107 protein-coding genes, 1 tRNA gene and 1 pseudogene (1 of these 109 cut by a window edge) are annotated in these 114,136 nt (G+C 59.9%); 82 read left to right on the top strand and 27 right to left on the bottom strand.

Going from position 1 to position 114,136, the window contains the following annotated elements; translation table 11 throughout:
* The 6 genes from H4W29_RS00540 to clpA form a co-directional block, all read left to right on the top strand.
* Positions 1–596: the 3' portion of an alpha/beta fold hydrolase gene (locus tag H4W29_RS00540; protein WP_192727222.1), read on the top strand. 190 nt of this gene lie to the left of the window's left edge; only the last 596 of its 786 coding nucleotides appear in the window; the start codon falls outside the window, past its left edge; it ends in the stop codon at positions 594–596.
* 132 nt (positions 597–728) lie between these two features.
* The gene (gene cysE / locus H4W29_RS00535; protein ID WP_183729557.1) at positions 729–1,562 is read left to right on the top strand and encodes a serine O-acetyltransferase; all 834 of its coding nucleotides are present in this window, start codon (positions 729–731) and stop codon (positions 1,560–1,562) included.
* 138 nt (positions 1,563–1,700) lie between these two features.
* Positions 1,701–1,904: a DUF3126 family protein gene (locus H4W29_RS00530; RefSeq protein WP_007827403.1), complete on the top strand. Its 204-nt coding sequence runs from the start codon at positions 1,701–1,703 to the stop codon at positions 1,902–1,904.
* 285 nt (positions 1,905–2,189) lie between these two features.
* The gene (locus H4W29_RS00525) at positions 2,190–2,558 is read left to right on the top strand and encodes a phasin family protein (RefSeq protein ID WP_192727221.1); all 369 of its coding nucleotides are present in this window, start codon (positions 2,190–2,192) and stop codon (positions 2,556–2,558) included.
* Positions 2,559–2,821: 263 nt separating this feature from the next.
* Positions 2,822–3,172 (top strand): ATP-dependent Clp protease adapter ClpS, encoded by a 351-nt coding sequence (clpS, locus tag H4W29_RS00520; RefSeq protein WP_037072724.1) that lies wholly within the window; start codon positions 2,822–2,824, stop codon positions 3,170–3,172.
* Positions 3,173–3,182: 10 nt separating this feature from the next.
* On the top strand, positions 3,183–5,675 hold the full coding sequence (gene clpA, locus H4W29_RS00515) for an ATP-dependent Clp protease ATP-binding subunit ClpA (protein ID WP_192727220.1): 2,493 nt from the start codon (positions 3,183–3,185) through the stop codon (positions 5,673–5,675).
* 61 nt (positions 5,676–5,736) lie between these two features.
* Here clpA and H4W29_RS00510 read toward each other — a convergent pair whose 3' ends face one another.
* The 5 genes from H4W29_RS00510 to H4W29_RS00490 all read right to left on the bottom strand — a co-directional run bounded on the left by H4W29_RS00510 (position 5,737) and on the right by H4W29_RS00490 (position 9,036).
* A complete protein-coding gene (locus H4W29_RS00510; RefSeq protein WP_192727219.1) occupies positions 5,737–6,027 on the bottom strand; it encodes a Dabb family protein in 291 nt (96 codons plus the stop codon).
* A gap of 59 nt (positions 6,028–6,086) precedes the next feature.
* The gene (locus H4W29_RS00505; protein ID WP_192727218.1) at positions 6,087–6,515 is read right to left on the bottom strand and encodes an HIT family protein; all 429 of its coding nucleotides are present in this window, start codon (positions 6,513–6,515) and stop codon (positions 6,087–6,089) included.
* Between the two features lie 54 nt (positions 6,516–6,569).
* Complete coding sequence (locus tag H4W29_RS00500) at positions 6,570–7,772, bottom strand: GNAT family N-acetyltransferase (protein WP_192727217.1); 1,203 nt, start codon at positions 7,770–7,772, stop codon at positions 6,570–6,572.
* A gap of 77 nt (positions 7,773–7,849) precedes the next feature.
* Positions 7,850–8,569, bottom strand: coding sequence for a glycerophosphodiester phosphodiesterase (locus H4W29_RS00495; RefSeq protein ID WP_192727216.1), 720 nt, complete (start codon positions 8,567–8,569; stop codon positions 7,850–7,852).
* Positions 8,569–9,036, bottom strand: coding sequence for a RidA family protein (locus H4W29_RS00490; RefSeq protein WP_192727215.1), 468 nt, complete (start codon positions 9,034–9,036; stop codon positions 8,569–8,571). Before H4W29_RS00490 ends, H4W29_RS00495 begins: the two co-directional genes overlap by 1 nt.
* A gap of 150 nt (positions 9,037–9,186) precedes the next feature.
* On the opposite strand from H4W29_RS00490, the gene H4W29_RS00485 reads away from it, so the two are divergent.
* The 18 genes and pseudogenes from H4W29_RS00485 (at position 9,187) to lpxB (ending at position 27,961) form a co-directional block, all read left to right on the top strand.
* Positions 9,187–10,026, top strand: a complete 840-nt coding sequence (locus H4W29_RS00485; protein WP_192727214.1) for a cell envelope integrity EipB family protein — start codon at positions 9,187–9,189, stop codon at positions 10,024–10,026.
* 207 nt (positions 10,027–10,233) lie between these two features.
* On the top strand, positions 10,234–11,310 hold the full coding sequence (locus tag H4W29_RS00480; RefSeq protein WP_192727213.1) for a toxic anion resistance protein: 1,077 nt from the start codon (positions 10,234–10,236) through the stop codon (positions 11,308–11,310).
* Positions 11,311–11,321: 11 nt separating this feature from the next.
* Positions 11,322–12,893 (top strand): substrate-binding domain-containing protein, encoded by a 1,572-nt coding sequence (locus H4W29_RS00475; protein ID WP_192727212.1) that lies wholly within the window; start codon positions 11,322–11,324, stop codon positions 12,891–12,893.
* A gap of 7 nt (positions 12,894–12,900) precedes the next feature.
* Positions 12,901–13,518, top strand: a complete 618-nt coding sequence (locus tag H4W29_RS00470; RefSeq protein WP_192727211.1) for a 5-bromo-4-chloroindolyl phosphate hydrolysis family protein — start codon at positions 12,901–12,903, stop codon at positions 13,516–13,518.
* Positions 13,518–14,620: pseudogene (locus H4W29_RS00465) on the top strand (type 2 periplasmic-binding domain-containing protein). The gene H4W29_RS00470 and the pseudogene H4W29_RS00465 overlap by 1 nt, the downstream one beginning before the upstream one ends.
* A 222-nt stretch (positions 14,621–14,842) precedes the next feature.
* Entirely contained in the window at positions 14,843–15,610 is a 768-nt protein-coding gene (rpsB, locus tag H4W29_RS00460; protein WP_029869058.1) for a 30S ribosomal protein S2, read from the top strand.
* A gap of 239 nt (positions 15,611–15,849) precedes the next feature.
* Positions 15,850–16,776, top strand: a complete 927-nt coding sequence (gene tsf, locus H4W29_RS00455) for a translation elongation factor Ts (protein ID WP_192727210.1) — start codon at positions 15,850–15,852, stop codon at positions 16,774–16,776.
* 95 nt (positions 16,777–16,871) lie between these two features.
* Positions 16,872–17,594 (top strand): UMP kinase, encoded by a 723-nt coding sequence (gene pyrH, locus H4W29_RS00450; protein WP_183747484.1) that lies wholly within the window; start codon positions 16,872–16,874, stop codon positions 17,592–17,594.
* A 51-nt stretch (positions 17,595–17,645) separates the two neighbouring features.
* Entirely contained in the window at positions 17,646–18,206 is a 561-nt protein-coding gene (gene frr, locus H4W29_RS00445; protein ID WP_007822407.1) for a ribosome recycling factor, read from the top strand.
* Between the two features lie 37 nt (positions 18,207–18,243).
* A complete protein-coding gene (locus tag H4W29_RS00440) occupies positions 18,244–18,987 on the top strand; it encodes an isoprenyl transferase (RefSeq protein ID WP_192727209.1) in 744 nt (247 codons plus the stop codon).
* Positions 18,988–18,989: 2 nt separating this feature from the next.
* On the top strand, positions 18,990–19,820 hold the full coding sequence (locus tag H4W29_RS00435) for a phosphatidate cytidylyltransferase (RefSeq protein WP_192730643.1): 831 nt from the start codon (positions 18,990–18,992) through the stop codon (positions 19,818–19,820).
* A gap of 29 nt (positions 19,821–19,849) precedes the next feature.
* Entirely contained in the window at positions 19,850–20,983 is a 1,134-nt protein-coding gene (gene rseP / locus H4W29_RS00430; protein ID WP_192727208.1) for an RIP metalloprotease RseP, read from the top strand.
* A gap of 200 nt (positions 20,984–21,183) precedes the next feature.
* On the top strand, positions 21,184–23,523 hold the full coding sequence (bamA, locus tag H4W29_RS00425; protein WP_192730642.1) for an outer membrane protein assembly factor BamA: 2,340 nt from the start codon (positions 21,184–21,186) through the stop codon (positions 23,521–23,523).
* Between the two features lie 50 nt (positions 23,524–23,573).
* A complete protein-coding gene (gene lpxD, locus H4W29_RS00420; RefSeq protein WP_192727207.1) occupies positions 23,574–24,635 on the top strand; it encodes a UDP-3-O-(3-hydroxymyristoyl)glucosamine N-acyltransferase in 1,062 nt (353 codons plus the stop codon).
* On the top strand, positions 24,628–25,095 hold the full coding sequence (gene fabZ, locus H4W29_RS00415; RefSeq protein WP_192727206.1) for a 3-hydroxyacyl-ACP dehydratase FabZ: 468 nt from the start codon (positions 24,628–24,630) through the stop codon (positions 25,093–25,095). Before lpxD ends, fabZ begins: the two co-directional genes overlap by 8 nt.
* On the top strand, positions 25,092–25,910 hold the full coding sequence (gene lpxA, locus H4W29_RS00410) for an acyl-ACP--UDP-N-acetylglucosamine O-acyltransferase (protein WP_192727205.1): 819 nt from the start codon (positions 25,092–25,094) through the stop codon (positions 25,908–25,910). Before fabZ ends, lpxA begins: the two co-directional genes overlap by 4 nt.
* Before the next feature lie 3 nt (positions 25,911–25,913).
* Positions 25,914–26,795, top strand: a complete 882-nt coding sequence (locus tag H4W29_RS00405) for an LpxI family protein (protein ID WP_192727204.1) — start codon at positions 25,914–25,916, stop codon at positions 26,793–26,795.
* Positions 26,792–27,961, top strand: coding sequence for a lipid-A-disaccharide synthase (gene lpxB / locus H4W29_RS00400; RefSeq protein WP_192727203.1), 1,170 nt, complete (start codon positions 26,792–26,794; stop codon positions 27,959–27,961). The genes H4W29_RS00405 and lpxB overlap by 4 nt, the downstream gene beginning before the upstream one ends.
* A gap of 31 nt (positions 27,962–27,992) precedes the next feature.
* On the opposite strand, the gene gltA is transcribed toward lpxB, so the two are convergent.
* Complete coding sequence (gene gltA / locus H4W29_RS00395) at positions 27,993–29,282, bottom strand: citrate synthase (RefSeq protein WP_192727202.1); 1,290 nt, start codon at positions 29,280–29,282, stop codon at positions 27,993–27,995.
* A gap of 340 nt (positions 29,283–29,622) precedes the next feature.
* Here gltA and H4W29_RS00390 point away from each other — a divergent pair, with 340 nt between their 5' ends.
* Complete coding sequence (locus tag H4W29_RS00390; RefSeq protein ID WP_246517078.1) at positions 29,623–31,998, top strand: ComEC/Rec2 family competence protein; 2,376 nt, start codon at positions 29,623–29,625, stop codon at positions 31,996–31,998.
* Here the strand turns inward: H4W29_RS00390 and lexA are convergent.
* Positions 31,979–32,704 (bottom strand): transcriptional repressor LexA, encoded by a 726-nt coding sequence (gene lexA / locus H4W29_RS00385; RefSeq protein WP_112568048.1) that lies wholly within the window; start codon positions 32,702–32,704, stop codon positions 31,979–31,981. The genes H4W29_RS00390 and lexA overlap by 20 nt on opposite strands.
* A 196-nt stretch (positions 32,705–32,900) precedes the next feature.
* On the opposite strand from lexA, the gene H4W29_RS00380 reads away from it, so the two are divergent.
* Positions 32,901–33,788, top strand: coding sequence for a VOC family protein (locus tag H4W29_RS00380; protein WP_192727200.1), 888 nt, complete (start codon positions 32,901–32,903; stop codon positions 33,786–33,788).
* Complete coding sequence (kdsA, locus tag H4W29_RS00375; RefSeq protein WP_192727199.1) at positions 33,785–34,633, top strand: 3-deoxy-8-phosphooctulonate synthase; 849 nt, start codon at positions 33,785–33,787, stop codon at positions 34,631–34,633. Before H4W29_RS00380 ends, kdsA begins: the two co-directional genes overlap by 4 nt.
* A gap of 13 nt (positions 34,634–34,646) precedes the next feature.
* Here kdsA and H4W29_RS00370 read toward each other — a convergent pair whose 3' ends face one another.
* Positions 34,647–36,458: a methyl-accepting chemotaxis protein gene (locus H4W29_RS00370; RefSeq protein ID WP_192727198.1), complete on the bottom strand. Its 1,812-nt coding sequence runs from the start codon at positions 36,456–36,458 to the stop codon at positions 34,647–34,649.
* A 474-nt stretch (positions 36,459–36,932) separates the two neighbouring features.
* Between H4W29_RS00370 and eno the strand changes: the two genes are divergently transcribed.
* From eno to H4W29_RS00300, 14 genes are all read left to right on the top strand, one after another.
* A complete protein-coding gene (gene eno / locus H4W29_RS00365; RefSeq protein ID WP_192727197.1) occupies positions 36,933–38,207 on the top strand; it encodes a phosphopyruvate hydratase in 1,275 nt (424 codons plus the stop codon).
* A 145-nt stretch (positions 38,208–38,352) separates the two neighbouring features.
* Positions 38,353–38,673, top strand: coding sequence for an FtsB family cell division protein (locus H4W29_RS00360; protein WP_192727196.1), 321 nt, complete (start codon positions 38,353–38,355; stop codon positions 38,671–38,673).
* A 146-nt stretch (positions 38,674–38,819) separates the two neighbouring features.
* Positions 38,820–39,884: a pyruvate dehydrogenase (acetyl-transferring) E1 component subunit alpha gene (gene pdhA, locus H4W29_RS00355; RefSeq protein WP_192727195.1), complete on the top strand. Its 1,065-nt coding sequence runs from the start codon at positions 38,820–38,822 to the stop codon at positions 39,882–39,884.
* Between the two features lie 15 nt (positions 39,885–39,899).
* Positions 39,900–41,291 carry a pyruvate dehydrogenase complex E1 component subunit beta gene (locus tag H4W29_RS00350; RefSeq protein WP_192727194.1) on the top strand — a complete coding sequence of 464 codons (1,392 nt, stop codon included), beginning with the start codon at positions 39,900–39,902 and terminating at the stop codon, positions 41,289–41,291.
* Between the two features lie 15 nt (positions 41,292–41,306).
* The gene (locus H4W29_RS00345; protein ID WP_192727193.1) at positions 41,307–42,659 is read left to right on the top strand and encodes a pyruvate dehydrogenase complex dihydrolipoamide acetyltransferase; all 1,353 of its coding nucleotides are present in this window, start codon (positions 41,307–41,309) and stop codon (positions 42,657–42,659) included.
* A gap of 21 nt (positions 42,660–42,680) precedes the next feature.
* A complete protein-coding gene (locus H4W29_RS00340) occupies positions 42,681–43,322 on the top strand; it encodes an SGNH/GDSL hydrolase family protein (protein WP_192727192.1) in 642 nt (213 codons plus the stop codon).
* 2 nt (positions 43,323–43,324) lie between these two features.
* Complete coding sequence (locus tag H4W29_RS00335; RefSeq protein ID WP_192727191.1) at positions 43,325–43,903, top strand: GNAT family N-acetyltransferase; 579 nt, start codon at positions 43,325–43,327, stop codon at positions 43,901–43,903.
* Positions 43,904–43,919: 16 nt separating this feature from the next.
* Positions 43,920–45,383: a dihydrolipoyl dehydrogenase gene (gene lpdA, locus H4W29_RS00330; protein ID WP_192727190.1), complete on the top strand. Its 1,464-nt coding sequence runs from the start codon at positions 43,920–43,922 to the stop codon at positions 45,381–45,383.
* Positions 45,384–45,484: 101 nt separating this feature from the next.
* The gene (locus tag H4W29_RS00325) at positions 45,485–45,739 is read left to right on the top strand and encodes a GlsB/YeaQ/YmgE family stress response membrane protein (RefSeq protein ID WP_007822459.1); all 255 of its coding nucleotides are present in this window, start codon (positions 45,485–45,487) and stop codon (positions 45,737–45,739) included.
* Positions 45,740–45,751: 12 nt separating this feature from the next.
* Entirely contained in the window at positions 45,752–46,000 is a 249-nt protein-coding gene (locus tag H4W29_RS00320) for a GlsB/YeaQ/YmgE family stress response membrane protein (protein WP_192727189.1), read from the top strand.
* Positions 46,001–46,094: 94 nt separating this feature from the next.
* Positions 46,095–47,066: a lipoyl synthase gene (gene lipA / locus H4W29_RS00315; RefSeq protein WP_192727188.1), complete on the top strand. Its 972-nt coding sequence runs from the start codon at positions 46,095–46,097 to the stop codon at positions 47,064–47,066.
* 161 nt (positions 47,067–47,227) lie between these two features.
* Positions 47,228–47,824, top strand: coding sequence for an AAA family ATPase (locus tag H4W29_RS00310; protein ID WP_192727187.1), 597 nt, complete (start codon positions 47,228–47,230; stop codon positions 47,822–47,824).
* A 14-nt stretch (positions 47,825–47,838) separates the two neighbouring features.
* A complete protein-coding gene (locus tag H4W29_RS00305; RefSeq protein WP_192727186.1) occupies positions 47,839–48,426 on the top strand; it encodes a P-loop NTPase family protein in 588 nt (195 codons plus the stop codon).
* Positions 48,427–48,435: 9 nt separating this feature from the next.
* Complete coding sequence (locus H4W29_RS00300; protein WP_192727185.1) at positions 48,436–48,885, top strand: type II toxin-antitoxin system RatA family toxin; 450 nt, start codon at positions 48,436–48,438, stop codon at positions 48,883–48,885.
* Between the two features lie 8 nt (positions 48,886–48,893).
* Here H4W29_RS00300 and H4W29_RS00295 read toward each other — a convergent pair whose 3' ends face one another.
* The 3 genes from H4W29_RS00295 to H4W29_RS00285 form a co-directional block, all read right to left on the bottom strand.
* The gene (locus H4W29_RS00295) at positions 48,894–49,199 is read right to left on the bottom strand and encodes a hypothetical protein (RefSeq protein ID WP_192727184.1); all 306 of its coding nucleotides are present in this window, start codon (positions 49,197–49,199) and stop codon (positions 48,894–48,896) included.
* 79 nt (positions 49,200–49,278) lie between these two features.
* Positions 49,279–49,773, bottom strand: a complete 495-nt coding sequence (locus tag H4W29_RS00290; protein ID WP_192727183.1) for a CinA family protein — start codon at positions 49,771–49,773, stop codon at positions 49,279–49,281.
* Positions 49,770–50,990 (bottom strand): bifunctional 2-C-methyl-D-erythritol 4-phosphate cytidylyltransferase/2-C-methyl-D-erythritol 2,4-cyclodiphosphate synthase, encoded by a 1,221-nt coding sequence (locus H4W29_RS00285; RefSeq protein ID WP_192727182.1) that lies wholly within the window; start codon positions 50,988–50,990, stop codon positions 49,770–49,772. Before H4W29_RS00285 ends, H4W29_RS00290 begins: the two co-directional genes overlap by 4 nt.
* A 141-nt stretch (positions 50,991–51,131) precedes the next feature.
* On the opposite strand from H4W29_RS00285, the gene dusB reads away from it, so the two are divergent.
* From dusB to hflX, 8 genes are all read left to right on the top strand, one after another.
* Positions 51,132–52,151, top strand: coding sequence for a tRNA dihydrouridine synthase DusB (dusB, locus tag H4W29_RS00280; protein ID WP_192727181.1), 1,020 nt, complete (start codon positions 51,132–51,134; stop codon positions 52,149–52,151).
* Positions 52,148–53,302, top strand: coding sequence for a two-component system sensor histidine kinase NtrB (locus H4W29_RS00275; protein WP_192727180.1), 1,155 nt, complete (start codon positions 52,148–52,150; stop codon positions 53,300–53,302). The genes dusB and H4W29_RS00275 overlap by 4 nt, the downstream gene beginning before the upstream one ends.
* The gene (gene ntrC / locus H4W29_RS00270; RefSeq protein ID WP_192727179.1) at positions 53,299–54,750 is read left to right on the top strand and encodes a nitrogen regulation protein NR(I); all 1,452 of its coding nucleotides are present in this window, start codon (positions 53,299–53,301) and stop codon (positions 54,748–54,750) included. The genes H4W29_RS00275 and ntrC overlap by 4 nt, the downstream gene beginning before the upstream one ends.
* A 183-nt stretch (positions 54,751–54,933) precedes the next feature.
* Positions 54,934–57,201, top strand: coding sequence for a sensor histidine kinase NtrY-like (locus H4W29_RS00265; protein WP_192727178.1), 2,268 nt, complete (start codon positions 54,934–54,936; stop codon positions 57,199–57,201).
* Positions 57,191–58,555 carry a nitrogen assimilation response regulator NtrX gene (gene ntrX / locus H4W29_RS00260; RefSeq protein WP_192727177.1) on the top strand — a complete coding sequence of 455 codons (1,365 nt, stop codon included), beginning with the start codon at positions 57,191–57,193 and terminating at the stop codon, positions 58,553–58,555. Before H4W29_RS00265 ends, ntrX begins: the two co-directional genes overlap by 11 nt.
* Positions 58,556–58,631: 76 nt before the next feature.
* Positions 58,632–59,495 carry a D-amino-acid transaminase gene (locus tag H4W29_RS00255; protein ID WP_192727176.1) on the top strand — a complete coding sequence of 288 codons (864 nt, stop codon included), beginning with the start codon at positions 58,632–58,634 and terminating at the stop codon, positions 59,493–59,495.
* A 110-nt stretch (positions 59,496–59,605) separates the two neighbouring features.
* A complete protein-coding gene (hfq, locus tag H4W29_RS00250) occupies positions 59,606–59,848 on the top strand; it encodes an RNA chaperone Hfq (protein ID WP_003539403.1) in 243 nt (80 codons plus the stop codon).
* 78 nt (positions 59,849–59,926) lie between these two features.
* Positions 59,927–61,252, top strand: a complete 1,326-nt coding sequence (gene hflX, locus H4W29_RS00245; RefSeq protein WP_192727175.1) for a GTPase HflX — start codon at positions 59,927–59,929, stop codon at positions 61,250–61,252.
* Positions 61,253–61,270: 18 nt separating this feature from the next.
* Here the strand turns inward: hflX and mazG are convergent, their stop codons facing one another.
* The 3 genes from mazG to H4W29_RS00230 all read right to left on the bottom strand — a co-directional run bounded on the left by mazG (position 61,271) and on the right by H4W29_RS00230 (position 62,941).
* Positions 61,271–62,116, bottom strand: coding sequence for a nucleoside triphosphate pyrophosphohydrolase (gene mazG / locus H4W29_RS00240; RefSeq protein ID WP_192727174.1), 846 nt, complete (start codon positions 62,114–62,116; stop codon positions 61,271–61,273).
* Positions 62,117–62,122: 6 nt separating this feature from the next.
* Entirely contained in the window at positions 62,123–62,710 is a 588-nt protein-coding gene (locus H4W29_RS00235; RefSeq protein WP_192727173.1) for a nucleoside deaminase, read from the bottom strand.
* A gap of 93 nt (positions 62,711–62,803) precedes the next feature.
* Entirely contained in the window at positions 62,804–62,941 is a 138-nt protein-coding gene (locus tag H4W29_RS00230) for a hypothetical protein (RefSeq protein ID WP_192727172.1), read from the bottom strand.
* Positions 62,942–62,990: 49 nt separating this feature from the next.
* On the opposite strand from H4W29_RS00230, the gene cysG reads away from it, so the two are divergent.
* Genes cysG through H4W29_RS00205 form a run of 5 tightly spaced genes read left to right on the top strand, consistent with a single transcriptional unit; the run spans position 62,991 to position 68,198 of the window.
* Positions 62,991–64,427, top strand: a complete 1,437-nt coding sequence (cysG, locus tag H4W29_RS00225; protein ID WP_192727171.1) for a siroheme synthase CysG — start codon at positions 62,991–62,993, stop codon at positions 64,425–64,427.
* Between the two features lies 1 nt (position 64,428).
* Positions 64,429–64,743 carry a DUF2849 domain-containing protein gene (locus H4W29_RS00220; protein WP_112547175.1) on the top strand — a complete coding sequence of 105 codons (315 nt, stop codon included), beginning with the start codon at positions 64,429–64,431 and terminating at the stop codon, positions 64,741–64,743.
* 8 nt (positions 64,744–64,751) lie between these two features.
* A complete protein-coding gene (locus tag H4W29_RS00215) occupies positions 64,752–66,422 on the top strand; it encodes a nitrite/sulfite reductase (RefSeq protein ID WP_192727170.1) in 1,671 nt (556 codons plus the stop codon).
* Between the two features lie 10 nt (positions 66,423–66,432).
* Positions 66,433–66,945 (top strand): DUF934 domain-containing protein, encoded by a 513-nt coding sequence (locus tag H4W29_RS00210; protein ID WP_192727169.1) that lies wholly within the window; start codon positions 66,433–66,435, stop codon positions 66,943–66,945.
* A 41-nt stretch (positions 66,946–66,986) separates the two neighbouring features.
* Positions 66,987–68,198 carry a UbiH/UbiF family hydroxylase gene (locus tag H4W29_RS00205; protein ID WP_192727168.1) on the top strand — a complete coding sequence of 404 codons (1,212 nt, stop codon included), beginning with the start codon at positions 66,987–66,989 and terminating at the stop codon, positions 68,196–68,198.
* A 31-nt stretch (positions 68,199–68,229) separates the two neighbouring features.
* Here H4W29_RS00205 and H4W29_RS00200 read toward each other — a convergent pair whose 3' ends face one another.
* Entirely contained in the window at positions 68,230–68,979 is a 750-nt protein-coding gene (locus H4W29_RS00200; RefSeq protein ID WP_192727167.1) for a cytochrome c biogenesis CcdA family protein, read from the bottom strand.
* A 539-nt stretch (positions 68,980–69,518) separates the two neighbouring features.
* On the opposite strand from H4W29_RS00200, the gene H4W29_RS34260 reads away from it, so the two are divergent.
* On the top strand, positions 69,519–69,698 hold the full coding sequence (locus tag H4W29_RS34260) for a hypothetical protein (RefSeq protein WP_246517076.1): 180 nt from the start codon (positions 69,519–69,521) through the stop codon (positions 69,696–69,698).
* Positions 69,699–69,823: 125 nt separating this feature from the next.
* On the opposite strand, the gene H4W29_RS00195 is transcribed toward H4W29_RS34260, so the two are convergent.
* The 5 genes from H4W29_RS00195 to H4W29_RS00175 all read right to left on the bottom strand — a co-directional run bounded on the left by H4W29_RS00195 (position 69,824) and on the right by H4W29_RS00175 (position 74,503).
* Entirely contained in the window at positions 69,824–70,093 is a 270-nt protein-coding gene (locus H4W29_RS00195; RefSeq protein ID WP_192727166.1) for a hypothetical protein, read from the bottom strand.
* Positions 70,094–70,459 carry a helix-turn-helix domain-containing protein gene (locus H4W29_RS00190; RefSeq protein ID WP_192727165.1) on the bottom strand — a complete coding sequence of 122 codons (366 nt, stop codon included), beginning with the start codon at positions 70,457–70,459 and terminating at the stop codon, positions 70,094–70,096.
* Between the two features lie 103 nt (positions 70,460–70,562).
* Positions 70,563–70,638 (bottom strand) — tRNA-Lys (locus H4W29_RS00185).
* A 217-nt stretch (positions 70,639–70,855) separates the two neighbouring features.
* A complete protein-coding gene (locus tag H4W29_RS00180) occupies positions 70,856–73,252 on the bottom strand; it encodes a PIG-L family deacetylase (RefSeq protein WP_192727164.1) in 2,397 nt (798 codons plus the stop codon).
* 33 nt (positions 73,253–73,285) lie between these two features.
* Positions 73,286–74,503, bottom strand: a complete 1,218-nt coding sequence (locus H4W29_RS00175; protein ID WP_192727163.1) for an ROK family protein — start codon at positions 74,501–74,503, stop codon at positions 73,286–73,288.
* A gap of 260 nt (positions 74,504–74,763) precedes the next feature.
* Here H4W29_RS00175 and H4W29_RS00170 point away from each other — a divergent pair, with 260 nt between their 5' ends.
* From H4W29_RS00170 to H4W29_RS00130, 9 genes are all read left to right on the top strand, one after another.
* Positions 74,764–76,020, top strand: coding sequence for a sugar ABC transporter substrate-binding protein (locus tag H4W29_RS00170; RefSeq protein WP_192727162.1), 1,257 nt, complete (start codon positions 74,764–74,766; stop codon positions 76,018–76,020).
* A 9-nt stretch (positions 76,021–76,029) separates the two neighbouring features.
* Positions 76,030–76,977 (top strand): carbohydrate ABC transporter permease, encoded by a 948-nt coding sequence (locus H4W29_RS00165; protein WP_192727161.1) that lies wholly within the window; start codon positions 76,030–76,032, stop codon positions 76,975–76,977.
* Entirely contained in the window at positions 76,974–77,831 is an 858-nt protein-coding gene (locus tag H4W29_RS00160) for a carbohydrate ABC transporter permease (protein ID WP_192727160.1), read from the top strand. The genes H4W29_RS00165 and H4W29_RS00160 overlap by 4 nt, the downstream gene beginning before the upstream one ends.
* Positions 77,832–77,834: 3 nt before the next feature.
* Positions 77,835–79,349, top strand: coding sequence for an argininosuccinate lyase (gene argH / locus H4W29_RS00155; RefSeq protein WP_192727159.1), 1,515 nt, complete (start codon positions 77,835–77,837; stop codon positions 79,347–79,349).
* A complete protein-coding gene (locus H4W29_RS00150; protein ID WP_192727158.1) occupies positions 79,349–80,380 on the top strand; it encodes an ABC transporter ATP-binding protein in 1,032 nt (343 codons plus the stop codon). Before argH ends, H4W29_RS00150 begins: the two co-directional genes overlap by 1 nt.
* A complete protein-coding gene (locus H4W29_RS00145; RefSeq protein WP_192727157.1) occupies positions 80,377–81,273 on the top strand; it encodes a carbohydrate kinase family protein in 897 nt (298 codons plus the stop codon). Before H4W29_RS00150 ends, H4W29_RS00145 begins: the two co-directional genes overlap by 4 nt.
* A gap of 293 nt (positions 81,274–81,566) precedes the next feature.
* Entirely contained in the window at positions 81,567–82,865 is a 1,299-nt protein-coding gene (locus H4W29_RS00140) for an efflux RND transporter periplasmic adaptor subunit (protein ID WP_192727156.1), read from the top strand.
* A 12-nt stretch (positions 82,866–82,877) separates the two neighbouring features.
* Entirely contained in the window at positions 82,878–83,594 is a 717-nt protein-coding gene (locus tag H4W29_RS00135) for an ABC transporter ATP-binding protein (protein WP_192727155.1), read from the top strand.
* On the top strand, positions 83,584–84,786 hold the full coding sequence (locus H4W29_RS00130) for an ABC transporter permease (RefSeq protein ID WP_192727154.1): 1,203 nt from the start codon (positions 83,584–83,586) through the stop codon (positions 84,784–84,786). The genes H4W29_RS00135 and H4W29_RS00130 overlap by 11 nt, the downstream gene beginning before the upstream one ends.
* Positions 84,787–84,791: 5 nt before the next feature.
* Here H4W29_RS00130 and H4W29_RS00125 read toward each other — a convergent pair whose 3' ends face one another.
* Positions 84,792–85,025 (bottom strand): DUF6429 family protein, encoded by a 234-nt coding sequence (locus H4W29_RS00125; protein ID WP_192727153.1) that lies wholly within the window; start codon positions 85,023–85,025, stop codon positions 84,792–84,794.
* A gap of 103 nt (positions 85,026–85,128) precedes the next feature.
* Between H4W29_RS00125 and H4W29_RS00120 the strand changes: the two genes are divergently transcribed.
* Positions 85,129–85,743: a GntR family transcriptional regulator gene (locus tag H4W29_RS00120; protein ID WP_192730641.1), complete on the top strand. Its 615-nt coding sequence runs from the start codon at positions 85,129–85,131 to the stop codon at positions 85,741–85,743.
* Between the two features lie 48 nt (positions 85,744–85,791).
* On the opposite strand, the gene H4W29_RS00115 is transcribed toward H4W29_RS00120, so the two are convergent.
* Positions 85,792–86,604, bottom strand: a complete 813-nt coding sequence (locus H4W29_RS00115; RefSeq protein ID WP_192727152.1) for a ferredoxin--NADP reductase — start codon at positions 86,602–86,604, stop codon at positions 85,792–85,794.
* Between the two features lie 350 nt (positions 86,605–86,954).
* Between H4W29_RS00115 and pcsA the strand changes: the two genes are divergently transcribed.
* The 14 genes from pcsA to H4W29_RS00045 all read left to right on the top strand — a co-directional run bounded on the left by pcsA (position 86,955) and on the right by H4W29_RS00045 (position 103,084).
* Positions 86,955–87,680, top strand: coding sequence for a phosphatidylcholine synthase (gene pcsA / locus H4W29_RS00110; protein ID WP_192727151.1), 726 nt, complete (start codon positions 86,955–86,957; stop codon positions 87,678–87,680).
* Positions 87,681–87,691: 11 nt separating this feature from the next.
* Entirely contained in the window at positions 87,692–88,672 is a 981-nt protein-coding gene (locus H4W29_RS00105) for a quinone oxidoreductase family protein (protein ID WP_192727150.1), read from the top strand.
* A gap of 39 nt (positions 88,673–88,711) precedes the next feature.
* Entirely contained in the window at positions 88,712–90,280 is a 1,569-nt protein-coding gene (locus tag H4W29_RS00100; RefSeq protein ID WP_192727149.1) for an ABC transporter ATP-binding protein, read from the top strand.
* Positions 90,270–91,355 carry an ABC transporter permease gene (locus H4W29_RS00095; RefSeq protein ID WP_192727148.1) on the top strand — a complete coding sequence of 362 codons (1,086 nt, stop codon included), beginning with the start codon at positions 90,270–90,272 and terminating at the stop codon, positions 91,353–91,355. Before H4W29_RS00100 ends, H4W29_RS00095 begins: the two co-directional genes overlap by 11 nt.
* On the top strand, positions 91,352–92,272 hold the full coding sequence (locus H4W29_RS00090; protein ID WP_192727147.1) for an ABC transporter permease: 921 nt from the start codon (positions 91,352–91,354) through the stop codon (positions 92,270–92,272). The genes H4W29_RS00095 and H4W29_RS00090 overlap by 4 nt, the downstream gene beginning before the upstream one ends.
* 51 nt (positions 92,273–92,323) lie before the next feature.
* On the top strand, positions 92,324–93,400 hold the full coding sequence (locus H4W29_RS00085) for a BMP family ABC transporter substrate-binding protein (protein ID WP_113183045.1): 1,077 nt from the start codon (positions 92,324–92,326) through the stop codon (positions 93,398–93,400).
* A gap of 148 nt (positions 93,401–93,548) precedes the next feature.
* Entirely contained in the window at positions 93,549–94,511 is a 963-nt protein-coding gene (gene ytfQ, locus H4W29_RS00080) for a galactofuranose ABC transporter, galactofuranose-binding protein YtfQ (RefSeq protein ID WP_192727146.1), read from the top strand.
* Between the two features lie 120 nt (positions 94,512–94,631).
* Positions 94,632–96,155 carry a galactofuranose ABC transporter, ATP-binding protein YtfR gene (ytfR, locus tag H4W29_RS00075; protein ID WP_192727145.1) on the top strand — a complete coding sequence of 508 codons (1,524 nt, stop codon included), beginning with the start codon at positions 94,632–94,634 and terminating at the stop codon, positions 96,153–96,155.
* The gene (locus H4W29_RS00070) at positions 96,152–97,162 is read left to right on the top strand and encodes an ABC transporter permease (protein ID WP_192727144.1); all 1,011 of its coding nucleotides are present in this window, start codon (positions 96,152–96,154) and stop codon (positions 97,160–97,162) included. Before ytfR ends, H4W29_RS00070 begins: the two co-directional genes overlap by 4 nt.
* On the top strand, positions 97,159–98,127 hold the full coding sequence (yjfF, locus tag H4W29_RS00065; protein WP_183729353.1) for a galactofuranose ABC transporter, permease protein YjfF: 969 nt from the start codon (positions 97,159–97,161) through the stop codon (positions 98,125–98,127). The genes H4W29_RS00070 and yjfF overlap by 4 nt, the downstream gene beginning before the upstream one ends.
* Positions 98,128–98,141: 14 nt before the next feature.
* On the top strand, positions 98,142–98,915 hold the full coding sequence (locus H4W29_RS00060) for a FadR/GntR family transcriptional regulator (RefSeq protein WP_192727143.1): 774 nt from the start codon (positions 98,142–98,144) through the stop codon (positions 98,913–98,915).
* Between the two features lie 63 nt (positions 98,916–98,978).
* Positions 98,979–100,340 (top strand): bifunctional UDP-N-acetylglucosamine diphosphorylase/glucosamine-1-phosphate N-acetyltransferase GlmU, encoded by a 1,362-nt coding sequence (gene glmU / locus H4W29_RS00055; RefSeq protein ID WP_192727142.1) that lies wholly within the window; start codon positions 98,979–98,981, stop codon positions 100,338–100,340.
* Positions 100,341–100,447: 107 nt separating this feature from the next.
* Entirely contained in the window at positions 100,448–102,274 is a 1,827-nt protein-coding gene (glmS, locus tag H4W29_RS00050) for a glutamine--fructose-6-phosphate transaminase (isomerizing) (RefSeq protein ID WP_192727141.1), read from the top strand.
* 123 nt (positions 102,275–102,397) lie between these two features.
* Positions 102,398–103,084, top strand: coding sequence for a DUF502 domain-containing protein (locus H4W29_RS00045; RefSeq protein WP_192727140.1), 687 nt, complete (start codon positions 102,398–102,400; stop codon positions 103,082–103,084).
* A 42-nt stretch (positions 103,085–103,126) separates the two neighbouring features.
* On the opposite strand, the gene recG is transcribed toward H4W29_RS00045, so the two are convergent.
* Positions 103,127–105,232 carry an ATP-dependent DNA helicase RecG gene (gene recG / locus H4W29_RS00040; RefSeq protein WP_192727139.1) on the bottom strand — a complete coding sequence of 702 codons (2,106 nt, stop codon included), beginning with the start codon at positions 105,230–105,232 and terminating at the stop codon, positions 103,127–103,129.
* A 95-nt stretch (positions 105,233–105,327) separates the two neighbouring features.
* Between recG and H4W29_RS00035 the strand changes: the two genes are divergently transcribed.
* On the top strand, positions 105,328–105,630 hold the full coding sequence (locus tag H4W29_RS00035) for an FAD assembly factor SdhE (protein ID WP_192727138.1): 303 nt from the start codon (positions 105,328–105,330) through the stop codon (positions 105,628–105,630).
* Positions 105,627–109,133 carry a transcription-repair coupling factor gene (gene mfd / locus H4W29_RS00030; protein WP_192727137.1) on the top strand — a complete coding sequence of 1,169 codons (3,507 nt, stop codon included), beginning with the start codon at positions 105,627–105,629 and terminating at the stop codon, positions 109,131–109,133. Before H4W29_RS00035 ends, mfd begins: the two co-directional genes overlap by 4 nt.
* Positions 109,134–109,192: 59 nt before the next feature.
* On the opposite strand, the gene H4W29_RS00025 is transcribed toward mfd, so the two are convergent.
* Both H4W29_RS00025 and H4W29_RS00020 read right to left on the bottom strand, forming a co-directional pair.
* The gene (locus H4W29_RS00025; RefSeq protein ID WP_192727136.1) at positions 109,193–109,864 is read right to left on the bottom strand and encodes a DsbA family oxidoreductase; all 672 of its coding nucleotides are present in this window, start codon (positions 109,862–109,864) and stop codon (positions 109,193–109,195) included.
* Positions 109,865–109,990: 126 nt separating this feature from the next.
* Positions 109,991–111,793: an extracellular solute-binding protein gene (locus H4W29_RS00020; RefSeq protein ID WP_192727135.1), complete on the bottom strand. Its 1,803-nt coding sequence runs from the start codon at positions 111,791–111,793 to the stop codon at positions 109,991–109,993.
* 284 nt (positions 111,794–112,077) lie between these two features.
* On the opposite strand from H4W29_RS00020, the gene H4W29_RS00015 reads away from it, so the two are divergent.
* Positions 112,078–112,749 carry an invasion associated locus B family protein gene (locus H4W29_RS00015; RefSeq protein ID WP_192727134.1) on the top strand — a complete coding sequence of 224 codons (672 nt, stop codon included), beginning with the start codon at positions 112,078–112,080 and terminating at the stop codon, positions 112,747–112,749.
* A 161-nt stretch (positions 112,750–112,910) separates the two neighbouring features.
* On the opposite strand, the gene hspQ is transcribed toward H4W29_RS00015, so the two are convergent.
* Entirely contained in the window at positions 112,911–113,240 is a 330-nt protein-coding gene (gene hspQ / locus H4W29_RS00010; protein WP_007811955.1) for a heat shock protein HspQ, read from the bottom strand.
* 154 nt (positions 113,241–113,394) lie between these two features.
* The coding region (locus tag H4W29_RS00005) for a glutamine synthetase family protein (RefSeq protein ID WP_512700525.1) at positions 113,395–114,136 on the bottom strand (742 nt) is incomplete at its 5' end.

Raw genomic sequence — 114,136 nt, 5'->3', positions numbered from 1 at the left:
TCGATAACAGGGGGCATGGCGCCAGCGACAAGCCGCGCGATGCCGAAGCTTACAGGCCATGGTTCATGGCTGGTGACGCGATCGCGCTGCTTGATCATCTCGGTATTCCCGAGGCCAATCTGATGGGCTACTCCATGGGCGCCCGCATCTCCGTCTTTGCGGCACTTGCCCATCCAGACCGCGTCCGCTCGCTGGTGCTCGGCGGCCTCGGTATCGGCATGACGGACGGGGTGGGCGATTGGGACCCGATCGCCGATGCACTGCTTGCGCCGTCGCTTGCCGACGTCACCCACCAGCGCGGCCAGATGTTCCGCGCTTTTGCCGAGCAGACGAAGAGTGACCGTGAGGCGCTTGCCGCCTGTATCAAGGGTTCGCGCGATCTGGTTGCTCGCGCCGACATGGGTAAGATCGATGCGCCCACCCTGATCGGGGTTGGAACGAAAGACGACATTGCCGGTTCTCCCCAGGAGCTTGCGGCGCTGATGCCCGACGCCGAAGCACTGGATATTCCCGGCCGCGACCACATGCTCGCCGTGGGTGACCGAGTGTTCAAGAAGGCAGTCCTGGAATTCTACGCCAAGGTCGCTGCCGGCTGATGTCGCCGGTGAGTGATATGAACGTGATTTCATGGAAAAACGCATTGAACCGGTCTGCCGCTGGCACCCATTTATGTTATCGGCGTTTTCCTCTATATAATCGCATTTCAACGGGAAATGAGGAGACCGGAAATGGTCGCTAAGACGGATATCCGCACGCTGGACGCAGCCCATCCGCTGAAGGTGATGGACCCTATCTGGGACAGTCTGCGCGAGGAAGCGCGCCTCGCTGCGGAAAGCGATCCGGTGCTGGCGGCCTTCCTCTATTCGACGGTCATCAACCATCGCTCGCTCGAAGAATGCGTCATTCACCGTATCTGCGAGCGCCTCGACCATCCCGACATGCAGGCAAACCTGCTGCGCCAGACCTTTGAGGAAATGCTGGAGGATTGGCCGGAATGGAGCTCGATCCTGCGCGTGGATATTCAGGCAGTCTATGATCGCGACCCCGCTTGCCTGCGCTTCATGGAAGCCGTTCTCTACTTCAAGGGCTTCCACGCGCTGCAGACGCACCGGCTGGCGCATTGGCTGCTGAACCGCGGCAGGCGCGACTTCGCGCTTTACTTGCAGAGCCGCTCCTCCAGCGTCTTCCAGACCGACATCAATCCGGCCGCTCGCATCGGCAAGGGCATCTTCCTCGACCACGCGACCGGCCTCGTCGTCGGCGAAACCGCCGTCATCGGTGACAACGTCTCCATCCTGCATGGTGTGACGCTCGGCGGTACTGGCAAGGAAGGGGCCGATCGTCACCCGAAGATCGGCACGGGCGTAATGATCGGCGCAGGCGCCAAGATCCTCGGCAATATCGAGATCGGCTTCTGCTCGCGCGTTGCGGCCGGCTCTGTCGTCCTGAAAGCAGTGCCGCCAAAGACCACGGTGGCAGGCGTGCCCGCCAAGGTCGTCGGTGAAGCGGGCTGTTCCGAGCCTGCCCGCGTAATGGATCAGGTTATCGGCGCCGATATCTGAGCCTTCATTGGAAAAATGCGGAAAAACGCCTAGATCCCGTTGGAGACAGTCGTTGCTAACTCGAGCCCGCGACCTTTACAGCGCCGCTTGACCTGTGCAAGAAGCGGCCAACCGAGATCGCTTACGGAGATCAAAAGAGTGAAGCCTGAAGAAATCAAGAAGCTCGACGCCTATTTCAAACGCACGCTGAACCCGCAGATCGTGGTGAAGGCGCGCCCGCGCAAGAACGACTCCGCGGAAGTTTACATTGGCGAAGAATTTCTGGGTGTCATCTACATCGATGACGAGGACGGTGACCGTTCCTACAATTTCTCGATGGCAATTCTCGACGTCGATCTCTGATCGGTCGTCACTTCGATCAAAAGCCGTGCATCGCCAGCCGATGCATGGCTTTTTTGTTTGCGCAGGTCGCCAAATACGCGGGTTCGCCAAAATTTATGATAACCCTGCGGTTGCAGTCGCCTGATATATATTAGCAAAATCAATGAAAGACGAACGTGCCCAAAAATCCGGTCTTTAATGTCGCTAACGACTACAACCAATGGATGTTTTGCAGCGCACAAGACTACTTGACTCTTTGTGCATTGCAGCTACCCTCTGCCTGCAACAGCCAATTGGAGGATGGTCATGTTTAATTTCGATGATGCGAACCGGAAGAGCAAGGAAGCCGTAGATTCGATGCTCAAGAGCTATTCCGATACTGCCAAGGGTTTTCAGGCGATCGCCTCTGAGGCGGCCGAATATTCCAAGAAGTCCTTCCAGGATGCCGTCACCCATTTCGAGACGCTGTCAGGCTTAAAGAGCTTCGAGGCGGCCTTCGAACTGCAGACCAATTATGCGAAGTCTTCCTATGAGGCTTTCGTTTCCGAAGCGACCAAGCTCGGCGAAATGTATGCTGACCTCGCCAAAAATGCTTATAAGCCTTATGAAGCACCGATGGCTGCTGCTGCTGCCAAGGTCTCGAAAGCGACCCCGGTAGCCCCCGCAGCCGCATAAATCTTGTGGCGCGTTGCGCGCCGCCTATTGAAAATCAAAGACCGGCACCGCATCTGCGGCCGGTCTTTTTTGTTTCCCGAAGCCTGCCCTGGTTTTTACGCAGACTTTTTTGGCCTTTGCGTCAAGTCCTGCGGAATTGTGATTGCAGTCGGAAACAAGGGGCTTAAAATCGCTCTATTATGAACTACCTTAGGGTTTCAGATATTCGTCGGGAAAGCACCCCTCCCATGCTCCCTGCCGGATTGATTGAGGAATGAATGACAATGATCGCCAGACCGATCCGGATGCAGAACGACAGCGAAAGGAACGGGGACAACGGAAATCGAACCTCGGTCATCACGCGCACCAAGCCGAAGACCAAGAAACCTAATCTCTATCGCGTACTGCTTTTGAACGACGACTACACCCCAATGGAATTCGTCATTCACATCCTGGAGCGTTTTTTTCAGAAGGATCGGGAAAGTGCCACCCGCATCATGCTGCATGTCCATAACCACGGCGTCGGCGAATGCGGAATATTCACATACGAGGTAGCGGAGACCAAGGTGAGCCAGGTGATGGACTTTGCCCGGCAGCATCAGCATCCGCTGCAATGCGTCATGGAAAAGAAGTGAGGAACTGAACGTGCCAACATTTTCGCCTAGTCTTGAGAAGGCGCTCCATCAGGCACTGACCTTTGCCAACGAGCGGCACCATGAATATGCGACGCTCGAGCATCTGCTGCTCGCCCTGATCGACGATGCCGATGCGGCTGCGGTCATGGGTGCCTGCAATGTCGACCTCGACGCGCTTCGCAAAACGCTCCTGGAATATGTCGATAACGAACTCTCCAACCTGGTCACCGGTTATGACGAGGACTCCAAGCCGACGTCGGGTTTCCAGCGCGTCATTCAGCGCGCGGTGATCCATGTCCAGTCTTCCGGCCGCGAGGAAGTGACCGGTGCCAACGTGCTCGTCGCGATCTTTGCTGAGCGCGAGAGCCATGCTGCCTATTTCCTGCAGGAGCAGGAAATGACCCGCTACGACGCCGTCAATTATATTTCCCACGGTATCGGTAAGCGCCCCGGTGCTTCCGAAAGCCGTCCGCCGCGTGGTGCCGAAGAAGAGTCCGAATCCAAGCCGACCGCACGCGGCGGCAACGAGGAAGAGGGTGGGCCGAAGAAGCAGCAGGATGCGCTGAAGGCTTACTGTGTGAACCTGAACGAGAAGGCCAAGGGCGGCAAGATTGACCCGTTGATCGGCCGTAACGCCGAGGTGAACCGGACCATCCAGATACTGTGCCGCCGCTCCAAGAATAACCCGCTCTATGTCGGTGACCCCGGCGTCGGTAAAACTGCTATTGCCGAAGGCCTTGCCAAGCGCATCGTCGAAGGCAAGGTTCCGGAAGCTCTGGCCGATGCCACGATCTTTTCGCTGGATATGGGCACGCTGCTCGCCGGCACGCGGTATCGCGGTGACTTCGAAGAGCGCCTCAAGCAGGTCGTCAAGGAACTGGAAGAATATCCGGGTGCCGTGCTCTTCATCGACGAAATCCACACCGTCATCGGTGCGGGTGCAACGTCGGGCGGAGCAATGGATGCCTCGAACCTGTTGAAGCCGGCTCTGTCTTCGGGCGCGATCCGCTGCATCGGTTCGACCACCTACAAGGAATACCGCCAGTTCTTCGAAAAGGATCGGGCTCTGGTCCGCCGCTTCCAGAAGATCGATGTCAATGAGCCGTCGATCGATGATGCGATCGAGATCATGAAGGGCCTGAAGCCCTATTTCGAAGAATACCACCACCTGCGCTACTCGAACGAGGCGATCAAGACCGCTGTCGAGCTCTCGGCTCGTTATATCTCGGACCGCAAGCTGCCGGATAAGGCGATCGACGTCATCGATGAGACCGGTGCGGCCCAGATGCTGCTCCCGCCGTCCAGGCGCCGCAAGTTGATCACCGAAAAGGAGATCGAAGCGACGATTGCGACGATGGCGCGCATCCCGGCGAAAACCGTCTCGAAGGACGACGAAGCCGTTCTTGCCAATCTCGAGCAGGAGCTGCGCTCGGTCGTCTATGGTCAGGATGTGGCGATCGAAGCCCTGTCCACCTCGATCAAGCTGGCACGCGCGGGCCTCCGCGAGCCGAACAAGCCGATCGGCGCCTATGTCTTCTCCGGCCCTACCGGCGTCGGCAAGACGGAAGTCGCCAAGCAGCTTGCTGCCTCGCTGGGTGTCGAGATTCTGCGCTTCGATATGTCGGAATACATGGAGCGGCATACGGTTTCCCGTCTGCTCGGTGCACCTCCCGGCTATGTCGGCTTCGACCAGGGCGGCCTCTTGACCGATGGCGTCGACCAGCATCCGCATTGCGTGGTCCTGCTCGACGAAATCGAGAAGGCGCATCCGGATATCTACAATATCCTGCTGCAGGTCATGGACCACGGCACGCTGACCGACCACAACGGCAAGAAGATCGACTTCCGCAACGTCATCCTGATCATGACGACCAATGCGGGTGCTTCGGAAATGGCCAAGGCCGCGATCGGCTTCGGTTCGTCCAAGCGCACCGGTGAAGACGAAGAGGCGCTGACCCGCCTGTTCACGCCGGAATTCCGCAACCGTCTCGACGCGATCATTCCGTTCGCGGCACTGCCGACGGCTGTCATCCACAAGGTCGTGCAGAAGTTCATCATGCAGCTGGAAGCTCAGCTGTCCGAACGCAACGTCACCTTCGACCTGCACGAGGATGCGATCGCCTGGTTGTCCGAAAAGGGTTACGACGAGAAGATGGGTGCCCGCCCGCTGTCCCGTGTGATCCAGGAAAACATCAAGAAGCCGCTGGCGAACGAAATCCTCTTCGGCAAGCTGAAAAAGGGCGGCGTCGTCAACGTCACTGTCGGCCCGAAGGAGGACGGAAAGCCCGGCCTCATTCTGGAAGCTATCCCGGAAACGGCCCCTATCAAGCCGAAGCCGGAAGCCGAGCTGGTTCATCCGGGAGCGGTCGCTGAGGATGACGGCGAGCTGAAGACCAAGCCGGTCAAGAAGACGAAGGCCAAGACTGTGCCACAGCCTGAACCTGAAGTCCGCGACGCCCCCAAGAAGGGCTCGACGGTTCCGAAGGTTCCACGCAAGAAGTAAGCTTCGAGTGAGACACATAAAAAGGCCGCTGAAAAGCGGCCTTTTTGTTTGTTACCGAATATTAGAGCTTGGTGTAGTCGATCTCGAGGAAATCAGCGACTTCGGGTACCCAGCGGTCGCGCACGAAGGCGACATGCAGCGGGTGGATGTTGTAGGCGTCGTAACCGGCCTGATCGTCGAACTCCATTGAGAAGCCGAAAGTGAAATCGTTCTTCGGGCTCGTCTGGCGAAGTTGCTCGAAATTTCTGACGCTTGGGATCTGCTTGAGCGTCAGCGCCTCATCGAGAAAAGCCTCTTCCTCGGCAGAGCCTGCAGCGTGCTTCAGGCGGAATGCGACGGTGTGGCGGATCATGATTTCCTCCTAAATCGATGAAGTAATTTAGTATTCTGGAAAATAAAGCGGTGTTTCCGTTACGCGAGTTCCGCCTTGATCTTCTCTGCGTTGGCCGCGAGCACCGCACCGTCTTCCATCTTGCCGGAATGCGGCTTGAGTGCCACTCCCTGATGCCGCGGGATGACATGGAAATGCAGATGGAAAACGGTCTGACCTGCCGCCGGCTCGTTGAACTGGGCGATGAACACGCCATCTGCGTCGAAGGCTTCCTTGACCGCATTGGCGACCTTTTGGACGACGGTGATTGTATGGGAAAGGGAGGCGGGATCGGCATCGAAGATATTGCGGGAAGGTGCCTTCGGCAGCACCAGAACATGACCCGGCGCCTGCGGCATCACATCCATGAAGACAACGGTCTTGTCGTCCTCGTAGACGCGATGCGACGGGATCTCGCCGCGCAGGATCTTGGCGAAGATATTGTTGTCGTCATAGGCGGCGCTGGTCATGGCGAAATCTCCTCGTGTTTCCCTTGATCGCGTAGCGCGCTGGAGCCAAGCGCGTCAATCCTCCTGCAGCCGTTCGCCTTTGCGGAAGGGAGTGTGTTCAGCAAGCATCTCATTCATATATTCGACATCCTCCCGCTCGCGCTCGAGATAGTCGGCAACGGCGCGCCGCAATCCCGCATGGGCGATATAGTGCGCCGAATGCGTTGTCACCGGCAGGTAACCGCGCGCAAGCTTATGTTCGCCCTGCGCTCCGGCCTCCACTTTCTTGAGGCCTTTTTCGAGCGCAAAATCGATGGCCTGATGGTAGCAGACCTCGAAATGCAGGAAGGGGTGATCCTCGATGCAGCCCCAGTGCCGCCCGTAGAGCGTATCGCCGCCGATGAAGTTGATGGCACCCGCTATATAACGGCCGTCGCGTTTTGCCATGACCAGCAGGATGTCGTCGGCCATGCGCTCGCCGATCAGCGAGTAGAATTTGCGCGTCAGATAAGGCCGGCCCCATTTGCGCCCGCCCGTATCCATGTAGAAGGCGAAGAACTGGTCCCAGGTTTTTTCGGTCAGGTCCTTGCCGGTCAGCCAGTCAATGGTGATGCCGTTCTCAACCGCCGTCCGACGCTCCTTGCGTAGTGCCTTGCGCTTGCGGGAGGCAAGCGTTTCCAGGAACGCGTCGTGATTGGCATAACCTTCATTGATGAAATGAAACTGCTTGTCGGTGCGGTGCAGGTAGCCGTCGGTCTCGAAGACCGGCATCTCGTCCTCGGGCACAAAAGTGATATGGGCCGAGGAAATATCGAGGCGGCGGACGACCTCTTTGAGGCTTTCCGCCATCGCATTCTGAATTGGCAGTCTTGCAAACCCTTGGGCCACGAGCAGGCGCGGGCCGGTCGCGGGCGTAAACGGGATCGAGCATTGCAGCTTCGGATAATAGCTGCCGCCGGCCCGTTCAAAAGCGTCTGCCCAGCCATGATCGAAGACATATTCGCCCTGGCTGTGGTTCTTGAGGTAGCCGGGCAAGGCGCCGACCAGTTCACCCTTGTCCGTCTCCAGAAGCATGTGATGGCCAAGCCAGCCGGTCTGAGCGGTGGCCGAGCCGGATTCTTCCAGCGACGAGAGAAAGGCGTGCGAGACGAAGGGATTATAAGTGACGCTGTCGCACGTCTTTGATGCTCCCGAAAGCCTGGACCAGCGTTCGGGGGAAATCGCGGTGAATGATCGCTCGATGCGGATGGAAAGTTCGTCTGACGATTCGTCTGTCATGAAGCAAATGCGAAGCCGTTAGGGGAGGGAGCGGGCTCCCTCCCAGTCTGCGCACGATCTTGTCGAAAAAGCGAGCGTCAAACCGCCGCGCGCGGATCGAAGCCCTCGAAAGTCATTTGATCGGCATTCTCGAAAGTCTGCTTGCGAGCCTGTTCATCACGCACCGTCCAGGTGATGACCGGAATGCCCTTGTCGCGCTGGCCGGCGATGAACGGATTCGGCAGGTCGGCATAATAATAGGAGATGAAATCGAGGCCGAGTCCCATCGCTTTTTCATGCTCTGCATATTCCTCCGGCGTATTGCCGTTGGCCGTCAGCCCGATCGGGTAGGGCGCGTTGAGCTCCTTGAGATCTTTCAGCAGCCAATGGTCGAAGCTCATCAGCGCGACCTTGCCTTCATAGCCCTCGAGCACGTCGAGAACGGCTTCGGCAAAGCCCTCGTCGTCGGCTTCGCGGCCCTTGAGTTCCAGCACCAGCGGCACCTTGCCCTGCACGAGCGCGAGAAGCTGCTTCAGCGTCGGCACCTTGTCCTTCGTGCCGCCGACGGCGATCAGCCCGAGTTCCTGGGAGGTCCGTTCCCGCACGTCGCCCTTGAGGTTGCAGAGACGTTCCAGATCTTCATCATGGAAGATGACCGGCACGCCATCAGAGGCATAGTGCAGGTCGCATTCGATGGCAAAGCCCGCTTCGACCGCCCGCGAAAAAGCCGAGAGCGTGTTTTCCCAGATGGCATTGTTGAGGTCGTGGTAGCCGCGATGCGCAACCGGCAGCTCTTTGATCCAGGCGGCATTCGTCATTATGCGATTTCCATGATAGCATCGATTTCGACTGCTGCATTGAGCGGCAGGGCTGCCATACCGACGGCAGCGCGGGCATGTTTGCCGGCTTCGCCGAGCACGCCGGCGATCAGGTTCGAAGCGCCGTTGATGACGAGGTGCTGCTCGACAAAATCAGGTGCTGACGCAACGAAGCCGTTGAGCTTGATGACGCGGCGGATGCGGCTGAGATCGCCGCCAAGGGCTGTCTTCGCCTGCGCAAGAATGTTGATGGCGCAAAGCTCTGCGGCGCGCTGGCCCGTGGCAACATCGACATCTTTGCCGAGATGTCCCGTCACGGCGACCTTGCCGCCTTCGAGCGGCAATTGACCGGAAATAGTGAGAAGATTGCCGCTGACGACATAGGGGACATAATTGGCGGCAGGTGCTGCGGCTTCGGGCAAGGTTATCCCCATTTCCGACAGGCGCGTTGCGATTTGATCGGACATTTTCGTCTCCGCTTTTGTTGTCAATGCTTCAAAAATTATGCATCAAGACTAGAATCTTTAATGTGACAGTTTCGAGCCTCGATTTGGCCGCCTCGATTTGGCCGAAACGGTTCTTATAACATCGCGGACGAGTCCAATAGGAGTTAATGAATGTTCCGATCGTCACTTGCCGCTCTTCTCCTCGCGAGCGTCTCCGCCAATGGTTCGGCGGCCGCGCCGGCGACGAGCGCTGCGATCGCGACCGGGCTCGTCGCTCACCGCGCCGTTTACGACCTGGAACTGAAGGACGCTTCGGAGCGCTCCGGCATCGCCTCCATGTATGGCCGCATGGTCTATGAGTTCGACGGCAATTACTGCGAAGGCTTTACCACCAATTTCCGCTTCGTCACCCAGATCGATACCGGCGACAACGTGCGCGTCAGCGACCAGCAGACCAAGACGTTCGAGAGCCTGAAGGATGGCAAGTTCACCTTCGATACAAAGTCTTTCACCGACGACCAGCTCGACAAGGAAGTCAACGGTGCGGCTCAGGATAAGCCGGAAGGCGTGAAGGTAGACCTCACGCAGCCGGCAAGCCGTGAACTCCAGCTCGAGGAAAGCCGCTTTCCGACCGAGCACATGCTCGACGTCATCAAGAACGCCAAGGATGGCAAGCGCTTCTTCGAGGCCCGCGTCTTCGACGGTTCCGACGATGGCGACAAATCCTTGGTGACAACGACGATCGTGGGCAAGCAAGAGACTCCGGTCACGGATGAGGCAGATGCCGGCAATGCCGGCCAGTTCGCCAAGGCCGCCTTCTGGCCGGTGACGATCTCCTATTTCAACGAGAATGCCAAATCCGACACCCTGCCGGTCTACCGCATGTCGTTCAAGCTCTATGAGAATGGCATTACGCGGGATTTGACGATGGACTACGGCGATTTCGTGCTGACCGGTAAGCTTGCCAAGCTCGAGCTTCTTGACAAGAAGGCCGCGCCGGTCTGCCAGTAAGGCGGCATTCGCCGCAAGCTTAAGCGACTGTCATAAAAGCTTATTTCTAGTGCCGCTAAACTGTGAGCTCGCAAATGAGTCGTTGCGGAGCCGGTATTGCGTGGATGCCGAGTTTCCCAGCCTCGAAAGTGGATGATCCATTTGCCGCTAAAATGGGTTTGCAATTCGTAAGACCAATTGCACCACAAGCCGAGAAAGACGACCCGAATGGCCGACACCGATCTCGCAACTGTTCAGAATGCCGCCCTGCCGCCCGTTGCTGCCGATCTCTCCGAAGTCGCCCGCATTACCGACACCATCAGTATTGCGGACCGCGCCGGAATTTCCGTCTACGGCGACCGCGCGCAGCAGGCCGTCAGTGACTATGCCGACAGGATCCTGCGCGAGGTGCGCAACAAGGATCTCGGCGATGTCGGCAGGCTTTTGACCGACATCATCCTGAAATCGAAGAGCCTCGATCCAGCGTCCCTCAAGGACAAGGGTTTCCTGAGCCGCATGTTCCTCTCCGCCAAGGCGCGTCTCGAACGCTTCAAGGAGGAGTTCGAAGACGTAGCTGGCCAGATCGACCGCATCGGCCTGGAGCTCGACCGCCACAAGGATACGCTGCGCCGCGACATCGCCCTGCTCGACGATCTGCATGAAGAGACGAAACAGTCGATCGTAAGGCTCGATGCCTATGTGCAGGCAGGCAAGAACTTCGCCGAGCATTTCCGCTCGCTCGAGCTGCCGAAGCTGAAGAGCGCCGCCGACGCCGCGGTCTCCGGCCCCGGCGGCGGCATGCTGGAAGCCCAGACCTATCAGGACAGTCTCCAGGCGCTCGACCGGCTGGAAAAGCGTATCTTCTATCTGCAGCAGGCCCGCCAACTCGGCATCCAGCAGCTTCCGCAGATCCGCATCGTCCAGGCCGGCGACGAAACATTGATCGAGAATCTGCAGGCGACCTCGGCGCTGACGGTCCCTGCGTGGAAGCAGAAGATGGTCATCCTTCTCGGTCTTACCCAGCAGAAATCGGCCCTCGACCTGCAGAAGACGGTGACCGACGCCACCAATGACATGATCCGCCAGGCCTCGGAAATGATGAAGGATCAGGCGATTGCCATCGAGCAGCAGTCGCAGCGCGGCATCGTTGATATGGAGACGCTTGCCAAGGCCAATCAGGATCTGATCGACACCGTCACCGGCGTGCTGCGCGTGCAGGAGGAGGGCCGCAAGAAGCGCGCCCAGGCCGAGCAGCAGATGGAACAGCTGACGATCGACCTCAAGAAGGCGATGACCCAGGCGTGACCGGCAAAACCATGATCCGATCATTCCTCTGCGCACTGGCGCTATCTGGTCTCGCTGCGTTGGCAGGCTGTGATGCTTTCAGCGGCGGTCCGAATTTCTCGGTCGTTTCCGGCTCGGAAAACACCGTCTTGCAGCCGATCATCGAGGAGTTCTGTAAGGAGAAGCACGCGACCTGCTCCTTCAAATATGAAGGCACGCTCGATATCGGCCTCGCGCTGCAAAGCGATCAGGGTGTCGAGCAGGACGCCGTCTGGCCGGCCTCCAGCGTCTGGGTCGACATGTTCGATACCAAACGCAGGGTCAAGGACCTGACGTCTGTAGCGCAGACGCCCGTCATCCTCGGCGTGCGCAAGTCGAAGGCCGAGCAGTTCGGCTGGGTCGGCAAGGATGTTTTCATGAAGGATATCCTGGCGGCCGTGAAAAGCGGCTCGATGAAGTTTCTGATGACATCGGCTACCCAGTCGAACTCCGGTGCCAGCGCCTATCTCTCCATGCTCTCCAGTGCGCTCGGCAACAAGCCGGTGATCGAACCCGGCGATCTTGACGACAAGACGGTTCAGGACACCGTTCGAAGCCTGCTTGCCGGTGTCGCGCGCTCCTCCGGCTCTTCGGGCTGGCTCGCCGACCTCTATACGGATTCCGCCAGCAACGGCACGACCTACGATGCCATGTGGAATTATGAGGCGGTCATCAAGGAAACCAACGACAAGCTCACGGGTATGGGCAAGGAGCCGCTTTACGCCATCTATCCCGCCGATGGCGTGGCGATGGCGGATTCACCAATCGGCTTTGTCGATCATGGCCGCGGTCCTGAGGTCCAGACCTTCTTCAAGGACTTGCTCGCCTATCTGCGCTCGCCCGATGTTCAGAAGAAGATTGCCGAAACCGGTCGCCGCCTGCCGCTCGGCGGCGTCACTGCTGAACCGGAGCCGAGCTGGAATTTCGATCCGGCCAAACTGGTGACCGCGATCCGCATGCCGGAACCAACGGTAATCCGTCAGGCACTCACGCTCTATCAGGCGGCACTTCGCAAACCGTCACTGACGGCGCTCTGCCTCGATTTTTCGGGCTCCATGCAGGGGGACGGCGAGAACAGTCTGCAGCAGGCGATGCGTTTCCTCTTCACGCCCGAGGAAGCAAGCAAGGTGCTGGTGCAATGGTCGCCGGCCGACCACATCTTCGTCATTCCCTTCGATGCCAATGTCCGCGATATCTTTTCGGCTTCGGGTGATGCGATGGAGCAGCAGGGGCTTCTCAACGCAGTGTCCGGCCAGCATGCCGGCGGCGGCACCAATATGTATGCCTGCGCCGAAAGGGCGCTCCAGCAGATGGCAAAAACGGCTGATCTGTCTAATTATCTGCCGGCGATCATCATCATGACCGACGGCAGATCCGATGACCAAAGTGCGGCCTTCATGAGCGATTGGAACGCTATGGAACCACGCGTGCCGATCTTCGGCATTACCTTCGGCGATGCGGACAAGACCCAGCTGGACAGTCTGGCGGCGGCGACAGCGGCCCGCGTCTTCGACGGTCGCTCGGACCTTGCGGCAGCGTTCCGCACCGCCCGCGGTTATAACTAGGACCGGCATGGGTAACTGGCTCGGCAATGACGGCAACTGGATCGTGGCGGGAGTGGTGACGGCCATTCTCGTCCCCGTTCTGGCTTTTGCTGCCGGCATGCCGTTCTGGATTGCCGCCGTTATCGGCCTTCTGGTTTTTGCCGGCCTCGTTTTCCTGCTGGCGCCACGCAGGCTTTTCGAAGGTCTCGATATCAAGATGATCGGCCGCGGTCGCGTTGCCTTCGCGAGAGAATTGCTGGAAGGGGCTGTGCCCGCCGCACAAAGGCTGGAAACGACCGCGGACGATATCACTGACAAGCAGACGGCAGCGCGCGTGCGCCACCTAGTGGAAATCGCCGCCGATGTCTTCCGCAAGGTGGAGGCGAGGCCGGAAAGTGCCAATTCCGTACGCCGCTTCCTCAGCTACTATCTGCCGCGTGCGGCTGAAGTCGCCGAGAGCTTTGCGGTGATCGAGGCGAAACGCGCCCCTGACATCAGGCAGTTGGAGGATGTTCGCGCCGTGCTGGTGAAGCTCGAGGATGCCTTCGTTCACTATGCCGATGGCCTTGTCGATGCTGAGCTTGGCACGCTCGATACCGACCTGCGCCTCATCCAGGCATCGCTCAAAGAGGATCTCGGACGCTGATGGCCCTTTCCCGCCGCGCCTTTGGAGTTGGACTGCTCGCCACCGGTATTGCCGGCACGGGCGGCTATTTCGCCGTCCGCGACAGGCCGGAACTGCAGGGCCTGCTGGGTACGCGCACAAAGCTGTTCGGCTTCATCGGCGGCGAAAAAGAGGCTTTCCTTGCCGATCCCGATGTCGTCGACGCTATCAAGGGCTATGGCCTTTCGATCGACAGTCGCGTCGCTGGCTCCGTCGAGATGGTGCGCGAACAGGCCTTGCTTTCGCAGAGCCCGCAATTTCTCTGGCCGTCCTCCTCCATCATGGTGGATATTGCCCGCCAGAGCGGCGTGAAGATCCGCGATGACCGGGTCATGCTCAATACGCCCGTTGTCGTGTATACGTGGCAGCCTGTTGTGGACGGGTTGATCAAATCAGGCCTCGTGACGGTGATCGACGGCCATCACCAGCTCGACCTGAAGGCCTTGCTCGACGCCATCCTTGCCGGACGGACTGGTCGAAATTTGGCGTCAATGCGCTCTACGGTCGCGCTCGTATCGTCTCGACCGATCCGAACCGGTCGAATTCGGGCTTCATGTTTTCGGGCCTCGCGCTCAGCCTCTTCAGCGGCAATGTCGCGACATCAGACGACCTCGCCCAATATGGCGGCAAGGTGCAGTCGATCTTCCGCAATATGGGTTTCAAGTCGCCGTCGTCGGGCAAGCTGTTCGATCAGTATCTGGCAGGCGGCCTCGGCGGCGAACCGATGATAGTCGGTTACGAGAATCAACTCGTCGAATGGGCGCTTGCCGATGCCGACCGATGGAACCGCATCCAGTCGGGGCAGGGCGCCAAGCCCGTCGTCCTCTATCCGCGCCCGTCCGTCTATTCGGCCCATCCGCTGATCGTGGTGGACGAAACGGCCGAACGTCTGGTCGACGTGCTGACGAGCTCAAAGCTGCAGGAGCTTGCCTGGGCCAAACATGGTTTTCGCGGGCCGCTCGGCACGGCGACCGGCGATACTAAAGGTCCCGTCGCCGGTCTGCTGCCGGCGGAGATCGATGGCGTGTTGCCGATCCCGGATGCCGGCGTCATGCTCTCGCTGCTGAACATGCTGGCAAGCTGAGCCGGCGACGCGTATATATTGACGGCGCGGCTCATTCGTCCGTTCTCGTCAATTTTTTTGGCACGAGCCTTGCTTCTGCGGCAAATCGGATGTAAGGCCACGCGCATTCCACACGTAAGGCATGGGATCGTCCGGGAGAAATCCGGCTTTTCCGCCCGGTGGCATCTTCGAAGAGGATGCTGTTCGCCTTGCGGAGGTTCAACCGGCAAAGGAGTAAAAGGCATGGCATTGCCTGATTTTTCTATGCGCCAGCTTCTCGAAGCAGGCGTCCACTTCGGTCACCAGACTCACCGCTGGAACCCGAAGATGAAGCCGTACATTTTCGGCGATCGTAACAACATCCACATCATCGACCTGGCTCAGACCGTTCCGATGCTGTCGCGCGCCCTGCAGGTCGTGTCCGACACCGTTGCTCGTGGCGGCCGCGTTCTCTTCGTCGGCACCAAGCGTCAGGCTTCCGAGCTGATCGCTGACTCGGCCAAGCGTTCTGCCCAGTACTACGTCAACTCGCGTTGGCTCGGCGGCATGATGACGAACTGGAAGACGATCTCCAACTCGATCCAGCGCCTGCGCAAGCTCGACGAAATTCTGTCTTCCGAGCAGTCCGGCTACTCCAAGAAGGAGCGCCTGAACCTCGAGCGCGAGCGCGAAAAGCTCGACAAGGCCCTCGGCGGTATCAAGGACATGGGCGGCACGCCGGACCTGATGTTCATCATCGACACCAACAAGGAAAAGATCGCGATCGACGAAGCCAAGCGTCTCGGCATCCCGGTCGTCGCCATCATCGACTCGAACTGCGATCCGGACCTGATCGACTATCCGATCCCGGGCAACGACGACGCCTCGCGCGCCATCGCTCTCTACTGCGACCTGATCGCTCGCGCTGCGATCGATGGTATCGCCCGTCAGCAGAGCGGATCGGGCCGCGACCTCGGCGCTTCGACCGAAGTTCCGTTCGAGCCGGCGCTCGATGAGGCGAGCGAAGCCTGATAAAAGCGGGTGGAGCAAAACTCCGCCCAAGCTTGCAAAGATTGGGAAAGGCCGCTCGCGACTCTCAGAAGTTCGGCGGCCTTGCCCGTTTCAGGCGGAAGCTGTGATTGCTTTTGCCTCCATGAATTCTGTATGGCGCGTCTTCATAACGCTGTCATACATACAGGTACATTTCGTGCCTCAATCCGGTGCCGCACCGCGTTCTGCGGGCCACCGAATAAACCGACAAGAGGAAGCTTATGACCGAGATTACGGCTGCACTGGTGAAGGAACTGCGCGAAAAGTCCGGCGCAGGCATGATGGACTGCAAGAAGGCGCTGACCGAGACCAACGGCGACATCGAAGCCGCGATCGACTGGCTGCGCGCCAAGGGCATCTCCAAGGCCGACAAGAAGTCCGGCCGCGCCGCTGCTGAAGGCCTGGTCGCCATCGCCGGCGCCGGTCACAAGGCTGTCGTCATCGAGCTCAATTCCGAAACCGACTTCGTCGCCCGTAACGATGCCTTCCAGGATCTCGCACGCGGCATCGCTGAAGTTGCGCTCTCCACCAACGGCACCGTCGAAGCCATTTCGGCTGCGACCTATCCGGCATCCGGCAAGCCGGTCGCCGACACCGTCAAGGAAGCGATCGCAACCATCGGCGAGAACATGACGCTTCGTCGTGCAGCCAAGCTGGAAGTCGAGCACGGCGTCGTCGCGACTTACATCCACAATGCTGCCGGCGACGGCATCGGCAAGCTCGGCGTTCTCGTCGCGCTGAAGTCGGTGGGCGACAAGGCCGTTCTGTCCTCGATCGGCCGTCAGGTTGCCATGCACATTGCCGCGACCAACCCGCTGGCGATCCGTGCCGAAGAAGTCGATGCCGCAGTCGCCGAACGCGAACGCAACGTCTTCATCGAGCAGTCCCGCGAATCCGGCAAGCCGGAAGCCATCATCGAAAAGATGGTCGAAGGCCGCATGCGCAAGTTCTTCGAAGAAGTAGCCCTTCTCTCGCAGTCTTTCGTCATCAACCCGGAACTGACGGTCGGCGCTGCGGTCAAGGCAGCCGAAAAGGAAGCCGGCGCTGCGATCGAAGTCGTCGGCATGGCCCGTCTGCTCCTCGGCGAAGGCGTCGAGAAGGAAGAGACCGACTTCGCAGCTGAAGTCGCTGCTGTCGCCAAGGGCTGATCTTTCAGCCATATTTGGGAAAACCGAAGGGCATCGCGTGACAACGCGGTGCCCTTCGTGTATCGGGCAATTGCGGCAATATACGAGGAGCCAACATGACGTCGGAACCAATCTACAAACGTGTTCTACTCAAGGCTTCCGGGGAAGCCATGATGGGTGCCCAGGGCTTCGGTATCGACGTTGCGGTGGCAGACCGCATCGCGTCCGACATTGCCGATGCAAGGCAGATGGGCGTCGAAGTCGGCGTCGTTATCGGCGGCGGTAACATCTTCCGCGGCGTGGCCGTGGCGTCCAAGGGTGGCGACCGCGTCACCGGCGACCACATGGGCATGCTCGGCACGGTCATCAATGCGCTGGCGCTCGCGACCTCGCTGCGCAAGCTGAACATCGATACCGTGGTTCTGTCGGCAATCTCCATGCCGGAAATCTGCGAAAGCTTCTCGCAGCGCGCCACGTTGTATCACCTGTCGCTCGGCAGGGTGGTGATTTTCGCCGGCGGCACGGGCAATCCTTTCTTCACCACTGATTCTGCTGCAGCACTGCGCGCCGCCGAAATGGGCGCCGAGGCAATCTTCAAGGGCACGCAGGTCGACGGTATCTACACCGCCGATCCGAAGAAGGATCCGGAAGCGACGCGTTTCGACCATTTGACACACAAGGAGGTTCTCGACCGGGGCCTTGCGGTCATGGATGTGGCCGCTGTTGCGCTCGCGCGCGAGAATTCCATTCCGATCGTTGTTTTCTCGATTCACGAGAAGGGACGTTTCGCTGAAATCTTGACGGGTGGTGGTCTCAAGACCATCGTATCCGACAACTGATAGGGAGCTGCGCCGTTGCCGGCGCAAATCTTCTGAGACAGGAGAATAGGTATGAGTGAAGGTATCGACATCAAGGAACTGAAGCGCCGCATGGACGGCGCTGTTTCCGCGTTCAAGAGCGACATTGCATCGCTGCGTACGGGCCGCGCTTCGGCCAACATTCTCGATCCGGTGACGGTGGAAGCCTATGGTTCGCGCATGCCGCTGAACCAGGTCGCCAACATCACCGTGCCGGAGCCGCGCATGTTGACGGTGTCCGTCTGGGACAAGAGCATGGTTGGCGCCGTGGACCGTTCGATTCGCGAATCGAATCTCGGCCTGAACCCGATCGTCGACGGCCAGAACCTTCGCATACCGCTGCCGGAGCTCAACGAAGAGCGCCGCAAGTCTCTGGTCAAGGTCGCCCATGACTATGCCGAAAAGAGCAAGGTTGCGATTCGCCATGTTCGCCGCGACGGCATGGACGGCCTTAAGAAAGCCGAAAAGGATGGCGTAATCGGCCAGGACGAAAGCCGGGCACAGTCGGAACGCGTTCAGAAAATGACGGACGAGACGATTTTGGAAATCGACCGCTTGCTTGGCGAGAAAGAAAAGGAAATCATGCAGGTCTAGTATACTTGCGTCCTCGCCAAGAAAGACCGGACGGAAAATGTCGGAAACTTCATTTTTGACTGCGCCAGAACACGTCGCGATCATCATGGATGGCAACGGTCGTTGGGCAAAGCAGCGCGGCCTGCCGCGGACGATGGGACACCGCAGGGCGGTCGAGACCGTTCGCCAGACCGTGCGCACTGCCGGCGATCTTGGCATCAAATACCTGACGCTCTTTGCCTTCTCCTCGGAAAACTGGCGTCGCCCGGAGGCCGAGGTAACCGATCTCCTCGGCCTGCTGAAGGCCTTCATCCGCAGCGATCTCGCCGAGCTTCATCGGCAGAACGTGCGCATCAGGGTGATCGGCGATCGCGTCAATCTGCGCAGCGATATCCTCAAGCTTCTGCTGGAAGCCGAGGAGACGACCAAGGCCAATACGGCGCTGACACTCGTCATCGCCTTCAACTATGGTTCTCGCGACGAGATCGCTCGTGCCATGATGAGCCTCGCCAAGGATGTGGAGGAGGGGCGTCTCAGGTCGCAGGATATCACCGCTGCGCTGATCGATGCCCGGCTAGATACCGCCGGCATCCCCGATCCTGATCTCATCATCCGCACGAGCGGCGAAGAGCGGCTCTCCAACTTCCTGCTTTGGCAGGCTGCTTACTCGGAATTCGTCTTCCTGCCGGAATATTGGCCCGATTTTAGCCGCGAGCTTTTCCTTTCGGCGCTTGAGAAGTTTGCCTCGCGCGACCGCCGCTTCGGCGGTCTTTCCGCGCAGGCCGCAGCAGTGAACACTTGATGATGAAGCAGGAACTGAAGCTCCGTATCGTTTCAGGCCTGATTCTCGCGATCATCATTCTTGCCGCCACCTGGTATGGCGGCTTTATCTTCCGCATTGTGGCGGCGGCGATTGCGCTTCTGATCTATTACGAATGGTCGACGATCACAGGCATCGCACGCGACCGGGTCACGAACATGCTCGGCTGGGTGGGTGAGGTGCTGCTTGCCCTGCTCGTTCTGGCGGGCGCATTCGAATATGCCCTGGGAATGCTGATCGCCTTGACTGCTCTCGGCATCGCCATGATCTTCCTGCATCGCGCCAGCCGCTGGTTCGCACCGGGCCTTTTATACGCCGGCGGCACAGGATTGGCGCTTGCCGCGATCCGCGGCGATGAACCGCTCGGCCTCTATGCGATGCTCTTCATCTTCGCCGTGGTCTGGGCGACCGATATTCTGGCCTATTTCGTCGGGCGCGCGCTTGGCGGTCCAAAACTTGCTCCGCGCATATCGCCCGGCAAGACATGGTCGGGGGCGGTGGGCGGCGCCATTTCAGCCGTTGTTGCCGGCGCTGCCGTTGTCCATTTCCTGGTGCCGGAAGCCCTGGATCGCGCCGCGGTGATCGCGCTCGTCCTGTCCGTTTTCAGCCAGTCGGGCGATCTTTTCGAAAGTTTTATCAAGCGAAAATTCGGCGTGAAGGACTCCAGCCGCCTTATTCCGGGACATGGCGGGGTCATGGACCGTGTCGATGGACTGATTTTTGCCTGTTTTTCGGCGTTCTTGCTTGCTGGCCTTTTTTCGCTGATAAAGGGCGGCGGGACCACGTCGCTCGGTGCGGCATTGTTCGGCCTTTGATCATTACGGCCAGATAGAAGAAGGAAGTCATGGAAGCGGTGACCGGCATATTCGGTTTTTTGACGGGCTACATCGTCCCCTTCGTCATCGTGCTGTCGCTGCTCGTCTTCGTGCATGAGATGGGCCATTATCTGGTCGGGCGCTGGAGCGGTATCCGTATCCTCGCCTTTTCCGTCGGCTTCGGCCCGGAGATCGCCGGTTTCACCGATCGCCACGGAACGCGATGGAAAATATCGGCAATCCCGCTCGGCGGCTATGTTCGCTTTTTCGGCGATGAGGATGCGTCCAGCAAGCCGGATACGGACAGGCTAGCCGCGATGACGGATGAGGAGCGAGAACGTTCCTTCGCTGGCGCAAAGCTTTGGAAGCGCGCCGCAACCGTCGCAGCCGGCCCGATCGCCAACTTCATCCTTGCCATTGCCATCTTCACGGTCCTTTTCGCAGTCTACGGCCGCACGGTGTCCGATCCTGTTGTCGCTGAAGTGAAGCCGGACAGCGCTGCAGCGGCAGCTGGCGTGCTACCGGGCGACCTGCTCGTCTCAATCGATGGCACCAAGGTCCAGACTTTCGACGACGTGCGGCGTTATGTCAGCATCCGTCCGAACCAGAACATCGTCGTGACCGTTGAGCGTAATGGCGAGATGATGGATCTGCCGATGGTCCCGCAGCGCACCGACATCACCGACCAGTTCGGCAACAAGATCGAGGTTGGCCTGATCGGGATCGTCACGAACGAGGAGGTCGGCCACTTCCGCCTGCAAACCTTTACGCCGCTGGAAGCGCTGCATGAGGGCGTAACCCAGACCTGGCATATCGTGACCGGCACCTTCAAATATATCGGCAATCTGCTCAACGGATCGATGAAAGCCGATCAATTGGGTGGGCCGATCCGCGTGGCGCAAGCTTCGGGCCAGATGGCTACGCTTGGAATAGGCGCGTTGCTGCAGCTTGCTGCGGTTTTGTCAGTTTCGATTGGATTGCTGAATTTGATGCCGGTTCCGGTACTTGATGGCGGCCACCTGATGTTCTATGCGGTGGAAGCGGTTAGGGGAAGACCGCTGGGTTCTTCGGCTCAGGAAATTGCGTTTCGCATTGGCCTGGCCATGGTGCTTACATTAATGGTTTTTGCCACCTGGAATGACATTAGCGCGCTCATCGGCTAGCGCGTAAAAGATAGGGAAAATTACTGTTTATTTACGATGTTTCAAAGCTGTAGTGGCGAATGGGTCACGCTTCGAAATGAAGTAAACAGAAATTAACGAGCTCCCTTGCTTGTATGTCAAAAGCGGGTAAAACGACACACGTGGCCGGAATCGGGGTGTCCCCTGGGGCCGGAGACGAGGGAAAAAAGGTAATGGGTGAAATGAAGGCTGGTTCAAAGTTTTTGAACGCAGTATCGGCGATTGCGCTGTCTGCTAGTGTTGTTGCTTCTGGCGCAGGTGCTTTGACTTTCGTTTCGGCTACGGCTGCGGAAGCTGCCGTCATTCAGCGGATCGACGTGCACGGTGCAAGCCGCGTCGGTGCTGAGGCTGTTCGGTCGAACCTCACCATTACCCCCGGCAAAAGCTTCTCCAACACTGATATCGACGACTCCGTAAAGCAGCTTTACGGCACCGGTTACTTCTCCGATGTCAAGATTTCGGTTTCCGGCAGTACTCTCGTCGTCAACGTTCAGGAAGCGCAGCTCGTCAATCAGGTCGTCTTCAACGGCAACCGCAAGGTCAAGGACGACAAGCTGGCAGCCGTCGTCAAGACGCGTGCCGCTGGTCCTTATAGCGATGCGCAGATCCAGTCCGATATCGCGGCGATCAAGGAAGCTTATGCCGCTACCGGCCGCAGCGAAGTCGAAGTGACGACGCAGGTCGTCCCGCTCGGCGAAGGCCGCGTTAACCTCGCTTTCGTCATCAATGAAGGCGACCGCACCAAGATCGATGCCATCAATTTCGTTGGCAACCAGGCCTATAGCGCCGGCCGTCTCGCCGCGGTCATTCAGACCAAGCGTTCGAATTTCCTCTCGTTCCTGACCCGCAAGGACGTCTACAACGAAGACAAGCTACACGCTGATGAAGACGCGTTGCGCCAGTTCTATTACAATCGCGGTTATGCCGACATGCGCATCGTTTCTTCCGATGCCACTTTCGACGAAGCGACGAACAAGTACACGCTGACCTTCAACATCGAAGAAGGCCCGCGTTATGATTTCGGCGCGGTCAGCGTTCAGTCGACCGTTGAAGGTGTCGATGCCCAGCAGCTTCAGGGGCTGGTCAGAACCCGCGAAGGCCAAGTCTACAGCGCCAAGGAAGTTCAGAAGTCCATTGAGGCGATTTCCGATCAGGTTGCTTCGGCCGGTTATCCCTTCGCGCGCGTCACGCCGCGCGGCAATCGCGACCTGAACAACAATACGATCGGTGTCGAATACCTCGTCGACCAGGGCGAGCGCGCCTATGTCGAGCGTATCGAAATCCGCGGCAACAGCCGCACGCGCGATTACGTTATTCGCCGCGAGTTCGACCTTAGCGAAGGCGACGCCTTCAATCAGCAGATGATCACCCGCGCAAAGCGCCGTCTTGAAGCGCTCGGCTACTTCTCCTCAGTCAACATTTCGACCCAGCCGGGCAGTTCGCCTGATCGCGTCGTCATCGTCGTCGATGTGCAGGATCAGTCGACCGGTTCGTTCGGTATTGGTGCCGGTTATGCGGCGGGCGGCGACGGTCTGTTGCTCGAAGCTTCGGTCGAAGAAAAGAACTTCCTCGGCCGCGGCCAGTATATCCGTATTTCGGCCGGTGGCGGTCAGGAAGGCTCGCGCGCCTACGGTATCAACTTCACCGAGCCTTACTTCCTCGGTTATCGGCTTGCCGCTGGTTTCGACGTCAATCACAGTGAGACGTCCAGCAACGACAACTACGATTACGAGGAAACCAGCGGTGTTCTGCGCGTAACGGCGCCGATCACCGAAGATCTGGCGACGACGTTCCGCTATAATTACAAGCAGATGAAGTACGATTCCAGCGGAAACAGTCTGGCCGATTTGTCCGCTACCTATCAGAACCTGGTCAACGAAAGCCCGTGGACGCGGTCTTCCATATCGCAGACGCTGACCTACAATACGCTTGACGATACCGTTCTGCCGCGTGAAGGTATCTATGCTACTGCGACGCAGGAAATTGCCGGCCTTGGCGGCGACTCCCAGTACTATAAGATCTACGGTAAGGCCCGTTACTACCATCTGCTCGCTGACGATGCCGACATCATCGGTTCGCTCTCGGCTTCAGCTGGTTATGTCGTTGGCTTCGGTGATCACCTGAATGTCTTCGACCAGTTCACGCTCACCAATTCCGATATTCGCGGCTTCGAAAACAAGGGTATCGGCCCGCGTATCACCAACCCGGATGACCCGCTTGGTGGCACGACTTACTTTACCGCTTCTGCCGAAGCGACGTTCCCGATGCCGGGCTTCCCGCGTGACTTCAACCTGCGTGGCGCAGTCTTCGCAGATGCCGGCACGCTGTTTGGCAACGATGTCGAGCTTCTCGGTTCGGATACTGCAGAAGGTGACGGTTCCTCGTTGCGTGCTTCGGTCGGTGTCGGTCTGATCTGGCAGTCGCCCTTCGGGGCGCTGCGCGTCGACTACGCGATCCCGGTCGTGAAGGAAGACTTCGACAAGACTCAGCGCTTCAAGTTTGGCATTAACAACCAATTCTGATATCGGCAGTCCGGAACTGTAAATTTCAATTCCGTTCTGGAGTTTTGCCGATGGAGCAAAATACTTTTTTTCTGCCCCATGAAGGCGTGAGACTCGCTGAGTTAGCGCAATTTCTTGGGGCAGAACTTGGCAATCCCGCCCATGGCGATGTCATTATCCGCTCTGTCTCTCCTATAGCCAGAGCGCAGGCAGGGGATATCTGTTATATCCTCTCTCGCCGCAACCGCGACGAGTTCCTGACCTGCGAGGCGTCGGCCGTGATTTGCGACAAGGCGCTGGCTGAGCTGGTGCCGCCGCATATCCCTGTCGTGATCTCTTCCAATCCGCATGCTGCCTTCGCGATGGCCGGCGGGTATCTTTATCCTGCCGCTCTCAAGCCGGTCACCTTTTCGTCCGGCGAGACGGAGATCGCTCCGAGCGCTATCATTGATCCGACCGCGCGGCTCGAGAAGGGCGTGATTGTCGAGCCGATGGCAATCATCGGCCCTGGCGCGGAGATCGGCGAGGGTACGCGCATCGGCGCTCAGTCGATCATCGGTCCCAACGTCAAGATCGGCCGCAACGGTTCCATCGCGGCGGGCGCGAGCATTCTCTGCGCGCTGATCGGCAATGGCGTCATCATCCACAACGGTGTCCGTATCGGCCAGGATGGATTTGGCTATGCGCCGGGTCCGCGTGGCATGATCAAGATCGTGCAAATCGGTCGGGTTATCATCCAGGACAATGTCGAGATCGGCGCCAATACAACGATTGATCGCGGCGCCATGGACGATACCGTCATCGGCGAGGGAACCAAGATCGACAATCAGGTGCAGATCGGCCACAACGTCCGTATCGGTCGCCATTGCGCCATCGTTTCGCAGGTCGGCATGGCCGGCAGCACCATCATCGGCGATGGTGTGCAGATCGGTGGACAGGTCGGCCTCAAAGGACATATCACCATTGGCGATGGCGCGCAGATCGCTGCAAAAAGTGGTGTCATGACCGATCTTGCTGCTGGCGGCCGCTATGGTGGAATACCGGCACGTCCGCTAAACGACTACTTGAAATATGCTACGCAGCTCTTGGCAAAATCGGGAGCGCGCGGAAAAAAGGGAGGCAAGAATGACTGAGGAAACAGCCGCGACGCTCTCTTCGGCGGACATCCTGGAAATCATGAAGCTGCTGCCGCATCGCTATCCGTTTCTGATGGTCGACAAGATCGTCAATATCGATGGCGACAATGCTGCCGTGGGCATCAAGAATGTAACGGTCAACGAACCGCATTTTACCGGCCACTTCCCTGACGCACCTATCATGCCGGGCGTATTGCTCGTCGAAGGCATGGCGCAGACGGCAGGCGCCATCTGCGCCAAGAAGGAAGGCCAAACCGGCAACCTCGTCTACTTCATGACGATCGACAATGCCCGCTTCCGCAAACCGGTCGTGCCGGGCGACCGCGTTGAATATCACGTGCAAAAAATCAAGCAGCGCGGCAATATCTGGAAATTCCATTGCGACGCAAAGGTCGACGGTGCACTCGTCGCTGAGGCCGATATCGGCGCGATGATCGTACGTAAGGACAACGCATGAGCATGATCGCCGAAAGCGCCAGAATCCATCCGATGGCCGTGGTCGAAGACGGCGCCACGGTCGGTGAAGGTGTGGTGGTCGGCCCGTTTTGCCATGTTGGTCCCAAGGTCACGCTTCACGACAATGTCGAACTGATCAGCCACGTCGTAGTTCTCGGTTTGACGACTGTCGGCGCCGGTACGCGTATATTTCCTTCGGCCGTCATTGGAGGCGACTCGCAAAGCGCCCGACACAGCGCCGTCGACACGTCGCTGATCATCGGGCGCAACTGCACGATCCGCGAGGGTGTTACGATGAACACCGGCACCGTCGAACATGGGGGTTCGACGGTAATCGGCGACAACAGCCTTTTTCTTGCCTATTCGCATGTTGCCCATGATTGCCGCGTCGGCAACCATGTCATCATGTCGAACAATGTCATGCTGGCTGGCCATGTCGCGGTTGGTGATCACGCAATCATCAGCGGCGGCGCCGCAGTGCACCAGTTCACGCGAGTCGGCAAATATGCCTTTGTCGGCGGTCTCTCGGCCGTGAGTTACGATGTCATTCCCTACGGCATGCTGAACGGCAATCCCGGCATTTTGAGCGGCCTCAACGTTGTCGGCATGACGCGCGCCGGCGTTGATCGCGCCGTCATTCACACGGTTCGCCGTGCCTATAAGGCGATCTTCGAGGGCGCCGGCTCGATCCGCGAGAATGCAGCCCAGATCCGCGACGAATATGCCGATTGCGAGCAGGTGGTCGAGATCCTCGATTTCATCGCGGCCGAAAGCGATCGCGCGCTGTCTTCGCCGAGCCGGGGACAGAAGGGCTGATTTGTGGCTTCCGACGGCGACACTGCTGAAGGCCGGCTGGCGATCATTGCCGGCGGCGGCCTTTTGCCGTCCTATGTCGCCGAGGCTGCGCGTTCTGCCGGTGAAAATCCTGTTATCGTTGTCCTGAAGGATGAGGGCGATCGTCGTTGGGACGGTTTCGACCACGCTACGATCGGTATCGGTGATTTCGCTTCGCTCGATCGACTTTTCAAGCGGTATGGAGTGGGCCGTGTCGTCATGTCGGGCAGCGTCCGCCGACGACCGGAATGGCGCGAGGTACGGCCGACGCTGCGTATTCTGACCAAGGTACCCGCCGCCATCCGTACTCTGCTTTCCGGGGGCGACGATACCGTTCTGAAGATGGTCATCAACCTGATAGAAGGGCGAGGTTTGCGTGTCGTCGGCGCCCATGAGATTGCACCGGATCTGCTGGCAACAGCAGGCCCGCTGGGCGCTGTTTCGCCCAATGAAGATGATCGTCGTGACATAGAGCGCGCAGGCAAGGCGGCGGACGTGCTTGGCAGTCTGGATATCGGGCAGGGCGCCGTCTCGATCGGCGGGCGCGTCGTCGCTGTTGAAGGCGTTGAGGGCACGGACGGCATGCTTGACCGCGTCGCGGCCCTGAGAGCAGCAGGCCGTATATCGCCGCGCCGGCGCGGTGTGCTGGTCAAGCTCAGCAAGCCGCAGCAGGACATCCGCGCCGATCTGCCGGCGATTGGCGTGTCTACCGTGCTCAACGCAAAAGCCGCCGGGCTTGCAGGGGTGGCCGTCGAAGCTGGCCGGGCGCTGATGCTTGATCGCGACGCGCTCATTAAAGTGGCAGATGAAAACGGTCTTTTTGTCTGCGGTATCGACAAGGGCTTGCCGGGATGGGGGCTTCAATGAGCGACAGACCGCTGAAGATTGCCGTCGTAGCCGGCGAAGTCTCCGGCGATCTCTTAGGTGCCGATCTCATCGCCGGGCTCAGGAAGATCCATTCAGGGCCGATCGAACTCGTCGGCGTCGGCGGTGAGGGGCTGCAGAGCCAGGGATTGAAATCGCTCTTCGATTTCTCCGAGCTTTCCATCATGGGCATTACCCAGGTTTTGGCCAAGCTGCCCAGGCTCTGGTCTCTTATCCGACAGACGACTGCTGCGATCGTTGCCGCCAGGCCCGATATCCTCCTCATCATCGACAGCCCGGATTTCACCCATCGCGTCGCCAAGCGCGTGCGCACGGCACTGCCTGAGCTGCCTGTGGTCAATTACGTCTGCCCGAGCGTCTGGGCCTGGAAGGAATATCGGGCGCAACGCATGCTCGCCTATGTCGATCACGTGCTTGCAGTGCTGCCGTTCGAACCGGCCGCGATGCAGCGCCTGAACGGCCCGGCGACCACCTATGTAGGGCATCGCCTGATCGCCGATCCCGCGCTGCTGCAAACCCGTCGCCTGCGCGCCGGTCGCGAGGCGGGTATCGGATCAATCCTGCTTCTTCCCGGCTCGCGCTCGTCCGAGATCAAAAAGCTTCTGCCCTATTTCGAAGTTGCGGCCCAGGAGTTCGTGGCCCGCAATGGCGCGAAGCGTTTCATTCTGCCGACCGTGACGCACAAGGAAGCGCTCGTGCGGGAGATGACGTCGGGCTGGACGGTAAAGCCCGAGATCGTTGTCGGCGCCGAGGCGAAGTGGAAAGCCTTTGCCGAAGCCGATGCAGCCATGGCGGCCTCTGGCACCGTGATTCTTGAACTGGCGCTCGCCGATGTTCCCGTCGTTTCGGCCTACAAGGTCGATTGGATCATGCGCATGCTGACATCAGGCATCAAGACCTGGAGCGGCGCACTGCCCAATCTGATCGCCGACTACGCGGTCGTCCCGGAATATCTGAACGACATCGTGCGCGGCGCAAGCCTCGCGCGCTGGATGGAGAGGCTGTCAGCCGACACCTACCAACTCAAGGCGATGAAGGAAGGCTACGAGCTCATCTGGCAGCGTATGCAGACGGAGAGGCCGCCAGGCGAACATGCCGCGCAGATATTGCTTGATGTTCTCGCCAACAAAAAACCCGGCCATTCCTGACCGGGTTTTCTTTTCGCTTCGAAGTCTGCGTTTAGCGCTTGGAGACCGGCACGTAATCGCGCTTCGGTTCGCCGATATAGAGCTGGCGCGGACGGCCGATACGCTGTTCCGGATCTTCGATCATTTCGTTCCACTGTGCGATCCAGCCGACGGTACGGGCCAGAGCGAAGAGCACGGTGAACATGGTCGTGGGGAAGCCCAGGGCCTTCAGCGTAATGCCGGAGTAGAAGTCGATGTTCGGGTAGAGCTTCTTCTCGATGAAGTATGAGTCGGTCAGAGCGATGCGCTCCAACTCCATGGCGACTTCGAGAAGCGGATCGTCCTTGATGCCGAGTTCGCCGAGAACTTCATGCGTGGTCTTCTGCATGATCTTGGCGCGCGGATCGTAGTTCTTGTAAACGCGGTGACCAAAGCCCATCAGGCGGAACGGATCGTTCTTATCCTTGGCGCGGGCGACATATTCCGGAATGCGGTCGACAGTCCCGATTTCCGTCAGCATGTTGAGGGCTGCTTCGTTGGCGCCGCCGTGAGCGGGGCCCCAGAGGCAGGCGATGCCGGCAGCGATGCAGGCGAACGGGTTGGCACCTGAGGAGCCTGCGAGACGGACCGCCGAGGTCGATGCGTTCTGCTCGTGATCCGCATGGAGGATGAAGATGCGGTCCATGGCGCGTGCGAGCACGGGATTGACGACATATTCCTCGCAGGGGACGGCAAAGCACATACGCAGGAAGTTGGACGCGTAATCGAGATCGTTCTTCGGGTAAACGAAGGGCTGGCCGATATGATACTTATAGGCCATCGCGGCGAGCGTCGGCATCTTGGCGATCATTCGCAGGCTGGCGACCATGCGCTGATGCGGATCGGTGATGTCGGTAGAGTCGTGATAGAAAGCCGACAGCGCGCCGACGCAACCGCACATAACGGCCATCGGGTGGGCGTCGCGACGGAAGCCGGTGAAGAAGCGGCTCATCTGCTCATGCACCATCGTATGGTGCGTGACGCGGTAGTCGAAGTCCTTCTTCTGAGCGGCGGTCGGCAGTTCGCCGTAGAGCAGCAGGTAGCAGGCTTCGAGGAAGTCGCCGTGCTCGGCAAGTTGCTCGATCGGGTAGCCACGATGCAGCAGAACACCTTCATCGCCATCGATATAGGTGATCTTCGATTCACAGGATGCGGTCGACGTAAACCCGGGATCGTACGTGAAGGAAGCCGTATTTTTGTAGAGTGGACCGATATCGATGACGTCAGGTCCGACTGTGCCTTTTCGGACGGCGAGGTCGACTGATTTGTCACCGATTTTGATTGTAGCGCTTTGATCCGTCATGCTGATCCTCCGGAGTGGCGGTGGCGCCGCAAAAGCGCCATAAGAGTTAAGCGTCCTCAGCGATAGCTATATGATCGCGAAGCTAATGCCAAGTTACCGTGATGCCATTTTGTGCATTGCGGCATCATCTTTTAGGCACTGCAGCGATGAGCTAAATGCATATCAGAACACCATGATTTGACTGGATTTTTCGCTCCCGTGAATTTTCCTCGAATTTCAATCGATTATTGTTTGCTCGTTTTGATTTCAGGTTGCATTCTGCCGGTATCCGGGGGCGGGTCCAGGCGATTATGGTGGGGTTAGAGACAGAGAACGACAAGAGCAATCCATTGATGAAAAGATGGATTTTGCCGGTATTGCCCTGCGCGCCATTGTGACGCAATCGGCGAGGACGCAGGTTGAAATCCCATTTCGATGGCGATTGGCGACCGTTGCGAAACGATACGTCGGGTTGTCGATGCGTATGGCCGCCGAAGAGGCCGGCCACGGTCGCCTCATCCTCTTCTCGCCGGTCTTCCTTGGCGCGGGTGCCGCGACCTGGTTTCTGGCCGCCTCGGACTTTTCGGCCGTCTCGCTCGCCCTCTGCCTGGCTGTGCTCCTTACTGCCGTTGCGCTCTGCGGTTATGCCCGGACGAAACTGCGGGCGACGCTGCTTGCTCTCCTTCTTTTTGCCGGTGGAATGCTCTCGGCGCAGATCGAAACATGGCGGACAAAGACCCTGATCCTCGATTCAGCCGTAACGACAACGGTGACCGGCCGGATCGAACGCCGAGAAGGCGATGGCCAAGGGCGCTGGCGTTATATTCTTGACGTCACCGGTACGGATGCTCCTGCGATCAAGCGTCCGCCCGAACGCATCTCAGTGCTGGTCCGCGGGGCTACCCAGCCGTTCGAACTCGGCGATGTCATCGAGGGCAGGGCGCGTCTCACGCCTCCGGCAGGACCGGCGCTTCCCCGCCTCAATGACTTTGCCTTCAGCGCCTATTTTGACGGCATTGGCGCCAACGGCTTCTTCTACGGAGCACCGAAGAGGGCTGCAGAACAGCCGGAGCGAGCCGGTTCGGTCCATGAGACTGCCCTGGAGTGGCTCTACCGGCTGAGAAGCGGCATCGGCGATCGGATCCGCACCACCTTGCCCGGCGACACCGGAGCCTTTGCCGCTTCGCTTGTCACCGACGAGAGACGGGCGATTTCGGATGAGACGACAGAAGCGCTGCGCCAATCCGGTCTTGCCCACATCATCGCGATCTCCGGCCTCAACATGGCGCTCTCCGCCGGTATCTTCTTCGTCGGTCTGCGCGTCATCCTCAGCCTGTTCCCAGGCATTGCACATGCGTGGCCGACCAAGAAGATTGCGGCTGCCGGCGCACTCGCAGCGGTAACTGCTTACTATCTGATCTCGGGTTTTGCCGTCTCCGCGGAACGCGCCTTCATCATGATGGCGATCATGCTGGTTGCCGTCTTCTTCGATCGGCCGTCGATCAGTCTCAGAAACGTCGCCCTGTCCGCTCTCGTGATCCTCGCGGTCTCGCCATCGGAAGTGCTCGGACCAAGCTTTCAGATGTCTTTCGCCGCAACACTTGCCCTGGTCGCCGGATACGACCTCTGGAAGGGGCGACCGATGCGGGAGAATGCCTTCGCCAAACTTCCGATCATGAAACCCTTCTTCGTGGTCGGTGGCTTCTTTGGTGGCGTTTTCCTGACGTCGCTGATCGGTGGCTTTTCGACGGCACTGTTTTCGATCGAGCATTTCCACCGGCTGACGGCCTATGGCTTGCCGGCAAATCTCGCGGCGATGCCTGTCATTACGTTTGTCGTCATGCCATTCGGCATGATTGCCATGTTGCTGATGCCCTTTGGCCTGGACGGCTGGGCATGGCAGGTGGCAGGCTTCGGGCTCGATCTCGTAATCGTCATCGCAAAGACGGTATCGACTTGGGGCGGTAATATAGATGTGGGCCGTTTGCCCGGCTGGTATTTTCCAACAGCCGTCCTTGGCTTTCTGCTGCTGACCCTCCTCAGGACCCGGCTACGGCACATGGGAACGGCGATTGTCGCGGTCTCGACGATCGCTGTTGTACTGTTTCCGTCAGAGGCGATACCCGACATCACCATCTCCGAAGATGGCAGCCTGGTCGCTATAATCGATGGAGAGGTGATGGCTTCGAACCGTGAAAAGCCGCCCGCCTTCATCTTCCAACAATGGCAAAGGGCACTTGCCATCGAAGAGCATCAGAAGCCGGTTATGCTCCAAGCTGCAAGTGCGCTGACTGCGGCTGATGGCAAAAGACTGCGACTGTCACCCGATCAGCAGAATGAAGCCAGAGAGACAATGAGACAGGCAGTCGCCATCAACCCGGCGTCACGCTTCTCCTGCCTGAAGGGCGCCTGGTGCACCACCTTGCTCGGCAATGGAAAGAGGCTGATCGTCATCGACGATGCTGCCTATCTCGGACCAGCCTGCGATACGGCTGATATCGTCGTGACACCCGTCCGATTGCACTTCGACCGTTGCCGTTCCGGCGCGCTGCTCTTTACCGGCGAGACGCTGCGCAAGACAGGTTCTGTCGAACTTCGATTCACCGCTAAGGGAATCGATGTCGTAACCTCATTCGGTCCATTGCAGAGACCCTGGATACGCCACCGCGCCTATGACTGGCGCAGTGATACATTCACAGACGCAGGCCAGTCACCGGTCAGTGATAGCGGCGAATGAGGCCGACGAGTTTTCCCTGAACCTTGACGCGATCCGGCGGGAAGATACGTGTTTCATAGGCAGGGTTTGCTGCCTCGAGCGCAATCGATGCGCCCTTGCGGCGGAAGCGCTTGAGCGTTGCTTCCTCGTCATCCACGAGCGCGACGACGATATCGCCCGGGTTAGCCGTGCTGCCATTGCGGATGATGACGGTATCGCCATCGAAGATGCCGGCTTCGATCATCGAGTCGCCGCGAACTTCGAGCGCATAATGTTCGCCGGAGCCGAGCATATCGGTGGGAACGGTAATGTCATGCGTATTGTTCTGGATTGCCGAGATCGGCACACCGGCGGCAATGCGGCCCATGACAGGAACGGAAACCGAATTGCCGTTGTCTGCAGCAGGTGCTGGCTTTGCCGAGGCGGGAGGTGCTACTGGCTGGGGCTTGCCAAGGCTGCCTTCGATGACGCTCGGCGAAAAGCCACGCCGTGGCTGCAGGCTCGGGCTATAAGCTTCCGGCAGTTTGATGACTTCGAGCGCACGTGCCCGGTTCGGAAGCCGGCGAATGAAGCCGCGTTCTTCGAGCGCCGTGATCAGCCGATGAATGCCGGATTTCGAGGCCAGATCCAGCGCATCCTTCATCTCGTCGAAAGACGGCGGAACGCCTGACTCCTTCATCCTTTCGTGAATGAAAAGAAGGAGTTCCTGTTGTTTGCGCGTGAGCATGGCGTGTAACCCCAGTCTTGAAACAAATCCAGAACGGACACTATATGTTCCATATGTGTTCCGCAAGTAGCTAAATTTTCGTAAAACTTCTGTTCATTCTGATGAGAATTTTATTTTTCTCGGCCCCAAGCCTTCCCGGCCTTGTCTCGCAACGCCTGCTGAAGCACATCTCCTTGTGACTGCTGGAGGGGACCTAATGAGCCAAGTCACGCTTCCGATCGATCATCTCGTTTTGCCGGTTACCGATATCGACCTTGCCCGCGAAAGACTGGGCAAACTTGGTTTCACCGTCGCGCCGGATGCCCGCCATCCCTTCGGGACGGAAAATGCCTGCGTTTTCTTCGCCGACAAAACCTATCTGGAGCCGCTAGGCGTTGCGAGCGTCGAAGTGAGCGAGGAGACAGCGCGCGAAGGCAATGTCTTCACCGCCCGCAATCAGGCTTTTCGTTTCCGGTGCGGTAGCGAAGGACTGTCTGCGATTGCCTTCGCGACGGCGGATGCAAAGCACGAACATGCTCGATTCGTGAAAGACAGTGTGAGTGCCGGTTCTGTGTTGCAGTTCGAGCGCCCGGTGAAAATGCCGGATGGCACGGAGAATATTGCCGGCTTCCGGCTCGCCTTCGCTGGCGACCTCCGGGCACCGGATTTCTTTCTCTTCGCTGTCGAGCGCATCAATCCTCTCCCTGCCAACCGGAATACGCTGGAGGCCCATGCCAATGGTGTCACAGGCATTGCAGAGATCGTGCTCGCGGCCCCCGAGCCGACAGCTTTCGGCGAGTTCGTTTGCTCGATGGCAAAAGCCGCTTCTGCTGATGTCACGAGTTTCGGGTTGGATGTGTCCACCGGAAACGCAAAGATCAGCCTGATGACCCCGGAAGGGCTGGAGGCTTATTTCGATCTTGCCACGTCGGATACCGATCGTGGTCTGCGCGGTCGGGCGATCCGCTTTGCTGTCGGCGATCTGGCCGTGACAGAAGCGCATTTGGCTGCTAACGGGGTGACCTATACACGCAAGGGCAACCGTATTCTGGTGAAGCCTGCGCCCGGCCAGGGCGTGCTCTTCGCCTTTGAGGAAACATCATGAGCTCTACTACCAACTCCGTGGTGACGGTCGGCGAAGGCGTCGGCAAGGTCACTTTCTCCAATGCTTCACGCCTGTCGCTGATTGCCGGCGCTTGCGAAATGGAAAGCCGTGACCATGCGTTCATGGTTGCCGGCACATTGAAGGAACTCTGCGCCAAGCTCGGCATCGGGCTCGTCTACAAGACCTCTTTCGATAAGGCGAACCGTTCTTCCTTGTCGAGCAAACGCGGTGTCGGCCTTGAAAAGGGGCTGGAAGTTTTCGCCGATCTCAAGAAAGAACTCGGCATTCCGGTTCTGACCGACATCCACAACGAAGAACAATGCGCCGAAGTGGGTAAGGTCGTCGATATCCTGCAGATACCAGCCTTTCTGTCTCGCCAGACGGATCTCCTGGTCGCGGCTGCCAAGACCGGCCGCGTCATCAACGTCAAGAAGGGCCAGTTCCTGGCGCCTTGGGACATGAAGAATGTGCTCGGCAAGCTGAACCAGAGCGGCAATCCGAACATTCTGCTCTGCGAGCGTGGTGCGTCCTTCGGTTACAATACGCTGGTCTCCGACATGCGTTCCCTGCCGATCATGGCAGCAACGGGTGCCCCCGTCATTTTCGACGCCACGCATTCAGTCCAGCAGCCTGGCGGGCAGGGGGAAACCTCCGGCGGCGAGCGGCAGTTCGTGGAGACGCTGGCCCGTGCGGCCGTCGCTGTCGGCGTCGCTGGTGTCTTCATCGAAACCCATCAGGATCCGGACAACGCGCCCTGCGACGGACCGAACATGGTCTATCTCAAGGACATGCCGCGGCTTCTGGAGAAGCTTCTCGCCTTCGACGCGGTCGCCAAAGCCGCGTGAACGACAGGCAGCATCAGGCTGCCGCGCGGGACGGGGTTCTTTCCTCAAGCGCGAAGCGGGAGAGCAGGCGCCCGAGATGGGACGCTTCATTGCCGAGCTCTCGGCAGGCGGCATTCGTCTCCTCGGCCATCGCCGCATTCTGCTGTGTCACCTGATCCATACGGTTGACGGCAGCATTGACCTCGACGAGCGCGACCGACTGTTCCGAAGACGAGCGCACGATCGCTTCGATCAGCGCCGTCACCTGCAGCACCTGGCGGTCGATATCGCCGAGTGCCTCGCCGGTACGGTTGACAAGTGCCACGCCTGCGGAAACCTGTCGCGACGACGTCTCGACGAGAAGCTTGATTTCTTTGGCGAGATTGGCGGACCGGCCGGCGAGCTCGCGGACTTCCTGGGCGACGACGGCAAAACCCTTCCCGGCGTCTCCGGCACGTGCTGCTTCGACACCCGCATTGAGCGCCAAAAGATTGGTCTGAAACGCGATTTCATCGATGGCGTTGATGATATCGCCGATCCTGACAGCAGATTCCTCGATCTTTTCCATAGCGGTAACCGCTTCGGAAACGATCTTGGCGGAATGCGTTGCACTTTCCTTCGTGGCCGACATCATCGCATTGGCTTCCTGGGCCCGCTCCGAGGAGTTTTTCACCGTGACCGTGATCTGATCCAGCGCCGAAGCCGCCTGTTCGAGTGAAGTAGCCTGACTCTCGGTGCGCTGTGCCAGATCATTGGTGCTGAGCGCGATTTCGCGCGAACTGTCGCCGACCGTATTCGTGGCGGCATAAATGTCTTTCATGGCATCGGAAAGAATGATGATGCTTGTATTGAAGGTCTCACGAAGCTTCTCATAAGTGTTGGCGAACTGCTCGTCGAGACGCACGGTCAGGTCGCCGCGTGAAAGACGCTCCAAGCCGGCACTCAGGCTTTCGATGACGCCCTGGCGCGTGGCATTCTCCGCGCTCTTCGATGCGTCGAGTTCGGCATCGCGGCGCATCTGTGTCTGCCGTTCCTCGTCCTGATGCGCGCGTATGGCGTTCCGTTCTTCTGCCGATTCGCGAAAGACCGTGACTGCGCGCGCCATTTCTCCGATTTCGTCGGATCGTCTGACATAGGGAACTTCGCGGGAATAGTCGCCGCTCGCGAGGACGGCCATGTAGTCGCGCATCGCCGATAGCGGCACGATCGCGCGCCGACGGAACATGTAGAGCCCGGCAACGATGAGCACGAATGAAAGTGCCGCGGCCGATAGCGTGACGGCGGAGAGCAGTTCCGTCTGTTCTGCTGCCTGTTTTTCGGCATCCGCTTGGAAGGCGTTCGCCATCGCCACGAGTTCGTTCACGGCCTTTTCGTGAACATGAAAATTCGTCGCAAGCTCGAGGAGCGCCGGTTCGACGGCGGCCTTGTCGCCCTTGAGGATCGCAGGGACCGCCTCCTCATCCATGACTTGCCAGAAGGCGTCGCCCTTGACGAGAACGTCATCGAGAAGCTTGCGTTTGAGATCGGCGCTGAGCGGCGTTTCGGACCAATATTTGCGGCGGTCCTCATAAGCCGACTTCAGAACCGTTCGAATGCGTTCGATATTGGCCGTTGCCGTAGCCGGCTGCTCGACGGCTTCGAGCGCGAGCATATAGGGTTCGATGACATAGAGCGGCGGTGGGAGAATATCGGCGACGAGATCTTTGCCATAGATGATCTGTTTATACATCAGGCCGTTCACACGAAGCATGTTGAATGCGTAATTCTGCAAGCCGATGGAGGTGACCAGTCCGAGGATGACAACGGCACCGAAAATGGCAAGGCTGCGTGCGATATTGAGTTTCATCTGTGCCTCATTTGAAATGCCGCCAAGAGAGTCGATAAAATCCCGTACTGGTTGTTTTTGGAGAGAATCCCAGCTGTTCGTTCCAACCGTTCCACATTGCCTGAGCGGCCGGAACGACTGACTTTTGAGAGTCTCGCCCAGGCGTTAAAAATTAAGTCGGGATAGTTACCGAAGGCTGAAATCAAAGGGCGGGAAGCCGTCCAAAATTGGGGCTGTTGTGGAAATGTTCAGCCGTGGGTTGCTGCCGACGGTGGCAGCTTGCCAACATTCTGCCCGGATAAGCAGTTTATCGTCTTTCGATGGGTGGGATATGCTGGCCGGCGACTGACGTTCCCTTCAAAACCCTGACATGATTGTGCTATAGGCCACGTCTGATGCGCTGCCCGAACGTGCAAAATTGCGGCATTGTAATTTGCGCACCTTCGATTAAGACGGTTTCAAACGATTTACCCACCCACCGAGCAGGAAAAAACCATGACTGCAATTACCGATATCATCGCCCGCGAGATTCTCGATAGCCGTGGTAACCCCACCGTCGAAGTCGATGTCTATCTCGAAGACGGCAGCATGGGCCGTGCGGCTGTTCCCTCGGGTGCTTCGACCGGCGCGCATGAAGCTGTCGAACTGCGCGATGGCGGCAAGCGCTATCTCGGCAAGGGTGTCGAAAAGGCCGTCGAAGCCGCCAACACCGAGATCTTCGACGCCATCGGCGGCATCGACGCTGAAAACCAGATCCAGATCGACAAGATCATGATCGAGCTTGATGGCACGCCGAACAAGTCGCGCCTCGGCGCCAACGCCATCCTCGGCGTTTCGCTCGCCGTCGCCAAGGCTGCCGCTGAGGCTGCCGGTCTGCCGCTCTACCGTTACGTCGGCGGCGCTTCCGCAAGCCTCCTGCCGGTTCCGATGATGAACATCATCAACGGCGGCGCCCATGCCGACAACCCGATCGACTTCCAGGAATTCATGATCCTGCCGGTTGGCGCAGATTCGATCCGGGAAGCCGTGCGCATGGGCTCGGAAGTCTTCCATACGCTGCGCAAAGAACTCGCCGCCCAGGGGCACAACACCAACGTTGGCGACGAAGGCGGTTTTGCACCGGGCCTGAAGAGCGCCCCGGAAGCCCTCGACTTCATCATGAAGTCGGTTGAGAAAGCCGGCTACAAGCCGGGCGAAGACATCTATCTCGGCCTCGATTGCGCCTCGACGGAATTCTTCAAGGATGGCAAGTATGTGATGGAAGGCGAAGGCCGCACGCTCGAGCCGGGCGCAATGGCCGAATACCTCGCCGAACTCGTCGGCAAGTACCCGATCATTTCCGTCGAGGACGGCATGGCAGAGGACGATTGGGAAGGTTGGAAGACGCTGACCGATCTTGTCGGCAAGAAGTGCCAGCTCGTCGGCGATGACCTGTTCGTCACCAACTCGGCTCGCCTGCGTGACGGTATCCGCATGGGTGTTGCCAACTCGATCCTCGTCAAGGTCAACCAGATCGGCTCGCTGACGGAAACGCTCGATGCGGTCAACACTGCGCACAAGGCAGCCTATACCGCCGTCATGTCGCACCGTTCGGGCGAAACCGAAGATTCCACGATCGCCGATCTCGCAGTTGCCACCAACTGCGGCCAGATCAAGACCGGCTCGCTGTCGCGCTCGGATCGCCTTGCCAAGTACAACCAGCTGATCCGTATCGAAGAAGGTCTCGGCCCCCAGGCTCAGTATGCCGGCCGCTCCATCATTCGCGGCTAATACGATCTTGGAAATCAGGCATTTGGAACCCGCGCTCCGGCGCGGGTTTTTTGTTGAGTCTCTTCCGGAATCGCTCAGAGTCAACGAACGGTTAAACTCTGCGCGTTAAGTTGAAATGATTGGTAATGCGTCAGAGCATGAGTGTATGTGGACAAAGCATCATAAGAAGAGAAAGACCGGTCGCTTCGTCATTCCGGCCATGACTGTCGCCTTCCTCTCCTATTTCGGTTATCATTGTATTCACGGTGACTATGGTCTGCGTGCGACGGAGGCGTTCGAGCGCCAGCGTGTCGCGCGCGAAAAGGAACTGGCAGTGCTGAAGGCTAGGCGCGAGCATCTGGAAGCGCAGGTGGCGCTCCTCAGTGACGGCTCGCTGGACAAGGATATGCTCGACGAAAAGGCACGATATCAGCTCAACATGTCGCGCGCGGATGAGATTGTAATCTACAACCATTATCGCAATTAACCGGATTTGGGTTAATTTGAAATTATTGTTTCTTATCAATGACTTGTCTGCGAATATGAGCCATGCAATTATGGCATTGCTGTGGTCATTTTTCTTCCCTATGGTACGCGCCACCTGAGAACCGATAAACCCATAGGGAGGGTTGAATGGCGTTGCGCAAAACCGCGACCGTTTCCAGCCGCAAAAACAGTGCGAAATCCGCAGCCAAGGCATCGTCCGCGGCCAAGGCGTCGAATGGCGGTCCCATTGCCGATTTCGATCGCGACGAGGAGCTGAAGGCCTATCGTGAGATGCTGCTCATCCGCCGTTTCGAGGAAAAGGCGGGCCAGCTTTATGGTATGGGCTTCATCGGTGGTTTCTGTCACCTTTACATCGGCCAGGAAGCTGTCGTCGTCGGCATGCAGATGGCGCAGAAGGAAGGTGATCAGGTCATTACCGCCTATCGCGACCACGGTCACATGCTGGCTACCGGCATGGAAGCCCGCGGCGTCATGGCTGAGCTGACCGGGCGTCGTAACGGTTATTCCCACGGGAAGGGCGGTTCGATGCATATGTTCTCCAAGGAAAAGCATTTCTACGGCGGCCACGGCATCGTCGGCGCCCAGGTGTCGCTCGGCACCGGTCTCGCCTTCGCCAACCGCTACCGCGGCAATGACAGCGTCTCGATCGCCTATTTCGGTGACGGCGCTGCCAACCAGGGCCAGGTCTACGAGAGCTTCAACATGGCTGCCCTCTGGAAGCTGCCGATCATCTACATCGTCGAAAACAACCGCTACGCCATGGGCACCTCGACGGCTCGCGCTACTGCGCAGTCGAACTATTCGCTCCGCGGTTCCGGCTTCGGCATTCCCGGCATGCAGGTGGACGGCATGGATGTTCGCGCCGTCAAGGCCGCTGCCGATGAAGCGCTTGAACACTGCCGCTCGGGCAAGGGCCCGATCATCCTTGAAATGCTGACCTATCGCTATCGCGGCCACTCCATGTCGGATCCGGCGAAGTACCGCACCAAGGAAGAAGTGCAGAAGATGCGCTCCGAGCAGGACCCGATCGAGCAGGTCCGTCTGCGCGTGATGGAAAAGGGCTGGGCAACCGAGGACGATCTGAAGGCGATCGACAAGGAAGTCCGCGATATCGTCGCCGACAGCGCCGATTTCGCCCAGGCCGATCCGGAGCCGGATGCATCCGAACTCTACACCGACATTCTGCTCTAATCGGGGAGGGAACCCATGCCTATCGATATCCTCATGCCCGCCCTTTCTCCGACCATGGAAGAAGGCACGCTGTCCAAGTGGCTCAAGAATGAAGGCGACAAGGTCACGTCAGGTGACGTGATTGCCGAAATCGAAACCGACAAGGCGACGATGGAAGTCGAAGCCGTTGACGAAGGCGTCATCGGCAAGCTCTTGGTTCCGGCCGGAACCGAAGGTGTCAAGGTGAACGCCAAGATCGCCGTTCTCCTGCAGGACGGCGAATCTGCCGACGCGATTTCCGCCGCTCCGGCTGCCGTTCAGCCGGCTCCAGTCGCTGCGGCACCCGTTGCCCAGGAAGAAAAGCCGGCAGCTTCAGCTTCCGCCCCGGTTCCGGCCGAGCCCAAGGCTTTCGTGCCGAACGACCCGGAAATTCCTGCCGGTACCGAAATGGTCTCGATGACGGTGCGCGAAGCCCTTCGTGACGCCATGGCCGAAGAAATGCGTGCTGACGATAGCGTCTTCGTCATGGGTGAAGAAGTCGCCGAATATCAGGGCGCCTACAAGGTCACCCAGGGCCTGCTTCAGGAATTCGGCGCTCGCCGCGTCATCGACACCCCGATCACCGAGCACGGTTTTGCCGGCGTCGGCGTCGGTGCGGCCATGGCTGGCCTGAAGCCGATCGTCGAGTTCATGACCTTCAACTTCGCCATGCAGGCGATCGACCAGATCATCAACTCGGCTGCCAAGACGCTCTATATGTCCGGCGGCCAGATGGGCGCTCCGATCGTCTTCCGCGGGCCGAACGGCGCTGCTGCCCGAGTCGGTGCCCAGCACAGCCAGGATTATGCAGCCTGGTATAGCGCGATCCCCGGCCTGAAGGTCGTCATGCCCTACACGGCATCCGACGCAAAGGGCCTGCTGAAGGCTGCCATCCGTGATCCGAACCCGGTCGTCTTCCTCGAAAACGAAATTCTCTACGGCCAGCATTTTGATGTGCCGAAGCTCGACAATTTCGTTCTGCCGATCGGCAAGGCCCGCATCCATCGCCCAGGCAAGGACGTCACGGTCGTCTCCTTCGGTATCGGTATGACCTATGCCACGAAGGCGGTCGCCGAACTCGAGAAAATCGGCATCGACGTTGAACTGATCGACCTGCGCACGCTGCGTCCGATGGATCTTCCGACGGTCATAGAATCCGTCAAGAAGACCGGCCGTCTGGTCACGGTCGAAGAAGGTTACCCGCAGAACTCCGTTGGCACCGAAATCGCCACGCGCGTCATGCAGCAGGCGTTCGATTATCTCGATGCGCCGATCCTGACGATCGCCGGCAAGGACGTTCCGATGCCTTACGCTGCCAACCTCGAGAAGCTCGCGCTTCCGAATGTCGGCGAAGTGGTCGATGCGGTGAAAGCCGTTTGCTACAAATAAGGGGAGGGCCTTTCGATGCCGATCAATATCACGATGCCCGCCCTCTCTCCGACCATGGAAGAAGGCAACCTGGCCAAGTGGCTGGTCAAGGAAGGCGATAAGGTCAAGTCCGGCGATGTGATCGCCGAGATTGAAACCGACAAGGCGACGATGGAAGTCGAAGCCGTTGACGAAGGAACGGTTGCCAAGATCGTCGTTCCGGCCGGTAGCGAAGGCGTCAAGGTCAATGCCCTGATCGCCGTTCTCGCCGTCGATGGCGAGGATGTCGCCGCTGCTGCAAGCGGCGCCGGCTCTGCCGCTCCGGCTCCGAAGCCTGCCGCTGCTCCCGCTCAAGCCGAAACAAAGGCTGAGGCCGCACCTGCTCCGGCACCGTCGGCTCCGGCCGCTGCCCCGGCACCGGCTGCAGTCTCTTCGAACGGCTCGCGCACCTTCTCGTCGCCGCTTGCCCGCCGCCTCGCCAAGGAAGCCGGTATCGATATTTCCGCCGTTGCCGGCACCGGTCCATATGGCCGCGTCGTCAAGAGCGATATCGAGGCTGCTGCTGTGGGTGGTGGAGCCAAGGCTGCCCCGGGCGCTGCGGCTGCCCCGCGGGCTGCGGCACCGGCTCCGGCCGCTGCCGCTCCCAAGGGCGCTTCGGACGAAGCCGTGCTCAAGCTCTTCGAACAGGGCTCCTACGAGCTCGTGCCGCATGACGGCATGCGCAAGACGATCGCCCGCCGCCTCGTCGAATCCAAGCAGACCGTTCCGCACTTCTACGTGTCGGTCGATTGCGAACTCGATGCGCTGATGGCGCTGCGTGCCCAGCTGAACGACGCCGCTCCCCGCAAGGACGGCGCTCCGGCCTACAAGCTCTCCGTCAACGACATGGTCATCAAGGCCATGGCTTTGGCGCTGCGCGACATTCCGGATGCCAACGTTTCCTGGACCGAAAGTGCCATGGTCAAGCACAAGCATGCCGATGTCGGCGTGGCTGTCTCGATCCCCGGCGGCCTGATCACCCCGATCGTCCGCAAGGCTGAGGAAAAGACGCTGTCGACCATCTCCAACGAGATGCGCGATCTCGGTAAGCGTGCCAAGGACCGCAAGCTGAAGCCCGAGGAATATCAGGGCGGCACGACCTCGGTTTCCAACATGGGCATGATGGGCGTGAAGAACTTCGCAGCCGTCATCAACCCGCCGCATGCGACGATCCTCGCAGTTGGCGCGGGTGAGCAGCGCGTCATCGTCAAGAACGGCGAAATGGCGATTGCAACCGTCATGACCGTCACGCTCTCGACCGATCATCGTTGCGTTGACGGTGCTCTCGGCGCCGAGCTGCTGCAGGCCTTCAAGGGCTACATCGAAAATCCGATGGGCATGCTGGTCTAAGCAGGACGCGGGAGGGCGGACATGACGAAGACTGTTCTTTGCTATGGTGACTCGCTGACCTGGGGCTATGACGCCGACACGATCGGTCGTCATGCCTATGAGAACCGCTGGCCGAGCGTGCTTCAGGCAACGCTCGGAAGCGAGGCTCGCGTCATCGCGGAAGGCCTGAACGGCCGCACGACCGCCTTTGACGACCATCTTGCCGATTGCGATCGCAACGGCGCACGCATTCTGCCGACCGTTCTGCAGACGCACGCGCCGCTCGATCTCGTCATCCTGCTGCTCGGCACCAACGATATGAAGCCGGTCGTCGCCGGCTCGGCTTTTGCAGCGTGCCAGGGCATCGGCCGTCTGGTGCGGCTGATCCGCAATCATGCCTGGCCCTTCGAATTCGACGGGCCGGAGATCCTGATCGTGGCGCCGCCGGCAATCTGCGCGACGGGCAATGTGCCCTTCGCGGCTTCGTTTCCCGGTGGTATCGAGGAATCGGCAAAGCTTCCGACGCTTTACCGTGACCTTGCCGACGAACTCGGTTGCGGCTTCTTCGACGGCAATTCCGTCGCCAGGACCACGCCGATCGACGGTATTCACCTCGATGCGGAGAATACGCGTGCGCTCGGTCGCGGCCTTGAGCCCATCGTGCGGATGATGCTGGGTCTCTGACGATGACTGCCTTTCTCGCTCTCCGGCAGGCCTCCCGCCGGGATGCTTCGGAACTGGCGATACTGGCGGATATTGCTTCTCACGGCTTTGCCTCATGGCTCTGGTTTGCCGATGTCGCAAGCGGCATGAGCGATACGCCGCTGGAGCGGGGCCGGCTGAAGATGAGCGACGAGGCGCTCGGCGGCTGGAAGAATGCCGTCATCGGCGAGGCCTATGACGAGATCGCCGGTATGGCGATCGGTTATGAAGTGGATGAAGGCATACGCGATCTCGAAGCGCGGCATCCGGCCATAGAGCCGATGCTGGCGATGCAGAGATCGGTGATCGGAAACTGGTTCATTGGCAGTCTCGCGGTCTATCGCCATATGCGCGGTATCGGCATCGGCAAGAGGTTGCTGGAAGATCAGCTCGCAAGGGCAGACGGGCTGTCGGTCAGCCTGATCACGTCGGATAGTAACGAAGCGGCTCTGTCGCTTTACGGAAGAAACGGATTTTCGGAAGCGGCGCGCATGAGTGCGGTGCCGCTCTTCGATAACAGCAAGAAGCACGCATGGGTTTTGATGACCCGCGCGGGAGCGTAACAAAGGCAGGAAAGCAATGGCTCAATCCTACGACGTCATCGTCATCGGTTCCGGTCCCGGCGGCTATATCGCCGCCATCCGCGCCGCACAGCTCGGCCTCAAGGTCGCCTGCGTCGAGCGCGAACATTTGGCCGGCATCTGCTCCAATTGGGGCTGCATTCCGACCAAGGCGCTGCTGCGCTCGGCTGACGTCCTTCATACCGCCCAGCACGGCAAGGATTACGGCCTGGTGCTGGAAGGCACGATCAAGCCCGACATCAAGGCGATTGTTACCCGTTCGCGCGGCATCGCACACCGCATGAACAACGGTGTCGGCTTCCTGTTCAAGAAGAACAAGGTCGATGTCATCTGGGGCGAAGCCAAGATCACCAAGCCCTCTTCTGGTTCACAAATGGCCGAGATTGTCGTTTCCAAGACGACAAAGAAGCCGATGGAACCGATGGGTCCGGTGCCGAAGAACGCGCTGGGCGAGGGCACCTACAGTGCCAAGCACATCATCATTGCGACCGGCGCCCGTCCGCGTGCGCTGCCGGGCATCGAGCCGGATGGCAAGCTGATCTGGACCTATTTCGAAGCGATGAAGGCCGACGAACTGCCGAAGTCCCTGCTCGTCATGGGCTCGGGCGCCATCGGCATCGAATTCGCAAGCTTCTATCGCACCATGGGCGTCGACGTCACCGTCGTCGAAATCATGAGCCAGGTCATGCCGGTCGAGGATGCGGAAATCTCCGCTCTCGCCAAGAAGCAGTTCGAACGCCAGGGCATGAAGATCCATCTGGAGGCCAAGGTCTCCAAGGTGGAGAAGGGCGCAAACTCGATCACTGCCACCATCGAGAAGAAGGATGGCACGACTGAGACGATCACCGCTGACCGCATGATTTCGGCTGTGGGCGTGCAGGCCAATGTCGAAGGCATCGGTCTCGAGGCTGTCGGTGTCAAGACCGATCGTGGCTTCATCGCCATCGACGGCTACGGCAAGACCAATGTGCCTGGTATCTACGCGATCGGCGACGTTGCCGGCCCGCCGCTGCTGGCCCACAAGGCCGAGCATGAAGGCGTCGTCTGTGTCGAAAAGATTGCCGGCCTGCCGAATGTGCATCCGATGGACAAGCTGAAGATCCCGGGCTGCACCTATTGCAACCCCCAGGTCGCCTCCGTCGGTTTGACCGAAGCCAAGGCCAAGGAACTGGGCCGCGATATCCGCGTCGGCCGCTTCCCCTTCAGTGCCAACGGCAAGGCCGTTGCGCTCGGTGAAGATCAGGGTCTGGTCAAGACAATCTTCGACAAGAAGACCGGTGAGTTGCTCGGCGCCCACATGGTCGGTGCTGAAGTCACCGAACTCATCCAGGGATTCGTCGTCGCCATGAACCTTGAGACGACCGAAGAAGAACTGATGCACACGATCTTCCCGCATCCGACCATTTCGGAAACGATGAAGGAAAGCGTGCTCGATGCTTACGGTCGCGTTCTGAACGCTTGATAATTTCCTGGGCTGCCCTCTATCCCGGCGTGGCAGAGCGCCATCGCCCGGGATAGAAAATCCATCCCGTCCCGGGCTGGAAAAAACGAAAGGAAATCATCATGTCTATGGGCACGCAGTCGCTTCTCATCTTTCTGCTGATCGGCCTGGTCGCGGGCTTTCTCGCAAGCCTCGTCGTTGGTGGTGGTGGGTTGATACGATGCCTCCTGAGCGGCATCATCGGCGCGTTCGTGGGCGGGTTTTTGTTCAATGCATTGGGGATTTCTCTGGGCATTGAAAATGCATTGGTGGTTCAGATCATCCACGCCACTGTCGGCGCCATTGTTGTGGTGCTGATCGCAAGGGCGATAGCGTAGGGTAGAGACAGGATGGAAGGCATCGGCTGGATTTCGGCAATCATCGTCGGCGGACTTGCGGGTTGGCTCGCGGGCAAGCTGATGGAAGCGCGTTACGGCATCCTGCTGAACATCGTGCTCGGCATTGTCGGTTCGGTCGTCGCCACGGCCATCCTGGCGCAGTTCCATATCGAGGTCGCCGGCGGCAGGCTCGGCTATTTCGTGACGGGTTTCATCGGTGCCTGCCTCCTGATATTCCTCGCGCGCCTAGTGCGAAGATAGAGCGCATGACCGTTCAGATCGAAAGATTTGAATAAAGGAATGATGCGCAATATGACAATCCGGGCCGCATGGGGCGGCGGAAAGTTGAACTGACATGGTCACCATTCTCGACACGATCAATCCAGACGCAAAGCGCGTGCGGCATCCGGAAAAGGCGCATCGCCCGGATACGGAAGTCCTGCGCAAGCCGGACTGGATCCGTGTGAAGGCGCCGACCTCGAAAGGCTATGCCGAGACCCGTTCGATCGTAAAGGAGCACAAGCTCGTCACCGTCTGCGAAGAGGCAGGCTGCCCGAATATCGGCGAGTGCTGGGACAAGAAGCACGCGACCTTCATGATCATGGGCGAGATCTGTACCCGCGCCTGTGCCTTCTGCAATGTCGCCACCGGCAAGCCGAACGCGCTCGACATGGCAGAGCCCGAAAACGTCGCAAAGGCAGTCAAGCAGATGGGCCTCAGCCACGTCGTCATCACCTCTGTCGATCGTGACGATCTGGAAGACGGCGGCGCCGAGCATTTCGAAAAGGTGATCTGGGCAATCCGTGCCGCATCGCCGCTGACGACGATCGAAATCCTGACGCCCGACTTCCTGAAGAAGCCCGGCGCTTTGGAACGCGTTGTCGCCGCCAAGCCCGATGTCTTCAACCACAATATGGAAACGGTCGCCGGCAACTACCTGACGGTTCGTCCTGGCGCACGCTATTTCCATTCCATCCGCCTGCTGCAGCGCGTGAAGGAACTCGACCCCACCATGTTCACCAAGTCGGGCATCATGGTCGGCCTCGGTGAAGAACGGAACGAAGTTCTTCAGCTCATGGATGACCTGCGAACCGCCGATGTCGATTTCCTGACGATCGGCCAGTACCTGCAGCCGACTCGCAAGCACCACAAGGTCGAAAGCTTCGTCACGCCGGAAGAGTTCAAGTCCTACGAGACGGTCGCCTACACCAAGGGCTTCCTGATGGTCGCTTCCAGTCCGCTGACGCGCTCCTCGCATCACGCCGGCGACGACTTCGCCCGCCTGAAGGCTGCGCGTGAGAAAAAGCTGCTGATGGCGGCCGAGTAAAGCTTACCCCTTTGTTTTGATGGGGCCGCGGCGATTTTTGCCGCGGTTTTTCGTTGTGCACTTCACTGTCATCATCAGGTCATGCGAAGCAGCTAGCCAGCACGCCGCTCTTCGCAGTTAAGTCCCTGCGCGAAGGCGATCCTGTCGAAAGCGAGTTTGCCATGCATCAAGTGACGACGTCGCCTGAACCCATTCGTGCTGTCTCTGTTGCCGAGGCTGCCGATATCATTCCTCGCGTCGAGCGTCTTCTGATTTTCGGCTGCTCCGGCACCGGCAAGTCGACGCTTGCCCAGGCACTCGCGCGGCGCTTCGGACTGACTTACATCTCCATGGACCGCGATATCTTCTGGCTGCCTGGCTGGAAGCTGCGTCCGCGCGAGGAATCCGTTCAGCGCATCCGCGATGCCATTGCCAGCGAGCGCTGGATCATGGACGGCAATAGCCCGAGCACATTGCCGATCCGCCTGGCGCGCGCCGATATGGTGCTCTGGCGCCGCCCGCCGCGTAGCATTGCCGTGCGCGGCGTGCTTGGACGCTGGTGGAAATATCGCGGCCAGACCCGGCCGGAAATGGCACCGGGATGCCCTGAGCGGATCGACCTGCAATTCCTGCAATACATCTGGACGTTCGAAAAGCGAGAGGCGCCGCAATTCGAGGCGATGCTGGCAAGCCATGGCCGCGGCATCCCGATTCTGACGCTGAAATCCTTCCGGGAGAGCGATGAACTGCTTTCCAGATTGCCGGCTGCAAATGGCTAAGAAGGGAGTTTGCGATGGAACGGCAATCGGACGAGGTAATCAACTATGTCGACGACGCCTTTGCCGCCGGCCGGATCCGTGACGCAAGGCGCATCATGGTCATCGGCTGCTCAGGCGGCGGCAAGTCGACGCTTGCGCAGAAGCTGGCGCGCCGGTTCGAACTGACCTATCTCTCGATCGACCGCGATATTCTTTGGCTGCCCGGCTGGGTCGAGCGCAGCAAGGAAGAGCAGCGCGAGCGGATCGTCGAAAGGATCGCCGGCGAGCGCTGGATCATGGACGGCACCAATACCTCCACTTTCGATATCCGCCTGCCGCGCACCGATATCGTCATCTGGGTGCGCATGCCGCGCCTGCTCTGCGTCTGGGGCGTGATGACGCGCTGGTTGAAGCATCTCGGCCGCACGCGTCCGGAAATGGCGCCCGGTTGCATCGAAAAGGTCGATTGGCAGTTTCTGGAGTTCATCTGGACTTTCGAAGAAAAATTTACGCCGAGAGTCAAAGCCGCGATCGCCGCCCATGGGCCGCATGTACCGGTTTTGCAGGTGAAATCCCGCCGGCAGATGCGCGCGCTTCTTGATCTTCTCCGTGTGCCAGCTTAACTGCGCTTCATGCCGCAATTCGAAACGCATCGCTCCGTCCCGCACACGCCCGACCAGATGTTCGACCTCGTCGCAGATGTCGAGCGGTATCCGCAATTCCTGCCGCTCTGCGAAGCCCTGTCGGTGAAGAACCGCAAGGAGCGCGACGGCAAGGAGTTGCTGATCGCCGACATGACGGTCGGCTACAAGGCAATCCGCGAAACCTTCACCACCCAGGTTCTGCTCAACAGGGCCGAGCGCGTCATCGATGTCAAATATATCGACGGCCCGTTCCGCTACCTCGACAATCGCTGGCGGTTCGTTGAGGCGGAAGGCCACGGCTGCACGGTCGATTTCTTCATCGACTATGAGTTCAAGAGCCGCATTCTCGGCGCGCTCATGGGGTCAATGTTCGACAGGGCTTTCCGCATGTTCACGGAAGCCTTCGAAAAGCGGGCAGCGACGATCTACAGCCGATAGAGCCTTGCTCAGCGATCGAAGAAATGGTCGAAGATCTGTGTTGCCGGATAGGCGTAGGCACCGCGATCGGTGAAGCTGTAGCGATAGAGGCAGCCTCTGAGTGCCGCGTTGTAGAGCAGGCTGGTGGTATCAGGCGATCCGCGATAGCCTAGCGCTTCCGGCTCGCAGCGGCGGAGCGCATGGTCGTATTTGCGCAGCAGAACGGGATCGGAATCCACCCGCACGCCGCCATAAACCTGATAGTTGGATGGTGCTTCAGCCGCCGAAACGCAGGCGAGGCTCAAGACGACACCGATGCATGCGAAATATCTCATTTGACTGGTCCCTCAAAACCGGCTCTTGCCTGGACGAGGCAGAAACTGAAATTCCTGCCTTTTGTTCCGTCACTCAAAATCACACAATCTCGATAAGCATTTGAAGTGCTGTGCGGATCGTCGCCAGCCGGACATCCGTGCGGCCGATGTCTCCGTACAGCATCTTACGATGGACAAGCTTACCTGAACGTGATTTCGCCGCAAGATGCACCAGCCCGACCGGCTTTTCCGGCGATCCGCCCCCGGGACCGGCAATACCCGTCACTGCGACCGCCAGGTGGGCGCGGGAGCGGAAGAGGGCGCCATGCACCATCTGCCGGGCCGTCTCCTCCGAAACCGCACCGAAATGGGCAAGCGTTTCCTCGTGCACGCCGAGCATCTGCATCTTGGCCACGTTCGTATAGGTCACGAAGCCACGGTCAACGACAGCGGACGAACCCGAAATTTCCGTGAGCGCGCCGGCAATCAGTCCGCCGGTGCAGGACTCTGCCGTCGACACCATCAGGCCCGCTGCCGTGAAATTGCGGATGATGTTTTCCGCCATCGACGTGATATCTGCGGGAAACAGGCTCATCGCTTCTTGCCTCCATAGACGACGGTTGCCGTTGCGATCGCAGCAATCCCCTCGCGGCGGCCGACGAAACCGATCTTCTCGTTGGTGGTGGCTTTTACCGAGCAGCGCTCGACGTCGATGCCGAGAAATTCCGAAAGATTGGCGCGCATGGCTTCGCGATGCGGCCCGACCTTCGGCGCTTCCGCAATCAGCGAGACATCCGCATTGGTAATGGTTCCGCCGTGATCACGCACGATTTTTGCGGCATGTTCGATGAAGATACGGGAAGCCGCACCCTTCCATTGCGGATCGGAGGGTGGGAAATGGTCTCCGATATCGCCGGCGCCGCAGGTGGCAAGCAGCGCATCCGTCAGCGCATGCAGTGCCACATCGGCATCCGAATGGCCTTTGAGCTTCTGGTCATGCGGAATGAAGACGCCGCAGAGCGTTACACCGTCGCCGGGTTCGAGCTGATGCACGTCATAGCCGTTGCCGGTCCGCACATCGGGAATACGGGCGCTCGAGAGTTTATCGTCGGCCATGGTGATATCGCTCTTGACTGTCAGTTTCACGTTGCTTGCAGCGCTTTCGACGATCGTCACGGGAATACCGAGCCACTCGGCAATCGAGGCGTCGTCGGTGAAATCCGTCTTGCCGCTTTCCGCTGCCTTCTCATGCGCTTCGAGGATGGTGGCAAAATCGAAGGATTGCGGCGTCTGGGCCGCATAGAGCTGATCGCGCGGAATGGTCCTGAGCACGGTTCCGTCGCTGCTGGCCTGCTTCAGCGTGTCGGCAACAGGTACCGCAGGCAACACGGCCGGCGCGCCGGCCGAAAGCGTATCGGCGATCCGGTCGAGAAGCTGGTGATCGAAGAAGGGGCGCACCGCATCATGGATGAGCACATGGCTGATGCCCTTATCCTTAAGGTGCCGAAGACCGGCCAGCACCGATTGCTGTCGGGTCGCGCCGCCGTGAACCGTCTCGATCGGCGTTGCGGAGATGATGTGCCGGGACGCTCTGGCAAAAAGCGCTTCGTCGTCTGGATGGATGACGACGACGATGTGTGTCGCGGGTTCCCATGTCATGAAGTTTTCAAGCGTGTGGACGATAACCGGTTTGCCGCCGATCATCCGGTACTGCTTGGGGCCTTCCTCTGACGATCCGGCGCGTTCGCCGCGGCCCGCCGCAACGACGACAATTCCAGCCGATATCGGTTGCTTAGTATGCATTTGCAGCATAAATCCCTGAAATATGCGGAATGGATGTCAGTTGCTCTATCGTCTTGCTCGGACCTTTTCCAGCATTTGCCCAAAAAATATCAATTCGCTCTGGACCCTCTTGGCAAGCCGCAGAACTATGGCTAAAAATAATGCAGTTACATGCTGTGCCTGAAAGATAATCATTTGATTTCCAAGGACCTCGCATCGCCTTTCCGAATCGGACCCGTGCCCGTGCGGAACCGCGTTGTGCTTGCGCCCATGTCGGGTGTCACGGACATGCCATTCCGCGAGCTTGCCTGGCGCCATGGCGCGGGCCTCGTCGTGACCGAAATGGTGGCAAGCCGGGAACTGGTGAACGATACCGCCGAATCCTGGGCGCGCCTTCGAGCTGCCGGTTTCCGTCCGCATATGGTGCAGCTTGCCGGCCGCGAGGCGCACTGGATGGCCGAAGCTGCCAAGATCGCGGCCGATCACGGCGCCGATATTATCGACATCAACATGGGCTGCCCGGCCAAGAAGGTCATCGGCGGTTATTCCGGTTCGGCGCTGATGCGCGATCCCGATCATGCGCTTGAACTCATCGAGGCGACCGTCAAGGCAGTCGATATCCCGGTGACGCTGAAGATGCGCCTCGGCTGGGACGAGAATTCCATTAATGCGCCACATATAGCCAAGCGTGCCGAAGAGGCGGGGGTTCAACTCATCACCATCCATGGCCGCACTCGTATGCAGTTTTATACGGGCAGGGCGGACTGGGATGCCATTCGCCCCGTGCGCGATGTCATTTCCGTGCCGCTGATCGCCAATGGCGATGTTGAAACGGCTGAGGATGCGCAGCAGATCCTGCGCCGCTCGGGCGCCGATGCGGTCATGATCGGCCGTGGCAGCCAGGGCAGGCCGTGGCATGCCGGTGTTCTGGCAGGTGCCCGTGAACCCGAGCGTGAGGAGATCGCGGCCATCGCCGTCGAGCACTATAGCATGATGTTGGAATTCTATGGCGAGGCGGTTGCCGTCAGGCACGCCCGCAAACATCTCGGCTGGTATCTGGAGCGCTTCGCGCCGGACCTTTCCGGCGAGGAAAAGGCTGCGATCATGACATCGCGCGATCCTGATGATGTGATCGCCCGTTTCGGCGATGCGATGGCGGCAGGTGCGGTAGAGCGGCGGGAGGCGGCATGAGCACGGACGGCACGACTTCCCCTGAAAATGCGGTCAACACCATGGCGATGGCAGTGCTGAACGCTATCCAGAACCCTGTCGTCATGGTCGATGAGGGCGGTTTCATCGTCTTTGCCAACTGGGAGGCCGAAGCCTTCTTTGGCGCCAGTGCCGCGCATCTCTCCCGCTACCGCATTTCGACCTTCATTCCCTTCGGCAGCCCGCTCCTCGCCTTGATCGACCAGGTGCGCGAACGCAAGGCCCCGGTCAATGAATACCGAGTCGATTTGAGCTCGCCGCGCCTCGGCCAGGACAAGCTCGTTGATCTCTATGTTGCGCCTGTCATTGCCGAGCCGGGCTCGGTTGTTGTCGTTTTCCAGGAGCGGTCGATGGCGGACAAGATCGACCGGCAGCTGACGCATCGTGCAGCTGCCCGCTCGGTCACGGGGCTCGCCTCCATGCTCGCGCATGAGATCAAGAACCCGCTCTCCGGTATCCGCGGCGCTGCCCAGCTTCTCGAACAGTCCGTCGTCGATGACGACCGCGCCCTGACGCGGCTGATCTGCGACGAGACGGATCGCATCGTCTCGCTGGTCGATCGTATGGAAGTCTTTTCCGACGAACGCCCGGTCGACCGTGTGCCGGTCAATATCCATTCCGTACTCGATCATGTGAAGGCCGTTGCCAAGGCAGGCTTCGCGCGCAATATCCGCGTGACAGAGAATTACGACCCGTCGCTGCCGGCCGTCTACGCCAATCGCGACCAGCTGGTGCAGGTTTTCCTCAATCTGGTGAAGAATGCTGCCGAAGCCGTTGGTGACCGGCCGGATGGCGAGATCATCCTGACGACGGCCTATCGCCCGGGCATCCGTCTTTCGGTCGCCGGCACGCGCGAGAAAATCTCGCTGCCGCTGGAATTCTGCGTCATCGACAATGGTCCCGGCGTGCCGACGGACCTCTTGCCGCATCTCTTCGACCCCTTCATCACCACCAAGCCTAATGGCAGCGGTCTCGGCCTCGCCCTGGTTGCCAAGATCATCGGCGATCATGGCGGCATCATCGAATGCGACAGCCAGAACAACCGCACTATTTTTCGCGTCCTCATGCCGGCCTCCAAGGATACCTCGCTTGATGACGCCGCTATTGCAAGCTCGACAGGACCCAATCGATGACAGCTACGATCCTCGTTGCCGATGATGATGCGGCCATCCGCACGGTGCTCAATCAGGCCTTGAGCCGCGCCGGTTATGATGTGCGCATTACCTCCAATGCCGCGACCCTGTGGCGCTGGGTTTCGGCCGGCGAGGGGGATCTCGTCGTGACCGATGTGGTCATGCCGGATGAGAATGCCTTCGACCTTCTGCCACGCATCAAGAAGGCGCGGCCGGACCTGCCCGTTCTCGTCATGAGCGCGCAGAACACCTTCATGACGGCGATCAAGGCATCGGAAAAGGGTGCCTATGACTACCTGCCCAAACCCTTCGACCTGACAGAGCTGATCGGTATCATCAGCCGGGCGCTCGCCGAACCGAAGAGAAAGCCGGCCAAGCTCGACGACGACACGCAGGACGGCATGCCGCTCGTCGGCCGCTCGGCGGCGATGCAGGAAATCTACCGCGTTCTCGCTCGTCTCATGCTGACGGACCTGACATTGATGATCACCGGTGAATCCGGCACCGGCAAGGAGCTCGTCGCCCGTGCGCTCCATGATTACGGCAAGCGCCGCAACGGCCCATTCGTCGCCATCAACATGGCGGCTATCCCGCGTGACCTTATCGAGTCCGAGCTCTTCGGCCACGAGAAGGGCGCCTTCACCGGCGCACAGACCCGCTCTACGGGCCGTTTCGAACAGGCCGAAGGCGGCACGCTTTTCCTCGATGAAATCGGCGACATGCCGATGGATGCCCAGACGCGTCTCCTGCGCGTGCTGCAGCAGGGCGAATACACGACCGTCGGCGGCCGCACGCCGATTCGCACCGACGTGCGCATCGTGGCTGCAACCAACAAGGATCTGAAGCAGGCGATCAATCAGGGTCTCTTCCGCGAAGACCTCTACTACCGCCTCAATGTCGTGCCGCTGCGCCTGCCGCCGCTGCGCGACCGTGCGGAGGATATTCCCGATCTCGTCCGCCATTTCGTCCAGCAGGCCGAAAAGGAAGGCCTCGGCTCCAAGCGTTTCGATCAGGAAGCGCTGGAACTGATGAAGGCCTATGCCTGGCCGGGCAACGTGCGCGAGCTGGAAAACCTCATCCGCCGCCTGATGGCGCTTTATCCACAGGATGTCATCACCCGCGAAATCATCGATGCCGAGCTTCGCTCCGATGTTCCCGATAGCCCGATCGACAAAGGGCCGATCCGCAGCGGTACGATGACGATTGCCCAGGCGGTCGAAGAGAATATGCGCAGCTATTTCGCAAGCTTCGGCGAAAATCTGCCGCCGCCCGGCCTGTATGACCGTGTACTGACGGAACTGGAATATCCGTTAATACTTGCGGCATTGACGGCTACCCGCGGCAACCAAATCAAGGCTGCCGATTTGCTGGGTCTGAACCGCAATACGCTGCGCAAAAAGATCCGCGAACTCGGTGTTTCCGTCTACAGAAGCTCGCGTACAGCCTGACCTTTGACCTTGACATTGTGGCGAAATGCGTTGCATTTTCGCCACAATGCGTTGCTTAAAGGTCACGCATAGGGTTTTGGACATTCGCCCACGATCGAGTCGTTTGCACGGCGGTTTTCGCGAACCGGCGTTTGGCTGGCTTTTCGCTGGGCGTGGCGGCAATGCCGTCCGAAGAGAGGCTGAATGGACGAAGAAGGGGTATCGCCGGAAACGGCGAATGTGGCGGTGACAACGGTGACCGACCGTCGCGCCCTGTTTGCCGTACCCGGCCTGGTGCTCGCCGGTGGCGCGCTGGTCTGTGCGACCGTCACGCTCTTCGTGCTGCTGGGTGTCACGCCGATTGCCCCGACCTCGCATGTCGTCATCGGCTCTGTCGTCATCAACTCCTTCTTCGTCCTCGGCCTGATCGCGCTGATAGGGCGCGAAGTCGCGCGGCTTTTCAAGGCCCGCACGCGCGGACGCGCCGCTGCGCGGCTGCACATCCGGATCGTCGTGCTCTTTTCGATCGTCGCGATCACGCCGGCGATCCTTGTTGCTATCTTTGCCAGTATCACGCTGAACGCCGGTCTCGACCGCTGGTTTGCACTGAGAACCCAGGCGATCGTCAGCTCGTCCCGCAATATCGGCCAGGCCTACATGCTGGAAAACGCCAGCTATCTGCAGGGCCAGACGGTTTCGATGGCAAACGATCTTGAGCGCAACCGCGCTCTCTACAGCCTCGACAAGACCGGTTTCGGCGAGTTGATGACGCGTCAGGCGAGGGGCCGCGGCCTGCTCGGCGCCTTCCTTGTCGAGCGCGATGGCTCTGTCAATGTCCAGGCCGACATCGCCACGGAAAAACCGCTGCCCGCTATTCCGCAGGATGCGCTGGAAAAGGCGGCTGCCGGCCAGCCGACGCTGATCCCGCCCGGCGTGACCAACCTTGTCGGCGCCATCATCCGGCTGGAATCGATCCCCGGAACCTTCCTCTATACGGTGCGCGCAGTCGACCCCAAGGTCATGAATGCCATGCGCATGATGGAGGAGAACGCCACCGAATACCGTTCGATGGAAGCCGGCCGCGTCTCGCTGCAGATCGCCTTTGCAGTGCTCTACATCGGCTTTGCTCTGATCGTGCTTCTCGCGGCGATCTGGACCGCGATTGCGGTCGCCGACCGTATCGTGCGGCCGATTCGCCTGCTGATTACCGCTGCCGACAGCGTTGCATCGGGCAACATGGATATCGTCGTGCCTGTCCACGCCGTCGATGGCGACGTCGCCAGCCTGTCGCGCACCTTCAACAAGATGATCTCGGAAATCCGCACGCAGCGGGACGAAATCCTTGAGGCGAAAGATGAGGTGGACGATCGCCGCCGCTTCATCGAGGCCGTTCTGTCGGGTGTGACGGCTGCCGTCATCGGTGTCGAGCAGGACCGGCGCATTACCATCGTCAACAGTTCTGCCGAAACGCTGATGGCGCTGCAGGCCGACGAAATGCTCGGCAAGCAGCTGTCGGAAGTCGCGCCCGAAGTGGATCAGGTGCTGACGGAGGCTGCCACACGCTACCGCGGTGATTTCCGCAAGCAGATCGCACTGGTGCGCGGCGGCACGGTGCGCACCCTCAGCGTCCAGGTGACGCGCGAGGAAGTGCGCGATTTAAGCGAATCCTATGTCATCACGCTCGATGACATCACCGACCTCGTTATCGCCCAGCGCTCCACCGCCTGGGGTGATGTCGCCCGCCGCATCGCACACGAGATCAAGAATCCGCTGACGCCGATCCAGCTTTCGGCCGAGCGCATCCAACGTCGTTACGGCAAGCAGATCGACGAGAACGATCGCGCCGTTTTCGACCAGTGCACGGATACGATCATCCGCCAGGTCGGCGATATCGGTCGCATGGTCGACGAATTCTCCGCCTTCGCCCGCATGCCGAAGCCGACCAAGGAACCGAGCGACCTGCGCGCCATCCTTCACGACGCAATCTTCCTGCGCGAGATGGGCAACAACCATATCTCCTTCCTGCAGGAGCTTGGCGAAGAACGGCTGGAAGGCGCCTTCGACAGCCGCATGCTGGGTCAGGCCTTCGGCAATCTCATCAAGAACGCTGTGGAAGCGATCGAGGCCGTGCCGAGCGAGGAACGCGAAGCGCGCAAGATCCTCGTCCGTGCCTCTCTGGACGAAGCGCGCGACCGCTTCACCGTCGATATCATCGACAATGGCCGCGGCCTGCCGGTCGAGAACCGCCACAGCATTCTGGAACCCTATATGACGATGCGCGAGAAGGGCACCGGCCTCGGCCTCGCCATCGTCAAGAAGATCATCGAGGAACATGGCGGGCAGCTCGAACTACACGATGCACCCGCAGATTTTGACCAGGGAAGAGGGGCCATGATCCGGGTGCATCTGCCGCGCCGGGATGTGGCCGCTGCCCCGTCAGCCAATGACAAGGAAAGCGTTTATGGCCTCTGATATTCTCGTCGTCGATGATGAGCATGACATTCGCGAGATCGTTGCCGGTATCCTGTCGGATGAAGGCCACGAAACCCGCATGGCGCATGACAGCGACAGTGCGCTGGCGGCAATTTCCGATCGCGTGCCGCGTCTCGTCTTTCTCGATATCTGGATGCAGGGCAGCAAGCTCGACGGTCTCTCGCTGCTGGACGAGATCAGGACACGCCATCCCGAGCTTCCCGTGGTGATGATATCCGGTCACGGCAACATCGAAACGGCTGTCTCCGCCATCAAGCGCGGTGCCTTTGACTTCATCGAAAAGCCGTTCAAGGCCGACCGCCTGATCCTGATCGCTGAGCGCGCGCTGGAAAATTCCAAGCTGAAGCGCGAAAACGTCGAGCTGAAGCGCCGCGCTGGCGATGCGCTGGAGCTGATCGGCACCTCGGTCGCTGTTTCGCAGCTGCGCCAAACGATCGAAAAGGTGGCGCCCACTAACAGCCGCATCATGATCTTCGGTGCATCCGGCTCCGGCAAGGAACTGGTGGCGCGTATGATCCACAAGAAGTCGATGCGTGCCAACGGCCCCTTCGTGGCGCTCAATGCCGCCAACATCACACCCGACCGCATGGAAGTAGCGCTGTTCGGCACCGAGGGTGCACCAGGGCAGGCGCGCAAGATCGGCGCGCTCGAAGAGGCTCATCGCGGCATCCTCTATCTCGACGAAGTCGGCGAAATGCCGCGCGAAACGCAGAACAAGATCCTGCGCGTACTGGTCGATCAGCAGTTCGAGCGTGTCGGCGGCTCCAAGCGGGTGAAGGTCGATGTGCGCATCATTTCCTCGACCGCTTACAATCTCGAAAGCCGCATCGCCGAGGGCTGGTTCCGTGAGGATCTCTATCATCGCCTGGCAGTGGTGCCGGTGCGCGTGCCGCAGCTCGCCGAGCGCCGTGAGGACATTCCATTCCTCGTCGACCAGCTCATGCGTCAGATTTCCGAACAGGCGGGCATCCGGCCGCGCCGCATCGGTGATGACGCCATGGCCGTGCTGCAGGCCCATGACTGGCCGGGCAATATCCGTCAGCTCCGCAATAATATCGAGCGGCTGATGATCCTTGCCCGCACCGACGGTCCGGATGCTCCGATCACCGCAGACATGCTGCCGACCGATCTCGGTGACATGCTGCCGAAGGTCTCGGCCAAGAACGACTATCACATCATGACGCTGCCGTTGCGCGAAGCCCGCGAGATGTTCGAGAAGGATTACCTGATCGCCCAGATCAACCGCTTCGGCGGCAACATCTCCCGCACGGCCGAATTCGTCGGCATGGAGCGCTCGGCGCTGCACCGCAAACTGAAGTCGCTCGGCGTCTGATTTTTTTCCGGCGCGGGCTCAAGTCGCGCCGGTTCTCTTCTTTTGCCCCAAGCAGGTTTTCCCAAACAGGTTTTCGATGCCAAGAATTGCCTATGTGAATGGACGCTACGTGCCGCATTCCAACGCCATGGTGCACGTGGAGGATCGCGGCTACCAGTTTGCCGATGGTGTCTATGAGGTTTGCGAGGTTCGTCACGGTCTGATCGTCGATCTGACCCGACATCTGAACAGGCTCGACCGGTCGCTCGGAGAATTGCGCATCGCCTGGCCGATGAGCCGTGCAGCGCTGACGCAGGTGATTCGCGAGACGCTGCGCCGCAACCACGTCCGCAACGGCCTTTTCTACCTGCAGGTGACACGCGGCGTTGCCCGCCGTGACCATGTCTTCCCGGCGGACGGCACTCCGCCCTCGATCGTCGTGACGGCCAAGAGCACCGATCCGTCCGTCATCGCCAGGAAGAACGCCACTGGCATCAAGGCGATTACTGTTCCTGACAACCGCTGGGACCGCGTCGACATCAAGTCGGTCGGGCTGCTGTCGAACGCGCTTGCGCGCCAGCAGGCGAAGGAAGCCGGCGCCCAGGAAGCGATCTACATCGATGCCGAGGGCATGGTGAAAGAGGGGGCTGCGACCAATGTCTGGATCGTCGATGCCGATGGTACGCTGGTAACGCGGCCGGCCGACCATGGCATCCTGCGGGGTATCACGCGTACGACTCTCATCGATGTCGCAGCCAAATTGGGGGTCAAGATCGTCGAGCGGAAGTTCTCCGTTTCGGAGATGATGGCAGCCCGCGAGGTCTTCATCACCGCTGCCACAAGCATTTGTTTTCCGGTCGTTTCCGTTGATGGACAGGCGATTGCGAATGGTCATCCCGGAAGCCTTTCGCAGAATATTCGGGAAGCCTTTTTCGACGTTGCGGAAAAGATTACGATTTGATACCAAGATTTGCTGGGCAGGAGGAATGAGGGTGCCACCTGCCTTGCTGGAGAGGTTGATTGATATTCTACCGGCTTGATCAGGCCGGCAATAAAGAAAGAAGCGGCGCGATGGCGGAACGTTCTCAGAATCTGCAGGACTTATTTCTCAATACTGTACGCAAGCAAAAGATTTCCCTGACAATCTTTCTGATTAACGGCGTAAAACTCACAGGCGTTGTCACATCTTTCGACAATTTCTGTGTTCTTCTCCGTCGTGACGGACATTCGCAGCTCGTGTATAAGCACGCGATCTCGACAATCATGCCTGGTCAGCCAATGCAGATGTTCGAGAGCGAAGAAGCAGCGTCCTAACCAAGGCCGGCCGTCATTTCGACACGCGATACAAAGAACGATTCCATCATCCCTGAAGCCGCCAAGCACAGGGATGATATGCGCGCGACTGTCGTCGTGCCGGTGCTGAAATCGCGCTCACGCGGCGGGCAGAGCGAATCGGCATCGACCCGCACGCCGGAAAGCCGTCTCGACGAGGCGACCGGCCTGGCGCAGGCGATCGATCTCGACGTCGTCAACGGCTCGATCGTGCCTGTCAACGATCCGCGCCCGGCTACGCTTCTCGGAACGGGCAAGATCGAGGAAATCAAACATCTTCTGGACGAGCGAAATTCCGGTCTTGTGATCGTTGATCACCCATTGACGCCGGTGCAGCAGCGGAATCTGGAAAAGGAATGGAACGCCAAGGTCATCGATCGGACGGGCCTGATCCTGGAAATCTTCGGCCGCCGTGCCTCGACCAAGGAAGGCACGCTGCAGGTCGATCTTGCGCATCTGAACTATCAGAAGGGCCGCCTGGTCCGAAGCTGGACCCACCTTGAGCGCCAGCGCGGCGGTGGCGGCTTCATGGGTGGTCCGGGTGAAACCCAGATCGAAGCCGACCGGCGCCTGCTGCAGGATCGCATCATCAAGCTCGAACGCGAGCTGGAGCAGGTCGTCCGCACGCGCCAGCTGCACCGCGCCAAGCGCAAGAAGGTGCCGCATCCGATCGTGGCGCTCGTCGGTTACACCAACGCCGGCAAGTCGACGCTGTTCAACCGCATCACCGGGGCGGGGGTTCTCGCTGAAGACATGCTCTTCGCGACGCTGGACCCGACATTGCGCCGCATGAAGCTGCCGCATGGCCGCACCGTCATCCTGTCCGATACCGTCGGCTTCATCTCCGACCTGCCGACTCATCTGGTCGCCGCCTTCCGCGCGACCTTGGAAGAGGTGCTGGAGGCCGATCTCGTTTTGCATGTTCGCGACATGTCTGATGTGGACAATCAGGCCCAGAGCGCTGACGTGCTGCGCATCCTGAATGACCTCGGCATCGATGAGGCCGAAGGCGAGCGCCGCATTCTCGAGGTCTGGAACAAGATCGACCGGCTCGAGCCCGAAGCCCATGACGCCATGGTGCAGAAGTCCTCCGGCATGAAGAATGTCATTGCCGTTTCCGCCATCAGCGGCGAGGGCGTGGACAGGCTTATGGATGAAATCAGCCGCCGTCTATCCGGCGTCATGACGGAAACGACTGTCACGCTGCCGGTCGACAAGCTGGCGCTATTACCCTGGCTTTACGACCATGCCGTCGTCGACAGCCGCGAAGACAATGAGGATGGCTCAGTGACGCTGGACCTCCGCCTGTCCGAGACGGAGGCTGCCGAACTCGAGCGCCGCATCGGCAATGGTGCGAAGCCTGCCAAGGAAGACTGGGAGCGATAATCCCAATTGGGCGAAGTTTCACTCCGCCCCGGCTACGACAGCCCGCTCGATTGCCTTGGCCGCCTGCCAGATCTCTTCCATCCGCTCCAGGCTGGCCGCTTCCAGGCTCTCGCCCTCTGCATCAAGAACCGTCTCTATGTGATTGAATCGGCGCCTGAACTTCGTGTTCGTTCCGCGCAGTGCTTGTTCCGGATCGGCCTTCACATGCCGACCGATATTGACGACAGCGAAGATCAGGTCGCCGAGTTCGTCGCTGACCTTTGACTTATCGCCCTCACGCAGCGCAACGCGTAGCTCATCGACTTCCTCCTCGATCTTGTCGAGGATCGGTTCGGGCGCCGACCAATCGAAGCCGACCTTGGCCGCACGTTCCTGTAGCTTCAGCGCCTCGGTCAGCGCCGGAAAGCTGCGTTGCACCGAGCCGAGGAAGCCGGCCTTGAAATCTTCTGTCATGCCGCGTCGCGCCCGGCGCTCGGCGCGCTCCCGCTTCTCTGCCTGCTTGATCTCGTCCCACTGCTTCTTCACGGCGTCGGGCGTGTCGGCATCCGAACGGGCAAACACATGCGGATGGCGGCGGATCATCTTGCGGGTAATGGCTTCCACGACATCGCCGAACGAGAACTCTCCGGCTTCCTCGGCCATGCGCGCATGAAAGACCACCTGCAGCAGCAAGTCGCCGAGTTCATCGCAGAGATCGTCCATGTCCTTGCGCTCGATCGCGTCGGCAACCTCATAGGCTTCTTCGAGCGTATAGGGTTTGATGCTCTCGAAATCCTGCTCGATGTCCCACGGGCAGCCGCTCTCGGGATCGCGAAGTGCCGCCATGATTTCGATCAGGCGTGAAATGTCTTTCGAAGGTTCCATGGTCTCTCAGTTCAGCGGAATGTCGTTGGCGCTCTTGGTGGCCTGATAGGTGTTGGAAAGGGCGTCATAGCGGGATTTGATCCGCGCTGTCTGTGCCCTGAGTTCGGCCTTCAGTACAGCATCCTCGGTCTCGACGAGATCGGCAATCGCAAAGCTATTCCAGAAAACATTTTGCCGCCTGTAGCCGCCCGGCTCGAGCCCGAAGACTTCCTTCAGAATCTTCAGATCGTGCGGGATAGCAAAGCTGTCGCGCGAATCCTCGTGGCTGAAGAAATAATAGAAATTATCGAAGCCGGCCCAGGTGATCGCCGACATGCACATGGTGCAGGGTTCATGCGTGGAGAGAAAGATCAGGTCCTTCGTCGGCGGCTTGTCGTTGAGCTCGTAAAATCGCTTTAGCGTGTGCACTTCGCCGTGCCAGAGCGGATTTTCGAGCTCGTTATTGGTCTCAGCGACGACGAGCGCAAGATCGGATTTGCGCAGGATCGCTGCTCCGAACACCTTGTTGCCGGAAGCGACCCCAAGTTCCGTCATCGGCAGGATGTTATCCTCCATGACCTGCAGAAGGCGGGAGGCGATTGTCTTTTCAGGCATGAAATTCTCCTGTTTCACCTATCTTATCGCCCGGCGGAATGAAGCGGAACGGATAAGTCCGGCACCGGAGACTTTGCCACAGGCTTTATCGCTTCATCCTTTGGGCAAAAAGCTGCGATAACGGCTCAAGATATGTGGTTTTTGCGCCGCACGGGTCAGTTTTCTCAAATCATTGATCAAGCGGGTAAAAGAATACGCGACTGGCCGGCCTTTGGAATTCTGTTTCTTCATTCGCGTGTCCGGAGAATGCATATTCGGAGAACTTCGAAGTGGATTGAGAATGCCTCCCAGGACTGAACAGCTCTCGATATTTCCCGCCTTCTTTCGCGTGGAAGGTCGGACTGCGGCCGTTTTCGGCAATGGCGATGAAGCTTTCGCCAAGGCCCGCCTGCTCTTGAACACGCAGGCGCGCATTATTGCACATGCCGACCGCCCGGAAGCCGATTACCACGCTTTTCTGATTGCCAACCGCATCGAGACTGTCCGCGAAGCTTTTGCGCCTGAACAGGTCGAGGGCGCGGTATTAGTCTTTGCGGCAACCGGTGACGCCGAACAGGATCGTCGTATCGTCGATGCCGCGCGCGCCGCGAAGATCCCGGCCAATGCTGTCGACCAGCCTGACTATTGCGATTTCTACACGCCCGCTCTCGTCAATCGTGCGCCTGTTGCCGTTGCGATCGGCACCGAAGGGGCAGGGCCGGTGCTGGCGCAGATGATCCGCGCCCAGATCGATCAGCTCCTCTCGCCCTCGCTCGGCCGACTCGCCGCTCTTGCGACCAGCTATCGCAAGGCCGTCGAACACCTCGTTCCCCGTGGCGTTTCCCGCCGCATCTTCTGGCGTCGTTTCTTTTCCGGCCCAGTCGCCGATGCTGTCGCTAACGGCAACCTGCCGCAGGCCCGCCGCGCCGCCAATGGTCTGTTGCGCTCGCTGGATCGCGTTGAAGGCCATGTTTGGCTGGTCGGCGCCGGCCCCGGTGCCGAGGATCTCCTGACCTTGCGTGCCCAGCGTGTGATGATGGAAGCCGATGTCATCGTCTACGATGCGCTCGTACCGCAGGCGATTGTCGATATGGGCCGCCGCGATGCCGAGCGTCTTTCTGTCGGCAAGCGCAAGGGCTGCCATTCGAAGTCTCAGGAAGAGATCAACGATCTCTTGGTCGATCTCGGCCACCAGGGTAAACGCGTCGTACGCCTGAAGAGCGGCGATCCACTGGTCTATGGCCGGGCAGGGGAAGAGATGGCAGCGCTACGCGCGGCCGGCATCTCCTATGAGATCGTGCCCGGCATTACGTCGGCATTTGCTGCCGCTGCTGATTTCGAGCTGCCGTTGACGCTTCGCGGCGTTGCCTCCTCGCTGGTCTTCACGACCGGACATGATCTGACCGGTGACGTGCTCCCGGACTGGGCAAGCCTTGCCGTATCGGGTGCCACGATCGCCGTCTATATGGGCCGTACCGTTGCGGCTTCTGTCGCCGAACGGCTGATGCAGGCAGGTATTCCCTCTGAGACCACGGTTGCCGTCATCGAGAATGCGAGCCGCGCCGACCGCCGCCTGTTGCACGGAACCCTGCGCGATCTTCCCGACCTGCAGCATCGTGACGAATTGATTGGCCCGGTCATGGTCATTATCGGCGATGCCGTCGCGGGTGCCAATTTCGAACTGTCCGAACCGCTGGTGCGTGAACGCATCCGGTTCGATGAACTTGCAAGGAGCTGACATGGTAGACAAGGTTCTGACCGCCAACCGACTGGGCGATGGCATCGCCGTCTGGCTGAACGCCAATGGCGAATGGGTGACCTCGTTGCAGGAGGCACTCGTTGCCCGTCATGCCGAAGCTGTCGCTGCCCTTGAGGAGATCGGCAAGAAGTCCTATGCCGACAATAAGGTCGTTGATGTTGCCGTAGTCGACGTCCAGGAAACCAACGGCCAGCTTTGGCCGCTGCGCCTGCGTGAGCGCATCCGCGCCCAGGGGCCGACGATGGAATATGCGCCCGGCTACAAGCCGGCCGATCCCGAATTCATTGCAGTCTGAGGAAGACGATGTACCGTTACGACGAATTTGACCACGCCTTTGTCGCCGAGCGCGTCGAGCAGTTTCGCGATCAGGTCCAGCGCCGCCTTTCCGGCGAACTGGCAGAGGACGCATTCAAGCCGCTGCGCCTGATGAACGGCGTCTACCTGCAGCTTCATGCCTACATGCTGCGTATTGCCATTCCCTATGGCACGCTGAGCTCGCGCCAGATGCGCATGCTCGCACACATTGCCCGCACCTATGATCGCGGCTACGGCCATTTCACCACGCGTCAGAACCTGCAGTTCAACTGGCCGAAACTGTCGGACATGCCCGACGTTCTGGCTGAGCTTGCAACCGTCGAGATGCACGCCATGCAGACGTCGGGCAACTGCATCCGCAACGTGACGGCAGACCATTTCGCTGGTGCCGCCGCCGACGAAGTCGCCGATCCGCGCCCCTATGCCGAGATCCTGCGCCAGTGGTCTTCCGTCCATCCGGAATTCTCCTTCCTGCCGCGCAAGTTCAAGATCGCGGTAACAGGTGCCGAGCGCGACCGCGCTGCCATCCAGGTCCACGATATCGGCCTGCATCTGAAGAAGAACGACAAGGGCGAGATCGGCTTTGCCGTCTATGTCGGTGGCGGTCAGGGCCGCACGCCGATGGTCGCCAAGCTGATCCGCGACTTCCTGCCGGAAGAGGACCTCCTGTCCTACACGACAGCCGTCATGCGCGTGTACAACCTGCACGGCCGCCGCGACAACAAGTACAAGGCCCGTATCAAGATCCTTGTCCATGAGACCGGCGCCGAAGAACTCGCCCGTCAGGTCGAGGTCGAATTTGCGCAGCTGAAGGATTCCGAGCTGAAGCTGCCGGAACAGGACGTCCAGGCCATCACCGCCTATTTCGCGCCGCCGGCCCTGCCCGAACGTGCTGAAGGCTGGGAAAACCTGGCCCGCTGGAAGAAAGCCGATCCGGCTTTTGCCCGTTGGGTTCATCAGAATGTCCAGCCGCACAAGAACCCCGATTACGGCATGGTGACGATCTCGTTGAAGCCGATCGGCGGCATCCCGGGTGACGCCTCCGACTCGCAGATGGATGCCATTGCCGATATCGCCGAGGAATATGCCTTCGACGAAATCCGAGTCAGCCATGAGCAGAACCTCATCCTGCCGCATGTGGCGCTCGCCGATCTCGAAGTTGTCTATCGCGGCCTCGTAGCGATCAATCTCGCCGAAGCCAATGCCGGCCTGATCACGGATATCATTGCCTGTCCCGGGCTGGACTATTGTGCGCTTGCCAATGCCCGCTCCATTCCGGTCGCGCAGGAAATCTCTCGCCGTTTCGGCGACCCGGCCCGTCAGGCCGAGATCGGTGAGCTGAAGATCAAGATCTCCGGCTGCATCAATGCCTGCGGTCATCACCATGTCGGCCATATCGGCTTGCTGGGTGTGGAGAAGAAGGGTGCCGAACTCTACCAGATCACGCTCGGTGGTTCTGGTGACGAGCACACGTCAATCGGCGAAATCATCGGTCGCGGCTTCGAGCCTGAGAAGGTGACGGACGCGATCGAGACGATCGTTGACACCTATCTCGGCCTGCGTCTCGATCCCTCGGAAATCTTCCTCGCCGCCTACCGCCGCGTCGGTCCGCAGCCTTTCAAGGATGCGCTCTACGGCTCGGCAGCGGAAGCGGCATAAGGAGGGGATGATGACGAAGATCTGGAGAGAAACCGGTTTTGTCGAAAACGATCCCTGGGTGATCGAGACCGACGAAGTGAAGGCGACGAGCGATCAGAAGCCGCTGTTGACGCTCGACGAGCTGATCGCCACGGCGGATGAGAGCAATGACGTCGGCTTCGGCGTGGTCATCAGGCCGGCGGACGATGTCTTGAAGCTGGAACCCTATCTCTATCGCCTGGAGATCGTGGCTGTCGCATTCCCGGCCTTCAATGACGGCCGCGCTTTCAGCCATGCGTCGCTGCTCCGCCAGCGCCTCGGTTACACCAACGAACTGCGTGCGGTCGGCGATGTGCTGATCGATCAGGTGCCGCTGATGCTGCGCGTCGGCATCGACAGTTTCGCCGTCACCAACGAGACGGCAATCCGCCGCCTGTCGGAAAAGCGCCTGCCGTCTATTCCGCATCATTATCAGCCGGCGGTGCGTGACGCCGAAGCCGGCAAGGGCTATAGTTGGCGCCGTCAGGCAAAGCCGGCCGCCTGAGGCTGCCGGTTCTGCCGTCTTGTTGATGACGGAACGATAGCATGAGCAAATTCGAAGTGGCGGTGATTGGTGGGGGTCTCGCTGGCATGATCGCTGCAGTCGCCCTGGCGCGCGGCGGCCGTAACGTGGCGCTGGTCGCCCCTCCATCTCCCAAGGAGGATCGCCGCACCACGGCCCTGATGGACCAGTCGATTCGCTTTATGGGTCGGCTGACGCTTTGGGAAAAGCTTCGTTCCGCTGCCGCACCGCTCGCCAGCATGCGCATCATCGACGGCACCAACCGTTTGCTGCGTGCGCCGACGACGACCTTCCGCTCCGCCGAAGTCGGGCTGGATGCCTTCGGCTATAATTTCCCGAACAGGGCATTGATGGATGTGCTCGAAGCTGCGGTGGCCGCTGAGGGCAATATCACCCGTTTCACCGACATGGCCGAGACGATCGGGATCGCTCCGGAATCTGTAACGATGACGCTTGCAGGCGGCGAAGAGATCAGTGCCGATTTTGCTATCGGCGCTGATGGCCGCAAATCGAAGCTCCGGGAGACGGCGGGCATCGACGTGCGCACCTGGTCCTATCCGCAGTCGGCCATGGTGCTGAACTTTGCGCATACGCTGCCGCACCAGAATATCTCCACAGAGTTCCACACGGAGCACGGGCCCTTCACCCAGGTACCGCTGCCGGGCAACCGCTCGAGCCTCGTCTGGGTACAGAATCCCTCGGATGCCGCAGCCCGCGTCGAGCTGTCGCTCGCCGAACTCGGCAATGTCGTGGAAGAGCGCATGCAGTCCCTGCTCGGCAAAGTCACTGTCGAGGAGGGCGTGCAGATCTGGCCGCTATCGGGCATGATGGCGCATCGTTTCGGAAAGGGCCGGATCGCGCTGATCGGCGAGGCCGCGCACGTTTTCCCGCCAATAGGCGCACAGGGCCTCAATCTCAGCCTTCGCGACATCATGGCTCTGAGCGATCTTCTGAGCTCGCGCGCGGAACTCCCTATTCCTGCCGATGCGGGTACTAGCTTTGACCGTAAGCGCCGCGCCGATATCATGACGCGCACGGCAAGCGTCGACCTCCTGAACCGTTCGCTGCTCTCCGATTTCCTTCCCGTTCAGATGCTGCGTGCCGCAGGCCTGCATGTCCTGTCAGCCATCCCACCGCTGCGCAACATCGTCATGCGCGAAGGCATCGAGCCGGGCCGCGGCTTCCGCGATATTCCCGATGCGATCAAGGAACGGCTAAAGCGGAAGAAAGCCTGATTTGTTGCAATATACTGGCTGAGCCTTGCGCTCAGCCGATTTGCATGAGGATTGGGAACGTCTGCTGGAACCATATGGCGACGTTGCTGACCCAGCCAAGCAGGAAGGCAAGACCCGTCAGCACGAGGAAGACGCCCATGATCTTCTCCACCGTGCCGAGATGCCGGCGGAAGCGCGACAGGAAGCGCATGAAGGCCCCGGAAAAGCCGGCAGCAATCCAGAAGGGAACGGCAAGGCCGAGCGAATAGACAGCAAGCAGCCCCGCACCGGAACCAACCGTTTCACGCGATGCGGCAACGCCGAGGATCGCCCCGAGCACCGGCCCGATACAAGGCGTCCAGCCGAATGCGAAGGCCAGCCCCATTACGTAAGCGCCCGTCAGCGTCGCCGGCTTGCCGTTGCCTTGAAAGCGCGCTTCCCGCGCCAGTAGGCCGATTCGGAAAATCCCAAGAAAATTCAGCCCCATGACGATGATGATCAGACCGCCGATCTTGGAGAGCAGATCGAGGTGCTGGCGCAGCACCATGCCGATGGTCGAGGCACCGGCGCCGAGCGCCACGAAGACAGTCGCAAAGCCAAGCGTGAAGAAAAGCGCCGAGAAAAGCACGCCGCGCCGCACATCCGGTGCCGCAGCAACCGTGCCGCCGCCGCGGAACTGCTCGACCGAAATGCCCGCCATATAACAGAGATAAGGCGGAACGAGTGGAAGCACGCAAGGCGACAGGAAGGAAAGCGCTCCGGCAAGCAGCGCGCTCCAAAGGGAAATATCGGCAATCGACACGCATTCTCTCCGGCAGCAGTCTGAGCGATGTTCCTAGCGCCGCAAAGGGGTGATTGCCAATCACCTTTTTGCGCTGAGCGCAACCGGCCGGATCTCCAAATTGCCGCAGGTCTTGAGGTAGCTCCATCCATCCCAACGCGGGACAGGGCATGTGGATATTAACCGCGCGCTAACCATCTTTGGCTCTGTGAATGGATCGACTCGGGCGTGACCGATGGTATTGCCCGGCATTTGCAGGCACCCCACTGCAAATGCCGGGAGGTCTGGCCGGCGGACATACGAGGCCGACGCCGGATCTCTCGCTACTTCATCCGGCCTGCTCGCTACCGCGGCCGAGAGCAAGCTTGTGATGTCGTTTAGTTGCGATGACTGCTTGGTGCTGGTATGCGCTACAGGGTCAGCCCGAAAATCGGGATCGATTTTCGGAAAGCCTGATGCGTAGATTCAAAGAGTTAGAGCGTCCTTTGTGCGTCCGAATGGACGCACGGCGCTCTAGCGTGAGAGATTGACGCCAGAACATCCACCGAGGAGAAACATTGATGAGCAGATTTCGGGCATTGGTAGCCGCCGGAGGGCTGATCGGCATCTCGCTGCTCACGGCATGCGCAACTCCCCCGAACTCATACGGCTCCGCCTCAGGCTACGTCCCGGGAGATTCGATGAATCGCGCCTGTGAAGATGGCTTCAGGCCCAGAGATGGTCGCTCCTGCAGCTACTGAGGGCGAGTATTGCGAATCGCATTGATAAGCTTCCGGCATCAGTGCCGGAAGCTCCAGGTCTCCTCAATGCGGCAGTGCACGGATTGGCAGGCCGCGACGAGAGGCCAGGGAACGGGTCGATCCCATCAATGTACAAGCGGCTCATCCTCATCGAGAAAGCTCCGCACGCCGTCTCGTTCGGCGGTGGCCAGAAACTCTTCCCAAGCTTCGAGATCCGTAGGGAATTTGTCTTCCCAGGTCGTCACGACTTCGGTCTGCGAGATGACCTCGAGAGTCCAATCGCCATTGGTGCCCGCCGGCCGATGTATATCGACGAGTACGGTTACGCCGTCGTCTTCGAACTCGCCGGAGAAATCGGAATGCTCGAGCTTTGGTTCTTTGGGTGTTTTCGCCATTTAACCTCCAGCACCAGGAGGTGCATCGTTCTCATAAAACTCGCGATACTGAATCGTCTCGCGTTCTTGCATGTCAATCGACGCGCCGGCAGGCTGCGTCAGGCGCACTCCTGGGCCGCCTGAACCGGAATAGTTCCCGTCCAGGAAGGTAATGCCGCCAGCTTCCAAAACCCCAATGACTGAAGCGACATTGTTGCGCATACCTTCAGCGGCGCCTTCACTGGCCTCCATACGTCGCAGGGTCGGAGCAGATATATTTGCCCTGCTGGCCAGCTCGACCTGACCGATTCCCAGCAAAGCACGAGCGGCCGCCAATTGTCGGCCGGTTATATGATCAAAATCGTCCATTGGGGAAATATCGCTCAATGCTCTCCGTCGGCAAGATTTGCTATCAGTTTGAGCGAAACTAATCAACGAATGGAACAGCATCGGCTCGTTGTATGAGCCACAAGCCCCGAAAAGAGGATTGTGGTGAGAGCGTCGGGGTTCGAACCCGAGACCTACTGATTAAAAGTCAGTTGCTCTACCGGCTGAGCTACGCTCTCACTCTCCGCGGTGCGAAGCACCCCGGCCGGAAGTGCGCGGAACATATGCAGGCGACCTATCGCGGTCAACCGAAAAAATCCTCTTATTGACGCATCCAGCACATTTCTTACGTGCTTGCCATCATAGGGGCGGTGTTGCAGCATTGAAACATCCAAGTGCCGTCTTCAGGCGCCGGAGAGTCCGTCAGGTATGACGACTGCATCCATCCCAGTCGCCTCAGGCGGGTTGCACGAGATTGGCAACCAGCCGGAAAACGCCCGGAGTCAATTTGTCGAGCTGGTGATGCAGTACAAGGCTCGTATGCGTATGCCGCCCCTCGCCGATTTCAGCTGATATCAAGGCACCCTTGAGCGGCTGCTCCTCAGGGTCATGCATGGCAAGCAGCGGTACATAGGCATCGTCCCAGCGGGCAGCGAAATAGAGGCCACGCTCCTTGTCCCAACCATCCCAGTCCGCCGAGGTAATCCTGTTCGGACCCCGCAGCAGCGGATGATCAGGCTCCAACACGGTCACCTCTGCCGTCGGATCAGTCACGCGCCAACGGACCGAGGGCGAGCCGATATCGATCCGTTTCGGCGGCGTGGCAGCCGGTTGCCAGCCATCAACAGGGCGATGATAAAGCGTCAACAGATGGCCGCCCTCTTCGACGAAGCGATGCAGGCGCGCGGTTGCAGCTGCCAGATCCTTGCGGATGCCGAAGGCAAAGATGCCGACGACGATGGTCGTGAAGTGCGAGAGATCGCCGGACAGGGCCTGCGCATCGAGTTCGGTGACATCGAGCCCCATGCGGCCAAGCCAGAGCCCAACACGATCCGCACCGCCACCGACATAGCCGATCTTGGCGCCTTCGGGCAGTTTGAGGTCGAGCGCCAGAACACGCAGCAGTTCTGGCTCACGGAAGCTGGTGCGGCCGATATGCGGATAGGCGATCGGCGAGATGCGCATCGCCGGCTGTCCGTCGACAAGTGGTGAAATGGTGACGAGGCCGGGCACTATCGAAGCGGGAGGCGAAAGCGTAAGCGCGCCGTCAGTCTCCTTGATCGCCCAGCCAGCCGGCGCGGAAAAGCCGACACGTCCCGCAGACGCAGCCTTGATCGTCAGTTCCGGCCTCTCGCCATCCGCGGGAATGATGAAGGCATTGGGCTGAAGGTTCAGCGAGTGCTGCGGGGCGACTGTCAGCGGCTCCTCAAGATCGACGGTTACGATGACCGAGCGACTGCCGATCTGCGCCCTGACATCGACGGATGCATTGCCATTACCGCCGAGGCTCGACCATCCCGGCTGATATTGCCGCGTGAATGGCGCATCGGCTGCCGCTGTCAGCGCATACACGATCCGCTGCGGCAAGGTTTCCTTGAGGCTTGCCGAAACGCCTGCCGGCAATCTCATGTCGGCATCGACAACAGCGGTCCCGGCATTGCCGCTGAGATGAAGGATCAGCGTACCGGTTGCTCCAGGCGAAAGCGCGGCGGGTTCGGCAACCGCCCGGACGAAGACCTGTTCGGCTTCGCAAAGTGCGGCATCGATTTCCACGAGCTTGCGCTGCAGACGATGCCCGTGCGTTTCGAGGAAGGCGTCAGGCGCTTCCTCAAGCGCCTTTTCAACTTGATGTGCCGCCTGCAGCAGCGCATCGACGATGGCGGATCGTTCCGGAAAGCGCTCGATCGCCTTGCCGATTGCGCCATCCGCGCGCATCAGCGCATCGACGACACTTTGCGGCAGCTCCGTTTCGCGGGCGAGATCGGCGAGTGTTGAGGGAAGCGAACCAAAGATGGAGGCTTCCGCGACAGAGCCCTGCGCGCTGAGCTTCAGATGCAGTGGCCATTCGGTATCGCCGATATCGTACCAGCGGCCCATGCCTTGAGAGGCATGGTAATACCGCGACCATTCACCGATATGGTCGTAGCTGACGCCGCTGACAGGTTCGAGATCAGTGGCTTCAAGCGGCAGCGTCATCGCCGGCGGCGGCACCTCGTCGTCATAAGTATCCCCGCCGCCCGACCATGCCGGCAGATAGAATTTCGCAACCTGCCACGTCGTCAGACCCTCGTCGAAATGTTCGGGAAAAGCCGATGGATCAGCGGCAAGTCCAACAGCCGTTTCCGCGGCCCGTGTCATGGCGCGATGGTGCCCATGCTGACCCGGCACGTCGAGGAAGGTCGGCAGCACGATATCGGGACGCTCCGTACGATAGGCCCTCACTAGCCGTTCTACGATACGCTTTTCGCCCCAACGGTCGAAGGTCCGGTCGCCATTCTTGGAAAAGCCGAAATCATGGATCGCATCATCAGGGCCGTGGCCGAGCCAGTGCACATCGGCGTCGAGTTCGCGAGCCGCCTCTTCCATCTCGCGGCTTCGCATGATGCCGAGTGCGCCGAGCCATTCAGGCCCAAGTGCATTCTGCCCGCCTTCTCCGCGCGTCGAGCAGGCGACGATGACGCGCATGCCGAGGCCGAGGCGCAGATAGGCGAGCAGGCCATTATGCTCATCATCGGGATGGGCGCCGGTATTCATGATGGTGATGGTCGAGGTCAGGCGGGAGAGCGCCCGGTGCAGCCGCGTCAGCGAAAGGCTCCGCTTCTGTTTCTCAATACGATCTCGGTCGGTCAGCATGGTTCCTCCATTGGGGCAGACCGGCGGCGCATCTTAAGCTGCGGTATCGGCGGCGGTCGGTGATATGTCGAGTTTGGGGGTGACGGCTTCGAAGAGCGGCAGGGCAGCGGCACCGAGTGCGGCCGTCAATTGACCCGTCTGGCCGCGGATGACGCGCGGAAGCGCGCGCGTGCGCCGGCTGGCGACGGAAACGGGAAGGGTCTGCATAGCCGCGACAATCTCATCGATGACAGCATCGGGAAGCGCACCGCCGAGGATGACTGTCTCCGGATCGAGAACATTTTCCAGCATCGCCACCATCGGCGAAAGATAGTCCGCAGTCTCCGAAATCCATTCCTTCACGACGGGATTGTTCTCCCGATGCAGCACCTCGATTGCCGCAAAATCGGTATCCTCATAGCCGGCCTCGGTGAGCTTCTCCTTCAGCGCATGCAGAGAGACATAACGCTCCAGGCAGCCCCGCTGGCCGCAGGGGCAGGGTTTTCCGCGCGGGGCTACTACGACATGACCGATTTCACCCGCATTACCGAAGGCGCCGCGGAAGGGGGCGCCATCATGGATGAGGCCGAGACCGACGCCGACGCCGAAATAGATCATGCAGAAATTTGAGATGGTGCGGCCCGCACCGAACAGTCTTTCACCGACGGCCGCCGCATTCGCGTCGTTTTCGACGATGACGGTCTCGCCGCTGGCTTCGCTCAGAACAGCGGCCGGATTGATGCTGCTCCAGCCGGGCAGGGTGGTGGGGCCGACCGAGCTCATGCCTTCAATTTCGAAAGGGCCGGGCATGACCACGCCGATGCCGAGAAGCTTTGATGGAAAACGCTTGCGCACCTTCTTCACTTCACCGGCAAAGAGCGGAACGATGCGTTCAGGGTTGGTATTCTCCACCGGCATGATCGTTTCGGAACGGACTTTTCCCGAGAGGTCGAGCACCGTCGTTACCATATGGTCGGCGGCGATTTCGACGCCGATCGTCACCGCTCCGTCAGGATTGACGGCAAACTGGATCGGTGGTTGGCCGCGGCCGGAGCGCAGCCGGCCAATCTCCATCAACAGCTCTTCGTCGACGAGTTCGTCAACGATGTTGGCGACTGCCTGCGCGGTCAGATGTGTCAACTTGGCTATATGCATGCGGCCGAGCGATCCATGCATGCGCACGACATCGAGCACGACACGACGATTGTGGTCGCGGCTGCGCTCGGGGTTCTTGCCCATCGCGATCTGCTGCTTGCCGGATTGCCGTGTCATCTCTCCGCCCTCGTCTCTGCCGATATGGATAGCGCCGATATCATGAAAGGAGCAATAGAATAATTAAACTAAATTATCTTATTGACAAAGCCTCCCTTCCGAACCAGCCTGAAAGGGTCGCAGTGCGATGCCGAGGAGGAGGAGCCTCAGTTCCATCTTCCCGAGCCAATCAAATCGGGGCGCTGCCGATGTGCGGGATGCCCTGGGGAACCAGATGAGCGCGAGCGGTTCGAAGGCCGGCTCGGCAATGGAGGGATGATATGCGTCGCGGAATCTTATTGGCCGGGCTTTTTGCCGGCATCAGCGTGGTTGCGGTCAACAGCGCCCAGGCCGTCGAAATCGAATACTGGCAGTATGTCTACGATACGCGCGTCAAGGCGATGGACCAGCTGATCGCCAATTTCGAGAAGGCCAATCCCGATATCACCGTCAAGCAGACGACATTTCCCTATGCCGACTACCAAACTCGCGTCGTTGCCGCCAATCTCGCCGGCAATGGCCCTGATGTGATGCAGCTCTTCTACGGCTGGCTCGATCAATTCATCGCCGGCGGCCTGCTGCAGCCGCTGCCGACGGATGCTTTCCCGCATGACCAGATCGAGAAAGACTTCTTCCCGATCGTATCAGCCATGAAGCGCGGTGACGACTATTACGGCCTGCCGACCGCCGTCCGTTCGCTGGCGCTCTTCTATAACAAGAAGCTCTTCCAGGAAGCCGGTCTCGACCCGAACAAGCCGCCGCAGACTGTCGACGAATTCGTGGCCGCCGCCGAAAAGACGGTCAAGCGCGACGCTGCCGGCAACATTGCCGTCGAAGGCACGACGCTCGACATGGGCGGCCAGGATCACCAGTGGTGGCGTGAGGTGCTGATCCGCCAGTTCGGCGGCGAGCCCTATACATCAGATTATTCCAAGGTCACCTACAATAGCGATGCCGGCATCAAGGCGCTGAAATTCTACACCAGCCTGCAGACCGAAAAGAAGGTCGGTCAGACCGGCTTCATGGATGAGGGCCAGGCGGCCTTCCGCGGCGGCAAGGCGGCGATGACCATCGACGGCACCTTCCGTCTCGGTTCCTTCGGCAGCATCAAGGATTTCGAATGGGGCGTAACCGAGCTTCCGGCCAACGCCGATGGCTTGCGCTCCAACTATGCGAGCTATTTCGCCAATGGTATCGGCGCCAAGGTCTCGGGCGAAAAGCTTGAGGCCTCCAAGAAGTTCCTCGCCTACGTGACCTCGCCGGAAGCCATGAAGGTCTGGCTGGGCACGGTCGGCGAACTGCCGGCCCGTCGCGAAGCCGCTCTGACCGATGAAAACCTCAAGAACCCGATCTACTCGCCGTTCCTGAAGGCGCTCGCCTACGCGCATACCTCGCTTTTCGTGGATGAAGCCGGCCAGCGCCAGAATGCCATCGACATGGTCAACCGCGTTCTCTTGGAAGGCCAGTCGCCCGAGGATTCCATTGCTCAAGCCGCAACGGCCGAGCAGGAAATCATCGACAACGCCAAGAGCAAATAAGGGACGGCTATGAGTTCCGCACCCGCGAATACGGAAGGGGCGGCTATCAGCCGTCCCGCCGGATCGTTCCGGGATCGGCTGACGATGCGCCAGAAACGCCTCGTCTGGGTCTGGACGTTCCTCGCCCTGCCGATCCTGTTTTACTGCGTGATCCGCTTTTATCCGACGCTGCAGGCTTTCTACCTGTCCTTCACCAATTGGAATCTGATGAAGCCGCCGAAATTCATCGGTGTCGCCAATTATGTGAAGCTCTATAACGACCCGCAGTTCTGGAAGGTTTTCCGCAACACCTTCACCTATTTGATCATCGGCACGCCGATTAGCCTCGTCGTCTCCTTCGTCGTGGCCTTTTTCCTGGATCGCGTGCGGTTCCTGCACGGGCTGATCCGCGCGCTCTATTTCCTGCCGTTCCTGACGACGGCAGCCGCCATGGCCTGGGTCTGGCGCTGGTTCTACCAGCCGGCCCCGATTGGCGTCATCAACGACGTGCTCGGCATGGTCGGTCTGCCGCAGCAGCAGTTCATCCGCTCCGTCGATCAGGCGCTGCCATCGATCATGGTCACCTCCATCTGGGCCGGTCTCGGCTTCCAGATCATCATCTTCATGGCCGGCCTTCGCGCCATCCCCAACACCTTCTACGAGGCTGCGAAGATCGACGGTCTCGGCGAATGGCCGATCCTGTGGAAGATCACGCTGCCGCTCCTGAAACCGACTACCGTGTTCCTCGTCGTCTTCTCCTCGATCGGCTTCCTGCGCATCTTCGATCAGGTCTACAACATGACGACCAACGATCCCGGCGGACCGCTCGGATCGACCAAGCCTCTGGTTCTCATGATCTATCAGACTGCCTTTTCATCCTACAACATGGGTTATGCAGCAGCTCAAACCGTCGTGCTCTTCGCCATCCTGCTCTGCGTCTCCCTGCTGCAGCTCTGGATCCTGAGGGAGCGCAAATGAGTGCCGTGACGACAGACAACGCGGCACCGCTGCCGAAAGCCAATATCCGCCCCGGCGCCATCATCACCTGGACGCTGCTCTTCATCGGCGGCCTCATCATGGTCTCGCCGCTGCTTTTCATGTTCTCGACCTCGCTGAAGACGGCAGGCCAGGTCTATGACCTACGCCTTATCCCGGCCGAGCCGACGCTGCAGAACTACATCACCGTCCTCTCCGACGGCCGTTTCATGCGCTGGTTCCTGAACTCGACGATCGTTGCCTGCACAGTGACGCTCTCGAACGTCTTCTTCGACAGCCTCGTCGGCTATACACTGGCCAAGTTCGAATTCCGCGGCCGTTATCTGATCTTCCTCGCGATCCTCTCGACGCTGATGATTCCGACGGAAATGCTTGTCATCCCTTGGTATCTGATGTCGGCGCAGCTCGGCTGGCTCGACAGCTACTGGGGCGTCATGTTCCCCGGCATGATGACGGCCTTCGGCACTTTCCTGATGAAGCAGTTCTTCGAGACGGTCCCGAACGACTTCCTCGAAGCGGCTCGCATCGACGGCCTGAACGAGTTCCAGATCTGGTGGAAGGTGGCGATGCCACTCGTCACACCGGCGCTGTCAGCGCTTGCCATCTTCACCTTCCTCGGTAACTGGACGGCCTTCTTCTGGCCGCTGATCGTCACCACCAGCCGTGAACTCTACACGCTGCCGGTCGGCCTCTCGAGCTTTGCCGTCGAGCAATCCATTCAATGGGAAATGATCATGACCGGTGCGGCACTCGCGACATTGCCGACGCTGCTCGTCTTCCTGGTGCTGCAGCGCTACATCGTGCGCGGCATCATGCTGGCTGGTCTGAAGGGATAGAACATGACCGACACCAATCCACGCCTTGCCGACAGGAGCGTCTTTCCTGATCCGGTCTATAAGGAAACGGTGCTGAAGCCGCTTTTCGACGGTGCCAAGACGCATCATATCGACGGCTTCCGCCGCATCGACCGTGCCCATCTCGTCATGCTGGTCGAGACCGGTATTCTCGACCGCGAGCAGGCCGGCAAGATCGCGACTGCACTCGAAGCGATCGATCGCGACATCGACCCGGCAAAGCTCGTCTATACCGGCGAAGTGGAAGACTTCTTTTTCCTGATCGAGAAGGAGCTGAAAGCCCGCATCGGCGTCGATATTGCTGGCCGCCTGCATACGGCGCGCTCGCGCAATGACATCGACCATACGCTGTTCAAGCTCGGCCTGAAGGAGCGCATCGATGCACTGATGGTCAAGGCGCGCAAGCTGCTCGACGCGATGATTGCCACGGCCGACTGGGAAAAGGAGACCCTGATCGTCGCCTACACCCACGGCCAGCCGGCTCAGCCGACCACCTTCGGCCATTATCTTTCAGCAGCGATCGAAGTGCTGATCCGCGATATCGAACGCTTCGCGGAAGCACGCAACATCGTCAACCTCAGCCCCATGGGCGCCGCCGCGATCACCACGTCGGGTTTCCCGATCGACCGAGCCCGCATCGCCGAACTGCTGGGCTTTGCCGCGCCGCTACGCAATTCCTACAGCTGCATCGCAGCCGTCGACTACACGACCTCGACCTATAGCGCGATCGAACTGATGTTCCTGCATCTCGGCCGTCTGATTCAGGACTTGCAGTTCTGGACGAGCTTCGAGGTCGGCCAGATCTACGTGCCGAACGCACTGGTGCAGATCTCCTCCATCATGCCGCAGAAGCGCAATCCGGTGCCGATCGAGCATATGCGCCATCTCGCGAGCCAGACCTTCGGTCGCGCCCGCACAGTGCTCGATGTCATGCACAACACGCCCTTCACAGACATGAATGACAGCGAGGGCGAGACGCAGGGCATGGGCTACGAAGCTTTCCATTCGGCCGGGCGCGTGCTCGACCTGCTCGCAGCCTTCGTCGCGCAGATCAGCATCGATCCGCAACGCGTGGCAGACAATATCCGCCGCTCCTGCATCACCATTACCGAGCTTGCGGATTCGCTGGTCCGCCTCGAAGGGCTCTCCTTCCGGCAGGCGCATGAGATTGCCGCAACGGTCGCCCGCGCCGTGGTCGCCAAAGGGGGCGGTCTTTCGGATGACGGCTACGAGCCCTTCCTCGCGGCTTTCGAGGAACTGGCTGGCCGCAAGCCCGGCATCGACAAGGCACAATTTGCCGAGATCGTCTCGCCGGAACATTTTGTTGCCGTCCGCGCCCGCTTCGGCGGTCCCGCGTCGGCACCGATGGCGGATGCGCTTGCAGCCTACCAGGAAAAGGCTGCGGCATTCGCCAGACAGACACAGGAGAATGCAGCGCGCGAAGCAGCGGCTGCCGAGGAACTTCAAACCAGATTCACGGCATTGATGGGGGTCGCCTGATGGCAAATATCGAACTGCAGGGGCTCGTCAAACGCTACGGCAAACTGGATGTCGTGCACGGCATCGATCTGACAATCGCCGACGGCGAATTCGTCGTCTTCGTCGGCCCGTCCGGCTGCGGCAAGTCGACGACGCTGCGCATGATCGCCGGCCTCGAAGATATTTCTGGCGGCACCTTGAGGATCGGCGGCGAGGTGGTCAACGAGCGCGAGCCGAAACAGCGCAACATCGCCATGGTGTTTCAGAACTATGCCATCTATCCGCATATGAGCGTGCGCCAGAATATCGGCTTTGGCCTCTACACCTCCAAGCTTTCGCAGGTGGATAAGGACAAGCGCATCGATGAGACGGCCCAGATCCTCGGACTGACCGATTATCTCGCCCGCCGTCCGGCGGCACTGTCCGGGGGCCAGCGCCAGCGTGTCGCGATCGGCCGCGCCATGGTGCGTAACCCCTCGGCCTTCCTCTTCGACGAACCGTTGTCGAATCTCGACGCCCAGTTGCGCACGCAGATGCGCATCGAGATCAAGCGGCTGCACCAGCGGCTCGGCACCACGATCGTCTATGTGACGCACGATCAGGTCGAGGCCATGACCATGGCTGACCGGATCGTCGTCATGAAAGACGGCCACATCCTGCAGGCGGGAACGCCGATGGATATCTACGAGAACCCAGCCGATGTCTTCACTGCGCGCTTCATCGGCAGTCCGTCGATGAACCTTCTGCCGGGCACGGCTGCGGCCGATGGTTTGCGTATCGGGCAGGGCGGTCCGCATCTGATCGGCGTGCGTCCGCATGATCTGGTTATCGGCGAAGGCACGGGCGTCCTTTCGCTCTCAGGCACGGTGACGGCCGTCGAGCCGCTCGGCGCCGAAACGCTGGTGCATTTCGATGTGGCGGACACGCCGGTGATTGCAACAGCCCCGGGCAAGGTGATACCGACCGTCGGCAGCGCCGTGAATGCCCATGCAGCCTCCGGTGCTCTCTATGTTTTCGATGCAAAAACGGAAAAGGCCCTCGGGCGCCAATGACATCTGATAATGACATGCGATCCGCGGTGCTCAGCATCGGCCGGATTTATTGCGACCTGATCTTCACAGGCCTGGAGACGATGCCCGTGCTCGGGCGTGAGCTCTTTGCCGATGACTTGCGCATTGCAGCAGGCGGCGGCGCTTTCATCGTGGCCGCTTATTCCGCCCATATCGGCCGCAAGACGGCTCTGCTCTCGCGTCTCGGCACCGATGGGCTTTCGAATGGTTTGATCGCGGAACTGGAAGCGAGCGGCGTCGATCTGCGTTTTCTCGACCGGGCGGCCGACGCCGGTCCGCAGGTCACGGTCGCCATCAACAATGGCGAGGAACGGGCTTTCCTGTCCCGCCGCGCCGGCGGCGCGGAGCCGGCGACACTCGGCGAGGCGCTTGCCTGGAACAAGGCGCGTCATCTGCACATTGCCGAATTTGCCACGTTGGCGGAAATCCCCGGCCTGGTCGCAAAGGCGAGGGAGAATGGGCTTACCGTATCGCTCGATCCGAGTTGGGACGAAACGCTGATCTACCAGCATGATTTCCTCGATCGTTGCGAGGGCGTTGACCTCTTCCTTCCGAATGTCGAGGAAGCCGTTGCTATCACCGGATATTCCGATCCGGACGTAGCGCTGGACAGGCTCGCCGAGCGCTTCCCGGCAGTGGCGTTGAAGGCAGGCGCCGGCGGCGCTTATTTCGCGGCCGGAGATATGCGTCTCCATGAGAATGCCCCCACCGTCAAGGTCGTGGATACGACGGGTGCCGGGGATGCCTTCAATGCCGGGCTCATCCATGCCTGGCTTGGCGGCGCGAGCGCCGATATCTGCCTGCGCGAAGGCATTGCCATGGGCAGCCTCGCGGTTCAGGCTGCGGGCGGCGCTGCAATCCTGCCTCCACGCTAGAGCTTGGACGATGCCGCGGCCTTTCCAGGGCCGAGGATCGCTCTAGGTTGACCGAAGTGGCGCAGAAACCGCTGTGCCAGATGCAACCTGAATATTCGCTTAGAGCCCGCGGGGCTTGTTGTCGAACAGCTTTCGCTGACTGCTCCATCCAGCTGTTTCCTTACGAATATTTCATGTTTTTCAGCCGCATTTCCGTGCCATCGTCAGGGCATCGGTAATGTTGGGTTCATCTTCGGCATGATTATCTCGGCGTCACGCAGGGCTGATACGGCGAAGCATATATCGAGGATTAGATGGACAATCTGGAGGCTGGCAAAGAGACCGGTTCCGTAACAGGCGCAAATGCCGATCTTGCTGCCGTGCTGGTCGCCGGCCGACAGAGCAGGGGGCGTCGCTGGCGCGGACGACTGATCGTTCTGCTGCTCGTGATCCTGGCTGCTGCCGCTGCCGCCTATTTCTATGCGGGCCAAGGCCGTTCCGAAATCACCTACACGACCCAGCCGGTCAAGCGTGGCGACCTCACAGTGCTCGTCACCGCCACTGGTTCCGTCCAGCCGACCCAACAGGTGGATATATCGAGCGAATTGTCGGGTACCATGCGCGACGTCAATGTCGACTATAACAGCACCGTGAAGGCAGGCGATATTCTCGCGGAGCTGGATACGAACAAGCTGGAAGCAGACGTTAAGAGCTCGCGCGCCAAGCTCAACTCGGCAAAGGCCAATGTAGTCAAGGCGAATGCCGATCTGCAATCGGCAGCAACCTCGCTCGACCGCCTGAAAAGCCTCGTCAAGAGCAACGTCTCCACCCAGCAGAGCCTTGACGACGCGACCTACAAATATGACTCGGCTGTCGCCGCGAAGGATATCAACGAGGCCGAGGTCCTGGCCTCGGAGGCGGACCTGCAGCTTGCCGAGGTCAATCTCGGCAAGGCGAAGATCGTCGCGCCGATCGATGGTGTGATCCTCACCCGCTCCGTCGATCCGGGTGCGACCGTTGCCGCCTCGCTCTCGGCGCCCGTGCTTTTCACCATTGCCGGCGATCTCAAGAAGATGGAGCTGCAGGTCGATGTCGACGAAGCCGATGTTGGCCAGATCGCCGTCGGCCAGAGGGCCAAGTTCACAGTCGACGCCTATCCCGACCGCACCTTCCCAGCGGTCATCGAGCAGATCCGCTTTGCCTCTGAAGTGGTCAACAATGTCGTCACCTACAAGGCCGTGCTTTCGGTCGACAATGCCGACTTGCTTCTGCGCCCCGGCATGACTGCGACTTCCGATATCACCGTCGAAGCCGTCAAGGATACGCTGATGGTCCCGAATGTGGCCCTGCGTTATGCTCCGCCGCAGGCGGAAGGCCGTGGCGGCCGTGGTATCTTCAGCCTGTTGCGCCCGCCGCGTCCGTTCCGCAGCGGTGGTGGCGGTGATGCCAAACTGACCGGTACGCAGCGCCGGGTCTGGGTGCTGCGCAACGGCCACCCCGCACCCGTCGTGATCCAGGTTGGCTCCTCGGATGGCCAGTTCACGCAGGTCACCTCTGGCAAGCTTACCGAAAAGGATGCTGTTATCACCGATGCCGCGACGCGGACGAACTGACGGAAGCCGATGATGGAACGCCCGCCGCTTCTTGAATTCAGGCAAGTCTCGAAAATCTACGGTGAGGGCGCAGCGGCCATCCGCGCGCTCGACCATGTAGACCTTTCGATCCGCGAGCATGAGTTCGTCGCCATCATGGGACCGTCCGGTTCCGGCAAGTCGACGGCAATGAATATTCTCGGCTGCCTCGATGTGCCGACCTCGGGCGACTATGTCTTCCAGGGCATTTCGACCAGCGGCTTTGACCGCAGCCAGCTGACGCTGTTGCGCCGGCATATGCTGGGCTTCGTCTTCCAGGGGTTCAACCTGTTGTCGCGCACCTCCGCCGTGGAGAACGTCGAACTGCCGCTGATCTATCGCGGCATGGCAGTCGGCGAGCGGCGCAGGCGAGCGAGGGAGGCGCTCAGCCTCGTCGGCCTGTCGGGCAGGGAACATCACAAGACGCAGGAACTCTCCGGCGGCCAGCAGCAGCGCGTGGCAATCGCCCGTGCCATCGTCACCGAGCCGGCCTTACTACTCGCCGATGAGCCGACCGGCAACCTCGATACCAAGACCAGCATCGAGATCATGGACCTGATGACGCGGCTGAACCGCGAACAGGGCATCACCATAGTCATGGTCACGCACGAGCCTGATATCGCCACCTATGCAGGGCGCCTGCTGCGCTTCGTCGACGGCAAGCTGGAGACCGAAGTGGAGCATCAGCGGAGGGCGGAACATGTTCTTTGAAACGCTGAAGCTCGCTCTGCGTGCGATCAGCCGCAATCTGCTGCGCTCCTTCCTCACCGTACTCGGTGTCGTCATCGGCGTTGCCGCAGTCATCGCGCTCGTCACGATCGGCAACGGTACGACTGTGCAGGTTTCGACCGAGCTGTCACGTCTCGGCACCAACATGCTCTTCGTGCGCCCCGGCCAGTTCGGTCCCGGTCGCGCCAGTTCCGAGGCGCGGCGCTTCACGCTGAAGGATGTCGAGGCGATACGCGATCAGGTTCCGGGTCTGCGGGCGGTTGCGCCCTCCAACCAGTCGACGGCAACCGTCATCTTCGGCGGCCAGAACCATTCAACCACGGTCTATGGCACGACCAACGACTATTTTGTCGCACAGGACTGGGATCTGGCGCTTGGCCGCAATTTCACGCCGGCAGAGGAGCGCGGCCAGTCGCGCTGCATCATCGGCGAGACCGTACGCGAGCAACTCTTCGGGGCGGCGGACCCGACCGGCCAGCTGATCCGTGTCGGCAAGGTTTCCTGCCCGGTCATCGGCGTCCTGGCAAAGCGCGGCCAGTCCGGCATGGGCAACGACCAGGACGATGCCGTCATCATGCCGGTCAAGGTCTTCCAGCGCCGCATCAGCGGCACCTCCAATGTGCCGACGATCCTCATCTCGGCGCGAGACGGTGTCTCGACCTCAAAGGTACAGGCCGATGTCGAGAACCTGCTGCGTGAACGCCGAAAGATCATTCCCGGCCGTCAGGACGATTTCAACGTCAATGACATGACGCAGATCGCCGAAGCCATGACCGGAACCACCACGCTGCTGACCGGTCTGCTTGGAGCGGTCGCCGCCGTCAGTCTGTTGGTCGGCGGCATCGGCATCATGAATATCATGCTGGTGTCGGTAACGGAGCGCACGCGCGAAATCGGTATCCGCCTTGCAATCGGCGCGTTGGAAAACCAGGTACTGACACAGTTCCTTGTCGAAGCAGTCGCCCTGTCACTGTTCGGCGGCATTGCGGGTATCATGCTTGGTCTTGGGCTCGCCTATACTGCCGTCAGCTTCCTTAATGTGCCTTTTGTCGTCAGTCCGATGATTATCTGCGTCGCCTTCGTTTTCTCGGCGGCGATCGGCATGATCTTCGGCTTCTTCCCGGCAAGACGGGCAGCACAGCTCAACCCTATCGAGGCGCTGCGCCACGAATGAAGATCCTATCGAGACTGACGCGCAAATAGGCTGTGGAACAGCTCCTCGGACCGCCGGAGCCCTTCGTCCGTCAAGACGACTGATTTCGATTTGTTCGCGGGATCTTCGATCAGGCCTTTCTTGAACAGGCGATCCGTCACATCCCAGTCAAGCCCTTTCCAGGCACGCCGCTCATCGTGGAGTGTCAGCCATAACAGTGCCAATGCCGCAGCATCGATCTTGTCTTCATCAATATCCATAACATCGCCCTTTGGTCCATGGCTTTGAAATATTACGATAACTTGCCTTTGGATTCTATCCATGCGAATGATGATATATCAGTCGAATGACGGATTCGCCCGCATGCAGGAATCGCTAAGCCATCTCGCCTATCTGGCGCTCGAGCACGCTATCGTGACGCTGGCTTTGGCCCCGGGTGCGCTTGTGACGGAAAAGCAGCTCATCGATCTTGCCGGCCATGGCCGCACGCCGGTGCGCGAGGCAATCCAGAAGCTTGCATGGCAGGGCTTGATCGTAGTGAAGCCGCGTGTCGGCCTGCAGATTGCTGAGATCAATTCCGAAGACCACGCCAATGTCATGCAAGTGCGCCGCAAACTCGAGCCGATAGCGGCTGCTCTTGTTGCCGATGCGGCAAATGAAGAGCAGCGATCCCGGCTGGTTGCCTGCGCCCGTGCGATGGAAGAATGCGCCGTCAGCGGCGATCTCTCGGGCTTCTTCGCCGCCGACAAGGCCTTCGATGAAATCCTGGAGGATGCCTGCTCGAACCGTTTTATCACGGCAGCGCTGGGCCCGGTCCAGACCCATTCCCGCCGCCTGTGGTATTCTACCGCCAATCCGGAACGGATGGATCGCTCCATTTCCTTCCATGTTGCGGTTATCAGGGCCATCCATCAGGGCGAGGTCGAGCAGGCGCGAGAGGCGATGGCCGATCTGATCGATTATCTCAGCCAGAAATAAAAAACGGCCCCGTTTCCGGAGCCGTTGTTTGGGGACCTGCCTGTCAGCTCAGCCGACGAAGGCGCGCTCAATCACGAATTCGGCGGGCTTGCTGTTGGCGCCCTCGTCGAGGCCAGCCTTTTCCAGAAGCTCCTTCGTGTCCTTCAGCATGGCGGAAGAACCGCAAATCATGCCGCGGTCAACAGCCGGATCGATCGGCGGCACGCCGAGATCGGTGAAGAGCTTGCCCGAGGAAATCAGGTCGGTGATACGGCCGCGATATTCGAAATCTTCGCGGGTGACTGTCGCATAGTGGCGCAACTTGTCGCCGACGACTTCCTTGAGAAGCTCGTCATTCTGGATCTCGTGGACGAGATCGAAGCCGTATTTCAGCTCGGAAATCTCGCGCGTCGTATGGGTCAGGATGACCTCGTCGAACTTCTCATAGGTTTCGGGATCGCGGATGAGGCTCGCGAACGGTGCGATGCCCGTGCCGGTCGAGAACATGTAGAGGCGCTTGCCGGGGGTCAGCGCATCGAGAACCAGCGTGCCCGTCGGCTTCTTGCGCATCAGCACCTGGTCGCCCGGCTTGATGAGCTGCAGATGCGAGGTCAGTGGGCCATCCGGTACCTTGATGGAGAAGAATTCCAGTTCTTCGGCCCAGGCGGGGCTTGCGATCGAATAGGCGCGGAAGACTGGCTTGCCTTCGACCATCAGGCCGATCATCGCGAATTCGCCCGAACGGAAACGGAAGCCATCCGGCCGGGTCATCGTGAAACGGAAGAGCCGGTCAGTGTAATGCGTCACGCTCAGGACCGTCTCGGCGTAAACGCCGGCGGGAATGGCGGAGGCGAATTCTTCGGTCTTTGCAGGAGCGTTCATTTCGATATCGGGCTCGTCGTTCGCAGGATAATCATCGGCATGCGAGGCAGATATTACAAAACCCCGCTAAATTAAAGGCAATCCATTCCATCGCATGCCTGGGGAGCGAAATATGCATGTCACGGTCAGGATTCACTGGCCTGTGGCGAACTGTCGCTTTTGCGCTGGCTAAGCTATTCAAAGGATGCATATTAAAGCATGTCGCGCAAAAGTGTTCATGCGGTTTTGCGACAACGACATGCGTCAAATAAAGACCTGAAGCGTGGCGAGCGATCTGAAAGATCGTGGCACGTTTCAAGAAAAAAACGACGCCCGCTGCGACGCGGGCGCGACAGGCGGTACGGGGGAACATGAAGATTTTCAATTACAAGCGCGTTCCTTACGCGGAAATGCGCGCATTTTCCGTCCATATACTGACGGCGTCCGGTTCCTTCCTTGCCTTTCTCGGTGTGGTGGCCGCCGCCGAGCATCGCTTCATTGACATGTTCTGGTGGCTGGGCCTTGCGCTTCTGGTGGATGGCATCGACGGGCCGATCGCCCGCAAAGTGCGCGTCAAGGAAGTCCTGCCCAACTGGTCCGGCGATACGCTCGACAATATCATCGATTACGTGACCTATGTGCTGCTGCCGGCCTTTGCACTCTATCAGAGCGGCATGATCGGCGAGCCCTGGTCTTTCGCTGCCGCCGGCATGATCGTCGTTTCCAGCGCCATCTATTATGCCGATACGGGCATGAAGACGGAGGAGTATTTCTTTTCCGGTTTCCCCGTCGTCTGGAACATGGTGGTCTTCACGCTCTTCGTCATGCATGCGAGCGAGATGACGGCCTTTATCGTCGTCACCGTCTCCGTGATCCTGACCTTTTTGCCGATCAACTTCCTTCATCCCGTGCGGGTCCAGCGCCTGCGCCCGCTGAATCTCGGCATCTTTCTGCTGTGGTCAGCGCTTGGTGCCTATTCGCTGTTGATGCATTTCGACATGCCGCAATGGGCCGTCGTTCTCTTCATCGTGAGCGGCATCTACCTTTACGTTATCGGTGCCGTGCTCCAATTCTTCCCGGCGCTTGGACGTCAATGAGGTAGACTGAGATGACAAAGACGAAGGCGGTTTCTTTCTCCAGAAACGGTGGTCCCGAGGTTTTCGAATATGTCGATATCGATCTGCCGCCGCCATCCGCGGGTCAGGTGCAGATCCGCCAGCAAGCGGTCGGGCTGAATTTCATCGATGTTTATTTCCGTGACGGCACCTACAAGGCGCCGCATCTGCCCTTCGTAACTGGCAAGGAAGGCGCCGGCGTCGTCACCTCCGTTGGCCCCGGGGTGACCGATTTCGCCGTGGGCGACCGCGTCGCTTATGCCAGTGCCGATGGCGCCTATAGCGTGGAACGCAATATCGAGACGAAACATCTGGTGAAGGTGCCCGACGGCGTCAGCCTGGAAACCGCAGCCGCCATGATGCTGAAGGGTATGACGGCCGAGTATCTCCTGAACCGCACGTTCAAGGTCGGCCCTGGCACGGTGCTGCTCTTCCATGCCGCAGCCGGCGGCGTCGGCCTCATCGCCGGCCAGTGGGCAAAGGCGCTCGGCGCAACCGTCATCGGCACGGCAGGCTCAGCCGACAAGGTCCAGCTGGCGCTCGACCACGGCTATGATCATGTCATCAACTACAAGACCGAGAACTTCGCAGAGCGCGTGCGGGAGATCACTGGTGGCAAGGGTGTCGACGTGGTTTATGACTCGATCGGCCGCGACACTTTCCCACAGTCGCTGGATTGCCTGAAGCCACGCGGCCTCTTCGCGTCGTTTGGCCAATCCTCGGGCGCGATCGAGAATTTTACGATGGCGCACCTTGCCCAGAGGGGCTCTCTCTATGCCACGCGCCCGACGCTCTTCACTTATATTGCCTCGCGTCAGGAACTGACCGATTGTGCAAACAATCTATTTGATGTTGTGCAGAGCAACAAAGTGCGTATCAATATCAACCAAACCTATCCGTTGCGTGAGGTTGGGCGGGCGCACACGGATCTGGAAACAAGAAAAACAACCGGTACGACGCTGCTGATTCCATGAGATCCAAACGGACCGGTCGGCAGAAGAAATGAGGGGAACGTGTCGCCATTGAATGTGCCGGCTTCCGGCGCGTTGTTATCGGTGCAAAAGCTGACGAAATTCTTCGGTAGCTTTGCCGCCTGCAATGAAATCAATCTCGATATAGCGCCGGGCGAAATTCATGCGCTCCTCGGCGAAAATGGCGCAGGCAAATCCACACTGGTCAAGATGCTCTTCGGCGTTCTGGAGCCGACGGATGGGCATATCCTCTGGGAGGGAAGGCCGGTTGTGATCACCTCTCCGGGCGAGGCCCGCAAGCTCGGCATCGGCATGGTCTTCCAGCATTTTTCGCTGTTCGAGGCGCTGACCGTTGCCGAAAATATTGCGCTTTCGCTTGATGACAGCATTCCGATCGGCAGGATCGCCGAAGAGGCGAGGGCGCTGTCTGCGGCCTATGGCCTGCCACTCGATCCGCATGCGCATGTCGCCGATCTCTCGGTTGGCGAGCGTCAGCGCATCGAAATCGTCCGAGCCCTGCTGCAGAATCCGAAGCTCATCATCCTCGACGAACCGACATCGGTGCTGACGCCGCAGGAGGCCGACAAGCTCTTCGAAACGCTTTTCAAGCTGCGCGCCGAGGGCCGCTCGGTCCTCTATATCAGCCACCGCCTGGAAGAGGTGCAGCGCATCTGCGACCGCGCCACCGTGCTGCGTCATGGCCGCGTAACCGGCGCCTGCGATCCCAAGCAGGAAACACCCTCCTCTCTCGCCCGCATGATGGTCGGCAGCGAGGTAGCTTCCGTCACGCATCCCGAGCGCAGTGACAAGGGTGACGTGCAGCTTGCGGTCTCGAACCTTTCCGTCGCCGCACGCACGCCCTTTGCCATGCCACTGCGCGATGTCTCCATGACGGTACGGTCAGGCGAGATCCTCGCGATCGCCGGTGTTGCGGGCAATGGACAGAGCGAACTCTTCGATGCGCTGTCAGGCGAATATCCTGTCACCTCTGCCGAAGCGATCGTGATCCGCAAGAAGCCGGTCGGAACACAGGGCATTACCGCCCGCCGCCTGATTGGCGCCGGCTTCGTGCCGGAAGAGCGGCATGGCCATGCGGCCGTTTCCGCCATGAAACTTTCCGACAATCTGGTACTGGCCCGCAGCCAGTCCGACCGCAAAGCCTTCCTCGGTATCCTCGGCATCATCCGCTACAGTGCGGTGAAATCTGCCGCACGGCGCATTTCGGAGGCGATGGACGTGCGCAAGAGCGGCGATGACCCTGCCGCAGGCTCGCTCTCCGGCGGCAACCTGCAAAAATTCATCGTCGGCCGCGAGCTTGATCGCCAGCCCTCCGTTCTCGTCGTCAATCAGCCGACCTGGGGTGTGGACGCTGGTGCGGCAAGCCGCATCCGCCAAGCATTGGTGGACCTGGCAAAGGCCGGTTCGGCCGTCGTCGTCATCAGCCAGGATCTCGACGAGATCTTCGAAGTGGCGACAGATATCGCCGTCATTTCCGAAGGACGTCTTTCGAAACCGTATGCAGCAGGTGAACTCACGCGCGAGAAGATCGGCTTGCTGATGGGCGGACTGCATGAGAGCAAGCATGCTGCGGAGGCTGCTCATGCGCATTGAGCTTGAAAAACGCCCGCAGGTCTCGAAACTCTATGCTTTCGTTTCACCGCTTCTCGCTCTCGTCCTGACGCTGATATTTGGCGCCGTCATGTTCGCCATGCTCGGCAAGGATCCGGTCGAGGCACTCGATGCCTTCTTCCTCGAGCCGCTTTTAGAAGTCTGGTCGCTGCACGAATTGGCGGTCAAGGCAGCACCGCTGATCCTGATCGCGGTCGGTCTCGCCGTCTGCTATCGCTCCAACAACTGGAATATCGGCGCCGAAGGCCAGTTCACTATCGGCGCGATCACCGGCTCCTATATCCCGATCATCTTCTACGACTGGCATTCACCGCTCGTGCTGCCGCTGATGCTGATTTTGGGGGCGCTCGGCGGCGCGCTGTTCGCAGCCGTTCCGGCATTGCTGAAGGCGCATTTCAACACCAACGAGATCCTAACATCGCTGATGCTGGTCTATACTGCCCAGTTGTTTCTCGACTGGCTGATCCGGGGCGCATGGCGTGATCCCAAGGGCTTTAACTTCCCGGTGTCGCGCGATTTCGCGCCGGAAGCGATCGTGCCGGCAATCTGGGAGGAATCGGGACGCGCCCATTGGGCCTTCATCTTCGCCATTATTGCGGCGGTGCTCGTCTGGTTCATGATGCGCTTCACGCTGAAGGGCTTCGAGATCGTCGTGCTCGGCCAGTCGGAACGGGCAGGGCGCTTTGCAGGCTTTTCGTCGAAGAAGATGATCTGGTTCAGTTTCGTCTTTTCCGGCGCGCTCGCAGGCCTTGCCGGTATCTGCGAGGTCTCGGGCTCGATCGGCCACCTGCAGCCGGCGATTTCGCCTGGCTACGGCTTCACCGCCATCATCGTCGCCTTCCTCGGTCGCCTCAACCCGCTTGGCATCATTGCTTCCGGTCTGGTGCTGGCGCTGACCTATCTGGGCGGTGAGGCTGCGCAGCTTTCGATCGGTGTTTCGGACAAGGTCACCCGCGTCTTCCAGGGGCTCATCCTCTTCTTCGTGCTCTCCTGCGACACGCTGATCTATTATAAAATCCGCATCGTCTGGTCGCGGGTAAGGGGCGGCGCGGCATGAGCATCTTCGAAGCCATTCTCCTGACCGTCATCACCGCTTCCACGCCGCTCGTCATCGCAGCCCTCGGTGAGCTCGTGACGGAGCGCTCGGGCGTCCTCAATCTCGGCGTCGAGGGCATGATGATCATGGGTGCTGTCGCCGCCTTTGCCGGCGCGCAGATCTCCGGTTCGCCCTATGTCGGCATCATCTGCGGCATTGCCGCCGGCGCGCTTTTCTCGCTGCTCTTCGCCTTCCTGACGCTGACGCTGGTGGCAAACCAGGTGGCGACCGGCCTGGCGCTGACGCTTCTCGGCCTTGGCGTCTCCGGCCAACTCGGTGAGCCCTATGTCAGCGTCCCCGGCATTCAGCTGAAAGAGATCGTCATCCCACTCCTGTCCGATATTCCCGTTATCGGCCCGGTTCTCTTCAAGCAGGATCTGATCTTCTACCTGTCGATCGCCTTGCTCTTCGGCGTGAGCTGGTTCCTGTTCAGAAGCCGCCCCGGCCTGAAACTCAGGGCGATCGGCGATAGCCACGGTTCTGCCCACGCACTCGGCATTCATGTCATCCGCACGCGCTATCTCGCGGTGATGTTCGGCGGTGCCTGCGCGGGTCTTGCCGGCGCGCAGCTTTCGCTCGTCTACACGCCGCAATGGGTGGAGAACATGTCGGCGGGCCGTGGCTGGATCACGCTGGCGCTGGTGGTCTTTGCCTCCTGGCGCCCGTGGCGGGTCTTTGCCGGCGGTTATCTCTTCGGCGCGGTAACGATCCTGCAGCTTCATGCGCAGGCCTTCGGTCTCGGCATCCCCGCGCAGTTCCTATCGATGCTGCCCTATGCTGCGACTATTGTGGTTCTCATCATCATTTCTCATAATCGGCGCACGACGTTGATCAACACGCCCGCGTCGCTTGGAAAAGCCTTCGTACCGGAGCGATAAACAAGAACACGGACGGGTTTCCGGAATAACTTCAAACCAACAGGGGTCATTATGAAGAAGTTCGCACTCACACTTGCCGCATCGGCCGCAGCCGTGATCGGCATATCCTCAGCCGCCGCGGCGGCGGACAAGACGAAGGTCTGCTTCGTCTATGTCGGCGCGCACAACGACGGCGGTTATTCGCAGGCGCACGATGTCGGCCGCCAGCAGGTCCAGGCCGAATTCGGCGACAAGATCGAAACGCCCTACCTCGAAAACGTGCCGGAAGGCCCGGATGCAGAGCGTGCCATCGAGCGCCTTGCCCGCTCCGGCTGCCAGCTGATCTTCACGACGTCCTTCGGTTTCATGGACGCGACGGTCAAGGTTGCTGCCAAGTTCCCGAAGGTCAAGTTTGAGCACGGCACCGGCTACAAAGCCGGCCCTAACCTCGCGACCTACAATTCGCGCTTCTATGAAGGCCGCTATATCCTCGGCCAGATCGCCGCCAAGACCTCGAAGAATCACGGCGCTGCCTACATCGCCTCCTTCCCGATTCCGGAAGTCGTGATGGGCATCAACTCCTTCGAGCAGGGCGCAAAGTCGATCGATCCGAGCTTCAAGCTCAAGGTCATCTGGGTCAACACTTGGTTCGATCCTGGCAAGGAAGCCGACGCTGCCAAGGCCATGATCGACCAGGGCGTCGACGTGCTGACCCAGCACACCGACACGACAGCGCCGATGCAGGTGGCCGAAGAGCGTGGCATCCATGCCTTCGGTCAGGCATCGGACATGATCGCGGCCGGCCCGAAGGCCCAGCTGACCGCTATCGTCGATACCTGGGGCAACTACTACTCCAAGCGCGTTCATGCGCTTCTGGACGGCACCTGGAAGTCCGAGCAGAGCTGGGACGGCCTGAAGGATGGCATTCTCAAGATGGCGCCCTATACGAACATGCCTGACGACGTGAAGAAGATGGCTGAGGAAACCGAAGCCAAGATCAAGTCCGGCGAACTGCATCCCTTCACCGGTCCGATCAACAAGCAGGACGGCACGCCGTGGCTGAAAGCCGGCGAAAAGGCTGATGACGGCACGCTGCTCGGCATGAACTTCTACGTCGAAGGCGTGGATGACAAGCTGCCGGCGCAGTAAGCAGAGTTTGTAACTCGCAGTTGCGAAAAGGCGCTCTGAAAAGAGCGCCTTTTTTGTTGCGCTGCATGCTAAAAAGCTCATTTACAAAAGTAATACTATATGATTTTTTGACCCTGCGCCGCGAGACGCGGCATTGGGAGAGGAAATCATGAAATTGAAGACTGCACTTTTGAGTGCCACGATTCTGGCTGCCTGCATGTTCGGTTCGGCTTCGGCCGCCGGCTTGACCGTCGGCTTCTCGCAGATCGGCTCGGAATCGGGCTGGCGCGCGGCTGAAACGACAGTGACCAAGGAGCAGGCCAAGAAGCGCGGCATCGATCTGAAGTTTGCCGATGCGCAGCAGAAGCAGGAAAATCAGATCAAGGCTCTGCGCTCCTTCATTGCTCAGGGCGTCGATGCCATCCTCATTGCTCCTGTGGTCGAAACCGGCTGGGACGACGTTTTGAAGGAAGCCAAGGAAGCCAAGATTCCGGTCATCCTTCTCGACCGCACCATCAAGGCTCCTGACGATCTCTATCTGACGGCGGTTACCTCCGATCTGGTCCATGAAGGCAAAGTCGCAGGCGACTTCCTGGTCAAGACCGTCGGCGACAAGAAGTGCAATGTCGTCGAGCTGCAGGGCACGACCGGTTCGTCGCCGGCCATCGCCCGCAAAAAGGGCTTCGAAGAGGCTCTTGCCGGCCACGACAACCTCAAGATCGTTCGCAGCCAGACCGGCGACTTTACCCGCACCAAGGGCAAGGAAGTCATGGAAAGCTTCCTGAAGGCAGAGAATGGCGGCAAGGATATCTGCGCTCTCTATGCCCATAACGACGACATGGCAGTTGGCGCCATCCAGGCGATCAAGGAAGCCGGCCTGAAGCCCGGCAAGGATATCCTCGTCGTCTCCATCGACGCGGTGCCGGATATTTTCAAGGCGATGTCCGAAGGTGAAGCCAATGCCACGGTCGAGCTGACGCCGAACATGTCGGGTCCCGCCTTCGACGCGCTCGATGCCTACCTGAAGGACAAGAAGGCTCCGCCGAAGTGGATCCAGACCGAGTCCAAGCTCTACACGCCGGCCGACGACCCGATGAAGGTCTACGAAGAAAAGAAGGGTCAGGGCTACTGATTTGAACCTGGAACCGCACCGGTCCATCATGGACCGGTGCGGAACTGCCTGTGTCGGGCCGGGCGTCATGCCTGGTTTTGGCACGGGCGTAAGGCGCAATATCAGGAAACAGCAGCCCTCATGGTTCACAATTTCGAGAATATTCTCGCAGCCTCGGCCATATCGAAATTCTTCCCCGGCGCTATCGCCCTGGACAAGGTGGATTTCACGCTGCGCCGTGGCGAGGTTCACGCCTTGCTCGGCGAAAACGGCGCCGGCAAGTCGACGCTCATCAAATGCATTACCGGCGCCTATCGTCGCGACGGCGGAAGCCTGACACTGGAAGGTCTCGAGATTGATCCGGCCGATACGCTGGCCGCCCAGAAGCTCGGCATCGGCACAGTCTACCAGGAGGTCAACCTCCTCTCCAACCTCAGCGTCGCGGAAAATCTGTTTCTCGGCCGCCAGCCGAAGCGTTTTGGCATGATCGATGCCCGCACCATGAACCGGAATGCCCGTGAGCTTCTGGCAGGCTACGGTCTCGATATCGACGTCACCGCGCAGCTCGACCGATTCTCGGTTGCCGTCCAGCAGATCGTCGCGATCGCTCGCGCCGTCGATCTGTCGGGCAAGGTGCTCATTCTCGACGAGCCTACCGCCAGCCTCGATACCCACGAAGTCGAGATGCTCTTCCGCATCATGAACGACTTGAAGAAGCGCGGATTAGGTATTGTCTTCATTACCCATTTCCTCGAGCAGGTCTATGCCGTCAGTGACCGAATCACAGTGCTGCGCAACGGCCGGCTTGTCGGTACGCATGAGGCAGCCGAATTGTCGCGGCAGAACCTGATCGCCATGATGCTCGGGCGCGAACTCGCCCAAACGGAACATGCCGCCAAGGAACGCACGATTGCCGCCGGCGAGGTCAGATACGCTTTCGAGGGCTTTGGAAAACGCGGCAAGGTGAAGCCCTTCGATCTCGAGGTCCGTGTCGGCGAAGTTGTCGGCATTGCCGGACTTCTTGGCTCCGGGCGCACGGAAACCGCCGAACTCATGTTCGGCATTGAAGGCGCCGACAGCGGAGTAGCCAGGATCGATGGAGCGCCGGTGACGCTATCGAGCCCACGTGCCGCGATCGCCAAGGGCTTCGGCTTCTGCCCGGAGGATCGCAAGACGGACGGCATCATCGGCGATCTGTCGATCCGAGAGAACATAGCGCTTGCCTTGCAGGCGCGCCGAGGCTGGGCGAGGCCGCTTTCGCGCGCCGAACAGAATGCGATCGCCGACGAATACATCAAGGCGCTCGATATCCGCACGACCGACCGCGAAAAGCCTATTCGGCTTCTGTCGGGTGGCAATCAGCAGAAGGCGATCCTTGCCCGCTGGCTGGCCACAAATCCCGATTTCCTGATCCTGGACGAACCGACCCGCGGTATCGATGTCGGTGCCCATGCCGAGATCATCAAGCTGATCGAGCAACTGTGCGCCAGAGGCATGTCACTGATCGTCATTTCTTCGGAACTGGAGGAACTGGTTGCCTACAGTTCGCGCGTCATCGTGCTGCGCGACCGCGAACATATCGCTGAATTGACCGGTGAGCACGTTACCGCTGCCGGCATCGTCGACGCCATTGCTGCCGGCGACAAACGAACGGAGGATGCATGACTGCCTCGCTGAAGGCGCTGGGCTTTCGTCTTGCGCCGCAATTGATTGCGCTTTTGGTTGTTCTTCTTTTGAATTTCAGCTTCTTCCCGCAATTTCTTGATGTAATTGTTCAAAATGGCCGGCTCTACGGAAGCATCATCGATGTGCTCAATCGCGGCGCGCCCGTTGCGCTGCTGGCGATTGGCATGACACTTGTGATCGCCACCAAGGGCATCGATCTTTCGGTCGGCGCGGTCGTTGCGATTTGCGGCGCCGTTGCAGCCTCGTCGATCGTCGAAGGAAATTCGCTTGCCTACACGCTGGCACTCACTGTTGTCATCGGGCTGCTCTGCGGCTTCTGGAACGGCTTCCTCGTCGCCGTCCTCAACATCCAGCCGATCATCGCGACACTCGTTCTGATGGTCGCCGGCCGCGGGATCGCCCAGCTCATCACCGAAGGCGCCATCATGACTTTCAACGATGACGGGCTGATCTTTCTCGGCAGCGGTTCCTTCGCCTTCCTGCCCATGCCCGTCGTCATCTGGCTGATCGTCGCCCTGATGGTCATCCTGCTGGTCCGCCGCACGGCGCTCGGCATGCTGATCGAGGCTGTCGGCATCAACAGGCGCGCGAGCACGCTGTCAGGCGTACAGACACCGGTGCTGCTGATGGCGGTCTATATGCTGAGCGGCCTCTGTGCTTCCATCGCGGGCATCATCGTCGCCGCCGATATCAAGGGCGCGGACGCCAACAATGCCGGCCTCTGGCTGGAGCTCGATGCCATCCTCGCCGTCGTCGTCGGCGGCAACTCGTTGCTCGGTGGCCGCTTCAGCATCATCGGCTCGCTGGTCGGCGCAATGATCATCCAGGCAGTCAATACCGGCATTCTGCTTTCCGGCTTTCCGCCGGAGTTCAATCTCATCATCAAGGCGATCATCATCATCGTCATTCTGGTCATCCAGTCGCCGGCCATGCAATCGCTGACCGGCTTCCTGACCCGCAGGACGGACGCAGGGGGGCGCAAATGAATTCCAAATACTTGCCGCTCCTTGCGACGATCGTCATCTTCGTGCTCGCCTATGCGGTTTGCACGCTGCAGTACCCGAACATCCTGTCGACACGCGTCATCGGTAATCTGCTGACGGATAACGCCTTTCTCGGCATCGCTGCCGTCGGCATGACCTTCGTCATCATTTCCGGCGGCATCGATCTGTCGATTGGGTCCGTTATCGCCTTCACCGGCGTTTTTCTGGCAGTGATTCTGCAGAATACCAGCATTCATCCGCTGGCCGCCTTTGCGATCGTTCTCATCATCACCACGGCCTTCGGTGCCGTTATGGGCATGATCATCCATTTCCTGCAGATGCCGCCTTTCATCGTGACTCTTGCCGGGATGTTCCTGGCTCGCGGCATGGCCTATGTCCTGTCGATCGACAGCATTCCGATCAATCACGAATATTATTCGACGCTGACCAGCCTCTACTATCGGCTGCCGGGCGGCGGGCGCCTGACGCTGATCGGCGGTATCATGCTGATCGTGTTCGCAGCCGGCATCTTCATCGCGCATCGCACCCGCTTCGGGACCAATGTCTATGCGCTGGGCGGCGGCGTGCAGACGGCACAGTTGATGGGCGTTCCAGTGGCGCGCACGACGATCCAGATCTATGCCTTGTCGGGTTTTCTGGCGGGCCTATCCGGAATCGTTTTTTCCCTATACACCTCTGCAGGATATTCTCTTGCGGCGGTGGGCGTCGAATTGGATGCCATCGCAGCAGTCGTCATCGGAGGGACGCTGCTGACAGGAGGAGCGGGATTCGTGGCAGGGACCTTCATCGGTCTGCTGATCCAGGGGCTCATTCAGACTTACATCACTTTCGACGGCACGCTGTCGAGCTGGTGGACGAAAATCCTGATTGGCCTGCTGCTTTTTGCATTTATGGTAATGCAGAAGGCCATCCTTTTCCTTTCCAGTTTGAACAGGAGATATGGCTAGGAGGAGTGTCGTATTTGCGCAACAGACCGCTTGAAACCCGTAAGGCAGGGCGAAGAACCCGAACAAGCCACGCGCATGTCGTCGATGAACTCGGCCGGGGGATCGTCGCCGGCACCTATCCTGTTGGCACGATCTTGCCCGGAGATGGAGAGCTGGCGCAGCGCTTCAAGGTCTCGCGCACGGTGCTGCGTGAAACGATGAAGACGCTCGCCGCCAAGGGCATGGTCGTTGCAAAGGCGCGCGTCGGTACGCGTGTGACGGAAAAGAACTTTTGGAACATGTTCGACACCGAAATCATATCCTGGCATTTCGCCAACGGTGTGAGTGAAGAATTCCTCCTGCAGCTTTACGATATCCGCCTCGCTTTCGAACCCTTCGCTGCCGGCCTTGTGGCCGAGCGTGCAAAACCGGACGAGATCGAATGGCTGCGCGGCCTGGCGCTCGACATGGCCGCAAGTGACCACACGGCCGACAGCCTGGCACTTGCCGATTTGCGCTTCCATCTCGCCGTTTCAGAGGCGTCTCATAATCCCTTCATGCGCACGCTCGGTGGGCTCATCGAGGCGGCACTCGTCGGCATGTTCCGCATGAGTACTCCGCCATCCGAGAGTGGTTTCGCCAACATTGCTGAAACCCATATGCGCATCGTCGACGCCATTGCGGCAGGCGACGCCGCTGCGGCGCGCAGGGCGATGGAAGTTGTCATCGTCGAGGGCAGGGACCACGTCCACGAAGCCTTCTCTGCACTCTCCGAGCCCATCGTTTCCCTGCCGATTTCGTCTTTTTGAAGCGTCGCCTTGCTGCTATGAGCGGCAGAAGAGCCGCCTCGTAATGGATTCTCGGAGTCTGCCATGGAACGCACCTGCCTTGCCGTCATTCTCGCCGCCGGTGACAGCACGCGAATGAAATCCTCAAAGTCGAAGGTGCTTCATGATGTCGCCGGCCGACCGATGATCGCTCATGTCGTCGATGCCGTGGCTGCTACGGGAGTTTCCTCCGTCGCCCTCGTCGTCGGCCGGGATGCCGAGAGAGTGGCGAAGGCTGCCGATATCGGCGGCGTGACGGTCAAATCATATATCCAGGAACAGCGCCTCGGTACCGGCCACGCCGTTCTCGCCGCCCGTGAAGCAATTGCCGAAGGCTATGACGATATTCTCGTGACTTACGGCGACGTGCCGCTGCAGACCGCCGGTCCGCTGTTCGAAGCCCGCAAGGCTCTGGCCGAAGGCAGCGACATCGTTGTCATCGGGTTTCATACGGACCGTCCGACCGGCTACGGACGCCTGCTCGTCAAGGACGGCGAATTGATTGCCATCCGCGAGGAGAAGGATGCAACGGATGCCGAGCGCGCCGTCAAGTGGTGCAACAGCGGCCTCATGGCGATCAACGGCCGCAAGGCGCTCGACCTGCTGTCGCGCATCGGCAACAGCAATGCCAAGGGCGAATATTATCTGACCGATCTCGTCGAAATCGCCCGCTCGCTTGGCGGCCGCGTTACCGCCGTCGATGCGCCTGAAGTCGAGATGGCTGGCTGCAACAATCGCGCCGAACTTGCTACGATCGAACGCTTCTGGCAGGAGCGCCGCCGCCACGAGCTGATGCTCTCGGGTGTGACGATGATCGCGCCGGAAACGGTGTTCCTCTGCTACGACACCGTCATCGGCCAGGATGCGCTGATCGAACCGAATGTCGTCTTCGGCCCCGGTGCCGTCATCGATGGCGGCGCTGTCATCCATGCCTTCTCGCATATCGAAGGCGCGCACGTGAGCGAAGGCGCAACGGTCGGTCCTTTCGCCCGTCTGCGTCCGGGTGCGGATCTCTCTATTGGATCCAAGGTCGGCAATTTCTGCGAAGTCAAGAACGGCAAGATCGGGGAGGGCGCCAAGGTCAACCACCTGACCTATATCGGCGACGCCGTTATCGGCTCCGGCACAAATATCGGCGCCGGCACGATTACCTGCAACTATGACGGGGTGAACAAGTTCGAGACCGTCATCGGCAAGGATGCTTTCATCGGTTCGAATTCCTCGCTGGTCGCTCCTGTCACGATCGGCGATAGCGCCTATATCGCATCGGGCAGCGTCATCACGGCGGATGTGCCTGATGATGCGCTCGCCTTCGGTCGCGCCCGGCAGGAGATCAAGCCCGAACGCGCCAAGCTCCTGCGAGAACGGGCGCTCGCCATCAAGGCGGCGAAGAAAGCCAAAGGCTGACCTTCGTCCGTAACGTGCGGAAATCGAAAGTGACCGCTCTACCAATTGAGAAATAAGCGGGAATCGCTAGGAGTGGCCTCACTGAACAGGTCTGAGGGGAAGTTTGCATGTGCGGAATTGTGGGGATCGTCGGAAATGCGCCGGTTGCGAGCCGTCTTGTCGATGCGCTGAAGCGGTTGGAATATCGCGGTTACGATTCCGCCGGCGTCGCCACGATCCATGAAGGCGTGATGGATCGCCGTCGCGCCGAGGGCAAGCTCTTCAACCTCGAGAACCGTCTCGACAGCGAACCACTGCCGGGAACGACCGGCATCGCCCACACGCGCTGGGCAACCCATGGCGTGCCGAACGAGACCAATGCCCATCCGCATTTCGTCGAAGGTGTCGCCGTCGTCCATAACGGCATCATCGAGAATTTCTCCGAATTGCGTGACGAGCTGAGCCATGAGGGTGCTGCCTTTCAGAGCCAGACTGATACGGAAGTCGTCGCTCATCTGATGGCGAAATATCTACGTGAGGGCCATTCTCCGCGCGAAGCCATGCTGAAGATGCTGAACCGCGTCACCGGCGCCTATGCGCTGGCCGTCATGCTGAAGAACGATCCCGGCACGATCATGGCTGCCCGATCCGGCCCGCCGCTTGCTGTCGGCTATGGAAAGGGCGAAATGTTCCTGGGCTCGGATGCCATTGCGCTGTCGCCCTTTACTAATGAGATTACCTATCTCGTCGACGGCGATTGGGCCATCATCACCCGGGATGGTGCAACCGTGCTTGATTTCTCCGGCAAGGTCGTCAAGCGTCCGCGCCAGATCTCGCAGGCGACTGCCTATGTCGTCGACAAGGGCAATCACCGCCACTTCATGGAAAAGGAAATCTACGAGCAGCCGGAGGTGATCTCCCACGCGCTGAGCCACTACGTGGACTTCGCTGCTAACACGATCAGCCCGAATGCATCCGCCATCGATTTTAAGGCCGCGACCGGCCTTGCGATCTCGGCCTGCGGTACCGCCTATCTCGCCGGCCTTATCGGCAAATACTGGTTCGAGCGCTATGCGCGCCTGCCGGTCGAAATCGACGTCGCCTCTGAGTTCCGTTACCGCGAAATGCCGCTGCAGCCCTCACAGGCAGCCCTCTTCATCTCACAGTCGGGGGAGACTGCCGATACGCTGGCATCGCTGCGCTACTGCAAAGACAACGGTCTGAAGATCGGCGCCGTCGTCAACGTGCGGGAATCGACCATCGCCCGTGAATCCGATGCCGTCTTCCCGATCATGGCCGGCCCGGAAATCGGCGTTGCCTCCACCAAGGCCTTCACCTGCCAGCTTGCCGTGCTTGCCTCACTCGCGATTGGCGCTGGCCGCGCCCGCGGCACCATCAGTGCCGATGACGAGAAGGCGATGGTGCGCCACCTTGCGGAAATGCCGCGGATCATGAGCCGCGTCCTCAATCTCATCCAGCCGCAGATGGAAGGCTTGTCGCGCGAACTCTCCAAGTGCAAGGACGTGCTCTATCTCGGCCGCGGCACCAGCTTCCCGCTCGCCATGGAGGGCGCACTGAAGCTTAAGGAAATCTCCTATATCCACGCTGAAGGTTATGCCGCCGGCGAGCTGAAGCATGGACCGATCGCGTTGATCGACGAAAACATGCCCGTCATTGTCATCGCACCTTATGACCGTTTCTTCGACAAGACCGTGTCCAACATGCAGGAAGTCGCAGCCCGCGGCGGCCGCATCATCTTCATCACCGATGAAGCCGGTGCAGCTGCTTCGAAACTGCCAACCATGGCAACGATCACGCTGCCGAACGTCGATGAAATCATCTCGCCGATGATCTTCTCGCTGCCGATCCAGCTGCTTGCCTACCACACGGCGGTCTTCATGGGCACGGACGTCGACCAGCCGCGCAACCTCGCAAAATCGGTGACTGTGGAGTAAGCCCTTCAAGGCTGAAACAAGTTGTGCGACAAGGCGAATTCTGGCAATTTTGAGCCTATGGACACAGGGGGAAGGCCGGTGAACCGGCCTGTCTAAAGACTGAAACGGAGTTCATCAGAAAAGATGACCGAGAAGGCTCCCCGAGTGCCGGTCGCAATGCGGCTGAGGAATAATTTTCTCGCCGGCCTTATCATCTGCGCGCCGATCGCGATCACCATCTGGCTGACCTGGACCTTCATTCATTGGTCGGACAGCTGGGTGCGGCCCTATATCCCGGAGCGCTGGAATCCGGAAAGCTATATAAATTTCGCCATTCCCGGTTTCGGCCTGCTAACCGCGGTGATTATCATCACGATCGTTGGCTTCCTCGGCAAGAACCTCATCGGTCAGAGCATCGTCCGCTTCGGCGAATCTATCGTTCAGCGCATGCCGCTGGTGCGCACCATCTACAGAAGCGTGAAGCAGATCTTCGAAACGGTGCTGAAGGAACAGTCGAATTCCTTCAAGAAGGTCGGCCTGATCGAATATCCTGGCCCAGGCCTTTGGGCGCTCGTTTTCATCGCCACCGATGCCAAGGGTGAGATTGGCTCGAAGTTCAATGCGATGGGTGAGGATATGGTCGCGGTCTTCCTGCCGCCAACACCGGTGCCGACGGCCGGCTTTCTCATCTTCGTTCCGCGCGAGAAGATCGTCATGCTCGACATGAACCCGGAGGATGCCGCCAAATTCCTGATATCAGGCGGCCTCGTCGCCCCGGAACATTTGCCGGTCCTGCGTCCCAAGCCGAAGGCGATATCCAAGGTCGACTAGAGCTTTCCTGGTCAGAATGCCGCAATCTGACCAAGAAAGGCTCTAACCGGCTCTGAGGAACCGGATCGCTTCGTCTCGACGGAAGAGATAGAGCAAGGTGCGTACTGCCTCGCCGCGCTCGCTCGTCAGTTCCGGATCGCGCTCGATCAGATAGGCCGCGTCCTTGCGGGCGATCTCCAGGAGGTCGGCATGCGCCTCGAGACTGGCGATACGAAAGCCCGGCGTACCTGACTGGCGCGTCCCGAGAACTTCGCCTTCGCCGCGCAGCTTCAGATCCTCTTCCGCAATCCGGAAGCCGTCTTCCGTTTCGCGCATGATGGAGAGCCGCGCATGGCCCGTTTCCCCGAGGGGACCTTTATAGAGCAGGATGCAGGTTGAGGCCTCGTCGCCCCGTCCGACACGTCCGCGAAGCTGGTGCAGCTGCGCCAGTCCGAAGCGCTCGGCATGTTCGATCACCATGATCGTCGCATCCGGCACGTCGACGCCGACTTCGACGACGGTCGTCGCCACCAGCAGCCGCAATTCACCGCTCTTGAAAGCCAGCATCACGGCATCCTTCTCAGGCCCGCTCATGCGCCCATGGATAAGGCCAATGCCGGGGCCGAGCGCCGAGACAAGCGTCGCATGTCGCTCTTCTGCTGACATCAGGTCGACTTCTTCGGATTCCTCGACCAACGGGCAGATCCAGTAGGCTTTCTTGCCTTCCATCAACGCGCTCTTCAGCCGGCCGACGATCTCGCCGGTCCGCTCGGTCGGAACGGTGATCGTCTGGATCGGTTTGCGGCCAGCCGGTTTCTCCGTCAGCTTCGAGACGTCCATGTCGCCGAAGGCTGCCAGCACCAGCGTGCGCGGGATCGGCGTCGCCGTCATGACCAGCATATGCGGCGAGATTCCCTTTGCCGTCAGCCGCAAGCGCTGGTGCACGCCGAAACGATGCTGCTCGTCGACAACAGCCAGCATCAGGTTCTTGTAATTGACGCTGTCCTGGAAGAGGGCATGCGTGCCGATGATGATCTGCGCTTCGCCCGACGCAATGCGCTCAAGTATATCTTCCCGCTCGCGGCCTTTGGTGCGGCCTGTCAGCACTTCGACGCCGAGATCGGCGGCGGCTGCGAATTTCGAGATCGTCGCATGATGCTGGCGGGCCAGAATTTCCGTCGGCGCCATCAGCACAGCCTGTCCGCCGCTCTCGATGACGGCGGCCATCGACAGCAGCGCGACCAGCGTCTTGCCGGAGCCGACATCGCCTTGCAGCAGCCGCAGCATGCGCTCCGTGCCGGCCATGTCCTTCAGGACGTCGGCAATGGCCTCCGTCTGGCTGCGTGTTGGCGAAAAGGGAAGATTTTGCAATATTTTGCCGCTGATTTCTCCAGTGGCATGTACGGGTTGCCCAGCCACTTTGCGCAGCCTCTGGCGCACCAGCGATAGCGATAGCTGACCGGCCAGAAACTCGTCATAGGCAAGCCGGCGGCGGGCAGGAGCTTGCGGATCGATGTCGGACGGATCCCGCGGCTCGTGCAGCATGTGAAAGCTGTCGCGGATCGACGGCAGGCCCTGCTTCTGCGCCAGCGAAAGATCGATCCATTCCGGCAGCTCCGGCATGCGCGGCAGAGCAGCCTCTATGATCTTGCGCAGCGTCTTCGGTGAAAGCCCCGCCGTCAACGGATAGATCGGCTCGACCAGCGGCAGGTTCTCGGCTTCGCTCGCCTTGACGATATAGTCGGGGTGGACCATGGAGGGGCGGCCGTTAAACCAATCGACCTTGCCGCTGACGGTCACTTCTTCATCAATCGGCAGCTGTTTTTCCAGCCATGCGGCCTGGCCGCGGAAGAAGACGAGCGTCAGCTCGCCGGTTTCGTCATGCAGAAAGACCCGGTAGGGGACATTGCGATTGCCGCGCGGCGGCGCCTGATGCCGGTCGACACGCGCAGTGATGGTTACGATTGCGCCTTGCGGCGCGCGGGCAATCCCTGGCTGGTTGCGGCGGTCGATCAGCGAGTAAGGGGCGTGGAACAGCAGGTCGATGACACGACAATCGTCAGGCGTCTCGCGTCCGAACAGCTTGACGAAGAGCTCCGAGATCTTCGGGCCGACGCCAGGAAGGCCCGAAACGGGAGAAAACAGCGGATCGAGAATAGCGGGGCGCATGGGCGCCAAAATGCGATGAACAATAGGGCCTTGGCAAGGCTGACAAGCCGCTTTCGACGGTCTATAGAGGCGCATCAACAAAGAAGGTGAATGCCATGACAGGTGTAACGCTCACGAGCGCCGGTCTTGACCCGCGCCGCCGCCGGATTCTTTTCCGTTGCTGGCATCGCGGTATCAGAGAGATGGATCTTGTCTTCGGCCAGTTCGCTGAAAACGAACTTCCCACCATGAGCGAAGCCGAGCTCGACGAGTTCGAGACGATCATGGCCGAGGAGGACAATGATCTCGTGCGCTGGATCATGGGAACCTGGCCGACGCCCGAGCACTTACAGACGCCCATGTTTGCCCGCATCGCCGCCTATAAGCCCGATTTTGACACGCCCCGGATACCTGAATGATCCCTGGTTTTGACGCCAAGAAGCTTGCAGCCGCCGCGGAGCCGCTGACGATCGGCAACGTGCCTGCGGGCATGGAACCGCTGCTGCTTGCGGAGCTCGCCCGCAACGGCGAACCCGTTGCCTATGTGCTGTCGGACGGTCATCGCATGGCCGACCTGGAGCAGATGCTGGGCTTCGTCGCGCCCGATATCCCGGTCCTGACACTGCCAGCCTGGGATTGTCTTCCCTATGACCGTGTCTCGCCGAGCGCCGATACCTCGGCACGCCGTCTGGCAGCGCTCTCGGGCCTGATCGCCCATCGCAAGAAGCCGCATGCGGCAATCGTGTTGGTGACGGCCAATGCGATGCTGCAGAAAGTGGCACCGCAGGACATCATCGAAAGCCTGACCTTCTCGGCGCGCCCTGGCAACCAGGTGCGCATGGAGGATATTGCCGGTCGGTTGGAGCGCAACGGCTTCGAGCGTGTGGCAACCGTGCGCGAGGTCGGCGAATATGCCGTGCGCGGCGGCATCCTCGATGTCTTCGTGCCCGGTTCGGAAGAACCGGTTCGCCTGGATTTCTTCGGCGATACGCTGGAGAGCATCCGCAGCTTCGATCCGGCCAGCCAGCGCACGATCGGCCAGGTGCGTTCCCTCGATCTCAATCCGATGAGCGAAGTGACGCTGACGCCGGATACGATCAGCCGTTTCCGCAAGAACTACCTCTCCACCTTCGGCGCCGCCACGCGCGACGACGCGCTCTACCTCGCCGTATCGGAGGGCCGCCGCTATCCCGGCATGGAGCACTGGCTGCCGCTTTTCTACGAGAAGCTGGATACGGTGTTTGATTACCTCTCCGGTTTCCGCATCGTCACCGATCACACGGTGCGTGAGGCGGCCGAAGAACGGTCCAAGCTCGTTTACGACTATTATGACGCACGCCTGAATTCCGGCCAGCCGGGCAAAGGCCAGATGGCCCAGGGCACGCCCTATAAGCCAGTCTCGCCTGGGCAGCTGTACCTCGACAGCAAGACCTTCGTGCGCACGCTCGATGCGATAAACGCCATCCGTGTGTCGCCCTTCAACGAGCACGAAGGCGAGGCGCGCCGCGTTGTCAATCTCGATGCGCGCCAGGGCCAGCGCTGGGCGCGTTCCAATGCCGAAGGTGGCGGTGAATCCGAGCGCGTCAATGTTTTCGACGTCGTCGTCAAGCACATTGCCGACAAACGCGCCGGCGGTGCGAAGATCATCATCACCGCCTGGACCGAGGGTTCGCTCGAACGCCTGCTGCAGGTGCTGAACGAACACGGCCTCGAACGCGTGAAGCCGATTACGACGCTGAAGGATGTCTCCGGCCTTGCGAAGGGTGAGGCGGCAGCAGCCGTTCTCAGCCTCGAATCCGGTTTCGAGACCGGTGATCTCATCGTCATCGGCGAGCAGGATATTCTCGGCGACCGTATGGTGCGCCGCTCCCGCCGCAGGAAGCGTGCGGCAGACTTCATCTCCGAAGTCGCCGGGCTGGACGAAGGATCGATCGTCGTCCACGCCGAACATGGCATCGGCCGTTTCGTCGGCCTTCGCACTATCGAGGCGGCCGGTGCGCCGCATGCTTGTCTCGAGCTGCAATATGCTGATGAGGCAAAACTCTTCCTGCCGGTCGAAAACATCGATCTCTTGTCACGCTTCGGTGGCGAGGGCACGGAAGTACAGCTCGACAAGCTCGGCGGCGGCGCATGGCAGATGCGCAAGGCCAAGCTCAAGCGTCGCCTCTTGGATATGGCCGACGCGCTGATCCGCATCGCCGCCGAGCGCCTGACGCGCCACGCGCCCGTGCTGACGACGCCGGAAGGGCTCTATGACGAGTTCGCCGCCCGTTTCCCCTATGATGAAACGGAAGATCAGGAAAACGCCATCGAGGCCGTGCGCGGAGATCTCGGCGCCGGCCGCCCGATGGATCGCTTGGTCTGCGGCGACGTCGGCTTCGGCAAGACGGAAGTGGCGCTGCGCGCCGCCTTCGTCGCTGCGATGAACGGCGTGCAGGTCGCCGTCGTCGTGCCGACGACGCTGCTCTCCCGTCAACATTTCAAGACTTTCTCCGAGCGGTTCCGTGGTCTGCCGATCCGCATCCAGCAGGCCTCGCGCCTCGTCGGCTCCAAGGAGCTGGCGCTCACCAAGAAGGAGGTGGCCGACGGCAAGACCGACATCGTCGTCGGCACCCATGCGCTGCTCGGCGCCGGCATCAGCTTCGCCAATCTCGGTCTGTTGATCATCGACGAAGAGCAGCATTTTGGTGTCAAGCACAAGGAGCGGCTGAAGGAGCTGAAGAGCGACGTACACGTGCTGACGCTTTCGGCAACGCCGATCCCGCGTACGCTGCAGCTCGCCATGACCGGGGTACGCGAGCTTTCGCTCATCACCACGCCGCCGGTCGACCGTATGGCGGTGCGCACCTTCATTTCGCCCTTCGACAGCCTCGTCATCCGCGAGACACTGATGCGCGAGCACTATCGCGGCGGCCAGAGCTTCTATGTCTGCCCGCGCCTTGCCGATCTGGAGGATGTCCACGCCTTCCTGCAGTCCGACGTGCCTGAACTGAAGGTTGCCGTGGCCCACGGTCAGATGCCGGCCGGCGAACTGGAGGACATCATGAATGCCTTCTACGAAGGCCGTTACGATGTGCTGCTCTCGACCACCATCGTCGAATCCGGCCTCGACGTGCCGACGGCCAATACATTGATCGTCCATCGCGCCGATATGTTCGGCCTCGCCCAGCTCTACCAGTTGCGCGGCCGTGTCGGCCGCTCGAAGGTGCGCGCTTTCGCGCTCTTCACGCTGCCGGTCAACAAGGTTCTGACCGCAACGGCCGAGCGCCGCCTCAAGGTGCTGCAGTCGCTGGATACGCTCGGCGCAGGCTTCCAGCTTGCAAGCCATGACCTCGATATACGCGGCGCCGGCAACTTGCTCGGCGAGGAGCAGTCCGGCCATATCAAGGAAGTCGGTTTCGAGCTTTACCAGCAGATGCTGGAAGAGGCGGTCGCCGAGGTGAAGGGTGTCGACGAGATCCAGGATAGCGGCTGGTCGCCGCAGATATCCGTCGGTACGACCGTGATGATCCCGGAAGGTTACGTGCCCGACCTGCACCTGCGCATGGCGCTTTACCGCCGCCTCGGCGAACTCACCGATCTCAAGGAGATCGATGGCTTCGGTGCCGAGATGATCGACCGCTTCGGCCCGATGCCGGTGGAGGTCCAACACCTGCTGAAGATCGTCTATATCAAGTCGCTCTGCCGCACGGCCAATGTCGAGAAGCTCGATGCCGGCCCCAAGGGCGTCGTCGTACAGTTCCGCAACAAGGAATTCCCGAACCCGGCCAATCTCGTCGGTTATATCGGCAAGCAGGGCGCGATGGCGAAGATCCGTTCTGACCACAGCCTCTTCCTGACCCGCGATCTGCCGACCCCCGAAAAGCGCCTGCAGGGTGCAGCCGTCATCATGACGCAGCTTGCGGAACTGGCCAAAAATTAAGGGCAGCCCGGTCAAACCGGACTGCCCTCACTCTCGTCCTTTATCGCCGATCGTCGGAGTCAGTTCATCCCGGCGCGCGCTTCGGACTTTGCCTTGGCGATTTCGCGTAGCGCTCCCGCCAACACGTCGGGCGTTTGTGCGCCACTTACGGCATACTGCTGGTCGAAGATGAAGAACGGCACGCCGTTGACACCCATGCGCTGCGCTGCGTCGATTTCCGAGAGAATAACGCTGCTGTCCGCATCGGAAGCGAGCAGGGCAGCAATAACGGAGCGCTGCAGGCCTGCCTCCTCGGCGATGTCGAGTAGCACTTCATGATCGCCGACATTGCGGCCTTCCTCGAAATTGGCCTTGAACAGCGCCGCGACCACGGCCTCCTGCTTCTGCCGGTCCTCGACGACGGCCCAGTGGATCAGGCGGTGCGCGTCGAGTGTGTTCGGCCCAATCTTGATGGCTTCGAAATTGAAGTTGATGCCGACTTCACGGCCGTAGTTGGTCAGCATCTTGTGCGCCTCGGCGACGCGTTCGGAGCCACCGAGTTTCTGCTCCAGCATCTTCTTCTGGTCGACGCCTTCGGGCGGATAATCCGGGTTGAGGCGATAGGGGCGCCAGTTGATATCGACGCCGATTTCATCCTGCACCTCGGCGATCGCCAACTCCAGCCGCGCCTTGCCGAGATAGCACCAGGGACAGACGACATCGGAGACAACGTCGATGGTGATGCGTTCCATTCTGATTCCTTATTCTGCCATCCCTCAGTGACGGTTGGCTCGATCGCATAGAAGATGTTTTCGACGATCTTTAGAGGAAGGCCGAGGCAAGAGAAAGGAAATAGAGCGCCACGCTCGATGATGTGATTATTGCGCGCTCGTATCCCACCACGTCTGCAATTGATAGCCATAGAGCGGCACCGCATCCGGATGACCGATGCGCTTGTTGCGGGCAACCCATTGCTGATCGATATGGTAGAGCGGCAGCACATAGTGATTGGAGAGCAGCAGCCGGTCATAGGAGCGGACGGACGCCGTGAAATCCTCTGTCGAGCGCGAGCGCAGCAGATGATCGATCAGCGTATCGAGATTGGGGTCGTTGGCCCCGGCAAAACTGTCCGTCCCTTCACGCGTGCGCGCCGCCGACGACCAGCGGCCAAGCTGTTCGTTACCGGGTGACAGCGACGAGGTATAGGCCTTCATGATCATGTCGTAGTCGAAGCTGTTCGTGCGGCTCTGATACTGCGAATCGTCGACGGTGCGGATCGATGCGGCGACGCCGATCGTCTGCAGCGAACGCTGGTAGGCGACGGCGAGTTTTTCCTGATCGGGATTTTGCGTCATGATCTCGAAGGCAAGCTGCTTGCCGCTCGCATCCGCCATCTTGCCGCCCTGGATCGTGTAGCCCCCCTGTTTCAGGAAGTCGACGGCCTGCTTCAGCACCTTGCGGTCGCGTCCCGAGCCATCGGTCACCGGCAGCTTGTAGCTGCCGTCAAGGATGGCGGGGTCGATCTGGTCCTTGATCGGTCCGAGCAGCGCCAGTTCACGCGGATCGGCCGGTACCCCGAAACTCGAGAGATCGGAATTCTGCCAGAAGCTTTGCGTGCGCTTGTAAGCGCCCGAATAGAGGTTCTTGTTGGCCCATTCGAAATCGAAGACCAGCGACAGGCCCTCGCGTATCTTGATATCGCTAAAGATCGGCCGCCGCGTGTTGAAGACGAAACCGAGCATGCCGCTCGGCAGTTTTGGCTTGAACACATCCTTCACGACTGCGCCCGACGTTGCGGCCGGGAAATCATAGGCATTGGCCCAATGCCCCGGATTGCCTTCCAGGTAGATGTCGACGTCGCCTTTCTTGAAGGCCTCGAAAAGCGTCGTATCCTGCAGGAAATACTGCACGGTGAGTTGGTCGTAATTGTCCATGCCGACCTTGGCCGGAATATCCTTGCCCCAATAGTTCGGGTCGCGCTCGTAGGTGATGCTTTCGCCCGGCTTCAGGCTCTTGATCTTGTAGGGACCGGAGCCGATGGGCGGCGTGAGCGTGCTGCGGTCGAAACTATCAAGGTCGATCGCATGTTTCGGCAGGATCGGAAACAGGCCGAAGATCATCGGCGTTTCACGGTCTGCCTTGTCGTTGAAGGTGAAGCGTACGCTGTGGTCGCCGACCTTTTCCATCTTCGAAACGAGATTGAGACGGGTGGAGAAGGGCACGCGCCCTTTGTCGCGCAACAATTCGAAGGAAAAGATCACGTCTTCGGGCGTGACCGGCTGCCCGTCCGACCACTTGGCTTTCGGATTGAGATTGAACTGGATGAAGGTGCGGTCTTCATCCCATTCCACCGTTTCCGCCAGCAGGCCGTAGAGTGTGAAGGGCTCGTCGCTCGAACGCTGCAGCATGGATTCGTAGACGAGGTTGCCGAATTGCGGATCCCACATGCCGCGCGCCGTTGTGCGCATGCTTTTCAGGATAAAGGGATTTAGGCTGTCGAAAGTGCCGACCACGCCATAGGTGATTTTCCCGCCCTTCTTCACGTCGGGATTGACGTAAGGGAAGTGCTTGTAGTCGGCAGGCAGCGCCGGCGCACCGTGCATGGCAATTCCATGCACGGGCTCCGCGGCAGCGGCGCCACTGATCAGCGTGAAAGCGGCGAGAAGGGCGATCCGAAGCATTCTGAAATTCCTTGATGCGTGGCGACGGGCACGATTCGCCGGCAGGGTAACATGGGAGCGCTCAATTCCAACCGCACCCGCTGTTTTCTTTACCTATGTGCCAAAATGCCCGCGAAATTGCCAAAGAAATGCTGGATATCTTCAACAGCGCGATGTAACACGTGACCCGAAGTTTTGGGGTCATGCATTTGCCTTAATTTTTTAAGAGGTGGAGTGCCGAACGACCCGGTGGTTGGGGCGGCCGAACGTAGCCCCGCAACGGATATCAGGAGACGGAATTCGTTATGATGTTCAAGTCTGAAAAGAAAATGCGGGCAGCACTGTCCGTTATGGCAGTGATCTTCGGTGCCTCGGCTCCGGTTTCGTCCTTCGCACAGGACGCAGCCGCTCAAGCTCCGGCAGCGTCGGCTGACGCCCCCGCACAGGCCGTCGGTGCACCGCGCCTCGGCTGGTACAAGACCTGCAGCAAGCAGGAAGACAACGACATCTGCGTTGTTCAGAACCTGGTTCTCGCCAATGGCGGCCAGCTGGTTACGGCTGTCGGCCTGATCTCGGTCTCCGGCAAGATCAACCGCAAGATCCTTCAGGTTTCGGTTCCCGCCGCACGCCTGATCCCCCCGGGCATTGCAATGCAGATCGATGGCGGCAAGGGCCAGAAGCTCGATTACGCCGTTTGCCTGCCCGACAAGTGCACGGCTGAAATCCCGCTCACGGACGCCATGATCGCAAGCCTCAAGAAGGGCAGCGACGTGGTCTTCACCTCGATCAACTTCCGCCGTGCTGCAAACCCGATCAAGGTTTCGCTCGAAGGCTTCACGGGCGCCTATGACGGCGAACCGGTTTCCGAATCGAAGCTCGCCGAAAGCCAGCGCAGCCTGCAGGACAGCATGCAGAAGAAGGCTGAAGAAGCCCGCAAGAAGCTGGAAGATGCCCAGAAGGCAGCCAAGGCCCAGTAATCGGGGCTTGCAGAAATTCACGAAAAACCCGGCTTCAGGCCGGGTTTTTTGTTGTTAAAACATGTCGCGCAAAAGTGCGCGGCGGTTTTGAGACAACGACATGCGAGAAAAGAAAAGGCCCCGACATGCGGGGCCTTGTTATGGAGGTCATGCGATCCGACTTAGTGGGCGAAGCTCATCTTGGGTTTGAACTGGCCCGTCGGGCCGCGGTCGAAGATCTGTTCGACCTGCGGATTGCGAAGTGGCGTGTCGCTCTCGTCGCTCACCAGGTTCTGCTCGGAAACATAGGCGACATATTCGCTGTCATCGTTTTCGGCAAGCAGATGGTAGAACGGCTGGTCCTTGCTTGGGCGGACTTCCGCGGGAATGGAGTTCCACCATTCTTCCGTATTCGCGAACTCCGGATCAACGTCGAAGATGACGCCGCGAAACGGAAAAACCTTGTGCCGGACCACTTCGCCTATACTAAACTTTGCAACTCTTTCTTTCATGGTACGACTTCCTTTCTCACCTGATTTGGTGATCGGTCCCCCGCAAATCAAGATTTTTACGGGATTTCGTCACATGACTGTCATGTCTGCTCAATCGCTTTCATGACCTCCGGATCGAAAAGGCCCCGGCGAACCGGGGCTCTCAGTCTTTGTCTTATGCCGAGTAGTACATGTCGTATTCGACCGGATGCGGCGTCATTTCGAAGCGCATCACCTCGGCCATCTTCAGTTCGATGAAGGCATCGATCTGATCGTCGTCGAAGACGCCGCCGGCTGTCAGGAACTTGCGGTCCTTGTCCAGGCTTTCGAGCGCTTCGCGCAGAGAACCGCAAACGGTCGGGATCTTCTTCAGCTCCTTCGGCGGCAGGTCGTAGAGGTCCTTGTCCATCGCCTTGCCGGGATGGATCTTGTTCTTGATGCCGTCGAGGCCTGCCATCAGCATTGCAGCGAAGGCGAGGTAGGGGTTGGCGGTCGGATCCGGGAAGCGGACTTCGACGCGCTTGGCCTTCGGGTTGGAGCCGAACGGGATGCGGCAGGAGGCCGAGCGGTTGCGGGCGGAATAGGCGAGCAGTACCGGAGCTTCATAACCCGGGACGAGACGCTTGTAAGAGTTCGTCGACGGGTTGGTGAAGGCGTTGATCGCCTTGGCATGCTTGATGATGCCGCCGATATAGTAGAGGCAGGTTTCGGAGAGACCTGCATATTCGTCGCCGGCGAAGGTCGGCTTGCCGCCCTTCCAGATCGACTGGTGCACGTGCATGCCCGAGCCGTTGTCGCCGAAGATCGGCTTCGGCATGAAGGTTGCCGTCTTGCCATAGGCATTGGCGACCTGATGAACGACGTACTTGTAGATCTGCATCTTGTCGGCGTTGCGAACGAGCGTGTCGAACTTGATG

It is taken from the genome of Rhizobium viscosum (genome assembly GCF_014873945.1).
In the GTDB taxonomy this organism is placed as follows: Bacteria; Pseudomonadota; Alphaproteobacteria; order Rhizobiales; family Rhizobiaceae; genus Rhizobium; species Rhizobium viscosum.
This window is presented reverse-complemented; position numbering and strand designations above follow the sequence as displayed.

What these genes read in the sequence shown, in the direction of transcription:
- cysE (WP_183729557.1), top strand. Translation starts at nt 729, where the DNA reads ATGGTCGCTAAGACGGATATCCGCACGCTGGACGCAGCCCATCCGCTG.
- H4W29_RS00525 (WP_192727221.1), top strand. Translation starts at nt 2,190, where the DNA reads ATGTTTAATTTCGATGATGCGAACCGGAAGAGCAAGGAAGCCGTAGAT.
- clpS (WP_037072724.1), top strand. Translation starts at nt 2,822, where the DNA reads ATGATCGCCAGACCGATCCGGATGCAGAACGACAGCGAAAGGAACGGG.
- H4W29_RS00510 (WP_192727219.1), bottom strand. Translation starts at nt 6,027, where the DNA reads ATGATCCGCCACACCGTCGCATTCCGCCTGAAGCACGCTGCAGGCTCT.
- H4W29_RS00505 (WP_192727218.1), bottom strand. Translation starts at nt 6,515, where the DNA reads ATGACCAGCGCCGCCTATGACGACAACAATATCTTCGCCAAGATCCTG.
- H4W29_RS00500 (WP_192727217.1), bottom strand. Translation starts at nt 7,772, where the DNA reads ATGACAGACGAATCGTCAGACGAACTTTCCATCCGCATCGAGCGATCA.
- H4W29_RS00495 (WP_192727216.1), bottom strand. Translation starts at nt 8,569, where the DNA reads ATGACGAATGCCGCCTGGATCAAAGAGCTGCCGGTTGCGCATCGCGGC.
- H4W29_RS00490 (WP_192727215.1), bottom strand. Translation starts at nt 9,036, where the DNA reads ATGTCCGATCAAATCGCAACGCGCCTGTCGGAAATGGGGATAACCTTG.
- H4W29_RS00485 (WP_192727214.1), top strand. Translation starts at nt 9,187, where the DNA reads ATGTTCCGATCGTCACTTGCCGCTCTTCTCCTCGCGAGCGTCTCCGCC.
- H4W29_RS00480 (WP_192727213.1), top strand. Translation starts at nt 10,234, where the DNA reads ATGGCCGACACCGATCTCGCAACTGTTCAGAATGCCGCCCTGCCGCCC.
- H4W29_RS00475 (WP_192727212.1), top strand. Translation starts at nt 11,322, where the DNA reads ATGATCCGATCATTCCTCTGCGCACTGGCGCTATCTGGTCTCGCTGCG.
- H4W29_RS00470 (WP_192727211.1), top strand. Translation starts at nt 12,901, where the DNA reads ATGGGTAACTGGCTCGGCAATGACGGCAACTGGATCGTGGCGGGAGTG.
- rpsB (WP_029869058.1), top strand. Translation starts at nt 14,843, where the DNA reads ATGGCATTGCCTGATTTTTCTATGCGCCAGCTTCTCGAAGCAGGCGTC.
- tsf (WP_192727210.1), top strand. Translation starts at nt 15,850, where the DNA reads ATGACCGAGATTACGGCTGCACTGGTGAAGGAACTGCGCGAAAAGTCC.
- pyrH (WP_183747484.1), top strand. Translation starts at nt 16,872, where the DNA reads ATGACGTCGGAACCAATCTACAAACGTGTTCTACTCAAGGCTTCCGGG.
- frr (WP_007822407.1), top strand. Translation starts at nt 17,646, where the DNA reads ATGAGTGAAGGTATCGACATCAAGGAACTGAAGCGCCGCATGGACGGC.
- H4W29_RS00440 (WP_192727209.1), top strand. Translation starts at nt 18,244, where the DNA reads ATGTCGGAAACTTCATTTTTGACTGCGCCAGAACACGTCGCGATCATC.
- H4W29_RS00435 (WP_192730643.1), top strand. Translation starts at nt 18,990, where the DNA reads ATGAAGCAGGAACTGAAGCTCCGTATCGTTTCAGGCCTGATTCTCGCG.
- rseP (WP_192727208.1), top strand. Translation starts at nt 19,850, where the DNA reads ATGGAAGCGGTGACCGGCATATTCGGTTTTTTGACGGGCTACATCGTC.
- bamA (WP_192730642.1), top strand. Translation starts at nt 21,184, where the DNA reads ATGAAGGCTGGTTCAAAGTTTTTGAACGCAGTATCGGCGATTGCGCTG.
- lpxD (WP_192727207.1), top strand. Translation starts at nt 23,574, where the DNA reads ATGGAGCAAAATACTTTTTTTCTGCCCCATGAAGGCGTGAGACTCGCT.
- fabZ (WP_192727206.1), top strand. Translation starts at nt 24,628, where the DNA reads ATGACTGAGGAAACAGCCGCGACGCTCTCTTCGGCGGACATCCTGGAA.
- lpxA (WP_192727205.1), top strand. Translation starts at nt 25,092, where the DNA reads ATGAGCATGATCGCCGAAAGCGCCAGAATCCATCCGATGGCCGTGGTC.
- lpxB (WP_192727203.1), top strand. Translation starts at nt 26,792, where the DNA reads ATGAGCGACAGACCGCTGAAGATTGCCGTCGTAGCCGGCGAAGTCTCC.
- gltA (WP_192727202.1), bottom strand. Translation starts at nt 29,282, where the DNA reads ATGACGGATCAAAGCGCTACAATCAAAATCGGTGACAAATCAGTCGAC.
- H4W29_RS00390 (WP_246517078.1), top strand. Translation starts at nt 29,623, where the DNA reads ATGGATTTTGCCGGTATTGCCCTGCGCGCCATTGTGACGCAATCGGCG.
- lexA (WP_112568048.1), bottom strand. Translation starts at nt 32,704, where the DNA reads ATGCTCACGCGCAAACAACAGGAACTCCTTCTTTTCATTCACGAAAGG.
- H4W29_RS00380 (WP_192727200.1), top strand. Translation starts at nt 32,901, where the DNA reads ATGAGCCAAGTCACGCTTCCGATCGATCATCTCGTTTTGCCGGTTACC.
- kdsA (WP_192727199.1), top strand. Translation starts at nt 33,785, where the DNA reads ATGAGCTCTACTACCAACTCCGTGGTGACGGTCGGCGAAGGCGTCGGC.
- H4W29_RS00370 (WP_192727198.1), bottom strand. Translation starts at nt 36,458, where the DNA reads ATGAAACTCAATATCGCACGCAGCCTTGCCATTTTCGGTGCCGTTGTC.
- eno (WP_192727197.1), top strand. Translation starts at nt 36,933, where the DNA reads ATGACTGCAATTACCGATATCATCGCCCGCGAGATTCTCGATAGCCGT.
- H4W29_RS00360 (WP_192727196.1), top strand. Translation starts at nt 38,353, where the DNA reads ATGTGGACAAAGCATCATAAGAAGAGAAAGACCGGTCGCTTCGTCATT.
- pdhA (WP_192727195.1), top strand. Translation starts at nt 38,820, where the DNA reads ATGGCGTTGCGCAAAACCGCGACCGTTTCCAGCCGCAAAAACAGTGCG.
- H4W29_RS00350 (WP_192727194.1), top strand. Translation starts at nt 39,900, where the DNA reads ATGCCTATCGATATCCTCATGCCCGCCCTTTCTCCGACCATGGAAGAA.
- H4W29_RS00345 (WP_192727193.1), top strand. Translation starts at nt 41,307, where the DNA reads ATGCCGATCAATATCACGATGCCCGCCCTCTCTCCGACCATGGAAGAA.
- H4W29_RS00340 (WP_192727192.1), top strand. Translation starts at nt 42,681, where the DNA reads ATGACGAAGACTGTTCTTTGCTATGGTGACTCGCTGACCTGGGGCTAT.
- H4W29_RS00335 (WP_192727191.1), top strand. Translation starts at nt 43,325, where the DNA reads ATGACTGCCTTTCTCGCTCTCCGGCAGGCCTCCCGCCGGGATGCTTCG.
- lpdA (WP_192727190.1), top strand. Translation starts at nt 43,920, where the DNA reads ATGGCTCAATCCTACGACGTCATCGTCATCGGTTCCGGTCCCGGCGGC.
- H4W29_RS00325 (WP_007822459.1), top strand. Translation starts at nt 45,485, where the DNA reads ATGTCTATGGGCACGCAGTCGCTTCTCATCTTTCTGCTGATCGGCCTG.
- H4W29_RS00320 (WP_192727189.1), top strand. Translation starts at nt 45,752, where the DNA reads ATGGAAGGCATCGGCTGGATTTCGGCAATCATCGTCGGCGGACTTGCG.
- lipA (WP_192727188.1), top strand. Translation starts at nt 46,095, where the DNA reads ATGGTCACCATTCTCGACACGATCAATCCAGACGCAAAGCGCGTGCGG.
- H4W29_RS00310 (WP_192727187.1), top strand. Translation starts at nt 47,228, where the DNA reads ATGCATCAAGTGACGACGTCGCCTGAACCCATTCGTGCTGTCTCTGTT.
- H4W29_RS00305 (WP_192727186.1), top strand. Translation starts at nt 47,839, where the DNA reads ATGGAACGGCAATCGGACGAGGTAATCAACTATGTCGACGACGCCTTT.
- H4W29_RS00300 (WP_192727185.1), top strand. Translation starts at nt 48,436, where the DNA reads ATGCCGCAATTCGAAACGCATCGCTCCGTCCCGCACACGCCCGACCAG.
- H4W29_RS00295 (WP_192727184.1), bottom strand. Translation starts at nt 49,199, where the DNA reads ATGAGATATTTCGCATGCATCGGTGTCGTCTTGAGCCTCGCCTGCGTT.
- H4W29_RS00290 (WP_192727183.1), bottom strand. Translation starts at nt 49,773, where the DNA reads ATGAGCCTGTTTCCCGCAGATATCACGTCGATGGCGGAAAACATCATC.
- H4W29_RS00285 (WP_192727182.1), bottom strand. Translation starts at nt 50,990, where the DNA reads ATGCTGCAAATGCATACTAAGCAACCGATATCGGCTGGAATTGTCGTC.
- dusB (WP_192727181.1), top strand. Translation starts at nt 51,132, where the DNA reads ATGCTGTGCCTGAAAGATAATCATTTGATTTCCAAGGACCTCGCATCG.
- H4W29_RS00275 (WP_192727180.1), top strand. Translation starts at nt 52,148, where the DNA reads ATGAGCACGGACGGCACGACTTCCCCTGAAAATGCGGTCAACACCATG.
- ntrC (WP_192727179.1), top strand. Translation starts at nt 53,299, where the DNA reads ATGACAGCTACGATCCTCGTTGCCGATGATGATGCGGCCATCCGCACG.
- H4W29_RS00265 (WP_192727178.1), top strand. Translation starts at nt 54,934, where the DNA reads ATGGACGAAGAAGGGGTATCGCCGGAAACGGCGAATGTGGCGGTGACA.
- ntrX (WP_192727177.1), top strand. Translation starts at nt 57,191, where the DNA reads ATGGCCTCTGATATTCTCGTCGTCGATGATGAGCATGACATTCGCGAG.
- H4W29_RS00255 (WP_192727176.1), top strand. Translation starts at nt 58,632, where the DNA reads ATGCCAAGAATTGCCTATGTGAATGGACGCTACGTGCCGCATTCCAAC.
- hfq (WP_003539403.1), top strand. Translation starts at nt 59,606, where the DNA reads ATGGCGGAACGTTCTCAGAATCTGCAGGACTTATTTCTCAATACTGTA.
- hflX (WP_192727175.1), top strand. Translation starts at nt 59,927, where the DNA reads ATGCGCGCGACTGTCGTCGTGCCGGTGCTGAAATCGCGCTCACGCGGC.
- mazG (WP_192727174.1), bottom strand. Translation starts at nt 62,116, where the DNA reads ATGGAACCTTCGAAAGACATTTCACGCCTGATCGAAATCATGGCGGCA.
- H4W29_RS00235 (WP_192727173.1), bottom strand. Translation starts at nt 62,710, where the DNA reads ATGCCTGAAAAGACAATCGCCTCCCGCCTTCTGCAGGTCATGGAGGAT.
- H4W29_RS00230 (WP_192727172.1), bottom strand. Translation starts at nt 62,941, where the DNA reads ATGAAGAAACAGAATTCCAAAGGCCGGCCAGTCGCGTATTCTTTTACC.
- cysG (WP_192727171.1), top strand. Translation starts at nt 62,991, where the DNA reads ATGCCTCCCAGGACTGAACAGCTCTCGATATTTCCCGCCTTCTTTCGC.
- H4W29_RS00220 (WP_112547175.1), top strand. Translation starts at nt 64,429, where the DNA reads ATGGTAGACAAGGTTCTGACCGCCAACCGACTGGGCGATGGCATCGCC.
- H4W29_RS00215 (WP_192727170.1), top strand. Translation starts at nt 64,752, where the DNA reads ATGTACCGTTACGACGAATTTGACCACGCCTTTGTCGCCGAGCGCGTC.
- H4W29_RS00210 (WP_192727169.1), top strand. Translation starts at nt 66,433, where the DNA reads ATGACGAAGATCTGGAGAGAAACCGGTTTTGTCGAAAACGATCCCTGG.
- H4W29_RS00205 (WP_192727168.1), top strand. Translation starts at nt 66,987, where the DNA reads ATGAGCAAATTCGAAGTGGCGGTGATTGGTGGGGGTCTCGCTGGCATG.
- H4W29_RS34260 (WP_246517076.1), top strand. Translation starts at nt 69,519, where the DNA reads ATGAGCAGATTTCGGGCATTGGTAGCCGCCGGAGGGCTGATCGGCATC.
- H4W29_RS00195 (WP_192727166.1), bottom strand. Translation starts at nt 70,093, where the DNA reads ATGGCGAAAACACCCAAAGAACCAAAGCTCGAGCATTCCGATTTCTCC.
- H4W29_RS00180 (WP_192727164.1), bottom strand. Translation starts at nt 73,252, where the DNA reads ATGCTGACCGACCGAGATCGTATTGAGAAACAGAAGCGGAGCCTTTCG.
- H4W29_RS00175 (WP_192727163.1), bottom strand. Translation starts at nt 74,503, where the DNA reads ATGACACGGCAATCCGGCAAGCAGCAGATCGCGATGGGCAAGAACCCC.
- H4W29_RS00170 (WP_192727162.1), top strand. Translation starts at nt 74,764, where the DNA reads ATGCGTCGCGGAATCTTATTGGCCGGGCTTTTTGCCGGCATCAGCGTG.
- H4W29_RS00165 (WP_192727161.1), top strand. Translation starts at nt 76,030, where the DNA reads ATGAGTTCCGCACCCGCGAATACGGAAGGGGCGGCTATCAGCCGTCCC.
- H4W29_RS00160 (WP_192727160.1), top strand. Translation starts at nt 76,974, where the DNA reads ATGAGTGCCGTGACGACAGACAACGCGGCACCGCTGCCGAAAGCCAAT.
- argH (WP_192727159.1), top strand. Translation starts at nt 77,835, where the DNA reads ATGACCGACACCAATCCACGCCTTGCCGACAGGAGCGTCTTTCCTGAT.
- H4W29_RS00150 (WP_192727158.1), top strand. Translation starts at nt 79,349, where the DNA reads ATGGCAAATATCGAACTGCAGGGGCTCGTCAAACGCTACGGCAAACTG.
- H4W29_RS00145 (WP_192727157.1), top strand. Translation starts at nt 80,377, where the DNA reads ATGACATCTGATAATGACATGCGATCCGCGGTGCTCAGCATCGGCCGG.
- H4W29_RS00140 (WP_192727156.1), top strand. Translation starts at nt 81,567, where the DNA reads ATGGACAATCTGGAGGCTGGCAAAGAGACCGGTTCCGTAACAGGCGCA.
- H4W29_RS00135 (WP_192727155.1), top strand. Translation starts at nt 82,878, where the DNA reads ATGGAACGCCCGCCGCTTCTTGAATTCAGGCAAGTCTCGAAAATCTAC.
- H4W29_RS00130 (WP_192727154.1), top strand. Translation starts at nt 83,584, where the DNA reads ATGTTCTTTGAAACGCTGAAGCTCGCTCTGCGTGCGATCAGCCGCAAT.
- H4W29_RS00125 (WP_192727153.1), bottom strand. Translation starts at nt 85,025, where the DNA reads ATGGATATTGATGAAGACAAGATCGATGCTGCGGCATTGGCACTGTTA.
- H4W29_RS00120 (WP_192730641.1), top strand. Translation starts at nt 85,129, where the DNA reads ATGCAGGAATCGCTAAGCCATCTCGCCTATCTGGCGCTCGAGCACGCT.
- H4W29_RS00115 (WP_192727152.1), bottom strand. Translation starts at nt 86,604, where the DNA reads ATGAACGCTCCTGCAAAGACCGAAGAATTCGCCTCCGCCATTCCCGCC.
- pcsA (WP_192727151.1), top strand. Translation starts at nt 86,955, where the DNA reads ATGAAGATTTTCAATTACAAGCGCGTTCCTTACGCGGAAATGCGCGCA.
- H4W29_RS00105 (WP_192727150.1), top strand. Translation starts at nt 87,692, where the DNA reads ATGACAAAGACGAAGGCGGTTTCTTTCTCCAGAAACGGTGGTCCCGAG.
- H4W29_RS00095 (WP_192727148.1), top strand. Translation starts at nt 90,270, where the DNA reads ATGCGCATTGAGCTTGAAAAACGCCCGCAGGTCTCGAAACTCTATGCT.
- H4W29_RS00090 (WP_192727147.1), top strand. Translation starts at nt 91,352, where the DNA reads ATGAGCATCTTCGAAGCCATTCTCCTGACCGTCATCACCGCTTCCACG.
- H4W29_RS00085 (WP_113183045.1), top strand. Translation starts at nt 92,324, where the DNA reads ATGAAGAAGTTCGCACTCACACTTGCCGCATCGGCCGCAGCCGTGATC.
- ytfQ (WP_192727146.1), top strand. Translation starts at nt 93,549, where the DNA reads ATGAAATTGAAGACTGCACTTTTGAGTGCCACGATTCTGGCTGCCTGC.
- ytfR (WP_192727145.1), top strand. Translation starts at nt 94,632, where the DNA reads ATGGTTCACAATTTCGAGAATATTCTCGCAGCCTCGGCCATATCGAAA.
- H4W29_RS00070 (WP_192727144.1), top strand. Translation starts at nt 96,152, where the DNA reads ATGACTGCCTCGCTGAAGGCGCTGGGCTTTCGTCTTGCGCCGCAATTG.
- yjfF (WP_183729353.1), top strand. Translation starts at nt 97,159, where the DNA reads ATGAATTCCAAATACTTGCCGCTCCTTGCGACGATCGTCATCTTCGTG.
- glmU (WP_192727142.1), top strand. Translation starts at nt 98,979, where the DNA reads ATGGAACGCACCTGCCTTGCCGTCATTCTCGCCGCCGGTGACAGCACG.
- glmS (WP_192727141.1), top strand. Translation starts at nt 100,448, where the DNA reads ATGTGCGGAATTGTGGGGATCGTCGGAAATGCGCCGGTTGCGAGCCGT.
- H4W29_RS00045 (WP_192727140.1), top strand. Translation starts at nt 102,398, where the DNA reads ATGACCGAGAAGGCTCCCCGAGTGCCGGTCGCAATGCGGCTGAGGAAT.
- recG (WP_192727139.1), bottom strand. Translation starts at nt 105,232, where the DNA reads ATGCGCCCCGCTATTCTCGATCCGCTGTTTTCTCCCGTTTCGGGCCTT.
- H4W29_RS00035 (WP_192727138.1), top strand. Translation starts at nt 105,328, where the DNA reads ATGACAGGTGTAACGCTCACGAGCGCCGGTCTTGACCCGCGCCGCCGC.
- mfd (WP_192727137.1), top strand. Translation starts at nt 105,627, where the DNA reads ATGATCCCTGGTTTTGACGCCAAGAAGCTTGCAGCCGCCGCGGAGCCG.
- H4W29_RS00025 (WP_192727136.1), bottom strand. Translation starts at nt 109,864, where the DNA reads ATGGAACGCATCACCATCGACGTTGTCTCCGATGTCGTCTGTCCCTGG.
- H4W29_RS00020 (WP_192727135.1), bottom strand. Translation starts at nt 111,793, where the DNA reads ATGCTTCGGATCGCCCTTCTCGCCGCTTTCACGCTGATCAGTGGCGCC.
- H4W29_RS00015 (WP_192727134.1), top strand. Translation starts at nt 112,078, where the DNA reads ATGATGTTCAAGTCTGAAAAGAAAATGCGGGCAGCACTGTCCGTTATG.
- hspQ (WP_007811955.1), bottom strand. Translation starts at nt 113,240, where the DNA reads ATGAAAGAAAGAGTTGCAAAGTTTAGTATAGGCGAAGTGGTCCGGCAC.